Source organism: Paenibacillus sp. LS1, from assembly GCF_026013365.1.
In the GTDB taxonomy this organism is placed as follows: domain Bacteria; phylum Bacillota; class Bacilli; order Paenibacillales; family Paenibacillaceae; genus Paenibacillus.
Genome location: NZ_JAPDOE010000002.1, coordinates 1 through 115,343, shown reverse-complemented (window position 1 = coordinate 115,343; position 115,343 = coordinate 1). Strand labels below are relative to the sequence as shown.

Below are 115,343 nucleotides of genomic sequence, written 5' to 3'. Positions count from 1 at the left end.
TTGCCCGCATTGCCCACGCTGGCTGATGAGTTCGGCTCATCTACCTCGTATGCTCAGCTCAGTCTGACGGCGTGTATGATTGGACTTGCGGTTGGTCAGTTGCTTGCAGGTCCTCTAAGTGATGTACGTGGTCGGCGAACACCGCTCATCGCAGGGCTTGTGCTCTATACCATCGCATCCATACTCTGCCTGGTCAGCCCCACGATGGGCTCTTTTGTTGTGCTGCGATTCATTCAGGGTGTAGCCGGAGCGGCCGGTATTGTCATCTCGCGTGCAATCGTAAGAGACGTATATTCGGGCCCGGAACTGACACGGTTTTTCTCCCTGTTAATGCTGATTAACGGTGTAGCACCGATCGCGGCACCGATCATTGGTGGACAGTTGTTGACATATACGTCGTGGCGCGGCGTGTTTATTTTGTTGAGTCTCATCGGTATACTAACGCTGTTTGCTGTCATTTTCGGTCTTGGAGAAACATTACCTGCCAACCGCAGATCAAGCGGGGGACTGAAACAGACCTTGATCACGTTTCGCCAAATCGCAGGGGATCGTCAGTTTATGGGTTATGCATTAACCCAGGGCTTCGTAGCAGCTGGAATGTTTGCCTACATTTCAGGTTCACCGTTTGTGCTTCAGAAAATATATGGGGTATCCCCGCAAATGTTCAGTGTTTGCTTCGCCATTAACGGGCTAGGCATTATTATGGCTAGTCAGATTGCTGGCAGACTTGCAGGGAAAGTATCTGAAACCCGCCTGTTAATTGCGGGGCTGCTAACCGCGGCGCTGGGAGGAACTTCACTACTCATCGCGATCCTGGTTGGAGGCAATCTGATCTCTGTGCTGATTCCGTTATTTTTGGTGGTATCCAGTGTCGGGTTGGTCAATACCGCGTCCTTCGCCCTGGCTATGGCTAACCAGGAGAAGTCGGCAGGCAGTGCGTCTGCACTTATAGGAGTGATGACGTTCCTGTTTGGAGGTATTGTCGCTCCGCTCGTAGGTCTCGGAGGAGAAGGAACAGCTGTGCCAATGGGAATCGTTATCGCATGTGCTGATCTCGGTGCCTTGGTGATTTACTTCCTAATGGTCAGTAGAGGCAGGAAGCGTCAGAACGATCCGGCACTAAGTTAAAAGTACTGATTCTGTACGCCCTGCTTTTGCGGAGTTTACTAGTTTAAGGGGAATTCTGGTTAAAAGAATGAATAAAGAGCCCCACTTGGAAGGAATCTTGCTTCCAAGTGGGGCTCTTGCTTGTAGGTAAGGACAAGTTAGCAGAGCGCAAACAAAATCTGTGTGTTCAGCAAAATACCTGGCGTCTGGAATGGATAGAAGTACCCCACTACAAAACCAAACAGATTAATGGCAGGCCACATCAGGTAGACATCATTGTAAGTGAATACAAGGGACCATCGATTGTAGCAAAAGTTGGGCAGTGCACGTTCTTCATTATCCCGAGGTGCCGCTACACCAGTTTGTGCAAATTGCACTGCTTGAGTGAGACTTTGTGGCTGTTGCTGGAGGAAGAGCGGAAGCAGACCCGGGCTGCTTTTGATCAGGTTATACAGAAAAAGCATTTCTGCCGGAGGCTGACCGACCGGACGAGGATAGGCACTAAGTAGCGTAGGCAGATTGCCTTGAGCCAGTTGCGCAGGTACGCCCGGTGTTGTGCCTGGGATTGTACCCGGAATGCCTCCAGGGATATATGGACCTGGTCCTCCGCCTGGAATGAATGGAGGATAGGAGCCTTGGCCGCCAGGTAGACCAGGAAACGTCGGACCACCCGGTGTGCCGCCACCTCCACCACCTGGGAACAGTGGGGGCAATTGAAATGAACGGTCTTCTCCATAACTTATATAAGGGTTATATACGTAACTCATGTACAGAACATCCTTCCTGTCGTTGTATTCTGCAATCAGCATATGGCGGCATCCGCCTATAGGTGAATGCCGCCAAGAAGATTGTATATGATCTATATAGTTGAACTAATCATTAACACCAAACGGAGAAGATAGAAAAAACCTGAAAAAGCGAAGCGCTCGTATTTATCACCGGATTTTCCCTTAGAGAAAGGGGAATCGAAAAAATCTGGGGATAACAGCGATTGGAAGGTTGTTCTATCATCGAAGCGTCTGTGTAAATAATCTTTAGTTCAACTTTATAGCGCAGAGCATAATCGAATTGACAAGTGAACTGATAACAATTACCATTGTCAATGGAATCGGACAAATGTACATACGGATATTATATGTATCAATAATAGTGTCAATATTTTGAACGTTGATATCTGTCACAATAGCGCCGAATAAGGTTTTCATAATGAATTGAAAGGGGATATATCAAGTGTTTAAGAGAAATAAAAAGATGATCATGCTTCTAATTACGGTGATGGTTATGTCCATCTGGTTGGCCGCGTGTGGAGCGAAGCCTGCAGAGAACGGAGCAGCAGGAGAGAGCGATTCAACAACGGAGACAGAGACACAAACAGAAACCCCGACAGAACGCACATTAACAGATGCAATGGGACACGAAGTAACAATTCCCGCAAATCCGGAGCGCATCATCGCTTCTTATCTGGAAGACAATCTGGTAACACTAGGTGTTAAGCCAGTTGCGCAATGGTCTGTAGCCAACGGAATTCAGGAATATTTACAAAAAGATCTGAATGGTATTCCAACGATTGCCTTCGATCTGCCTTTCGAAGCGGTAACAAGTTTTAACCCGGATCTGATTATTATCGGTTCCGAAAGTGTGGTTGAAGGTGAGAAATACGAACAGTACAGTAAGATTGCACCTACTTACGTACTCGGCGATGAGATTAATAACGACTGGCGCAAAACGCAGCTGAAAATCGGTGAAATTTTGAATAAGAGTGCCGAAGCACAAAAAGCGCTGGATGATTACGAAGTTAAAGCTACAGAAATCAAGGAAAAGATCAACACGGTTACAGGTGGAACGAAATCAGCAGCGGCCATTTGGTTGGTTAGCGGCAAGTTCTTCATCGTAAGTGACAATGTATCGAGTGGAGAAGTGATGTACAAAGAGCTTGGACTTGTAGAGCCTGAAGTTGTAAAAGAAATCTCTGCCAATGCGACAGGTAACTGGTCTTCGATCTCTATGGAGAAATTGGCGGAAATGGATGTAGACTACTTGTTCTTTGTGAATAGTGATGAAGGTACAGGGTCAGAAGCACTGAAAGATCCGGTATGGCAAAGCATCCCGGCTGTGAAAAATGGTAATTTGTTTGAATTTACCCGTTCCAGCAGCTGGCTGTATAGTGGAGTTCAAGCGAACCTTCAAATTATGGAAGACATTCAGAACAGCATCGTTAAATAAGAAATAGCCAATACGAAATGGCCTGTTCAAACTCCTTGGTGCAGTGGGCACCAGGGAGTTTTTTTGTTAATTCAGCATTTTACGATATATAATAAAGAAGTAGAATCATTGTTGTATCATGAAGTAGAGTTGTCATTTGCTTCACGAGCAAGGAAGGGGGATATTTACATATGTATACATTGGATCCACGTGAAATAACGGGAAGAGACAACTATAAACTGATGAGTGGTTCGGTGGTGCCACGTCCGATCGCTTTTGTGACGACACGTTCAGATGAGAATGGTGTGATTAATGCAGCGCCTTTCAGTTTCTTCAATGTGGTTAGTTCGGACCCACCACTGTTATCCATATCCATTGCACGTAAAGACGGGATCATGAAAGATACCGCACGCAATGTGCTTGCTCATAAAGAACTGGTCGTGCATATCTGTGATGAAGCAATCATAGCCGAAGTGAATGAGACAGCAGCCATACTGGAACCCCACGAAAGTGAGCTTGAGCGGACAAAACTCACTACAGTGCCAAGTACCAAAGTTTCAGTTCCGGGAATTCAGGAAGCACTCATTCGGATGGAGTGCGAGCTGTATCAGCACATTCCCATTACGAATGATGAGGGCAAACCCGCGAGTGATCTACTGCTAGTGCGCATTGTACAGTATCATTTCAGCGAACAAGTCTATAATCCTGATAAGGGCTATATCCTGATGGATCATTTGAAACCAGTCAGCCGGCTGGCGGGTAATGATTATGCCAAGCTTGGGGAGAGATTCACGATAATTCGGCCTGAATAGTTCTGACCAATTGTATATGTAATATAGGAAAGGGTTTAACCCTGTATCAAAGGCGGACAGCACATGCGTAACTCGCATAGGTTGTCCGTCTTTGCTTGTGATATGAACATAAACGGGATAGGTAGTGAATAGACTTGTACTATATCCTGCACATGTCATATGAACCTATTTTATATATAGGTTGTTTAAAGAGCCTACTTTTGATTACGAAGGGCACGTACTATATAGGGAGGTTATGCCGATGAACCAGCTTGAGGGTACTACAGGCGCAAGTATTATGGGAATAGGGACGGCCTTGCCAGCCCACCGTATTGAGCAAAAGGATGTGTCTGCCCGTCTCGCGCAAGCGCTGGAACATGAGCCGGATGCGAGAAGGTGGGCCAAGCGAATTTTCAATCAGTGCGGTGTGGAGACTCGTTATACCTGTGAGCCGAATCTGCTTGAGCCTGTGGATGCTTGCCGATATTTACCCTTTACTTCTGCGGAAGAGGTTCCGACTACAGCCGAGCGTATGGCCAAATACAAAGCTGCTGCTGTTCCACTTGGTCTCGAGGCGGCAGGACAGGCTCTTCAGGAAGCAGACGTATCCTCAGAGGAAATTACGCATCTCATTACGGTTAGCTGCACGGGGCAATTCTTGCCTGGGCTTGATGTTCGGCTGATTCAGCAGCTTGAACTGTCACCGCAGATCAACCGAATTCCATTGGTGTTTCAAGGATGTGCAGCAGGTCTGAAGGCGATCCAATTGGCGAATTCAATCGTAACGACAGATCAGAAGGCTACGGTTCTCATCGTGTGTGTGGAGCTGTGCACACTTCACTTCCAGCCATCTGCGAAACGAGACGATCTGTATGCTGCATCGTTCTTCGGAGACGGTGCCTCTGCCTGCGTCATTGGTGCGTCCGGGACAGGCCGTAATGAATGTTTTCGACTGGGCCTTGGGCACGCGACGCTGCTCCCGGACTGTGCAGAAGAGATGATCTGGGAAGTGGGCAATACAGGCTTCGATCTCTACCTGTCACCACAGATTCCGAAGCTGCTCGGTTTGCATCTTGGTCCAGAGGTAGAGCGGTTGCTGGAGGGGAGCGGTTTACCGGAAATATGGGCGATCCATCCGGGGGGCAGAGGCATCGTAGATGCCGTTCAGAAGCTGTATCAGCTGACAGATGAGCAGGTCTCCTACAGTCGAAACATTCTGCGGGATTATGGCAACCTGTCGTCCGTGACGATTCTTTTTGTACTTCAAGCCATTCGCGAGGATTACACACAGAAGGAAGAGCATTCCAGTGGGATAGCGCTGGCCTTTGGCCCGGGACTGACCGCAGAATTACTTCCTTTTACATACATTCCTGTGTCCGTTGCGAATAGAACGCCTGTGAATCATAGCATCCAATAGATCGTGGACCTAAGCGAAGGGGCAAGGTCGGGAAGCATGATGATTGTGTTTAACGATCTATCGATCAACATAACTAAATTCCCAAATTGATCGCAGAGGAGCTAAGGTATGGGTTATCGCAGACTTGCTGTCCTCATCAGCCGATATCCGCGGTTCATTATTCTCTGCTGGGTGTTTATCATCGGGATGTCAGCGGTCTGGGCGTGGAAGTTACCTGACATTGTTCAGGATCATGGATTGAAACGGGTTCACGGGGATGCGCAATCGGTTGAGCTTGTTCTGGAGAATGAATTCGGTTCTCCTGCTGATCCGGTCATTCTGGTTTTTGAGAAAAAGGAAAATACCTCACCGTTAGAGTTCCGACAGTGGATCAGGGATCGTCTGACACAGGTCCAAGCGCTGCCTGCGGTAACCTCTATCACATCTCCTCTGGATGATAGAGAAGGGATGATGCTGCAAGAGCATAGGGCTTATGCCCTCGTGAAGATGGATGTGCCTGCGCATCAGATGGGTCCTCCACTGAAGCAACTGCGCGCCGTGCTGGCAACAGACGGCCCAGGTACGGTCCTATTGACGGGAAAGGCGGTCGTGCAGCAGGATGTGAATCATCTGAGCTTTCGTGACCTGGAACGAGCAGAGATGGTGGGAATTCCGATTGCCCTGATCGTTCTGTGCTTCGCATTCAGGGGGCTATATGCTGCATGGATTGCCGTCATGATGGGGATTAGTGCTGTCATTACAGCTATGGGAGTCACGTCTCTCCTTGGTTATCATCTTGAACTGTCCAACTTTATCATTAACGTGATTCCCATGGTGGGCATGGCACTAAGTATTGATTTTGCCCTGATCATCCTGAGCAGGTACAGGGAAGAACTTCAACGGGCCTATGAAGATGGAGACCAAGCTAAAGTGCTGGACAGCAGTCTGGTTACGCAGAGCGGTGCTCTGCGGAGCGAGATTCTTCAGCGAACATTGCGTACAGCAGGCAGAGCGGTGTTGTTCTCGGCAGCTTGTGTGCTCCTTGGACTGCTAGGGCTGCTCTGGATCAGACTGCCGATGTTTCTGAGTGTATCCTTGGGGGCTATTATTGTTCTGCTCCTATCCCTGCTGTTAAATGTAACGCTGCTGCCAGCCCTACTGTCACTGTCAGCGGATCGTGTCTTCAGGCGAAAGTCAGTCCATTGGTTACCCAGACGCTCGGTCTGGCATAGGTGGTCAGCGATGGTCATGAAACGACCAGTCAGAATGGCAATCGGAGGTACGGTGTTGCTACTCCTGTGTGTCTACCCAGTGACTCGGCTGGAACTGTCCATCCCGGATGCCTCTTCACTGCCAGAGAGAATGGAGTCCCGCAAGGCAGCAGAGCAGCTACAGCATGATTTTGGACAAAAGAATACCTCCACCATCGAGATGGTGATTGGCGGACAGCAGGAACTGTTAACTGCCTTGCACTGGCAGATGGCCCACAACAAAGCACTTCAACTTATGAAGGACTCGGACGTATTGAACATTATTTCACCGTGGGGACTGTTACAGCCGGATCAAAATAGCTGGCAAAGCCAAAATCTTCTTCGAATTCCACCGTCGTCGCCCACTTCTTCCTTAGAAGGCAAGGAGTCAACAAGGACGGCATGGCTTCGTTCAACGGTCTCTGATCATTCGATACGCTTGGTAGCCACCGTGCGTGGGGAGCCCGGTTCGGAACAAATCGCAGATTTGCTGGAACGAATGAGGAAGAGCGATCATGCCCTGGGTTTCAACGACGTAAAACTACGTTATGGTGGGGAAGCTGCCAAGCAACATGAAATTATGCAGGAAGTCACAAGTCAACTGCCCAAAGTGCTGGTATTTGTAGTGGTATCCAATTATCTTGTGCTACTGGCAGCATTTCGATCTCTGCTCATTCCAATCAAGGCGATTGTGATGAATCTGCTCAGTTTAGCCGCTTCATTTGGTATATTGGTGTGGGTGTTTAATGAGGGCCATCTGGGGATGGAACCGTCAGCCATTGCCATTATGATTCCTGTATTCATTGCGGGATTGGTGTTTGGTATATCCATGGATTATGGGGTATTTATGTTAAGCCGTATCCAGGAAGTCTATAGACGAACCGGAGACAGTGATGTGGCCGTCCAACAGGGATTGGCTTCAACGGGTCGTCTGGTTACCTCCGCAGCGGCCATTCTGCTCGCGGTGACCGTACCCTTTGCTTTTGCTGAAGTTGCAGGTGTGAGACAGTTGGGGATTGGGATAACCGCAGCGGTGCTGATTGATGTTACACTGATCCGTCTAATACTGGTCCCTGCACTGATGAAATTAATGGGCCGATGGAACTGGTGGTTGCCGGGTCAATTATAATGAAGGGTATTACTGAAGCCTGAATGCAGGCCAGGAATATCCTTTTTTTGGCTGGAAATCATGTGATTCCATTCAAAACAGGCAAACATGTTCAATTTTTGGGCGAGTTAAAGTCCTATAATGGATGGGATCAATTCCTTATGACAATCTTTCATCTACGTTATCCTACGAAAAACAGGAGGGAAACAGGACCATGTCGGATATAGAAGCCTATCTGCAACAACAAACGAATCTTCGAGGTCGTTCCGCGTATCAAGCAGATCAACCTATGGAGTTATGGCGCAGTCAGCTGCGTACACGCGTGAAAGAACGACTGGGCGGTTTTCCAACCATGCCAGCAGCACTCGATCCTGTATTACTTGAGCGCATTACATGTGACGGATATATCCGCGAACGAATAGAGATCACGACTTATGCAGGACTTCGCATGCCTGTGTATGTGTTGATTCCAAATGATGTAAGCGCTACCGATTCGAAGAAACCTGCGATCGTTGCTTGTCATGGGCACGGTTACGGCAGCCGGGAGATATCCGGAATGGAGCCTGATGGATCACCACGGATAGGAGAGCCTGGGTTACACAAGGACTTTGCAGTAGCTCTTGTGAAGCGGGGATATGTGGTTGCTGCTCCAGAGCTGCTCGGATTTGGTGATCGAAGACTGGAAGAGGATCGCGATGCGCCACCAGGAGCAAGTTCCTGTACGAAGATCGCAGCGCATCTGCTCATGGTTGGGAAGACCCTTGCGGGGCATAGGGTATACGAAACAACCCGTGTACTGGATTATATATCGAGTCGGGCTGAAGTGGATTCGGAGCGAATCGGAAGTATGGGCATTTCGGGCGGTGGACTGGTGACCGCATTTACAGCCGCACTGGATGAACGGTTCCGTGCAGCTGTCGTGAGTGGTTATGCAAGTACTTTCCAGGGCAGCATACTGGATCGGAACCATTGTTTGGATAACTATGTGCCAGGAATCCTGCGTGAAGCGGAGTTGCCGGATATCATCGGCCTAATTGTGCCTAGGGCACTCTTTATAGAAGCCGGAAGTGATGACCAGGTATTCCCGATTGTTACAGCAAGAGAGGCGTATACGCGTTTGACACACATATATGAGCAGGCGGGAGCAGAAGAATCGTTGGATGCGGATTTCTTTACAGGTGGACATGAGATTAGCGGAGCGAAAGCCTATGATTGGCTTGACCAAGTTCTGTGAAACTGAGGCTTATTACCTCTAAATAAGTTGAACTAATCATTTACACGATAACGGAGAAGATAGAAAAAACCTAAAAAAGCGAAGCTAATATAATTCTGATTCGAGAGGAGAACTCAGTGATGAAATGGTTAACATCCGTAAAATATCTACTGTGTCTTATTCTGTTTGCAAGTACGATCGGCGTAGGCCTGGGAAGCAACGGGGTGCAGGTTGCCGAAGCTGCAACGGACAATTACAGATTTGATTTTGGTTCGGGTCCTGTTGAGAGCGGTTACACGGGCGTGTCCGCAGGAGATGGTTATACTGCAATGAAAGGATATGGGTTCAACACACCTGCCAATATGCGAAATGTGTCTGCCTCTGGAAGCGGAGTGATGAGTGACGCCGTGCAGTTTCTAACATTTGGGACGAAGAGCACCAATACGTTCAATGTGGATCTGTCCAATGGTCTCTATGAAGTCAAAGTGGTCCTGGGCAACACAGCCAGAGCGAGTGTGGCTGCAGAAGGTGTATACCAGATCATTAATATGACGGGCAACGGGGCGACGGATCAATTTCAAATTCCGATAACCGACGGACAATTAAATCTGCTCATTACAGAAGGAAAGACAGGCACTGCGTTCACACTTAGTGCACTCGAAATCCGTAAGTTGTCCAATCAGACGGTAACCAATCGCACGATCTACATTGGTGGCGACTCAACGGTGTGCAATTATTATCCGCTTGGCAGCAGTGTACAAGGAGGTTGGGGGCAGCTATTTCCGTCTTATGTGAACAATGCCACCTTCCAGGTTCGCAATATGGCGTCAAGTGGTCAATTTGCGAGAGGTTTCCGCGATGATGGTCAGATGGAGGCGATTCTGAAGTATATCAAACCGGGAGATTATTTTATTTTGCAATTCGGAATTAACGATACGAATGCCAAGAACAATACAACGGAGGTTCAGTTCAAAGAGATTATGCGGGATATGGTGCGCCAGGCAAAAAATAAAGGAGCGACGGTTATCCTCTCCACCCCTCAAGGCCGGGCAACAGACTTTAATTCATCCAACGTGCATCAGGCGGAGAACCGCTGGTACAATCCATCCACCCGTGCACTGGCTCAGGAAGAAGGAGTCACTCTTGTTGAATTGAATAAATTGAGTTCTGCCTATTTCACATCAATTGGTCCAGCAGCAACACTCGCTCTGTATATGACAGGGGATAGTCTGCATCCGAATCGCCAGGGTGCTGCACAACTTGCGCGCATTGTTGCCGAAGATCTGAGAAGACAGGGACTGAATGGATTCTGACGATGGGATCTAATCTGCCAATCTGTCTGCATAATCATTATGATCAGTGTTTGATATGAACCGTGTATGAAAAAATAAAAAATACCCCCGGGAACATACCGCCAAACGGGCGGCTGATCCTCGGGGGTATTCGTTATGCCCAGGCTTAGGATTACTCCATCATGTCCTTGGCTTCATGGTTCACTTTTTTCCCTTTTAACAAAGGTTCCAGTTCATCTTGAACGCTTTGCTCCCATAATGGTACATCTGTGCGATAGGCGGCCCGTCCGTTCAGATGTCCGGCGACCGGAGCCGTGATGAATACGAACAGGATACCTAGCAACAAGCGTGCACTGATGTAGTTGTCGAAGTACCAAAAGAAGAAAAACGTAGCGCTTAGTACACAGAACACACCAAGCGTCATACTTTTGGTTGCGGCATGGGCTCTCAGATATACGTCAGGCAGTCGAATAAGTCCGAACGCACTGAGTGCACTAAGTAATGCACCAAGCAGTACCAGTAGACCTATAGCTGTTTCAGCGGCTACATTAACGATCTCCATCATTTTTGAATACCGCCCCCCGTTCAATATAACGTGCAAATGCCACCGTACTTAGAAAAGCTAAAATACCAATCAGCAAGATGATATCCAGATAGGCCTGGGTTTGCAGCATCATCGACAGAACGGCGACGATGGCAATTACATTGATCCCGATGGTATCCAGTGCCGTGATCCGGTCAGCCATGGAAGGTCCCCGAAGCACCCTGTACAAGCAACCCAGAATGGCTAAGGAGAGAATGAGCAATGAGATGAACAACAGTGAGGATAACATTAACGCGTCACCTCCATAATTGCTTTTTCAAATGTGTTTTGGATATCATCTCTCAGTTTCTGTTCATCCTTGATATCCAGTGCGTGGATAAACAGTTTGCGTTGATTACCCGAGATTTCAAGCGGCAGGGAACCTGGTGTCAATGAGATGAGTAGACAGAGCAGGGTAACCTCCCAATCCGAGGACAATTCAGTCTTATATGTGAAAATACCCGGACGTATATCGAGCTTGGGCTTGATAATCTGGCGTATAACCTCAATGCTGGCGCGCACCAATTCCTTGAACAACAGATTAATCAGTTTGATGATGGCCCAGACCCGCACAATATAGAAGCGCTGGGGGAAGAATCGGCGCATCCCCCCGATGAGAAGCAGTCCGAGCAGGTAACCTATGAGAAAACCAACACCATTCCAGGCATTGTTCAGAAACATCCATACAAAGGCAATGATAAGATTCAGTACAATCTGAAAGGCCATAGACATCTACTCCTTCAATACGGCATCAATATAAATATTGGGATGCAGTAGAATATCGCCTGCGCGGGAGGTCAACTGGAACATGCCTTCAGCCCCCACACCCATTACGATGATGAATACAAACAGAATTCCGGCAGGAATCAGCAGGCCGTTCACCGCGTAAGGGCGTCTTGTAACCCCGGCAGGCGGTTCGCCCCAGAACGCTTGTATGAAGATGCGCAGTACCGAATATAACATCAACAAGCTGGAGAGCACCGCTATACCAGTTAGACCATACAACCCTGCCTGTAAGCCACCTTCGAAGAGAAGCAACTTACCCGGAAAACCACTGAATGGAGGCAAGCCTGCCAAGGCAAGTGCGCTGATGAAGAACATCCAGCCGAGCAACGGATAACGATGAATTAGTCCGCCCATGTTGTCGAGCTTTGATGTTCCGGCAACAGCGATCAAGGCACCGCCGAGCAGGAAGAGCAATGTTTTGATCAACATATCATGCAGCATATAGAAGAGCAGACCTTCCAGTGCTGGACGACTGGCCGATGCCATACCGAAAGCGACAAACCCTACGCCTGCGACCACATTGTAGATGAGAATCTTGTTTACATCGCGATACGAGATCGCACCGATGACACCAAGAACCATCGTGGCACCTGCCATCCATCCGATCAGTGCATGGAAGAAATCCGGATCATGATAGAAGATCAGTGTGAATGTTCGCACAATCGCGTACAGGCCAACCTTGGTGAGCAATCCTGCGAACAACGCAGTGACGACAGCAGGTGGCGCCGCATAAGAGCCTGACAACCAGAAGAACAGGAACAGTCCGGCCTTGATGCTAAATACGATCAGGAAGAGTACGGCAATCAGGGTAACGACCCCGCTCTGTCCCACTTCAGCAATTTTGACGGACAAGTCCGCCATGTTCAGTGTGCCAGTAATGGAGTAGAGGAAGCCGATGGAAGCGACAAACAGTGCTGAAGAAACGATGTTAATCAAGACATATTTGATCGTTTCACGCAGCTGTCTTTCCGTACCTCCCAATACGATCAGTGCATAAGAAGAGATAAGCATCAATTCAAAGCTGACAAACAGGTTAAACAAGTCACCGGTTAGGAATGAACCGTTAACTCCTGCGATCAGGAAATGAAAGAACGGATAGAAGTGATGTTCTTCCCGCTCCTTGTTCACACTGCGGAACGCATACAGCAGACACGCCAGTGCGATGATGGAAGCGGCGACGACAAGCAATGCCGATACCATGTCAGCAACAAGCACAATACCATAGGGAGGTGCCCATCCGCCCATATTAAGCGTTAGAACTCCAGTTTGAGCTACCCGTGTAATGAGTATCGTGGAGACCGCTGCTGTAAACAAAAGTCCGATGACACTAATGATTCGCTGGATATTTGTTTTTCGGAAAAAGAGCAAAGCCAGAACACCTGTAATCAAAGGCAACAGAATCGGCAGGACGACGAGATTATTCATATGGGCGCCCCCTTACTTCTTCCATATCGTCTGTTTTCAGCTTCAGATAGGAGCGATAGGAGAGAACGAAGAAGAAGGCAGTAAGCCCAAAATTAATTACAATGGATGTTAATATCAGCGCCTGTGGAAGAGGATCGACATAGCGTTCAGCCATCTCCCCAAGGAGTGGTGGTGACCCGGTTTTGAGACGTGACATGGTGATCAATAGCAGATGCACGCCATGGGTTAGTATGGACATACCAAGTACGATTCGGAGCAGGCTCCGCGACAAGATTAAAAAGACGGCAACCGCAAACAGAATGCCAACGGCTACACACATCAATATTTCCATATCAGCGATCCTCCCCGATCTGTAGAATGATGGTCATGGTGACACCCAGGACAGCGAGATACACGCCAAGATCGAACAGCATGGCCGTGGCGAGTTCTGTCTCTCCCAGTAAAGGAAGTTCGAAATAGCCGAAGGTTTGGCTGAGGAACGGGACTCCGAATATAAATGAACCCGCGCCCGTAAGTAAGGCTATACCCAAGCCGATTCCTGTTAGAATTCGGAAGTCAACGGGTAACGCTTTGCGTATCGTATCTGTACTGAATGCCAGGGCTATCAACACGAGTGCTGCAGCTGTGACTAAGCCGCCAATGAAGCCTCCGCCCGGATTGTGATGTCCTGCGAAGAACAGGTGCATGGCAAACGTCAGTATGATGAACACAACGACTTTGGTAGTCGTTTGCAGTAATACATCATTACTCTGTAACGGTACAGTATCCCACGAGGATGAGCTGCGTTCCCGGTTACCATACTTTTTCGTATTATCCGTTTCATCATCCAGATCGGATTCGGAATCCTGATTTTCCTCCTTCTTGCGGAACTTCAATCGGGCTCCAAGATCCTTCGCTTCGAGGTTCAGATTAATCATGGAATAGATGGACAATGAAGCAACACCAAGTACCATGATTTCCAATAACGTATCGAAACCACGGAAATCTACCAGTAATACATTCACGACATTTTTACCGCCGGCCGAGTCATATGCTTCCTGAAGGAAAAAGGTTGAAATGCTCTCCAGTGATGCTGTTCCACTTGCAGCTAGCGCAACAAAGGTCATCACGACTCCGACTGCAATCGCTACGATCATATTCACCGTGAGATATCTGCGGCTTGATTTGCCACGTTGCAGTTCAGGCAGATGGTAGAAGCAGAGCAGGAACAGTGCAACAGATACCGTCTCAACAATCATCTGTGTAAGTGCCAGATCGGGTGCCCGGAAGAGTACGAACAGCAGGGTTACGACGTAACCTACCGCTCCGGTCATAATGACTGCCGAAAGTCTGTTCTTGGCAAATGGAATCGAAACCGCGGCACCAATTAGGGTGACTAGCAGGACGACTTCATAGAATGAGAAGGGCGCATTGCCCTGCAGATTCCACGTAATATTTTCGCCTGAACGGAAGAAGGCATAGACCAGTAAGGCGACTGTGAATGAGAAAATATAAACGAGATAACTACGAACCGAGCCATTCATATAGGCTTCCGTCCATTTGCGTGCATAATGCTGAAGATTATCCAACACCACATGGTACATATTGTTAATCGTTAATCCTTGTGGATAATGCTCATAAATATTCCTCCATCGTGGCAACAGCTTGTAGAGAGTGATTCCGAGAATCACGACTCCGATCGTCATAATGAGTTCCGGAGTCCATCCATGCCACAGAGAGAAATGTACATCGAAGCGCTCGTTCCCGTTCAACAGGGAAGGAAGCACAGCGGCCATTGCCGGTTCGATCAGTGATCCTGCCAGCAGGTTCGGAAAGAGTCCGAAGACGATGACAAGAATACCGAGAACAACGGGCGGAATGAGCATACCGGCAGGCGCTTCGTGCAGCTTCTCGGCAGGGATCTCGCTTTGGCTACGACCGAGGAATGTTTTGAACACGATAATAAGCGCATAGATCAGGGTAAACACACTTGCAAGCCAAGCGAATACCGGCAGTAGAACACTCCAGGACCCAAGTCCAAAGATGCGCAGATGCGTGACTTCGACCATCGCCTGGAAAAATAGCTCCTTGCTCAGGAATCCGTTGAACGGTGGAATACCCGCCATGGCAAGTGAGCCGATCAGGGCTACGGTGAAAGTGATTGGCATGAATGATGCAAGTCCACCGAGCTTCCGAATGTCACGTGTACCCGTTTCATGATCGACAATGCCTACGACCATGAACAGAGCGGCCTTGAAGGTCGCATGATTAAACAGGTGAAGCAGCGCAGCGGTTATCGCCACGGTGTACATCGTAGAGGACTCGCCATATCCGAAGTAGAGAGCAGCAGATCCAACCCCGAACAGGGACATGATCAGACCAAGTTGAGAGATGGTCGAATAGGCGAGAATCGCTTTGAGATCGTTTTTTTTCACCGCCAGGAATGATCCATAACACAGAGTCAGAAGACCAACACTGGTGACCAGCCAGAACCAAAGTCCCTGTCCACCGAAGATCGGTGTGAACCTGGCCACAACGTACAGTCCAGCCTTAACCATCGTGGCTGAGTGCAGATAGGCACTCACTGGTGTAGGAGCTTCCATGGCATCCGGCAACCAGATATGGAACGGGAATTGGGCTGACTTGGTGAAAGCTCCAATCAGGATCAAGACAAGCGCTGGCAGAAATAGTGCACTTTCCTGAAACTGCCCCAATCCTGCAATGGTTGCACGAATACTGAACGTTCCGGTAATGAGATACATCATCATGAATCCGGTAAGCATGGCGAAACCGCCAAATACCGTAATCAGGAATGATTTTTGTGCTCCTGAAGTCGAGGCTTTACGTTTGTAATGAAATGCAATCAACAGGAATGACGTAATACTGGTCAATTCCCAGAATCCGTAGAGCACGATCATATTATCAGACAGCACGACGCCCAACATGGCTCCCATGAACATCAACAGATACAGGTAGAAGCGGTTCAGGGCTTCTTTCATATCCATGTAGAAGATGGAGTAGAGAACAACGAGCACACCGATTCCGGTGATTAGCAGTGTCAGCATCAGGCTTAGACCGTCCAGATATAAGTTAAATCCAATGTCCAGTGAAGGAATCCATGGGATATTTCCGGATACGGTGTTGCGCTGGGACACAGCGGGTATGAGGCTCGCAAAGTATACAAATAATAGTGCCGGGACAAGGAGAACCGGCCATCCCAAATGTAATTTACGGAAGAAACGATGCAGCGTGGCAAGAAGAATGCCAGCCGCAAAAGGCAGAATAACAGCAACATGAAGCAGGCTCAACATTACACCCCCAATGTTTATTATTTCGATGACTCTCTCTGTGACATACAGGCGCATGATCCTCAAAGGATATGCTTGCTCTCTATATTCATAACCCAAGTATGTATATACAGAATCGTGTCTATTCTTTGAATGGAAGAAACACGGTGAAGATTTCAGTATAATATTGTATGGGCATGTATAATGAAAAAACACAAAAGATCCGATAAATAGGAAAACGATTAGGTGACATCCCGTGTACCCTTTGCAGCATAGTTATGTTGAGAAGCAAGATGGTTTCACCGTGTAATGGAGGAAATAATGTCATTCAAAATCAGAACCGTTCTTACAGTCATCTTCGCTGTGTTATCCTTACTGGTTACCCTGACGATTGGGTCTATATTTAGCCAAAAGTCATTTGTTGCTGTAGAGACTGAGATTGGTCACTCGCTTACAGGCACGGCATCCCAGGCTTCGGACAAGCTGGATCGGTTTATGTCCGCTCGCGCGGGTGAACTGGATCTGCTTGGCCGCATGGCTGCGCTGGAAGATGGATTCAAACCAGCTGAGATTCAGATGTTGCTGGATCAGCTACAAGATAGCTTTCCCTCATTCTCATGGGTTGGATTCATGGACCCGAAGGGAAAAGTGTTAGCTGCGACGGACGGCATCTTGCTTGGGGAAAATTTATCGGAGCGACCTGTGTATCAGGAGGGAATCAAGGGTAAGTTTATTGGAGATGTGCATAATGCAGTACTTCTTGCCAAGTTGCTTCCGAATCCAACGGGAGAGCCGTTGCAATTTGTCGATATCAGTTTCCCGCTGAAGGATAGCAAAGGTCATATCCAAGGTGTGCTTGCTGCACATTTAAGCTGGGCCTGGGCGAAGGAAGTGGAGGAATCGGTGCTCGCCCCATTGAAACGGGAGGAAAAGGACATTGAGTTCTTTATTGTGAGCAAAAAGGAACATACCGTGCTGCTAGGACCGAAGGAATGGATCGGTAAACCGCTGGAATTACCCGGTATCGCAGAAGCCCAGCGCAACCAGAGCAGTTGGTCCATCGAAGAATGGCCTGATGGGAATGACTATGTGACAGGGTTTGCTTACAGTCAGGGTCACCTGGATTATCCCGGATTAGGATGGACCGTAGTTATCCGTCAAGTCAAGTCTACGGCGTTTGCTTCTGTGTTTGACCTGATGTGGTTTAATGTGTGGGCAGGACTTGCCGTTACCGTGTTATTTGCACTTATTGGCTGGTTTGTCTCGCGTCTGATCTCCGCTCCAATTGTGCGTCTTACCAGAGTAGCCAATCGACTGCGAGTAGGACACGCTCTTGAGATTCCCGAGAATAAAGGAATTAAGGAAATCGAAGTGTTGTCCCGTTCGCTACGGGATATGGTGACCTCTCTTATGAATAAAGACTCGGAGCTGGTCGTGATGCAGAATCTGGCACATTTTGATCAGCTGACCAGTCTGCCAAATCGTACTGCCCTGGAAGCGTATCTGGAAGAGTCACTGGAGACCGAAAGTGAAAATCACACTCTGACGTTCCTCTATCTGGATCTGGATGGATTCAAACGAGTCAACGATACTCTTGGGCATCAGACTGGAGATGTACTGCTTCAGAAGGTAGCCCAGCGACTGTCTGCTCTAGGTCAGGAGAAGGGCATAACGGTCCGGTTAGGTGGAGATGAATTCCTGATTGTACTTCGGTCTGTTGGAAGTCATCCGAGGGAAGAAGCCAGCGCTTATGCAGAAGCCATCATTCAAAGTCTGAACAAGCCGTTTATTATTGAATACGAGCGAATTCGGATTGGATGTAGCATCGGAGGTGCCGAATATCCAACTAACAGCAACAATCCAAGTGAGATTATCCGGATGGCGGACGAAGCTCTATATGAATCCAAACGTGCAGGTAAGAATAGAATGACATTTTATTCCGATTTGAAGCAGGGTAATTAGCGTATAATAGCATTAGCTGAGAGTTCTCAATCACCTTTGTACGAATCTGTGGATAGACAAGGAGGGGTGAAATGTCTGGACAATATACTTCAGTACCTTACGGTTATGAGCCGCCTGCGGCCAGCCGCAAAGGCACACTGACTTTTTATGACTCGTTCGAACATGTGACAGATGAGCAACTTGAACGCGCCGCTGCAACGGCGGATACCCGTTCATTCGTACAGCTCGTGCTGTATCCTTTACACGAGAGCACGTTCAAGCGAATGAGCAAGGATACGATACAAGCCTATTACAAAAGAGAAGATCGCCTGCATGATTGGCGGCGGGAACATCCAACCTCCCGTATACGCGTGGAAGGACTGGAGGGCAAGAGAAAAAAATATACGCCTGTGGATAGCGCGCTGCGTCATATCACTGCGGAATACCCGGCCCCTCACTTTCTTTATTTGACGGTAGAGATGGCCAATATGTTTGCTTCATTTGATTCCTTCAAGGATTGGATCAAAGAGCTGCGTCTCATCATTGACGGATCGTCCGGAGACTTGCATCCTGGGTTGGAGCAGAATCGTCATCGCTGGGAATGGGCGGAATGAAGACTAGAATTAAAATGTTGATGTAGATAAAAAGATCAGCTCGCTGATCATAAGAAAACACAAAAAAAGTTGTGTTGTACAACCGTAATTCCGGTGTACAGCACAACTTTTTTGTTATGTTTTGGCAACGAGGGATGAAGTCAGATCAAGTGATGTAACGGTTTTATTTTTACCCGTTCGTTTGGCGGCATACAGACAGGCATCCACTTCCTCGAACAATTTGTCTTTGCTCAGATTGGGACTGTAGCTTTTGAGGCCGATACTCACCGTAATTGTAGCTCCTTCAAGTTCCAGATGACCCATTAGGGCAATCTTCTGACGAATCTGTTCCACTAGGGCATATGCCTGCTCGAAAGACTGCTCAAACATCAATAATGCGAACTCTTCGCCACCATAGCGTGCTGCAATATCACTTGAGGTAATCGTCTCCTGAATGATCAGCGACACTTTCTCCAGAATGATGTCTCCAACCCGATGACCATACGTGTCATTAATGGATTTGAAATCATCAATATCGATCAGAGCCAGATGCAGACTCATGCCGCTGTTGGCGTACTCGAATGCTTTTTCATAATAATCCTTGAATGAGCTTTGGTTATAGAGGTTGGTTAAACCGTCTGTTTTGGACTGTTTGGTCATAATGGCGTTTCGCACAATAAGGTCCTGCTTGGCAAGCATGCTTGCCTGAAGGTCGTCCAGCACTTCGACTCCGCTGGTTACGATAACCTGTGCTACATATGTACCAAGGATTAGAAAAGCCGGAATGGATACCATGTCAAATGAAGAGAGGTACGATCGGTAAACCGGATCGAACAGAACCAGAAGATAACCAATCGTCTGCATCAGGCAGACAATCCAGACTCTCTTTTTGCTGAAGAACAGAACCGAAGCGAAGATGGGTAACAGACAGATCGCTAATATAATCCGAATGTCATAATTGACATGAATAATCGTCCAGGCGATCACCGTGCTGGCTACAGACATGGCATAGAAGGAATATGAACTGAAGCGTCGATCAACCCAACTCGCGATCAAAATGCAAGAACTGCTGATGGCCGTAGGCCAGAACAGGACATTCATCAAGAAATCTATAGGTGTGCGATCATACTCCAGAAACAGGAAACAGCCAATCTGAATGGCGAGATGTGCCATAATGACAATCCAGTAGGCATGGAGCATTTTTTTGATCCATTTTGAATGCTTGAACTCGTATTCTGTTGGAATATGGCTATTGTGCGTATGGAAACTCTTCATATATCACCGCTGACTGCATCATAATGGTACGACAGAATTACTCTCGTATATGATGATTATAAATCACAATGAACAAAACGCAAATCATTATATTCAAGCATGAGAAGTAAGCTTACATTATATTACAGAGAGGACAGAAACTTTCCGAAAAGGGACATACAAATTTTCTAGGGAGCGTCATAGACTGATAATAGGCTCCGTTTTATAGGATTGTAATTCTTGCTGAAGGGGAGGTGACTTCCATTCCTCTTGTCGTTCGTTCAACCGTCAACGCTACGGGAGCAATTACGTTTACGGGCAATACACTAGGTTTAAGTCGTTCGGAAACAGCAGGGGTACCCGGAACACAGGACAGTATTGGAGGTTTTACCACAACCAACACCAGCGTCCAGTACGGTACCTACCCACTGGGAACTACAAGTTTGTATCAGAGCAACAGTTCAGCAGCCATTCTTATACTGCCTGCTGGAAGTACCGTTCTGTATGCAGAATTGATCTGGGGCGGCAGTTACATCAATGGTACAGTCAACCTGAGTGCTGCCATCAACAATCCGGTTACGTTTATTACACCCGCAGGTACTTCCAGTGTGACCCCTGATCCACTTACCTACAATCAATTCGATCTGGGGGGCGGTGGTGCTGGCTATGTACGTTCCGCCAATGTGACTACACTTGTACAAAGCGGGGGAGCCGGTACATACATCACCGGGGCTGTGGTAGGGACTATTGTTATTCCGAATGATTCCACGGCCAATCATGCGGGATGGACACTTGGGGTTATCTATCAGAATCCCAATCTCCCTTTTCGCAACATGTCATTACGTGCAGGCGGCGTACTGGTGCAATCTACATCACCACCAGTAGTAACAACATTGACAGGATTCGCAACCCCCCTCTCCGGTGCACTTGGAGGAAGAGCACTGTTCAGTGCGCAGGAGGGTGACGCGAATCGGACGGGAGATCAGGCGTTATTCGGACCCACCTCGGCGACATCAGTGGCCTTATCGGGACCGAACAATCTCGCAGCAAACTTTTTTGCCTCCCAGATCAATGGAGATACGGGAGCACTTAACACAACAGGCACGTTTGGCACACGAAATCAGATCAATGGAGCTCCAGGTTCAAACATTGTTGGCGGTCGTCAAGGCTGGGATATTACCAATGTGGATGTCTCAGCCAGGCTTATTAACAATCAATCCTCGGCAGTACTGACGCTAACGACTTCGGGTGACGCGTACATTGTGAACGCGAATGCGATACAAGTTGATATTAACGCACCGAGAATTACAGTTGCTAAGGCTTCTGTGGCAACTGGCGCGGTCGCGGGAGACAGCGTCCTGTACACGGCAACGATTAGCAATGGAGGTACAGCCAGTGCCGCCAGTGTAGTATTGTCCGATACTTTGCCACCGGGTCTGACTTTCATTCCAGGTAGCGTCACGGTGGCCGGGGTGTCCCGTCCAACGCTGGATGTGACCGCAGGTATACCACTGGGGTCATTAAATCTGAGTACCAGTATTATAGTGACCTATCGCGCATTAATCGCTAGTGATGCAAGTATCCTTCAACTCGTCAATTCGGCAAATGCAGCATTTACCTTTCAAAGCGTTGCAGGTGGTTCAATCATCACAGGAGTCATTCCGTCGAATAACTCTACACTTCCTGTGTATTCACCTAACCTGTCCATTGTGAAATCGGCAAATACAACGAACGCCACGGTCGGAGATCAGGTAACGTATACACTTCAAGTCGTTAATGGAGGAAACGTCGCAGCCAACGTTACGATATCCGATAATATTCCAAGTGGTAGCACCTATGTTGCCGGGAGTTTTCGCGTGAACGGAACGGTCATTGCAGGCGCCAATCCGGTTACAGGAGTTAATTTGGGCAGTCTTGCAGCAGGAAGCACAACGACCGTAACCTTTCAAGTCCTGGTCACGAACCTGCCTACACCGCCTACGTTGGTGGATCAGGCTACAGCTCCGTATTCATTCCTTTCCGCTGACGGACGGACCATAACGGGTACGGTGGTGTCCAACACACTGACGATTCCGGTAACTTTGCCTAATGTAACGGTTGTCAAAAATGCAACGGTAACAGACGTTGCTGTTGGAGAAACCTTTACCTATTCGGTGGTCACGACGAATGGCGGCATACAAACCATTAGCAATGTCGTCCTGACGGATAGTCTTCCGGCGGGTCTTAATTTTGTGCCCGGAAGTGTGGTTGTCAGGGGGGCCAGTGTACCAGCAGCTAATCCAGCCAGTGGCATAGCCCTAGGTACATTGACGGCAGGAAGCTCGGCAACCGTGACATTTCAGGTTAATGTGCAGTCTTTGCCGGGTACCGGTTCGTTCGTCAATCGAGCGGTCGTATCTTATAGTTCAGGAACGTTTACAGGGATCTCTAACTCGAATTCCATCACAACGCCTATATTCCAACCTGTGATTACAATCAATAAGTCGGCGAATCAGACCAATGCCACATTGGGAGATCAGCTTGCGTATACACTGCTCGTGACGAATAGCGGGAATATTGCAGCACAGGTGAACGTGACCGATACGATCCCGGCAGGTCTCACGTTCATTCCCGATTCGGTAACGGTGAATGGTACAGCACGTCCAGGTGTCAGTCCTTTAACCGGAATCACGCTGGGGAGCCTCCTGCCTGGAGGGAGTGCCACGGTGGTATTTCGCACGTCACTGACGACGCTCCCATCCCCGCCAACATTGGAGAATCAGGGAACAGGAAGTTACACGTACCAGCTCCCGAGTGGACGTAATCTGTCAGGAAGTAGCCTGTCCAATATCGTTCGAATTCCCGCCTCAGCTCCGAATATAACTATTGCCAAAACGGTCAATACAGCAGACGCCACTGTAGGGGATGTGCTTACCTATACGGTTGTAACCACCAATTCTGGCAGCGGGGCAGTCCAGAACCTGATCCTCTCAGATACGCCTTCTGCTGGTTCAGAATTTGTATCCGGGAGTGTCACCATTAATGGAGCGGCGGCAAGAAATGCAAGCCCGGTTTCGGGTATTGCTCTGGGGACGTTGAACAGCTTCAGCAGTGTAACCGTGACCTACCAGACAAGAGTGACCTCCATTCCAGCTACAGGTTCGGTCAGCAACCGTGCAAGTACAGCTTTTACGTCAGGCAGTTTTAATGGCGTTTCCTCATCGGTGACAGTGAATACGCCGATTTTTCAACCTGTCATTCAAGTGGTGAAATCGGCCAGTACAACAAGCTTGACCGTGGGAGATACCTTTAATTACGCCATCCAGATTACGAATACGGGCAACATTGCAGCGACGGTTACGTTAACAGATCCGGTTCCTGCGGGAGCCATATTTAATACCAACAGTGTCATCATTAATGGCTCACCTGTACCCGGTGTCAGCCCAAACTCTGGAATCAGTCTGGGAGCACTCGCCGCGGGCGCAACCGCGACAGTCACTTTCCTTGCAACGGTCACCAGCTTGCCAGATGCAAGACAGCTGATTAATCAGGCTATTGCAGCCTATAGCTACGCTCTTCCGAGCGGAAGGAATATTTCAGGTTTTGTTTCATCCAATACAATCACCATTCCCGTATCCCTGCCGAATGTAAGCATTGTAAACAGTGATAACCTAGATTACGCCGTATCTGGAGATGTCGTTCGATATACTTCAGTCATTCGTAACAACGGAACAGTAGCAGTGAACAACGTGGTATACGCGAACCCGCTTCCTTCGAACACCCCATTTATACCCGGAAGTGTCATTGTGAACGGGACGTCATTCCCGCTCTCCAATCCGACCGCCGGCATTCCAATCGGTACATTGGCCCCAGGGGCTGAGGTAACCGTAACTTTTGAGGTGAGGATAACTATGCCGATCCCTTCGCAGATTAACAATCAGTCGACGGTCAGCTTCACATCCGGTTCATTTTCGGGGTCATCATCGTCCAATACCACACAGACTCCGGTCATACAGCCACAGATTTCACTTGTCAAAACGGCGAATACAGCTAATGCAACCGTAGGTGATACGGTGGTATATACCGTGACGGTGAGTAATGCCGGTAATTTGGAGGCCAATGTAACGGTGACCGATACCATTCCGGCTGCAACCACTGTTGTTCCAAACAGCGTGGTGGTATCCGGTGTACCACAGCCGGGAGCAACACCAGGAGCAGGAATTCCGGTTGGTATTGTAGCAGCGGGAGCGACAGCTGTCGTCACGTTTGCGGTGGTTGTGAATTCACTTCCATCGCCACAGCAGCTCAGCAATTTTGCAACGTCATCCTTTACATTTACACCTCCTGATGGAAGGACGTTAACAGGAACAGCCACTTCAAATACACTGACATTTCCCGTCTCGTCACCCAACGTTGCTGTTGTCAAAAGCACTTCATCAACTGCTGCTGCCGTGGGCGATACAGTCAGTTATTCCATTCTGATTACAAACAGCGGTATTGCGCCGGTAAGCAATATTCAATTTTCCGATCCGATTCCTGCCGGAGCAACTTTCAACACAGGCAGTGTTACCGTAAACGGGGTGGCCCAACCCAATTCCAATCCGGCAGGGGGGATATCGCTTGCTACACTGGGACCCGGGACATCCGTGACCGTGACGTTCAGTGTCAGGGTCAATGAAATTCCACCGGGGGGACAGTTGAGCAATCGATCGACGGTCAGTTTTACCTCTGGAGCGTTCTCAAGCACGACGTTTTCCAATACAGTGGTCACTCCGGTGTACCAACCGATTCTTACTGCTCAAAAGATAGCCAGTACACAAAATGCCACCGTCGGGGATACCGTTAGTTATACGATAACGGTGAGAAATCAGGGGAACTACGGTGCCCAAATCAATCTGTCGGATAACCTGCCAGCCGGTACCATTCTTGTTCCGAATAGTGTCATTGTGAACGGTCAGCCGTTACCAGCTGCAAATCCCGTAACGGGTATTCCCGCAGGTAATGTGGCTGCCGGAGCTACAACTACAATTACGTTTTCCGTAGTTATTGAGACATTGCCAACCCCTCAGCAGCTCGTGAATCAGGCTTCGGTTGCGTTATCCTTTACATTGCCGAACGGACGGAATATTACAGGGACAGTGTTATCCAATGTGCTTACGATTTCGGTTTCCGCACCGGATGTGGAAGTGGTCAAATCCACGACATCCACAGCTGTTTCCGTCGGGGATACCGTGACTTACAGCATCGCCGTAACCAATAACGGGATTGCAAGTGTTAGCAATGTGATTTTTACAGATGCGGTGCCGGCAAGTACCCTTCTTACTGCAGGGAGTGTATATGTTGACGGTATTCTACGCCCGGGTGCGAACCCATCAACCGGAATAACGCTGGGTTCCATTGCACCGGGCGTAACTGTGACGGTTGTGTTTAGCGTGCAGGTCACTTCTCTTCCGGCAACTGCAGTTTTGAACAACCAGTCAACCGTGAGTTTCACATCCGGTGCATTCTCTGCTACCACATTTTCCAATACCATTACAACACAGGTGTACCAACCTATTCTGGCTGCTATCAAAACAGGAGATCAGGCTATAGCGACTGTAGGGGATACGGTTGTCTACAGTATTGCCATTACCAATAGCGGAAACTACGGAGCATCTGTTACGTTAACGGATACCATTCCGGCTGGAACGGAGCTTGTACCGAATAGTGTCATTATTAATGGCGGATCAGCACCTGGTGCTGATCCGGCTTCGGGTATCCCACTGGGTGTCGTATCTACAACTACCATCGTTATGTTCTCCGTTGTGATCGTGACATTACCTTTGAGCCAATCCATAACCAATCAGGCTTCCGCCACCTTTTCCTACACATTACCTGATGGAAGAACACTGGGAGGCAGCATCACCTCCAACGCACTCAACATTCAGGTATCAGCTCCGAATGTCAGCGTAGTGAAGACTACTCCTGTCATTGATGCTGTGGTTGGCGATACGATCGTATACGAGATGGTTGTGAGCAATAACGGAATTGACCCTGTCAACAACATTGTGATCACCGATCCGATTAGCCCAGCCACCACATTTGTTACAGGCAGTGTTCTGGTGGACGGCGTCCAGCGTGCCTTGGCCAATCCAGCGCTTGGTGTTGCTCTTGGGACGTTGGCACCCGGAGCATCTGTAGCCGTTTCATACGCGGTTCGGGTCAATTCACTTCCAACGCCACCTCAAGTGAGCAGTCAGTCTTCCGTAAGTTTCACATCGGGCGTTTTCTCGGGAGCAGCGTATTCCAATACAGTTATCACACCGATCTATCAGCCAATAGTGGCATTAACGAAAACAGCCAGCACCTCCAATGCAACGATCGGTGATACCATCATCTATTCCTTCACTATTAACAATAGTGGAAATCTCGGAGCCAACTTGACCTTAACGGACAATATACCGGATGGTGCCGTTCTGCTTCCCAACAGTGTTCTGATCGATGGTGTTCCCCAACCCGGAGCCAACCCTCAATCAGGGATTGTGGTTGGTACGATACCGCCGGGAGGATCTGTGAACGTAACGGTTACGCTTGAAGTTACGGTGGATTCATTGCCTCAGAATCAGCAGCTGATCAATCAGGCCACTGCCAACTATACTTTTAGTCCACCGGATGGCCGTCTGTTGACGGGAACTGTATCTTCCAATGTGCTGGTGATCCCTGTATCTGCACCTAATGTGGTTGTTGTCAAAAGCACAAGTGCCATTGATGCTGTTGTTGGCGATGTAATCACCTACACGGTTGTCGTAACCAATAGTGGTATTGAAGTGGTAAATAATGTTGTCATGGTTGACCCTGTGCCGGCAGGAACGGTATTTGTAACCGGAAGTGTAACCGTGGATGGCGTGGCAAGACCTAACGGTAATCCAAATACAGGAATAACGCTCGGTTCCATTGCTGCCGGTGCTTCCGTGACCGTTACATTCCGAGTAGAGGTCGTTGTGTTATGAGCCAAACTTCCGGTCCGTTGTCCCACTGGCTTCAGAATCAGTCGTTGGTTCGATTCAGCTCGGGTACGACTGAACTGGAACAGGTGGCGTATTCCAATACAGTCATTACTCCATGGGTCGGGCCCAGGCTGGAAGTGAAAAAGCAATGCAACGTAGCTGTAGCTACACTGGAGCAGTCCCTGACTTACCTGATCGAGATTGTGAACACAGGCAACTGTACAGCTATCGTTCATGTGGTGGATTCTCTATCCCCAGAAACATCACTTCTTCCAAATAGTGTACTGCGTGACGGGATTCCCCTACCGGGAGCTTCACCGGAGCGTGGGCTGCCTCCTGCAGAGATCATTCCTGGGGCAACTCTGCGATATCACTTCCAGGTAGTGGTCTTAAGGATACCTGCAGGCTTAAAGCTGCTTAATCAAGCTCAGGTTAATTATGAGTTTGGGACATCTGAAGGCAGGACGGTCAGAGGTGTGGAGAAATCCAATACGGTTGAGGTGAGCATGGTTTCTTCCCGGCTTGAGGTCAGTCTTCAAGCCGAGCGGGGCCAGACCTTCTCAGGAGACATTGTTATGTACACCGTCCTGGTGAGCAATCCGGGTTTTATTACAGCCACGGGTGCTCAGGTAACGATTGCTTTGCCGCAAGGGGTTGTCTTTATTCCTGCCAGTGTCATTGTCAATGAGATGTTTGCGCCACAAGTCACACCTGATACTGGAATAGAACTTGGGGAGATTGAGCCTGGAAGTTCCGTTCGGATACAGTACAGGGTTCAGGTTGTAGGGGGGAGCGATAACGGAATATCAAGTGTGGCTGTACTGACTTATATCTCGGCAGGTCAGCAGGAAACTATCTACTCCAATCAGGTTACCCTGGAAGTGATTCAGCCCCAGATCTCTCTGGTCAAAAGTGTACTCCCGTTAACGGCAACATGGGATGATGCAGTCCGTTATAATATTACCGTCTCCAATACAAGCAGCTATGCGGTGGATGGAACCCTGCTGGATGTATTGCCAACAGGTATGACATTTGTCGAAGGCAGTCTGGGTTGGAATGGGGTTAAACGACCTGGTACCAATCTGGCCAAAGGGCTTAATCTGGGGACGTTGACTGCCCGGTCTGTTCTTAATATTCAGTTCGAGGCGAAACTTGCAGAACGTGGTGAATTGAAACCTGATCAATACAAGTATGTGAATCATGCCAGCCTGATGTATACATTTCGTTTGCCGGATTCGCGGTCAGTACAGCGGATGATTACATCCAATGAAGCTGTCGTTGAGTTGAAAACGCCGATAATTCAGGCCCATGTTCAAGTGGAACCGACATTGGTTGAGCAGGGAGGCACGGTCACGTTCGAGGTACGTGTGGCGAATAAGGGCAATTTGCCGGCACGCGTACAATTGGGGGGCATTTTGCCTGAGGGTGCAAAATGGCTTGGGCAAGCTGCGGGTCAGATCCAATGGAGCATTCCGGAATATTCCACGCCAAGGATTCTGCATGTGGGGGAAATTGAGCCGGGAACGGAAAGGAACATCTCCTATGTAGTGCAGTTATCTTCCGAACAGACAGGTACGCTGCAAGGGGCACTGACCGTCATGTACACGTATGAATGCAATGGACAAAAACGGGCAGGAGAATCCCGATCGAATGAGTACAGCATCATTGTAGAGTATGGTGAAGAATAGGGGGAACACGGTTAACGGTAACTTGCTTGAGGAATTTGCTCCATCTTGGGTGCCATGACATTACACGGACGTAAATGAATGGTATACTAATTGAATATGAACTCGGCAATCAACCCGTGGAATCGGGACGTCGGAGTAGAGGAGGCAGCCACATTGGCAAAAGCAAAAGTAGCAAAAAGACCTACACGGGATGAGTTTGAACTTGAAGAGTTGGGAAATCAGCTGGTTGAAGCCTTTCGTGAACGTTCGGAAGTACTGTTGACGGTATGGGGCAAGGAAGATCAGGTGCAAGGAGTCATTGTCAAAATGGACTCCCGTACACGACTCGTGCATGTAGAGGATACAGAGGAAGAGTTCACGGCGAAGGTACCTTTTCTGGATATCATGCGAGTGCAATCTCCACGGTACTGAACGAAAAAAACAGCTTTTGAATAATTAGGGCATCCGCCCTGTCAAAGTCGTTCTTCCTGCATAAGATAACCCATACCTGTTGCAGAGGAGGTACGGTCAATGAGCGAAGTATTAGGTGGAGAAGCAAGAGGCTACGGATACGGAGGTTTCACTTCTGTAGGTGCCATTCTGGTTCTGTTCATCCTGTTGGTTATCATCTCCAAAGCGTTCTTGGTATAATTGCATATCTCTAAAGAATGAAAGAAGCTCTGCCATCGCGGCAGAGCTTTTTTGTTCGTTCAGACATTGGCGAATTTTGTAGAAAATCGGTGTAAGTCCTGCAGTCGTTATGTTAGAATATAACCATCCCTAGAGAAAGAAAGAGGTGTTTGGATAATGAGCAAAGAGTTAACAGAATCTTTAAATGAACAGATGAACTTTGAGTTTTATTCCGCTCATGTATATCTGGCTATGGCAGCCTATTGTTCCAGCAAAAGTCTGGATGGATTTGCGAACTTCTTCATCGTGCAAGCGGAGGAAGAGCGATTCCATGGCATGAAAATATACAAATTCCTGAATGATCGTGGACAACGTGCCACACTGGCGGCATTGCCAGAACCGAAGAATGAATATGCTTCGATGCTGGATGTATTTGAGCATGGTTATGCTCATGAGCAGCAAAACACGAAAAAATTCTACAATCTGGCTGACATCGCCCTGAATGAACGTGAACATGCAACGATGTATTTCCTGAAATGGTTCATTGATGAGCAGGTTGAAGAGGAAGCATTGTTTGACAACATTATTCAGAAGCTGCGCCGCATCGAAAAAGACAGCAATGCTTTCTACATGCTGGATGCAGAGTTTGGCAAACGTTCGTTCACTGCTCCTGCGGAATAACTGTACGTTGGGAGTCGAGAAGATTTCAGCGACAAAAGTTCATCTACATACAGCATGATGCCTTATGCTGATTGAAGACAAATAAGCCTGCACTTGTGCAGGCTTATTTTTGCATGCAAAGATATTTAATTATGTTATTGATTTGCTTGAATTGGAGCAAAAGTCTATCAAAATCCTGAATATGGGTAATAGAGGATATGTCACAATTGATCTATCCTGGCGGGATCTTTTTTTGCTCAAATCTATCAAATTCGTTTTAAATTTTAGGTTTATCTGACAAAAGTGTAACTCTACCGTAGCCTTTGAAGCGAGAACAAGAGCCGCTATCTTTGATAGTATTAGGATTAATCGCCAAGGGATGAAGGTAGAACACCATGGACACCCGGGGAAATATAACACATAAGGGAGACTTTTAATTATGCTACATATTCGCAAATCTATCATGGTCACACTTGCAATTCTATTAATCATTCCACTATTATTGCCGCAGTCGGTATCTGCCAAATCAGCTACATCGAAGGATAGCGCAAACAAAGCGAGTTCCAAAATCATATACCTGACGTTTGACGATGGGCCAACCGCTCACACAGGTCAGTTACTCGATATTCTCGATCAATATAATGCGAAGGCAACGTTCTTCATGTTGGGTCCTCAGATGGAGCAATTTCAGAAGGCTACCAAACGCATCGTAGCTTACGGGCATGGATTGGGTCTGCATGGTGTGACTCACGTTCCAAGCAAATTCTATAAATCTGCCTATAGCGGATTGAAAGAGATGCAACAGGCCAATGTAAGTCTGAACAAGGTTGCCGGAGTTAAAACAAGTCTCGTTCGGACGCCATATGGTAGTAAGCCATATCTCAAGCCGGCATTTCGTAATGTGCTGCTAGGTCAGGGTGGATTCCATTTATGGGATTGGAATGTGGATTCGGAAGACTGGAAATACAAGAAGGATCACCAGAAAGTCTATAACAGTGTAATGAAGCAGATCCACAATGTACAAAAGAGTGGAACAACGCCTGTTGTGCTTATGCACGACCAGGAAGCGACGTTGAAGGTTCTGCCACAAGTGTTGAAAACATTGAAGGCAGAAGGGTATCGTTTTGAAGTATTAAGCAAGAAAGTACAGCCAGTTAACTTCTGGAATGACAAGCGTTAATCACTTTAATTTGTGGATCAGACAGTAGATAGATCCTGACTATACATTGGATACAACTCACAACCGAGGAGGTACACATCATGAAGAAACAACCATTGTGGATCACCATTCCGGTAACGACAGCCGTTTTACTTGCTCTAGCAGGGTGTGGTGGGCCGGATTCGAATAATGCCTCATCAGATAATGGTTCTTCTCCAACAACCACAGTGGGTGAACAGACCCAGAGCGGAAGCGGTGGTGCTGATTTTTCTAATGAAAATGAAGCGGGAACCAAAGAAAATACGAGCACAACAGATGGTGAAGAAACAACAGGATCGAAGGCGAATGACAACCAAGTTGTCACTGGTCAGGTGGGTGTGAATGAGGTAATCCAGCAAGTTCGCGACCAGTTGACGATGAAGGATGCATCTTTACCCACATCATTCACATTGGACAAGGGTACATCTTTGGGTGCTGCAATACTGTCCAACACTGCTGATGCGTTTAAAGTAAACTTCTATGCTACGACTCAGTCTGTTGCTATCAATGATGCATCGTTAACTGCATCTGGCAGCAAGGTACCTGTACTGGCTTCTTATGAAATGAAGACCTACAAGGACCCCGATCAATCGGAGATTTTCCCTGAGACGGACCTGAAAGACATTCCAACAGACATGGCTGTGGATCTGGGACATGGCATCCAAGGCTTGAGTGAAGGTGCGGCAGGCAGTCAATATCTGACGTGGCAAGAAGGCAGATGGACGCTGCAAATTCGCTCGGTTTCCGAAGATGATATGAATAATCCGGGCATAGCGAAGAAAATGGTGGAGTATCTGGAGTCACATACATTGCCTGTACCGAAAGATAAAGGGTATATTAACGTGGAATACCCAAGTGGAGGAAAGTCTGTTCATGTAACCATCTCATGGCAGGACGGTAATAAAATTTATCAGCTCAAGACTGATCAAGTGCCACTGGAAGCTCTTGGAATGGCTGTATCTGTGAAATCTTAAGCATTTTACAGATACTCTGCAATGTACAAGAAGTGAATAATTAGATTGTTATAATCAACATAAAAAAGCTTGGCCCAGGAAGTGTTTTCCTGGGCCAAGCTTTTATTACGAGCATGTTATTACGACTGACTTGTGCAGCCGAGATACATGCTTATTTATGTTTCAATGGGTTAAAGCGGTACTTTCATTTGAACCACCCTTTTTCCTTGGAACGCGTGATGGCTTCAATACGGTTACTGGCATTTAACTTGTTGAGAATAATGGAGATGTAGTTACGTACCGTGCCCGTTGTGATGAACAGATGTCCTGCAATCTCCTTCGTGTTCTTCCCGTCTGCCATGAGGCCGAGTACGGCGTTCTCCCGTTCAGTCAACGGATTCTCTTCGACATAAGCCTCATCGACCAAGTCGGGAGCGAAGATGCGTCTGCCATTCATGACTTGGCGGATCGCCTCGGCAAGTTCTTCAATCGGACTGTCTTTGAGCAGGTAGCCACGTACACCACCCTTGAGGGCACGTTCGAAATATCCGGTCCGGGCAAATGTGGTCAGGATAATGACCTTGCAGCTCATTCCTTTGAGTTCTTCTGCGGCTTCGAGGCCGCTTTTCACGGGCATTTCTATATCCATCAGACAGATGTCGGGTGTTAGCTCCTGGACAAGGGCAAGGGCCTCCTGGCCGTTGCTGGCACGTCCGACGACTTCCATATCTTCCTCGAGATTAAGCAGGGAAGACAAGGCACCGAGCATCATGCGCTGATCTTCTGCGATTACAATTCTAATCATGATTCTGCCTCCTTTATCGGTTTGCGGACGAGTTTGGGAACATGAATCACGATCGCTGTACCCTGGATATCTGTACCAGAGCGAATATCCAGACATCCGTTTACAAATTCAAGTCGTTCCTTCATGCCCAGAATTCCTGTTCCGCGCCGATCCTGTTTACGAGTTCGTTCTATTCCGACACCGTTATCCTGCACGGTTAGCACATTATCGGCGGGTGTCTCCTCAATGAGGAGGGTACATGTTGTTGCCTGACTGTGTTTGACCACATTGGTGACGGCTTCTTTCAAGCACATGCCGAGCACATTTTCATTCAATTGCGACGTGTCTTGCAGCTTCGGATTACCTTCCAGCACAAATTCAATCGAAGCGGCCTTCAGAATCTGCTCTGCCCGGAACAGTTCATCGACCAATTGCGTCCCACGCATGGTTGTTACCATTTCGCGGACTTCCTTCAGAGCTGTACTTGCCGTTTGTCTGAGGTCGTTCAATTCAATTTCGGCCTGATCGGGATTATTGCGGAGCAGCCGCTTCGCGAGATCGGTTTTGAGCCCGATCAGGGAAAGTTTCTGTCCAAGTGTATCGTGCAGATCACGAGCGATACGTTGACGTTCTTCCATTTTTACGAGATCATCGAGTCGTTTGTTGGCATTCTCCAATTGGCCTTCCAAATGTTCAGTCTTATTTTTATTATACGTACTGATTGGAAGCAGGATGGAGGCCATTAAGCTGATAAATACAAACGGGAACTGACTCACGAGCAATGAACTCTGATTGATAAATCCATAATTAATGGTTAGGAAACTGGCTCCTAGATTCACCGAGTAGAGGGTGAAAAAACCGGCTTTATTTTTAATATTCCCAATAAAAAAAGCAAGAAACAATGAGAAATAGGCATAATCATAGGCGATAGTCATCGTAATGGATATGGCAATGAGCAACCCAATCCACATGTACACCTGCCAGCCCTTGGTAATGAAGGCAAGCAGATAACAGACGAAGAAGACGAGAATGATCACAATACCCGTTACCATTGTCCATAATTTGGAATATTGTGAAATGTAGTAGAAGGGCAGGATGAAAAAGACAAGCCATACATAAGGGTTCAACCCTGTATTTTTATAAAAGATCTGCATCCACTTTTGAATGGAAATTCTCCTCCTCAAATTGCAATGTACTCAAACTTAGCCTGACTGTAGCATGACTATGGCTTGAATACAAGAAAACGAATCCGACAGAGTTAAGGCTTCTCTGTCAGACCCGCTGGATTGGTTACACGGATAGGCGGTTGAACATACGGCTTGCGGGATAAGTTTTTGAGCTGTTTGAAACTAATAAATTGTTTGGAATCTTCATCCCATAAGCGGAAGCGCAGGGCAACCAGACTGGAACGTAGTGTAATGGTCGTTGCTTTTTGCAAAGGCGGTGTTGCATTATGTGCTTCTTCCAGGAAATAGTTGGGTACACGCGGGCTCAAGTGATGCACATGGTGGAACCCGATGTTACCACTGATCCATTGCAATAATTTTGGCAATTTGTAATAAGAACTGCCTTCAACCGCTGCTTTTACATAACTCCATTCATCTTCATGTTCAAAGTACGTTTCTTCAAACTGATGCTGAACGTAGAACAACCAAATTCCGAAGAAACCGGAGAAGAAGAATATAGGTGCTTGCACCATAACAAAAGCTTGCCAGCCAACTAACCAACACATGGCAGCATATAGCGCAACGATCAATACTGTAGTCAAGTGAGTATTAATACGTTCTTTACGTCTTGCGCCTTTGCGGTTAAAGCGATAGGCGAGAAGGAACACATAGATGGGTCCGATACAAAACAATACAAACGGATTACGATAAACCCGGTAGAACAGACGACCCCAAGGGGAAGCTTCTTTGTATTCGTCAACGGTCATGACCCAGATATCGCCTACACCACGTTTGTCGAGATTACTGCTGGTTGCGTGATGGATGGAATGCTCGGCTTTCCATTGTTGATAGGGTGTTACTGTTAATACACCTGTAATGGTACCGAGAATATCGTTGGCACGTTTGCTTTTAAAGAATGAACCATGACAGCAGTCATGGAAGATGATGAATGTCCGTAGTACAAATCCGGATGCCACCAGGGCAATCGGGAAGGTTAGCCAGTAGGAAACCGATAAGCTAAAGTAAGCTGCAGCCCATAGCAAGAAGAGCGGGAGCAATGTATTGATTAACTGACGGATACTTAATCTGAGATCATTTTTTTCGTAAGGGGTGACTTCTTTTTTTAGCGCCATTTCTTTGTTTCTGCTCATTGACGTATGTCCTCCTTCAATCGTTATAGCTGTAGTCAGCTACAACTTGGCGTTTCCCGGTAGAACTTTCCTTTAGGAAGCGTTTTTATCATTGTAAAACAAACCGACCATGACAGTAAGTCATAAACGTCAGCCTTCTATAATGATGAATATCAATGATGACCCATGACATTTGTCATGGGTGCATGATGTTGAATGGCTTTGCAGAAGAGAGCAGAGAACGGTTTTGTAAATTCCTTTGCACAAATCACGCAACAATTTGTATTATGTATACAAATTTTGTTGTGGGCATGGTAAAATCTATCTTTGAGTGATTATGACAACTTATGAGACGGGTCGATTAGGTTGATTTCTGATGGATTGGATGGAATGCATGATGAAGAAACGAATTACGGATATTCTATTTATTATGGCAGGTGCATTTCTGTTTGCACTGGCGGTGAACCTGTTCGTCATCCCAAACGATTTGGCTGAAGGCGGCGTCACGGGTATCACGATTATTTTGTATTACCTGTTTGAATGGTCCCCTGGACTAATGAACTTGATCCTGAACGGTATTTTGTTAATTGTGGGATATCGGTTTCTTGATAAAACGACTACGGTGTATACGATTATTGCGGTCGTATTCAACTCGTTGTTCCTGCATCTGACGGAGAGTTGGACGATTGCATCGGATGAACTCTGGATTAATACCATCTTTGCTGGATTATTTGCCGGTCTTGGTATTGGCTTGATTGTTAGAGTGGGAGGCACAACGGCGGGGACAGTGATCTTGGCCCGACTTGCCAACAAATATCTGGATTGGAATATCAGTTACGGACTTCTTTTTTTCGATCTGATTGTGGCCTTTTCTTCATACTTCATCATTGGACCACAAGGTTTAATGTGTACCATTGTCTTGCTGTTTGTCGGAACCAAAACGATGGAGTTCATTATTGAAGGACTCAATCCGAAAAAGGCCGTTATGATTATCTCTTCCAAACAGGATGAAATCGCGAAGCAAGTCATTGAGAAGATGGACCGCGGAGTGACCGTTCTATCCGGTCATGGGTATTACACGAAAAATAAGAAAGAAATTCTATACATTGTGATTAGCAAACAGGAAGTTTCTATGCTGAAGAAAATTGTACGAGCAGAAGACGAGATTGCTTTTATCACTATTCATGATGTGCGTGATGTATTCGGTGAGGGATTCATTGAACTCTCCAAAACTTGATACATTTATATAGAAGAAAGAAGTTGCGGTGAAAGCTCACTGCAGCTTTTTTTGTTGCGATGATGTGGGAATATCATGTCATCTATTAGAGCATAAAAAGCTGTACACCCCCAAAAGGCGGTGATATATTGAATTTAATTAATTTGTTAATAAACTTAACTAACTAATCATTTAGCATAATTTCCAAGAGCTTTAATCGAATTATGCAAAATGCTAACTATAAAAGGAGGGGATAACATGGCTGGCACACCGCAATATATCCGCAATCTGAATGAAAATCTGATTATGGATGCTCTGATAACTCAGGGAACAATGTCCAGAGCGGATATCAGCCGCCAGACCGGACTTAGTAAACCCACGGTGTCGTCGGCGGTCGAACATCTGATTGACCGTAATCTGGTGAGAGAGACCGGGAGAGCTGATAACGCTCAGGGTCGCAAAGCAACGCTCATTCGTTTCAATGAAACGGCTTATTACGTCTGTGGCATAGATCTCGGAGCAACACGTATTCGGATCGCATTATCCGATCTGAATGGAGAGATCCTCGCCTATCGAACGTATCCCATGGTAGTCCAAGCAGCCAATGACCTCAAAGAAGCGACAATGTTGGAGCTGCTTCGAAGCCATATGAACGCATTGCTTGACGAGAATCATCTGAACTGGAATCAGATTCAGTGCATCGGGTTTGGCATACCGGGTGTAGTACTACCCGAAACGGGGCGTATCAGTCGTATTGTGGACCCGTTAGTGGGTCTGGAACAAGCCTTCTCGCTGGAGTCGTTGTCTGGTGCATTTCCCTGTGAAGTAATCTTGGAGAATGATGTGAATCTTGCGGCGCTGGGGGAGTACATTGTTGGTGCAGCAACAGGTTATCCTTTGTTTCTTTTCTTCTCCATCGGGACAGGAACGGGTGCTGGCATCATGGTGAATGGTAAACTGCTTCGAGGTCTTAGTGGGTTAACCGGGGAGATCGCGGAGATGCTGATGGAGGATGGTCGTCGTTTGGAGGAAGTACTTTCAGCAGATGGTCTGATGCAGCTGGCGAAACGTCACCTTTATGCACATGCTGAACTAATGGAAGCTGCTGATTCGGGTGCGGATGTAAATGTAGATGCAGATGATCTTCGCAGAAACCTTACTCCCGAGAAGTTATTTGAAGCTGCACGCAGTGGAGAAGTAGAGGCGTTAGAGATTCTAAAACATTACAGCCAGTTGATTGCTTCAGCTCTGCGTCAGATTAGCGTGGTGCTTGCTCCTGATCTGATTGTGCTTGGCGGAGGCGTAGGAGGAAACGGTGATGTGTTGTTGCCGTTATTAAGACAGATCATATCTGAGCAATTCCCGGTGCAGCCACAGTTAATCTGTTCCAAGCTCGGTGAGCAAGCTGTTGTCACTGGCGCGGTGCAGGTGGCAGTACAACAAACGATGCTAAATCTGCAACAGGAAACCATGGAATAGATATTGGATTTACACATGTAAGGAGGGAAACGGGATGACAGAATCCGTGAAAAACGTAAGTAATGATCGCCAGTCCAATCAGGCTGGTACGGTTGGAGGTGATCGATCCGGCTGGATTGCAGGTATTGACATTGGAGGCACCAAAACATTAATGCTCTTGTCATCACAACAGGCTGGAAGTGAAGTTCATGAACGTCGGTTGCCTACTCTTGCCAGTGATCAGCCGGATGAGTTCTTCCGCTGGTTATTCACTGAATTGCAAACGTTCTGCCGTGAGGTTGGATGCAGTCTGGGTCAACTTTCGGGAGTAGGCTTGGGATTCCCTGGTGTGATTCTGCAGGAGGAGGGAATACTGCGAAGTGCTCCAGCTTTTCAGTGGCCTGAGCAAGATATTCGCCCTGTTATTGCGAAATATTACAGCGGGAATATCATGTTGGACAATGATGTGAATATGGCCGCGATGGGAGAATATGATCAAGGGGCAGCGCAGGGACATCATCACTGTGTGATGGTCACGGTTGGAACAGGCATTGGAGCCGCTCTTATCCTGAATGGACAGCTGTATAGCGGTCAGAATGGAGCAGCAGGTGAGATTGGGCATTTCATTGCAGGAGACGAAGGGCTTCATACCGGTTACGTCGTGGATGCGGATTCTTTTGGCATATTCGAGCAAGTGACTTCAGGTACGGGGATTACCGAACAGGCGAGACGTTATTTTGCAGATGGAAAAGGAAGTGCCTTATCTCTGATCATAAGTCTGGCAGGGGAGAAAGTGGAACAGATCGAAGCCAGACATGTATTCAAAGCAGCAGAATCTGGTGATGTTGCTGCACTGGAGATCCTGGAACTGCCCATGCGTTATATGGCGAGAGGTCTGGCGAATATTATAGCTTTACTTAATCCTTCCATTATTGTGATCGGCGGTGGCGTGGCAGCATCCAACCCATCCTATTATCTAAATGAAGTACGTACACGCCTTGAACGATATACTGTTCTGCCTGCACGTTTAGCTATAGCTGAACTAGGGAACAAAGCAGGCGCGATCGGGGCATTGGCTGCAATCAGGTCAAGTCTAGCACGGACGTATCAATAGAGAATAGGCGAAGCCACTACAGAATTAAAGGATGGAGATCCGGATGAGAAGCAGACATATGAAGGCTTACACAGAGAAAACAAAAGCCGATTCCAATGATGCAAGACGTGTTTTACTCAAATTGCAGGGCCTGTATCTGTTTATGGGACTTGCGGGAGGAATGTTTAACCCGTACATTAATCCCATATTGGTTGCACAAGGTTTTTCCAGTAAAGAAACCGGATTTATTATGGCGTTTGGCACACTTGTATCCATTATTCTTCAACCCATATGGGGAATTCTGGTAGATAAATTTAAAAAGACACGGTTCGTACTGGTAATAAGCTTGCTTGTTCCTGCATCGTTAGCGTACTTCTACAATATTCAAGTGTACATTATATTAATATTGATTTATACTTTATGCACTATATTCCAAGTGACTCAGATACCCGTGGCTGACTCCTATGCGGTTACCGCGGCGAGAGCAGCCAACACCTCATATGGCATGATCCGACTCTTCGGCAGCATAGGAACGGGAGTTGGTGGATTTGCAGCAGGGATGTATCTCTCCCAGTTTTCCATTCACATGTTATGGCTGCCATTTCTGATGTTTAACGTTCTGAGCGCCATACTGGCAAGTACACTTCCCCGGCAGACGAGCATCTCCTCGTCCTCGGTAACCTTCTCCGTAGGTTTGGCAAGATTGCTCCGAAACCGGACATTCCTTCTATTTCTAACAGGTTGTTTCCTGGTTAACCAAACGCTTACTGCATTTAACTCCTTTTTCGTTATTTCATTTCAGATGGCTGGCGGTTCTGTGACCATGACAGGTACGGCGCTGTTGCTTGCGTCGATTACCAATGTTCCATCCATGTTGGCGGCGGCATTCATCCTCCGAAAATGGGGGCATGAACGGACGATGCTGCTTGCAGCCGGGGCGTATATGTTACGGTGGGGAATACAATGGCTATGGCCGACACCTGAGGTGATGATTGGTGTGCAGGTGCTGCATGGATTATCCTTCGGATTCTTCTATATCGCAGCAGTGGAATATGTGGCTTCTGTTACGGGACGGGAGATGCAGGCCACAGGACAAAGTTTATTTAACATGGTATTTGCCGGCCTGGGCGGAATTGTTGGTAATATGCTTAACGGATATTTACTCGATTCCGGCGGTCCATCATTGATGTATCTGTCTTGCACGATCAGTGCGGCACTAGGATCAGTGATTCTGTATATCGTTAGCAGGCAGGCCAAAGAACAGAGAAGATCATACTCATTAGAATAGAGATGGAAGGAGTTGGAGCCTATGAAAGTAAATCTGAAGCGGAATTGGCACACCAAGTTGATGTATTCCTATTTTCCTATTTTTCTGCTTACGATTTCCATTCTGATCTTTCTCTCCTTCCTGATTGTCAACGAACTCTCGCGTAATGAAACGCAAAAGGCCGACATGATCTCCACCCGCTATATCGTAGATACACTTGAGCGCTCGCTGAGCGACATTGAACTTCGGTTGCTAGAAGACATTGGTGCGAACAAGACATACAGTCGTTTTCTGGAAGCTGGACAGGGGCAATTATCGAGTCAGTTCATCTATGATGCGGCAAGCGGGCTGGGACGGATGCTGGATCAGCAGGATATGATTCAATCCATTTATCTCTATCGCATGTCGGATTCTCAGATTCTTACGCCCAGAGGCATGATGCGCTTGGAAGATTTCCAAGATCGTGCCTATATTGAGCAAGCCTTGAAAGATCGCGAGAACCTCGGTTGGAACCTGCCGCGTGAATACAAGGAACGTTCCTTTGACGTACCTTCACAGGTGATTAGCATGAATAAATGGCTTCCTTTGCCGTGGGGCGGGGAAGGTCTGCTCGTCATTACCATTCGCATGTATGCAGTAGAACGGCAGATTGATAACATGACGAATGAAAAGTTGTCTGTTCTTCAGGTTCGGGACAAGAGCGACAATCTGATCTATACCGCGCATCAAATGGACCCTTCAGCCGGTGAAATCCTTAATCGTGTGTCTGCGGACAAGCTTGGTCTGGTCTTCGAGAGTGGCATTCAATCCGGACAGCTGTATTCATGGGTATCGCTTGTCTCCTATGTGTGGATCGGCATTGGTTTATTAACGATAGTTGGTGCAGTGGCGGGACTGATCTACATTACGCGCAGAAATACTCGGCCCATCCAGCTCATCATGAATCGAATTCAGGCGCTACAGCCGCGTGCCGAGGAGGATGAAGTAGCTCCGTCCGTCAAGGATGAACTGGCTCTAATCGACCGTGCGCTGGAACATCTGATTGCTCAAACGGTTGACTATGAGAAACAGCATCATGAAAACTTGCTAATTCACCGTAGACAGTTGCTTGTTGATCTGATGGAAGGAGAGCGAATGGATTCGTTCCGTCAGCGACTTCGCCATCTGCAGCCACTAGAGGAACGGTTCATGGAACCGAAGAGTGTTGCTGTACTCATTGCGGAGATGAATGGCGACGATCTTTCAACCAATCAGAATATTTTGAAGATTGCTCTCATGAATGTGGTGGAAGAACTTGCGCAGAACGAGACCCAGTTTGGTGGCTGGGCTGAATGGTTTGGGAACCGCAGACTTATTGTGGTGATCGCATCGGATGAGAAGGAAGGACTGGATCGTGAATTGCTCATGGATCTGGCTAAACAGATGCATATGTGGATTGCGGAACACTTCCGACTCCGGTTTACCTTTGGCATTGGACGAACCGTATCGGGCTGGGAGGAGATCACGCGATCCTATGCGAGTGCAGATGCGGGTCTGCAGCATAGGCTTACCCTTGGTAAAGATGCGATTGTTCTCAGTGAACAGCTGCCGGATCGTATTGAGCTACAGTCGTACAAATACTTGCAGATGCTCGCTGACTTTGTCCGTGAATTCAGGCTTACGGGTGATGGCTGGCGGACACAGCTGGATCAGATGTTTGTTGCGTTCAGCGAAGATCAGATTACAGATAATGATATTCGTATGTTGCTGCAGGCATTAATTCAGATGTTGTCCCGTGAATTCGGGGAGCTGTCTGAGCGGTTGCAAAGCCAATTTGCCGAGGAAATCCTGACTCGCCTTCGCAGTGATATTCAGCAGGTGGAGACACTGGAGGGAATTCAAGAGATTTTGCAGCAATGGCTTAAAGAGGTCTATCGTAATTATGTGTCTGTGAATGAAACGAAAAGTCATCGAGCGATGATCAACGAGCTACGGATCTATATTGAAGAGCATTTTGATGATCCGGATCTGTCGCTGAAACATCTGAGTGATCGGTTCCAAATCTCGGGCAAATATGCAAGTTATTTGTTCAAGGAAGAGTTTGAGATGAAGTTTGTTGATTTTCTGGTTAAACTGAGAGTAGAGAAGGCCTGCCGTCTGTTGTCTGCATCCGATATGGCTGTTCAGGATATTGCTCTGCAAGTGGGATACGCCAATGCGATCTCCTTCGGCAGAGTATTTAAACGAATTATGGGCGTGACACCAGGGGACTACCGCAAGCAGAGTGGAAAACAAGGGGAACAATAATGATGTTGGACGTGTCAGAACATTCAAGCATCGTATGAAAAGCAATATTCATAGATATTTTTCATGAAATCTCTTGTATGAGGGTAAGGTCTTAGCCTTATCGAGCTTTTACAAGAGATTTTTTGATGTTTAATTTAACATCTTAGGCCAGTGTAGCTGGTATGTTAAGGAATTTTACGAATGTCCTATACTAACAATATGACAATCCATTAATTCATAGGGAAGGAGTTGAAGAAGATGTACACATACGGACAGCAAGTGTGGGGATCGGTAGATATCAATAGGCGGGTTACCATCACAGCAAGCAACAACACATTCACATTTAATGTAGATGACTCGTCATATACGATAACTATACCTGATGGTACCTACATGACCACTCGCCAAAGGCATGAATCGGAACTTGTGCAGGCCATTTCGAAGGTGGCGTCAGCCCAGAACATTCCTGTGAAGTTTATTTTGGGCGGAATGCATTATGATGAGAAGTATAATGTGTTGATTTTGGAACATACGGACACGAGCAACGAACATGTTATCGATCAATTTGCGGGAAATGCCATTGATACGTTGTTTGGTCAAGTGAAGTTTAATCTTCCGCCGAGGGATTAGTGCATGAAATGCTTTTAAATCTGCTACACATGGAGATCACTACAAATGTGGTCTCTTTTTGTTATGGGTTGATGGGAGTATCCAGCGGAAAAAGGATTATTGCGAATTCGGTTATACAAGATTGTACACAAGAAATCAAGGTGAATTGAACACTGTGTGTTATTATAGTTAACATATAAGGTGTGAAAATTGTATATTGTCAGGAAATATGTTTATATATCGCGGTAATTAACTTAAAAAACGTGAATTTTACATTTTGAAAATAGTTTATTGTCTAAATATCAGATCGTATGTAATGATTAGTGACATTCACAGGTGCAACAAAATGGAATGAACAAAGTGGAGTGGCAATCATGTGAATTCATTCAGAGAGTGTGCGAAAGGGGAAAGGTCAAATGAGATTATTTCAAAGACGTAAGGCAGGCAAGGCAAGTTCAATCCTCGCAGTGGTAACAGCATTCACTCTATTATTATCTGCATGTTCGTCAGGAAGCGAATCAACATCTTCATCTGGAGAGTCGGGTTCGGGGGAAAAAACGACTTTGAAAGTGGAAATCTTCGACCGGGGAAACACACCGGCGGGCTACACCATCTCGGACAGTTATCTGACTCGCTTCATTCATGAGAAGTTTGGTGATCCAAACAACATCGATGTTCAGTTTGTTCCGGTACCCCGCTCGGAGGAAGTACAGAAGCTTAACGTTCTGATGGCGAGTGGCTCTGAAGTACCTGATATCGTCTTTACCTACGATTCGGGAACATTCAACCGTTATGCACAACAAGGTGGTTTGACGGAACTTACGGATCTGATCAATCAAACGGGTCCTAACCTGAAAAAATTGCTGGGAGATGAAACGCTGGCCTACGGTCAATACGATGGACAACAGTTTGCGGTTCCAGGTAAACGTCTTGTACTTGGCAAGTACGCATCCTATGTTCGTCAGGACTGGTTGGATGCACTCGGTTTGCCATCACCTGAGACAGCTGAGGAGCTGCATACAACACTGAAGGCCTTTAAGGAAAAAGATCCGGGTAAGGTCGGCACAGGACTTATCCCGATGGGGATGTCCATTGCCTCGGCTCAATATGAACCCCTGATCTGGTCATTCATTGAACCACTGACGGAAGAACAAAAATATACGTTAACACAACAATTGGGTTCCAATGACTATCCAACGTTGTTGCCTGGTTTCAAGGACGCTCTGAAATATATGAACACACTTTATAATGAAGGCTTAATGAGCAAGGACTTTGGACTCGACAAAGACAAGAAAAAGCTGTGGGAAGATGTGTCTAACGGCAAAGTTGGATTCTACACTGAGGATGCAGGGGAGATTTACATCTCTGGTACGTACAAAAACCTGCAAACCAATCAACCTGGTGCAGTGATGACACCGATTGATGCATTCAAAAACTCCGAAGGCAAATTCGCCAAACCAGCATATGCACCCAATGCGATGTATGTCATGATTCCAAAATCGAGCAACAATGCGGAAGCAGCGATGAAGTATCTGGATTGGATGGCTTCAGGCAACAACTTGTTCGACCTGCAATTCGGTGTTGAAAATGAGAACTATGAGCTCGTGGATGGAGTTCCACTGATCAAAGATGATGCTTCTCCTGAAATCGCAGGTCGTATCTATAATTCCGGTGACATTGCCATTATCGTCAATGGTAAATACGTTGGAGATGACAAGAAAAATGAAGAGGCTTATGTCGTACAGGTAGAGTCGAAGTATCGGGATGATATGCGCAAGTCGGTAGCGATTTCCAACACAGATACCATCCAGCCGGTACGTTTCTCCAAACCTATTGATGCAGAAGCGCGCTACGGTAACGGACTGAAAGACAAATTCATGGAGTTCTTCGTGAAAACAACCATTTCCAAACCCGCTGATTTTGAAGCCACCTATGACAGCATGATGAAGGATTACATGGCGAGCGGTGGTCAAGCGATCCTGGATGAACGTACAGAAGCTTACAATGCGATGAAATAAGTAGAGTAGAGATCACATCTAATGCGTATGGCAACAAAGAACAGGGATTTCATCAAGGCGATGACAATATCGTCTTGATGAACAAATCCTGAATGACATGGGGGGAAGGTTTATGAAAACAAGCATCTATTTCCGCAGAAACTGGCAACTATATGCGTTGCTCCTACTGCCCATGATCTACTTCATTATTTTCAAGTATGGGCCAATGTATGGCGTGCAGATTGCGTTCAAGGATTTTAACTTCTTTCAAGGTATCGCCGGTAGTGAGTGGATTGGCTTGGATGCATTCAGAGAAGTGTTTCAAAATCAGGGATTCTACACGGCATTACGTAACACGTTAGTACTTAATATGCTGGATTTGCTGGTTTCCTTCCCGGCACCACTTATATTAGCCATCTTATTGTTCGAGCTGAAGAAGGCTTGGTTCAAAAAGTTGGCACAGACCTTACTGTACATTCCTCACTTTATTTCGTGGGTTATTATTGGAGGGATCGTGCTTCAGGTATTCGGTACACAATCCGGTTTCATTAACAATATCTTAATGAGCATGGGATTTGATCCATTGCCATTCCTTTCAGACAAAAACTATTGGCTCTTCACGTATCTTGCGGTAGGCGTGTGGCAGAGTGCAGGCTGGGGTACGATTCTGTATCTGGCATCCCTGACAGGAATTAACCGGGAACTGTACGAAGCGGCAGAAGTGGATGGAGCAAGTCGGTTACGCAGAATCTGGCACATCTCCTTGCCAGGCATCAAAACGACGATTGTTACCTTATTGATCATCAATGTCGGCAACATGATCTCTATCGGCTTCGACCGACCATTTATTATCGGTAACGTGGCTGTACGTGAATACTCGGATGTGCTCAGCACGTTTGTCTATCGTGTCGGTTTACAATCTGGTCAGGTTACGCTCGCAACAGCTGTAGGTTTGTTCCAGGCATTAGTGGGACTTGTCTTCATACTCGGAGCGAACTATACGTCCAAGAAATTAACCGATGAGAGCATTATGTAGTGGATTGAATCACATATGATCTGTAAGGAGTGAGTGGGATGTCTGAAAACACGGCGAATCGAATATTCAACACGGTAAACGTCATTCTTATTGTCATTACGATGGTGCTGTGTCTTGCACCATTCATTCATATTATTGCGATCTCGCTCAGTTCGAACCGGGCGATCGGTTCAGGAGAAGTTTCCTTTTTCCCAAAAGAGTTGTCCTTTGAGGCTTATACTAAAGTATTTGCAGATGGATCAATGATTCGTTCCCTCATCTATACGATTTGGCTTACCGTCCTGAGTACGGTACTAAGCATGGTGATGACCATTGCAGCAGCTTATCCACTGGCGAAGAGTAATCTGAAAGGGCGCAAATGGTTCATGCTTGTCATTGTGGTGACGATGTTCTTCAGTGGCGGCATTATCCCCGAGTACATTTTGATCAAAAATCTACATTTACTCGATAGCACATGGGGACTTATTCTGCCTGGATTGATTAGTCCGTTCTATATGATTATCCTCATTACCTTCTTCAGAGGCATTCCCGAAAGTCTCGAAGAAGCGGCGGGCATTGATGGAAGCAGCCACTTCGGAACACTTATGCGCATTATCTTGCCGCTATCCCTTCCGGTTATGGCGACACTGAGCCTGTTCTACGCGGTAGGACGGTGGAATGGTTTCCAGGATGCACTGATGTATATCACCAAGCCTGAGCTATACCCTTTGCAATTGAAATTGTATCAGATGATTCAGCAAAACCAGATTACAGAACTGATGCAGAACGAAGGCATTGGCGCCGTTCAGGTCCTGCCTGAGAGTCTGAAAGCAGCCAGCGTTATATTCTCAACGTTACCGATCCTGCTTGTGTATCCGTGGTTGCAGCGGTACTTTATCAGTGGCGTAATGGTAGGTGCTGTAAAAGGTTAATAGAGGTTGTTCAAAAAGTTCGGTTTTGATTACGAATGATGCCTAGTGGCATCATCAGCTTCTTGGTACTGAAAACTGATCTTTTTGAACACGCAGCTATAGTCTCAGGAGGTCCATGACATGACACAACGAATGGTAGAGAAGATGTCGAAAGAGCAGCAGTATCTTGTAGATCAATCCATGTCGATGATGGATAGCTTCTATGATAAGGAACTGGATCTGCTTCGTAGTTTCGAAGAAGAGGATTCATCGCAGTACAGCACACGAGCCAGTGCGCATTATGCGCTCGGGTTGTTGATTCGAAATGAGCCTGGTGATGTGGAACGCGCGATACGGGTGTTCCACAAGGTGCTCAATTTTCAATATGACGCTCCAGATGAAATCTATCACGGAACCTTCGCGACCCGACCCAATGATGTGCATCCACCAGCGGGTCACTATGCTTGGAAATCTTTTGCGCCAGGCACGGCCTATTTCCTGGAACTCACCTTTGAGAAGGTGTCTGCGCAGTTTATCCATAAACTACAGGAAGAGGGATCTCTGCTCACAGAGGCGGCAGATTCCAAACAACTGAAACGCCTGTTTCATTCGGCAGTGAATCAGGTTCTGCCACCGGTCTGGATCAGTTATGATCCCAACTGGCGCGAGTTTATCGCTTGTGTCTGTGTGGTCGTAACTGCTGAATTCGCCGAACTTATGCCGGAGACCCTCATGAATCTGATGGACCATGCGATGGAACTGGCTGTTCAAGGGTCAGTAGAACGAAGATTATCCGACGTAATTCCAATGAATACGAATATTGAGTTGATGCACATTTTCATCACCCACTACTATGGTCACCGCTTGAACCGGACAGAATGGATTCAGCATTCGGATGAACAGGCAGAAGGGTTGATGCAGGAGTTTGAACAATACGACGGTACATTCGCCGAGTTCAATACCACAACGTATTACGGAGTCGATCTGTCCGTGCTTGGTATGTATCGAAAGTATGGGCTCACCGAACGTTTGGTTGAAATTGGACATCGGATTGAACACGGGTTGTGGAATAACATTGCGCTATACTACAATGCCAACCTGGAGAATCTATCCGGCCCGTTCTCTCGGGCTTACGATATGGAGATGCGAGAGCATAGTTCGATCGGTGTATTTATCTATCTCTTGCTCGGTGAAGGGTATGAATATCTAACAGGAATCAACTGTGAGTCAGGCCATGATCCGATGATTGCGCTCCTTGGGGTGGATGTGCCCACGGAAGCCGTACCGTATTTCAAGGCTCATCAAGAAGATCGTCTTGTGCAAAAACAATTTATGGAACTGTGTGAGCGCAATGATCCGGCCTCCAATCGGAATCTATGTACAGCCAAAGCCTGGATTGGTGAGGATCGGATGATTGGGGCCATGTCTGGAAGCGTGAATACCAACGGCCAGATGCATCCCGCCACGATTCACTGGCAGACAGAGACGGGTGAGCGTTATTATCTTCGCTTGATCCGCCGTGATGTAGGCGAGGGGTGGAACAGCCATCTACGCGGAGTAACGTTCGATGCGGACCTCACACCAGATTCGTTAACCATTGATGTGGAGCTGGATACGGCGGAAGAGATCGACGTTTATTTTGAAATCAGAGGGCCATCCCTTCGTCAGCAGGACATTACACCAGCGTTATGGCAATTCCCTGGACTTACGTGTACCGTGAAGGCTGAGGCGCCTGAACCATCCGTGTTAATGTACGTGAATCATGCGGAGATCATCTATCGTTATGTGCCTGGAAAGACTGCGAACAGGATGAGATTTGAATTGACCATCTGTGAAGACAACGGTATGAGGAATAAATAGGTATATAAGATGAACTGAACATTTACACGAGAACGAAGAGTGCAGAACCGATCTGAAGAAGCGGAGCGTTCGCCTGAAAGCTTTCTGCAAGAAAGCTGCATCGGAAGCATAAGCTATCACCGGATTTTTCCCTTTGGAGAAGGGGATCAAAAAAATCTGGGGATAACAGCGATTGGAAGATGGTACTTCAATTGGGATTATCTAGTATAAAGTTTATTGGTTCAACTTATATAGATAGAGATAAATGGAATATGAATGGGAGATAGAATGAGAGACAGGAGGACCAGTCATGTATACAGACAAACAAGAATATTCGTTCTCAACATGTTGGAACATCAAACGTCATACGACCGGACAAGGCATGATTGAAGAGATCAAGTCTCTTGGATTCAAACAGGTGGAGCTGAATTATAACGTTACGGAAGAGTTGCTGAAGACGATAGAACCGATGATTGAACGGGGCGAGATCGGTGTATCCAGTGTGCATAATACATTTCCACATGTGCCTGATCCGGATTACGGGACGGATTCCGTCCTGCTCGGATTTGATGATGAGCCGCGCCGCAAACGGGCGATTGAACTGTTACTTCGCTCAGCTGAGTACGCACATCGTTATGGTGCCAAGGCTGTTGTTGTACATCCCGGTGAGGTGCCGTTTGAATACAATATAGATGAAGCGTTGAAAAAGATATACCACGATCAGGGGCCGGATTCACCGGCGTATCAATCTTTATGGCAAGAGATGATTGAGAAGCGGGAAGATGGCAGTGCTCATTATCTGAGCCGGATTCAGGAAAGTCTGGAAGAGGTATGTGACTTGTCGGAGCAGCGGGGATACGGGGTGAATTTCGGTATTGAGACCCGTTCACGCTGTTATCAGATGCCGACTTTGCACGAAGCGGGAACCATCATTGGACGAATGAAGGGCGCACCGCTTGGTCTCTGGTACGATATTGGTCACGGCATGATGATGGATCGAATGGGCCTATATGATAATGTACGTGAGGCTAACGCGTTAATTAATCACGTGGTTGGTGTGCATATTCATGAAACCGTAGGGTTGGCAGATCATTGGTGTCCATACATTCATAGTAAAGACATGACATTTTTTGATTCGTTTTTGGATATTATCGACCGTTCTCCGGTGAAAGTATATGAGTTAAAAGCCGCGTGTACACCGGAAGAGATTGATGAGAGTCACGGATTGATTACGTCTCGCATTGCTGAACGTCAAGCGGCACGTCAGCGCGGATAGGGAGATTGGTATATTTTCAGCTAAGTGCATGGATAGGTGACTGGTAGGGGGACGGAGGAATGTGAAGTATTCTTCTCGGCAGATATCTGACATCCAATTGGAGTAGAAGGTATCGGCTATCCCATGTTGTGCGGGGATGTTTAATGGAAAAGGGATCGGTTTCATCGGCCTGCAAGGCTTGGTGAGACGGATCCCTTTTTTTGATTTTGTTTGATATGTAAATGTGATTAGTCTAAAGCTTTCATCCAGATCACATTTAGAAAGCGTTTTGGCACACACACCACTTCATCGCTTGGCAATCTTTGAAACGCTAACGAACCTGACGCACCTTATTCCAAGCATATGAGCCATATTGAAATCGTAACGAATCTGAGACGTCTTATCTCATCGTTTTTAGCAGGTTTTTGCCCATTTTCACTCTTCTGCTCCCGTTTAGCAATGCTGAGATTCGTTAGAATTTTCAGATCAGTCTAAACAAGGTAATAAGCTGCTTCAGATTCGTTAGAGTTCAAGAAGTGAGTCACAACTTGGCGAGAGAAGCGTTTAATCTACCTATCACCAAAGTAAGATTGAGCGTGTGATTCTTTTTTACTCGTACATCCGTCGTTCAAGTTCGGCATAGGCAATTGCAGGATCATCACTGGAGTTATCAATATAAGCAACGGATGCAGAAGGGAGCGGCCAGGCTATTTCTTTTCGGATTAGAGAAGCTCTGAAGGCATCCCAGTTGGCTAACTTCCATTCATCTAGTGGGGATTGTCTTGCTGAGATCCGTTTGTGATACAACGCTTCATTCTCCAGATAAATATAGGCCACACGCACATCCGTATCATCCAGGGTACGTCCAATCCGTGTAAGTTCCTGCTCGATCCAGTCCGGAGTTCCGATTTCTTTGGTGAATGGGCCCACAACGATTGTATCGATACCCAACTTAACGTTATCCAGAGCGGCGTCCATCGTAATGCGATACCCAAGATCACGGCACAGCCGTTTGTATTCCGGTGAATCCCGATCAGATGGATCAAGTCCCTGAAGGGTCATAATCGCCTCAGCTGCTGGACGAAGCAGGATATCCATGTCGAAGAAAGCAGCTTTATGTTTACGGGAAAGGGCTTTGGCAAGGGTGGTCTTGCCACTTCCGGCCCCGCCAAGAAAGAATATTAGTTTGCTCATGAATGTAATGCCTCCTTTAACTAGATTCAAAAAATAGGATATGTAATTGATTATACGAATAGATAGATTCATCATTGGAGTTCGTGATTGAAAGGACTTGTTTATTTTAACATAATTAAAGAAGTTTGTTAGCTAGACAGAAAAGGAAGGATAAGGTAATATCATACCTAGTTGTTCTATGCATAGATTTCCGATGTATGCGAGAAGAAGAGATTAAAAAGTGTATTTTTCGAAATCTAAAAACTCTGCTAAATGAATTGAAAAGGAAGGAGTGAGTGCGTTGCAGGTTAACAAACAAATGATTAAAGGCAGTACCGAAACATTGATTCTGAACTTGCTTCAGGAACGACCATTGTATGGTTATGAATTAATTAAGGAATTACATCGTCAATCTGAGGGTGTGTTTAATCTGAAAGAGGGCACGTTATATCCTATTTTGCATGCCATGGAGATTGAAGGATGGGTAGAGTCGTACTGGATGGAGGTTGAAGGCCGTAAACGTAAATATTATTCCATTCGTGACAAGGGGATGGAGGCCTTAGAAAGTAAAAAAGCAGAGTGGAATATGTTCCGTCGAGCTGTGGATCGGGTGCTTGGGGAAGGAGGCCTGACATGACGGATCGACATGAACGAATTCAGCATTATCTTGATCACATGTGTGTTCAGGTTAAAGCTCGAGAAGTACATAATGACTTGCGTGATGAGTTGGGAAACCACATGGAAGAAATAATGTTGGACAAAGAACAAGAAGGTTATTCAGAGGAAGAAGCAATTGCATATGCCATTGAACAGATGGGTGATCCCGCTGTCGTAGGCAAGAGTATACACCGATTGCATCGTCATCGCATGCATTGGGGGCTGTTAGTTGGACTAATTGGTTTGTCTATAACTAGCCTGTTACTGATATGGATTTTTACGATGAATGTCGCAGATGAAAAGTATCAGTCCTTATATCGGGGGCATGTGGTGTACACCGTTATAGGTGTAATGTTGATGTTGTTCTTTATTTACTTTGATTATCGTAAGTTGAAAAAAGCTGCTTGGTGGATCTATATTCTACTTAATGCCCTTTTGTGGATTAATCCAATGATATCTACGGATTTTTATGGTATGAGCAGATTCCTGATTGCACCACTTGGATTTGTAATAGACCTTACGACTGCTTCAGTATGGATTTTGCCACTTGCCATAGGGGCAATTGTGCAGGAGAAGTTTCATTCAAACTGCAATATGCAATCCATATTGACCTATATTGCTATGGTAGCGTTACCTGTAGTGCTATTGTTTCAAATGTCGGACTGGGTTCGCATGTTTCTGTTTGGCACAATGTCCATTATTTTATTTGGTTGGCTCACGCGAAAATGGCTTTATACAGCCTTAGGTGCTGTTGTAACAGGAAGTATTTTTGTATTGTTATTGTTTTTTGCAGATAAGTACGGCCGCCTAGAGAGGCTTTCCGTCGTTTTGAATCTTCAGGATGACCCTTACGGTGGCTATAGTAACAATTCCATTATTGAAATTATTCAATCAGCCGGCTGGTGGGGTAATGGGATTGATACAACGTTCGACATGTTTAAAATGAGTTATTTAGATTACCCAGGTGTTCTGCTCATTGATGTGTTTGGCTGGTCAGCCGGAATACTATTATTGGTGGGTATCATCTGGTTTGTTGCAAGTATGGTGAAGATGCTTCCTCGCATTCGGGATGATTTCGGTCGAATGATAATTATCAGTATCACATCCATGTTTGCGTTGCAAATCATCTATTCATTGGCGATGACTACCGGCAAGGCTCCAATTCTTAGCATAGTTTTTCCTTTAATAGGATATGGAAATCACCTGCTTTTCGAATATGCCATGGTCGGTTTACTTCTCGGTATTTATCGTCGGAAGGATACCATTTCGAAGAAAAATGAAAAAATACGGCAGAAGGTGGACGCCGACCTACTGACCAATTCATAGGTATCCAAAATCATTACCGCATCATGAAATGAAAGTATTATTATGCTCGTTTAACGAGCATTCACGGAAACCAGATATGACGCAGGTTCACCCAGCCCTGGCTGTTGAAAGATAGACCACGCACGGAAGGCAGATAAGCGGTTTCTACCGGTTTCTCGGATAAATGGAACAGTAAATTCTGGTCAACCAAAAATTGCTCAATTCGATCTAATTCAGTAGTTCGATCTGCTGCGATTGGAGAGGCGACGATGGTTTGCAAAATCTCGTGAATCGTCATCCGAGCAGAATCTTCCAGATGCTCAGACAACGTGGAATAGAGATCATACCTGCGGAGTTCTTCGTCCCTGTCCCGAATGAGCGAGAAGAGAATCAGATCAGACTCCAGCCGCAGATTTCCTTTGAACTGCTCCATCGTAGCGGTACGGACGGTACAGGAGAAACCGCTACGCTCCAGTATGGACGCCAGATGTTGAGCATCCCTGCGATATTGTGGAATGGTTGCAATGTGCAGGGAGACAGGACTGGCCGAAATAAATCGTTTAGTAATGTCTCTAAATCCCTCATGCTCAACCATTTCGGAATTCACTGCATCAGGATCAGTCTCCACGACCTTAGAGTCTTCTGCATGCCCATCATCCCTATACATTCCAGCAAGGCATAACTGAAGGTACGCTCTTACTTCCGGATCGTTTAACGGTCCGGTTTTTTGCGTATTACACGTGAGTAATTTATAAACCATTACTCCTGCGCTAATCTGTGTCCAGTCTGCACCGGCAGACGAAGACGGATTATGAACAAGATGAAAAAACGGAGTTTCGATATCTTGACTATCATCCATTTTGGCCGAGGAACTCCACGGAATCTGCAGAATATCCACCCGGTCTATATGAGCTCTACCCTGAAAATACGAAGTAAAGACCTCGAGTCTACACACGTGATCATCCCATGCAGTGACCTTGAACGGTCCAGTCCCAACAGGTTTTTGCATCCCATTTATATCACCGGAATGCGTCATCTGCTGTTCGTTTTTTCCTGGTGAGGGTACAATCGCCGCACGACTTGTTGTAAGAAAGGACAAAAACAATTCGTGACGGTCTTTCAACTGGAAACATACGGTTAAGGGATCAACCGCTTCAATAGATAGAATCTGTTTACTCACATCACGGTACAATGTCCGGCGATCTGAGGATTGCAGTCGTTCAAACGTATACACAATATCATGGGCCGTCAGGGTCTGACCGTCGTGAAATGTAATACCTTTTCGTAAATAAAAGATCCAAGTCTTTCGGTCTGCACTGACATCCCAGGTATGAGCGAGACATGGGAGGATCTCTCCCTTTTCGCCCCGCTGAACCAACCCATCAAAGACATGGCTGGTAACAAAGGATTCAGCTAATAGATTAATGTACAGGGGATCAAGCGCATGGAGCTGTTGGCGCAAGGGCAACCGAAGTGTATCAATCTGCTCATTATTGGTGCCGGCTTCCGTATGATGTCCCGAATACCCAAGCAACCACTGGTTTAGATGATCTTGCATGGTTGATGAACTGGAGAATGCACTCACCTGCTCGGCAGCTTCCTGTAATTCCCGGCGGTTCATGGCTTGCATCATATATTCTGCGGCGATTTGATCAGCCGGAACAAGCAAAGTCAGTGAAGAACGCCGACCCCGGCCACGCTGGGAAACCCAACGAATCCAATCATGGGCAACCATCTTTTTGACAATCGTCAACGTATTGCGGTGCGTACAATTCAGCAACTCAGCGAGATCAGCGAGTGTAAGTTCATGTTCTATATGGTGACCGTAATGACGATGTAACAGCAGATATTGCTGATGTAATTTCAAGTGTTAATTCCCTCCTGGAGGTGAACTCTGACGTATTCCTCTAAAATAAGAAGTTTTATCGATTATAATTTCTATTTATATTCCTATTTTATCATCTAGAATAAAGCATAGAAAGGTTAATGGAGGTTTTTTCCATGATTGATAAAATAATGGCTTCACCGCAACGCGCTCTAATCACACTACTGTCTGCATGGATGCTGGCAATCATTCACCAGTATTTATTCTATAGTAATGAGATTGGCGTATCGTATCCTATCTTTGTAATTCTCTTTTATGTGTTTATGTATCTGTTTGCACGGGACCGCATGAGATCTTTCAAGTTCATTGATGCTTTTGTGGCAGCTGTAGTGCTGTTATTGTCGCTAACGTTCATGTTATACGACAATGAACTGCTGCGCGTTCTTAACTTTCTTGTTGTACCCGGCGTAATTATCTTACATATGACGTATCTGATGGGCAGAAAACAGAAGCAATGGTGGGAGATCGGATTGATTGGTACAGCTATTGACCATGTGCTGCCGCAGGCCATACGTCATTGGGGGACCATTGCGGCTATTGCGGTAAGAGCAGGCGGGCGTGGCATGGGCAAATCACAGAAAACCGTTGTCTTCAAAGTGCTCATTGGTCTTGTGGCGTCCTTGCCTATCCTCTTTGTAGTCGTTGCATTACTGTCCTCCGCTGACGGGGTCTTCGATCGATATTTAGCCGGTTTTCCAGAGTGGTTGAATCAATTGGCTTTTACTCCAGGGATACCGAGAATCATCTGGATTGTCATCGCAGGTGTATTACTGTTCGGTTATGTATGGGGATTTGTACAGCCGATGCAATATGAGGCAGAGAAGAGAGCGAACGCACATTGGAAAAATGGAGCAGCACCCACGGTTGATAAGCGTGATCACTCCTATATATTCTCTCCTGTGGACCCGGTCACTAACGGTGAGGTTACGAATGATATTACATCCGAGCCCGAACGCACTCTGGTTCATCGGGAACCATTCAGATTGGACCCCATCATTGTGGGTACGATGCTGGTCGTAATCAACGTTGTGTACGTTTTGTTCGTACTTGTACAGTTTTCGTATCTGTTTGGTGCGGGAGAGGGGCATCTTCCGGTAGATCTGTCTTATGCAGAGTATGCGAGAAGTGGGTTCGCAGAGTTGATTCTCGTCACAGGTATTAACTTCTTTATTCTTATTGTTGCGTTGCAGTTTACCCGTCCGAGTGGCAGAATGGGTTCCATCGTGCATCAGGTACTGCTTCTGATTCTGGTCAGTTGTTCAGCAATCATGTTGTATTCCGCGTTTATGCGCCTTAATCTCTATGAGCAGGCATATGGATATACGTACATTCGCTTCCTGGTGCACGCATTCATGATCTTCTTGGCACTTCTATTGCTGATTGCTGGCCTTCGTATACGCTTCAGATCAATACGGCTGATCCGCTGGTATATTGTGTTGGCGCTCACTGCATATGTTGCAGTCAATTATGTGGGTATGGATCATCGGATTGCCGAGTTGAATATTGAGCGTTATCATCAGACTGGTAATATTGATGCAACCTACCTGGCAAGTCTGTCGGCAGATGCGGTTCCGTTACTTCGAGCGTTTGCTCTCGAGGAGTATCCGGATCTCAAGAAGGAAATGCTGGAACGTCAAGCCTACCTGGAGATGGATACATCAGATCGTTCTTGGCCTTCTTATAACGTTGCAAGACACAGAGGTGAGCTAGAAATGTCCAAATTGAGAACGGAATAGTTGAATAATAGCTGTTTTCATGGACGGATTTATGCAAAAACAATATGTAAGTGTTATAATATAAAAACTAACCTATAAAGGGGGTGAATCCCTTGTTTGAACTGCAGGAGTTATTACCATATTTATTCTCGATTGGACTCATCTTCACCGTCAGTTATGCCTATATTGCCCATCTTCACTGTGGCATGACAGAGTACTGGATGGAAGGTGGCGTCGGTGGTGGACTTGAACCTGTACTTCCCGCCCTGTGTTTGGACAGACAGCACAGACAGGAAGACTGGAGCCGCATGATTAGACGAAGAGAAGCGCCCGATGAAGATGAACCAGATTGTCATTCCTCGTTGAACGATTGGTCAACAAATCAACGAGGAGGATATATATGGAACATAAGACTAACAAGGGATTCACTTTTACTTCGGGCAAGGGACGGATCTATGGCCTGATTGCCATTTTGTTTGCAGTCATGCTGCTTGCCGGATGCAGCAACAACGTGTCGGAGATTACTTCATCGACACCGGGATTTTTTAACCACTATATTGTATTTCCACTGTCGTATCTGATACAGCACATTGCCACCATATTTAATGGAAGCTACGGGGTCGCGATTATCGTGATCACACTGGTCATTCGTTTAGCACTGCTGCCGTTGATGATGCGTCAAGCCAAGACCCAGCAGGGAACACGAGTCATCATGAACGCCATGAAACCCGAGATGGATGCGCTCAAGAAAAAATATGAAGGCAAAAATGACCCTGCTGATAAGCAAAAGCTGTCTCAGGAAACGATGGAGCTATACAAAAAGCATAAGTTCAATCCGCTGAATATTGGTTGCTTGCCGATGCTCATTCAGTTGCCTATCTTGTCAGGTATTTACACAGCCATCCGACTTACACCGGAGTTGTCCTCCCATTCGTTCCTTTGGTTCAAACTGGGAGCGCCGGACTACGTGCTCGCTGTGGTGGTTGCGGTCATTTATCTGATTCAAGCGAAGGTATCACAAGCCAATATGGCGCCTGAGCAGCGAAAACAGTTCGCCATTATGGGATATCTCTCCCCATTGATGATGGCATTCTTTTCTCTTTCGGCCCCGGCAGCCATGCCGCTTTACTGGACGGTTGGGGGTTCGTTCCTGGTACTACAGACATTATTGTTCCGAAAAATGTACCCGGTAGAACACCCGCAGGAGCCTGTGATTGTGGAAGTGAGTAAGAAAAAGAATAAAAAATCGAGTTCCTCCAAACCTTCACGGAAACCTGCAAAGTCTTAATAAAGTCGGTCACAGGAGACAAGGGAAACATGGTGAAATACTGGAACTTGTTGAACACGGAAAACATAATGAGGAAGCCTGATCCATATGGATCAGGCTTCTTTTTGTGTTGAGAGCAGACATTCCTGTGCCGAAAGAGGGCAGAAACATCTATGATATCGAAGTCATGCATTTAAATAAGCACACCCTCTGGATCATTTGAAAGATATCTTAACAAATTGAATGATTTTGCAATGGACGAAGCTTGTGAAATCCTGCAATGATATAGAAAATAACGACGTATCAATCAAACGAAGTGAATGTCACACAAGTCTACAACATGAAGGAGGAGTGTACATGGCATCTCGGCAAAAGCGCGGCTTGAAAAACCAGGTCAAGTGTGTTGTAATGTTGGTTTTAATTATTAGTTTGGTTGCAATGGCGTATCCTTATCCGGTATCAGGTGAGGCGTCTGTAAATGAGAATGCGGCAGCAGAAAATTTGCCAACGATTTATGAGGAAATTGATGCAAGCGGTTTCAAACACCCCGGAATCGGACTCACGAAGGACATTCTTGAGAATATGCGCACACAGGTGCTGGCAAAGCAAGAGCCTTGGTACAGTTATTTTAATCGAATGACAGAATCTCCAACCGCATCCAGAAACGTTACGTCCAGCAATCAGAGCAGTGCGGATCCGACAAAGCCTGGCAGCTTAGATTTTAACAGTCAATCCTTTAACTCCAAATTTATTGCGGACGGCTTAAAGGCCTACACACAAGCCATCATGTATTATGTAACCGGGGAAGAGGTGTACCGGGCTAACGCCATGGGCATCATTCGAATCTGGTCTCAGATGGACCCCGCCAAATACACCTATTTCATTGATTCGCACATTCACACCGGAATTCCACTGAATCGCATGGTGACAGCAGCAGAGATTTTAAGATATACGAGCAGCACAACGCAAGACCTGGAGTGGACAGACCAGGACACAACCGATTTTAGCAATAATCTCATCTATCCGGTCATTGATACTTTCCAACATGATAACGGGTATTTTATGAACCAGCATCTGTATCCGCTCCTTGGAGCGATGTCAGGATATATATTTACAGGAAACCGTGATCGTTACAATGAAGGTGTAGAGTGGTTTACCGTGAATGAGTCCGCTATGGATCAAGGGCAAAATGGCTCGATCAAGCAGTTGTTTCGATGGGTGGACACTAATATTGTGACAGGTGAAGCCGTGGTTCCACCGAGAGTGCAGCATGTAGAGATGGGCAGGGATCAGGCCCATGGCGCTGGGGATCTCACCAATGTGGAGATCTTGGCCCGCCTGTTGGAAGCACAGGAAACCAAGGTCGATCCAGTCGCAGGAACAGTGTCCACTGCGGACAATGCAGTTAATGCCTACGAATATCTGGATCAAAGGATATTGAAAGCGGCCGATTATTTTGCACAGTTCATGCTGGGCCATGATACGCCATGGACACCGGTAGCGGCTCATACGGATGCCGATGGCAATCCGACCATTATCTATAAAGAGCTGGCTGAAGGATACAGAGGACGTATTGGCGGCAACGTATATGGTCTCTACTATTATTACAAATATACGGCAGGCATCGATATGGAAGAGGAAGCTCCATACTATGCCGATATGTTTAAGAAGCGACTACCATTCTATTGGGAATCTCCGGATGGCGGCGCCGATTATTGGATGTTTATCCCTGAAGAAGCAGCAACTGAGGGAGCAACAACACTTCCAAAAGTATCGACGAATGCGGATTGGAATGAAATCGAACACCGGGCCACAAGTCTGGATTCACATTCCGAGATAAAACAAGAGGGTGAAACATCCTTTGTAGAGATTACATCCACGGAAGAGGGGAGTCGAATCTCCATCGTCAGCACCAGCACTCCCGTCAAAACCATAGGGCTACGAATACGGACGAATGGTACAGCCAAGCTTGTAATCAATGGGTGGCACGATGCTCCTTTGATTTTGCCGGATACCAAGGGGCAGTGGAAATATGTATCCTATACCATGCACAACCTGCGAGGTCTAAGTGATTTGACGTATTTCAAAATTCAGGGAGCTGGCACTGTGGTGGATATGGATCACATCCATCTAAAAGCGGGTGAACAGCTGACGCCACCTGTCTTTAACGATAGCGGAACCTCTCTTGATTTGTATACGTATGTCGGGTCAAATGCAGCATTGCAGTTCGATTTTACTGCCACGGATGCAGGCGCGGGTGACAGCGTCACCTACCAGATCGATCATAAGCCTGAGGGGGCCGTGTTAGACGAAAGTACGGGTGCTTTTTCGTGGAAGCCGGAGCAGGTTGGCACCTATTCCATAGTGGTAGGAGCAACGGATGGGACCACCATCACTGCCAAACAAGTCAGGGTAATCATAAGCGCTGACCGTGCGTCTGCAGTTGCCGCAGTGGTTGTTGCCTATAAGCCGGAAATCCGCTATGTATCGGGGAGTTTAACACACTACAATAGCATTTATGCTGATGTCATGGATGTAATAGCAACGGCTTCCGATGATGAGTTTTTGCAAAAACTGGTGGAGTTGAGGACTGCAGTAGTAGGTCTACAAGAATTAACACCGCAGCTTCAGGATGGAAGTATGGACTATTCCCATATGCTGACTGCCGCATCCTTCTTCAATGAAACGTTGAATTTATTGGATAATTACGCGGGGAGCTTTGCATTTTACGGTAACGCCGTTAATTTGACACATACGATGGATTTTGGACCGGATTATAAAGTCACTGCAGATGCCTTCTCCCTTCAGGTAAGGGCGAGCTTTCCCGAACGGATCGGCGGTACTGCGATTTTTGGTTCCAATGATAATGAAACATGGACACGGCTAACGCCAGGGTTGACCGTCGTATCTGAAGATATGCAGACTCTTGAAGTCAGCGAAGGTCACAGGAATACTGCCTTCCGATTCTTCAAGATTCAGATGATTGAGCCATCCAGTACGATGCTGGAGTTGTCCGAATTCAGAATATTTGGAGAACGCCATGAAACGAATAACAAGATTCAATCGCTCACAATAAGCTCCCCCCAGAGCGTACAGAACCGCGTTGATGCAGGCAATACGGTTGTGTTGACCTTTGAATCCAGTGAGCCGATTCATGATGTGCAGGCAGTGATTCAAGGTCAGGAGGCAACGGTGCATTCCACAGATCAGCTGAACTGGACGGCATCTGCGGTCATCGACAATCTTGCGCCTACAGGTTCTATTCGGTTTGCCATCGATTATAAGACGGCTAATGGACTGTCCGCAGGTCCTGCCATCTTCACGACGGATCGATCTTCGCTGTATTTGGTGAACCAATCCAAACTCCTCGATGTATCCAGGCTGGCGACTGTAATGGCTTCGGATAAGCAGTATGGTACAGGCGGACTCAGTAAGGAACAGGTAGGTTATCTATTGTTCGATGGAAATACAGGGACTTTTGGCGATCTGGCTACTGGTGCCGGAGCTTACTATACGGTGGACTTTGGACCAGATGTATCGGTAACGCTGAGCGATATCATGCTGATGCCCAGAGCCTCCTATCCAGCAAGAATGAACGGAGTGGTCCTGCAAGGTTCGAATGACAATAACAGCTGGACGAACTTGATTGCAGCCGTCACAGGAACAATAGAAGGCAAGTGGACTTACATTGGCGGGGATAAAATAATCGATCATGATGCTTATCGATACCTGAGAATTTACAACAGCACTGCATGGAACGGGAATGTGGCAGAAGTGGAATTGTACGGACAATATGATATTCGCAGCATCGATACCAAGGTAGTCAGCCCCGATGGATATACGAAAGGAAGCTATTACCAATACATGCAAGAGGTTGAGCGAATTCGAGAACTCTTCAACAATCCTGCATCTGATCGGCCTGCTTTGCTGGAGGAGCTGTACCAAGCTCAAGAGCAGCTGGTTTCTCTTGCTACACTGCCTGCACAGAAGATTACAGTAACGCCTTCCATGGTGGCGGCCTCCACGCCAGTCTATCAGAACAAGGGGACCAAAGAGCAGAATGGTTGGCGTGCCGTGGACAGTAATGTCGACACGTTTACGGATACGATGGATGCTGTAGCCTGGATTGATATTGATTTGGGAGAAAATCAGGCCGAGTCATTGTCGAGCTTCAAGTTTTATCCGAGAAATGGTAAGGCTTCAGAAATTACGCGTGTTAACGGAGCTATTCTGCAGGGTTCTAACGACGGCACGCATTACACCAACTTGTATACCATCAGCGGGATCAACAGTGTCCAATGGCATACGGTTTCGATAACGAACGATGCAGCGTTCCGTTATCTGAGGTACTATTCACCAGGCGGTTATGCCAACGTGGCGGAACTGGAGTTGTACAGCAAGCCCACAGACCCGACACTGCTAGTCATGTTGCTGGAGAAAGCAGACACCTTACAGGAAGAAATCTATGAAGAGGCTGGTTTTACCGCCATGTTGGCGGCCAAGTCACTGGCCACGGAAATAGCGGAAGATCCTGACAGCACCCAAACACAGATTGATTCCGCAGCCAACGAGCTGCTTCAGGCGATACAGGCACTGGTTATCCAGACGGAAACGAACGAAGAAGGATGAAAGGAGTTGCTGGTGCAGGATGAAAAAAACGTTGATTGTTACCATGTTGTTCAGTCTGTGTATGGGGATGTTCGGGCTTGGTTTTGCCGCAAAAGCAGAAGCAACAGCTGAATTCACTCACCCTGGCCTGCTGCATACACAAGCTGATTTCAACCGCATGCAGCAGATGGTAAGCGCAGGTGCACAGCCTTATCTGGATGGATGGAATCAGCTGCTGAACAGCCCGCTTTCACAGTCTGGTTGGACACCGCGTGCAACCGCTACGATTGTCCGAGGGGGGACAGGCGACAATGTTGCATTGCTGTATAACGATATTGCCCGTGCATATCAGAATGCTTTACGATGGAAAATCAGTGGTAATACGGCTAACGGTGATACCGCCCGTGACATTCTGAATGCATGGTCATCGACGCTAACCACACTCACCGGTAATGCTGACCGTTATTTGGCTTCCGGGTTGTACGGATACGAGATGGCTAACGCAGCAGAGATCATGCGGGATTATCCCGGATTCAATGTGCAACAGATGCAAAATATGCTGTTGAATGTATTTTATAAGCCGCTTAATGAACGCTTTCTTATTGGCAATGAATTCGGCGGAGACCACAACGACGCCTATATCCAGAATTATTGGGCGAACTGGGATCTGAGCAACATGGCGGCTACGGTTGCGATTGGTATTTTCTGTGACCGCCGTGACATCTATGAGGTAGGAATTGAATATTTGAAGCACGGTAGCGGAAACGGCTCCATCTATAACGCAATTCCTTTCCTGCATCCGAATGGGCTTGCACAGTGGCAGGAATCCGGACGTGACCAGGCACACACGATATTAGGGATTGGATTGATGGCTGCGATCAATGAAATGGCATGGAATCAAGGGGATGATCTGTATGGATGGGCGAACAATCGCTTCCTGCGCGCTGCCGAATACGTTGCCAAGTATAACAATGGAGATGACAATGTCCCTTTTGCGACCTATGAATGGGGCTCTGGAACGAACGGTGCTGTTCAGACCCAGACTGTGATTTCGAGTGCGAGCCGTAATGAGTACCGTCCGGTCTGGGAGATGATCTATAACCACTATGCACAACGCAAGGGGCTAGCTGTACCTAACATTGCTGCTCGTGCCAATCTGATGAGACCTGAGGGAGGTCCGAACACCGCATATCCTTCAACGTTTGACCAGCTTGGTTTTGGAACACTTCTATATACCCGTCCGGCAGGGACCGGTGGTTCAGCCACACTTCCCAATGGGAATATAGCTAATGGTACGTACCGATTCGTTGTGCGTCTGGATGGCAAAGCGATGGAAGCAGCGGGTACTTCAAGTGGTGCACAAGTTCGTAAATCCACCTACACGGGGGGAGCCCATCAAAAGTGGAACGTGACTCATCTTGGCGGTGGCCAATACAGTATCAAGAATGTACAGAGCGGACTCTCACTGGATGTAGCAAGCGGCGCATTGAGTCATGGAGCCAACCTTCAATTGTGGAGCAATAATGGTGGTGATCATCAGAGATTTACCTTCATTCCTACAGGCCAGGGTTATTATCGTATCACCCCTGTACATTCGAACAAACCCGCTGACGTGGTGAATGCATCTTCCGCCGAAGGAGCTCTGATTCAGCAATGGAGATATTTGTTGAGCAGTAACCAGCAGTGGAAGCTCGAACCATCCTAATAAATCATTTTGATATATCTGCTTGCCTGCAAAAAAAAGCACGTGTTCAATGTAAATGTCCCGAAGCCCCTCAATAAGGAGGCTTTGGGGCATTTTTTTGCATTGTTTTGTACCAGATAAGTGAGGTCCGCGACTGGGTTGAAAGAAATTAGAATGAAGTGAAAGATTTTATACTGGATTTTAGAGAATGATTTTGATAGCTTAAGCAATATGAATAACTATTGTTGTTCTCAATAATGATAGCGCATACATTGTTGATAGGCCGGGATAGTGCACGATGAGCGAAGCCAAAGGGGATGGATGAAAATGCCTGAATACAGAAAAACCATCTTTATCAAATTTATATTGTCATATACTGTTCTGTCTGTGGTTCTGATCGGCATTATGGGTGGGTATTGGTATACCCAGGCTAATGAAATGATGGAGGATGAGATTGCCAAGGACAATAAAAACCGCCTTATTTCCGCCAAGGATTATATCGAGCAGACGATATTAAAGAAATATGAAGACAACCTGCAAAATAAAGCACTCTCCATTCGGTTTATTCAGAATAACTTCAACTTGAATCTATTGTTAACGAAGAGCTGGGAGGGGAATTTGAGTCGAATTGCATCCTTTCGGCAGGAATTGGAATTCTACAGGATTGAAAATGAAGGGCTAACGAATGTTACCGTTTATTTTCCGGCCAATCATTATGCCGTGGATGCCAGCAACTTTCATATGAATAGTGATACATCCGAAGATGCAGCTTTCATTATGAAGCTGAACGAAGTGAAACCTAAAGAATGGATGCTTCGGACCTTGGCGGATGGAAGCAAGGTGATGACCTATGTGATTAAATTGCCATATGAGACACCTGGCGTGCCAACCATGGGTTATTTCTTTATGGATGTAGGGGTGGAATATCTGCAGACGGCGGCCTCCCGAATCTTGAGTTCCCCGGCAGACCAGCTGTATATTTTCGACTCTTCGGGTAAAGAGCTGCTTCACACGGGGGAGTACAATGAGGCGCTCGGTGGTTTATTGCAGAATACCATTCACAACCGCCAAAGTGGAGAACAGATTATAGAAGGAGCGGAAGGCAAAGCTGTTCTGTCTTATCTGGAGTCCGCGAACTCGCAGCAGGATTGGACGTATGCGATGTATCGTCCGATGAACTCATTTGTCCTGTCCTCTGAACAGTTGAAAAACAGTCTTGTAATTAGTTGCGGCGTAGTTGTTCTATTTGGTTTGCTGCTATCGTTCTTTTTCTCCAAACAACTCTACATTCCGGTAAAAAGACTGATGATGCAGATCAAAGGTTTACATACAACAAGTGCTGTCACATCCTTGGGCAATGAGTACGCTTTTATTGGTAACACCTTTCATCTAATGGAGGAAAAGATCGTAAACCTCGAAACCCAAGCGAGAAAAAATGATTTGAAAAACCTCTTGCTTGGCGTAAGTCTGGAGATCGAAGCGGAACAGTTCATTCAACCGGGATATCACTATTACACCGTCTATCTCCGGATTCCAGAGGAAGGTAGTACAGGTCTGAAGATCCGTTATGAAAAGATGAATCGGTCTTTACACAGTATTTTCGTTCCATTGAATGAGAATGAGGCGGCTATCGTTTATTATATTTCTCCTGATGAACAGGACGCAGAGAATCGTATAATGGCCGATTTGCAGGCGGCTCAACATTCTGCTGAGCATGATTCCCGGTTTGGTGCGGCAATTGGGAGTAGGGTAGACCACCCAGAAGCGCTCGCTGATTCTTATCAAATGGCCAAGCAGGCAAGCAGATATCATTTTTTATATGGAAAAGATGCAATCGTTGCGTATTCCAGAGTTCTGGAGATGAGTACAGCGCCTTATCTGTTTCAATACGATCATTTCAAAAATGCATTACAGGCAGGAGATCAGCAAGCGGTTGCTGATTTTATTAATCATTTTCTGGAGGTTCTACAGGATGGTCATATGCAGATCGAGACTGCGGAGCTAGCTGTGCTGCAATTAATAATGCAATTATATCAATCGGTGCTTGAGTTGAAGTTACAGCACTTCCTGCCGCATGCCAATATTTTTGATGAATTGAAAAAGGATACGCTGATCGAGACGGTCGAAGGAATTCGCAGGCTGTGCATGCAGATTACCGAACATTTGAAGTATGCCGGTAACCATGCACATACGGATGTGATTCGTACATTGAAGGTGTATATCGCAGATCATCTGCATGAAGAGTTATCCCTGCAAATTCTCTCGAAGGAGGTTTCACTCGCCCCTGCTTATATTTCTACACTTTTCAGTGAAGGGACGAAAGAATCTTTTACGGAATATGTAACCCGGCTGCGTCTGGAAAAAGCTGCGGATCTATTGCGTGATCAACCACGTCTCGCTGTGTCAGTTATTGCAACGCAAGTCGGTTACCGGAATCCTCAGTATTTTCACAGCAAATTCAAATCACGCTACGGCGTCACACCTGTGCAGTATCGGAATTCACAGCTGGCAGCGCTGGATTCATTATCTCTGGATAAGGAATAGCAGAAGCAAGGATGAAGCTCAAAGGTAAGGTGCATATGACTGCTGTTTGGAGCATCTAACGAATGTTACCCAAGCAGCGGTCATTTTTTATGAATTCGTTAGATTTTATAAGAAACCGTGAAAGAATTTATAAAGAATTGAATGAACTTGCAATAGAAAAAGCGCTTACATAATTCTAAGATTGAAGTGTGGCTTGAGGAATTTTGGATGGTTGGAAAGGAGCAGTTATCATGAACCCGGTGCACAATCCGGAAGTGGACGGTAAAAAGAATATATTTAATGAACAGCCGTCAAAATGGGCAGCAACCTGGAGGGAATACAAGAAGTGCAGATATCTGTTTCTGCTGCTTGCTCCGGTAATGATTTGGTACGCGGTCTTTGCATACGGCCCAATGTATGGTATTCAACTGGCTTTCAAGGATTTCAGGATCATGGATGGAATCTGGGGCAGTCCCTGGGTGGGCTTCAAGCATTTCGAGTTTTTGTTCTTTCAATCTCCTGACTTCTTAATGATTCTGAAGAATACGATCATCATCAGTTTTTTGCATATTTTGTTTGGATTCCCTGCGCCAATTATACTTGCGCTACTGATCAATGAGATCCGGTCAAGTGCATTCAAAAGGGTAGCACAGTCGTTGACCTATCTGCCGCATTTTTTCTCCTGGGTCATTCTCTCGGGGATATTGATCACGCTGCTGTCTCCATCTTCTGGTGTGGTCAATTATTTGCTCCAGCTTGTGGGATTGGAGTCGGTTTATTTTCTGGGAGATCCGAATCATTTCCGGTCAACACTGGTCATTTCGGCGATCTGGAAAGAAGTCGGCTGGGGCACGATTATCTATTTGGCCGCACTTGCGGGTGTACAGCCCGAGATGTATGAGGCTGCCGTGATGGACGGAGCGAGTCGCTGGAGACAGACCCTCAGTATTACACTTCCGACAATTATGCCGGTTATTGTACTGATGTTTATTCTGCGTATTGGCAATGTACTGGATGCCGGCTTTGATCAGATTTTGAACCTGTACTCACCTGCGACTTATAGTGTGGCGGATATTCTGGACACCTATGTTTATAGGGTAGGCTTGCAGAATTTTCAGTTCAGCCTGACGACAGCAGTCGGTCTGTTCAAAAATGTGATTGCTTTTGCGCTGGTACTGGCAACGAACTATATGGCTAAAAGGTTTGGACAACAGGGGCTCTTTTAAACAGAATAACCAGATTGGAGGACAAGGCAGTGAAGCATAGCAGGGGCAGTAACCTTTTTCAGGCTTGTTTGATTACGTTCATGATTATTTTGTGTATTGTCATGCTGTATCCGTTTGTCCATATGCTTGCGATCTCGTTCAGTACACCGGCAGAAGCATTGAGATTGGGTATCCATCTGTATCCACAACAGGTATCATTTTTTGCCTGGGAGAAGGTACTGGGTAATCAGGATATCTGGATGGGGTTTGGCAACACCGTTTTTCGTACCGTGGTGGGGACTGTTTGCTCGATCCTGTTCATGTCGTTTGGAGCATATCCGCTATCCCGTAAATACTTGCCGCATCGCAATGTGTATACGATGTTAATTGTGTTCACGATGTTCTTTAGCGGGGGCATGATTCCTTCCTACTTTCTGATCAAATCGCTTGGGCTGCTGGATTCGCGGCTGGTGTACATTATCCCGGGACTCATCAGTACGTTTTCCATGCTGATTCTGCGTAATTTCTTTCAGAACATACCTGATGAGCTGGAGGATTCAGCCAAAATCGATGGAGCGAACGATCTGCGTATTCTGTTTCAGCTGGTTCTCCCGTTATCGATGCCTGTTATCGCCACATTGTCGCTATGGTCTGCGGTAGGACATTGGAATGCCTGGTTTGACGCGGTGTTATATATTCAGGACCCTTCCAAGCAAGTGCTTCAGACGTTCCTGAGACGAGTGGTCATTACGGGAGAGAATCTATCCATGTTCGCGGCAGACGTTAAGGGCTCAGAATTGGGTTACCAGGAACCCATCAAAGCCGCTACACTGATGTTCACGGCACTGCCCATTATTATTGTGTATCCATTTCTGCAAAAGTACTTTGTAAAAGGAACGATGGTAGGCTCGCTCAAAGGATAACATGGGTTCATTCAGGCTGCCTCAGGGTGTCTTGATTCACATATGCGAATCGTTAGATCAAAAGGGAGGAATTCAGAGATGAGACAAAAGAAATTCATTACCGGTATGCTGGGATTAGTGGTATCGGCTTCATTACTCGTAAGCGGTTGCAGTGGTGGTGCGACTACTGATAACAGCATTGGTGAAAATTCAGATGGAGGTAATGAAAAGCCAATTGAGATTTCAATCGCAAACAACTGGAATATTCCTAAAGCCGACAACAATTACGTCCAGAAGTTTCTGGAAGAGAAATTTAATGTGAAATTCAAGAATATCTCCTTCGAGACGGCGACCTGGAAAGAACAATTCAATGTCATGCTGGCTTCCGGCCAGATTCCGGATATTATTTCTGTAGACGGCACTGTAGGCGATGTGGTGCAATGGGCGGATCAAGGTATCCTTGCGAGTGTTTCCCAAGAGGAGATCAAGCAATATATGCCTAAATACACGGCGGACGTGGAGAGCGTTGATCCAAATGCCTGGGACCCGGGTACATACAACGGCAAGAACTGGGGTGTTCCCAAGGTATGGGGGGAAGGTGCAACGGGTTTTATTCCCGCATATAACGGACAATGGCTGAAAGCTATTGGTTACAATGAACCACCAAAGGATCTTGCCGAGCTTGAGGATGTGCTGACCAAATTCATGAATAATGACCCGGACGGCAACGGTAAAAAGGATACGTATGGCTTGACCGGACGAGGCAAGGATGCCCAGGCACAACTGTTCAATACGGTGTTCGCAGCTTACGGAGTAGCGCCGTACCAGTTCAAACTGGACGCGAATGGCAAAGTAACGTATGGCGCAATTACAGAGGAAGCGCGCAATGCGCTGAAGCTGTTAAATGAATGGTATAAGACGGGCATTATTGATCCTGAATTCATCACCGATGGCAATAGTGAGATTCAAACCAAATTTGTCAGTCTGCGTACCGGAATCATTGAAACTGGAATGTGGCACCATCTGTATGATGATGGATACTTTGGCCTGATCTCCAAGGATAAAGGCATTGAACTTGTTCCTGGCGTTCCGTTCTCTGGGCCGGACGGCAAGAAGTATGCGATGGCCAATGGAGCTTTGCAGCCTCCTTTGTTGTTTGGAGCACAGCTTGAGAAGGATGACGCCAAACGAATTAAAATTTTACAAATTCTGGAGTATGTCACGACAGATACGGAAGGCTACTTGACGACAGTATTTGGCGAAAAAGGAAACTCCTATAACCTGGAAGGTGAATTGGCGGTCGTTACGGAAGCGGCAGCAGGTACGGAGTTAATGAGTGAACTGGGTGCAGGTTTCTATAATCCATTCGGTGCCAAAGTCAGCTCCATGATGAAGCATCACTATTCACCTGAAAAGCTGGCTTTCAAAGAAAAGTTGACGAATGTGGAAGGTGTAACCGTCCTGAGTGATCTGATGCAGTCGACGGTGATGAAGACCAAAGCCCAATATGAGGCCATTTTGAACACACTACAGGCTCAATATTATATTAAAGCAATTTCTGGTGAAGCGAATACCGATAAAGATTTTGATGATTTCCGGTCACAGTGGCTGAACTCCGGGGGGCAGTCGGAACTGGATGAGGCCCAACAGATTTACGAGGAACGCAGTAAATAAAAATGACTTTCAGGGATGATGGCAAGATCGTTAGCAGATGAACCTGGGAACGGTGCTCATCTGCTAACTGTCTCATCTCTAGGTATGGAGGAGAACGGATATGCAGACTGTAAATACGCATTTAGTGGTTTATCCAGCCCCGACGGGTGCTGTAGTCAACCCTGACTTCACCGTGAATGTCCGCAAGCCAGGTGGGGAGTGGCAGCCCTTGTTCAGCTACAATGTGAAGGTCGATATGCATGATGTCCGCAACGCATCGATGGTCTCGTTCGATTGTAAAGGGCCGGTGGAACTGGAAATTGTGAAAAATGAAGGGAGTGTTCAGGCAGCGATCATCCGCCCAATCTCAACAGGATTAAGCTATGAGTTGGAAGCAAACCGTATGTTGCTTCATCTGGAAGGTCCGCGGCAACTATCCTTGGAAGTGGACGGAGATCGATTCCACAATCTGCACATCTTTGCTAATCCGCTGGAGCAGGATGTCCCACTGGTTTCGGATGATGGTGTTCTGCCGCTTGAACCTGGAATGCATAACACGGTAGATATTCTGAGGAATTTGGCAGATGTGAGTTCAGCAGTGAAACCCAAAGTGATATATTTTCAACCCGGTATCCATCATTTCGATACATCCCGTTTAGAAGTACCTTCGAATACAATGATCTATATCGCCGGTGGCACAGTCATCTATGGAGGGTTTATTTGTAGCCATGTGGAGGATGTGGTCATTCGTGGCAGAGGCATTCTGTACCTTTCCGATTTTGAGAAAACGACCTTTTATCGTGGGGTAGAAATCAGTTATGCCCGAAATATATCGATTGAAGGTATCACAGTCATTGATCCACCCCATTATACGGTCCTGATTGGTCAATCCGAGTCAATAGATATTTTTAATATAAAAACTTTCAGTACACGTGGCTGGTCGGACGGTATTGACATGATGGCCTGTTCAGATGTGAACATCGACAGTGTATTTCTGCGTACTTCTGATGACTGTATTGCGATCTATGCTTCACGGGATGAGTATCAAGGCGATACCCGGAGGGTTCGTGTTACCCGTTCGATCTTGTGGGCAGATGTAGCGCACCCAGCCAATATAGGCACACATGGCAACTATGAAGGAGATGGAGATGTAATTGAGGATATTGTATTCAGCGATATTGATATCCTCGAGCATCACGAACCACAGCCGGATTACTGGGGATGTCTTGCAATCAATGCCGGAGACAACAATACGGTACAGCACGTAGTATATGAGAATATCCGTATTGAACCTTTCGAATTGGGTGAACTGTTCAATGTGAGAGTACTGCAAAATGCAAAATACAATCCTGCTCCGGGGAAACAGATCCGTGATATTCTTTTCAAAAATATTACGTATAGCGGAAATTGTCTGAATCCATCCCATATCGAAGGCTACGATGAAGCGCGGAAGGTAGAGAACGTGAGATTTGAGAATGTAACTGTTAATGGGGAACATTTCTCTTTGGAGAGAGATGTTATTCTCGGACCTCATACCCATGAAGTAGAAGTGAAACCAACATAAGTGTGATTTTAATCTGTCCAATGGAGCATTCGCAAGCTTATCCGCTCACGGGGAAAATAAGCAAGCGACCCCAAAGGACAAGAATATCGTCGCTTAAGAAGTCGCCTGAATGGTGGCTTTTTTTGCTTTGGTAACCCAAGTGAATTGGAACTGTAGAGTGAATTGCTTACCTGTCAGCCTTTATATCGCCGGCTCATCCGACAATTGGAAACGGGAAACGAAATACCAGATGAGCTCGCGACGTGAAGATACCTTGGTTTTGGCGAAAATGGATTTTAAGTGATCCTGAACTGTGTATACAGAAATATGCATCGCGGCAGCAATCTCTTTGGAAGAATAGCTACGCAGTACATAACCCAGCAGTTCCCGTTCTCGATTGGATAATCCATGGCTTTCGGCGAGCAAGGGTAGCAAATCCTGCGGCATCGCCTGCTCCAAACGAATAGCAATCTGATCCGGTCCTCCGAGCTGTTGCATAAGACTGGCATGAAGGATGAGATAACGCCCATCCGGAAGTTGGATACAGACTTTGGAGGGTGAGTCGGGAGCGAGTGGAGTATTTTCAGCCCGTTCAGCCCTATTCTTGCGCTGCAAGTGGGAACTCACTGCACGTACCGGACGGGGCAGAATATCTGGCCCTACATGTTCCAGCATACGCAATTGGGACAGCCAATATTGAGCCGGGGCGTTCAGCGATAAGAGCTGGAACGTGTCCGAGGTGATCAAAATTCCGGGTTCCTCGGGACTTTCACTCGTGATCTCATCCATCAGTGTCAGACTCGTGGACCGCAGCATGGCTGCAATAGAAGCAGTCCAGCTCTCAATCAGCAACCGTTCCTCCTCTGTAAAAAAAGCATTCTCGGTCTTACGATACAGGGTCAAGTATCCCCAACAAGCGTCTCCATTCACCAATACAGCGCGCAGTTCATCACCGAACCCCGCTGGCTGAAGAATGTTGAGATAACGTGGGCTTTGTTCAGGTTGTGCGTTCGTGGACGTATGAAGTGTTGCTGTATGTTCACCGCTACGAATTAATTCAGCGTATTTATGTATATCTTCTTCCATGTATTCATTGATGAATAACCGATCATGAATGGCTTCAATGCCATCTTCTGTCACAGCTCCTGTGGAGAGAAGAGTCAGCGGATCAACGGTGGTGAAACAGTATGCATCATAAGACACCGCCGAATGGATCTGCTTCAGAACAGCTTCCCGGTAGGTACGCGAGGTCCAGGTTCCTTTTTCAAGAGAAGTGATAAGTCTGTGGTTCCGATCAATACGTGATGTCAACAAGATATCTCCTCTCGCTATGCTTATATCCCAATGTTCTGGGATTGTAGGTTCGGCGTATCCTTCTATAATGAAATTAGACGAACAACGAGTCAAGTCTAACTTCAATTCAAGAGGAGTGTAGTATCCATGAGTCACAATCCATCACCCATGAGCTGGGAAACGGCAGATGTACATCGCTACGAACAATCGATAGCCCTGAAGATTCCGGGTTATTCTCATATGCATGATCTAATGGAACGGCTGCTTGCAGCATCTGTTACGGATAACAACGATATTCATATACTTGTGGCCGGAGCGGGAGGGGGGAAAGAAATTGCTCTGCTTGGATCACGCCATGCCGGGTGGACGTTGACCGGAGTAGATCCCTCACAACCCATGCTACAACTTGCCGAGAGCCGAGTTGCTGAAGCCGGCATCGGTTCCAGAGTGAAGCTGCAACCTGTCACGGTTGAAGAATTGCCGGAGGATATTGTATATGATGGGGCGACGAGCATGCTTATGTTGCATTTCCTTCAGGGGATGGAGGCCAAGAGAACGTTTCTGACAAGCCTCGCAGCGAGACTTAAACCGGGTGCACCTCTGATCATTGCGGCTGTAAATGCCGATCTTCGTTCCCCCGCATATCCGTTGATGATGCAAGCTTGGAAGGATCACATGTTGAGTACGGGTGTTCTTCCTGAAGAGTGGGAGCGCTTTGCTGCTTCCTTGGGCCGTGAATCCGATCCCATATCCTCTGAAGAGATGACTCAGCTACTGACCGAATGCGGTTTCTCACATATTACACGTTACTTCGGGGCGTTCTGGGTGGAGGGGTATTATGCAAGTCGAAACTAACATGAAGTCTGTGAAAGATCAGATCTGGGTAGTTGGTGGTTATGGTCAAGTTGGGCAGATGATATGTACTCAGCTGGGGAAATTGTTCCCGGGTAAAGTATGGGCAGCGGGTACGCGCATGAACCGTGCGGAAGAATTCAGCCGATCGACAGGTGGTGCTGTACTTCCGCTTCAACTGGATGTGACAAAACCTGTGGAGCCTTCCATGTTACGGCCTGTTAAGCTTGTAATCATGTGTGTCGATCAGAGCGATACCCGGTTTGTTGAATCCTGCGCACAAGCCGAAACCGATTATATTGATATTTCTGCAAAATATGATTTTCTCGCCCAGGTTGAACAATTACACACCAAAATGCAACGTTCCAAATCGACCGCGATCCTCAGCGTTGGATTATCACCGGGAGTGACTAATCTGCTTGTACGTGAAGCGACCATGCATATGGATCAGGTGGAGGAAGCAGATATTACCGTAATGCTGGGACTTGGCGAGAAACACGGGAAGGCTGCCGTGGAATGGACCGTTGATCAGATGAATGCCACCTATCAAGTGATGCAAAAGGGCAAGCCTGCTGAGGTTCAAAGTTTCGGAGATGGCAAATTAATTGATTTTGGAGCGGAACTGGGGAACCGAAAGGCGTATCGATTTAACTTTTCGGATCAGCATGTGGTTGCTCGGACGTTACGTATTCCAACCGTATCTACCAGACTCTGTCTGGACTCCCGCTGGATCACAAGATCCATGGCAATCTCCAAACGTGCAGGGTTGTTTTCCTTGCTACGTATCCCGTCTATTCGCAATGGAACGGTTAAGGCATTTGGTCTTATTCCTGGAGGAGAGCCAATGTATGCGGTCAAGGTCGATGCCGTAGGATGGGAAAATGGTGAGCAAGTCCGCGTCGAACAACTGCTTGTTGGCCATAAAGAAGCAGATGCGACAGCGGCCGTGGCTGCAGCCGTGGCAGAACGCGTGTATAGAACAGCGTTGCCACATGGTGTGTTTCATATTGAACAGGTTCTTTCTTTGCAGGACATTCAGGATGCACTTCATACGCCACTAAAGGTGACGACCAAAATCACCTAGCTTCATGTTCTTTTGCGGGTACCCTCCGATCTGCTATGATGGAACAATAATCATGGTATGAATGGAGGGAGATCATGAACTGCGTTGCTGTATTACCTTATTATAAAGTACAGAGAGAAGTGACGGGTCTCGCCCAAGAGATTGAGATGAATGCCCGCTCCATGATTCTGTATTCAGATAAAATCGTGACCAAATACCGCGAGTTCAATATCACTGAGGTGTTTGACATGTCATTTCGACGAATGGGCGATGAGGGTGGATTTTTCTACTTGCACACAAGTACAGGCGTGTATCCATACATGGTTGAAATCGATCCCAAACCCTTTATTCAAAGTTTCAGAAAGATGACGATCCAAAATTTAAAATGACTTGACCTTGCCGTTACGTGAAGGCTTACTCTCGGATATGGAAGGAACGATAACCAATTCAGAGGAGCCGTGAATGTAATGAGTATATTGATTCAGCAAGCGACCATCCTAACGATGAAAGATGCCGATGCCCCCTTCACGGGGGATATTCGTGTTGATGGAGATCGCATCACGCAGATTGCGGACCACATTCTGCCTCAACCGCAAGATGAGATTATCGATGGCCGTAATAAAGTTGCCATGCCGGGACTGATAAATGCTCACCAACATACACCGATGAGCCTGCTCCGGGGATTCTCGGACGATCTGAAGCTGATGGACTGGCTCGAACGCAAAATGCTGCCTGCCGAAGCACGGATGAACCCGGAAGACATCTATTGGGGTGCCAAGTTATCCATGGCCGAGATGATTCGCTCCGGTACCACTGCCTTTGCGGATATGTATATCCATATGAATGAGATTGCAGAAGCGGTTAAGCAAACGGGTATGCGGGCATCGCTTACACGCGGGATGGTATTCATGGAGGATGATGGTGGACGCAGGTTGCAGGAGGCAATCGATCTTGTAGAGCGCTGGTCTGGAGCGGCAGAGGGACGGATTACAACCATGTATGGACCGCACTCACCCTACACCTGTCCCGTGGAGCCGCTCCGTGAAGTCATTGCCATGGCTGTCGCGGAGGATATTCCTCTGCATATTCATCTGGCTGAAACGAAGGAAGAAGTCATGAAAATTCGTGAGCGCTATGACATGACGCCGACAGAGTATCTGGAAGAGGCGGGGATGTTCGAACAGGCACATGTACTGCTTGCACATGGTGTACACCTGAATCGAAGGGATATCGGCAGATTGAAGGGTATGCGCGGCGGTGTAGCACACAATCCGGTCAGTAATCTGAAGCTGGGTTGTGGAATTGCTCCGATTACCGAGATGTTGGCCCAAGGAATTAACGTGGGAATGGGAACGGATGGAGCGGGAAGTGCCACAACCGTGGATATGTTCGAGGAGATCAAAGCTGCGACCTGGCTGCAAAAGCTGGACTATGGTGATCCCACACGCTTGCCAGCCAAGGACGTTCTAAATATGGCTACACGCGGAAGTGCTAATCTGCTTGGCCTTCAGCATGAAGTGGGTGTGCTTGAGGTGGGTCACAAAGCTGATCTGATCCTGATCGATCTGGCGAAACCACATCTTCAACCGGTACATGAGGTAGAGTCTCTACTGGCATATAGTGTAAATGGTGCGGATGTGGACACCACGATCGTGAATGGTCAGATCCTCATGAGAGGCAGAAAGCTGCTGACGATCGATGAGGAAGAACTTTACCGTGAGGTGAAGGTTAGAGCCAAACGAATCGTTGAGGGAATTTAATTTTAGCTCAATTTGATCCAAACTGGAAAATGATTTGTGTTCAAAACGCTATGGAGGCTTACTCCATGGCGTTTTTTGTCGAATTAAAATTGGGAATAGTTCCATGGACCTGTTCAGAATCGGTTCAGAATGACTCGTTATACTGAGCATGTAGTTGTTCAAATTTGAAATGTACACGAGGAGGAACATGAATTGAAGGGGAAAAAAAACAAAAAACGGCTTAAGCCGATATTGAAAAAAAGCATGTTGACTGCGCTCGGATTGGGCATTGCATTGCCTATAGGTGGAACGCTTCCTCAAGCTAACGCAGGAGCAATCGGTCCGGTAATAAACATTTCACGACCTGTACTTAATGATGGTATTAAATGGTTGAGCTATTCATCGGAACAAAATGATCCTTCTTTTGTACCCGATGTGCCCATCGAGGTAACCAGCAACAATACAGTCAGAATCAATTTAAGTACACATTTTCGATCCGATGAGTTTAATACGCTCACAGCCAGTTCAGATGATAGCAGTATAGCTGAGGTGTATGTAGAAACGAGACAAGATGAAAATATGCCAACGCCTACGAGTACATTGGTGGTTATTCCTTACAAGAGCGGCAAAATCAACATCGAATTGAAAGCAAAATATACTGTATCTGATGTGCCGGAAACGGTTACGGATAACTTTGAACTTTACATTAGTAAAAAAGGGGATGTAAATGCAGACGGAAAAGTGAATTCTCTAGATGCAGCTGACCTTTTAGATTATCTGCGCAACATGGTAAGTCGCCGCGGATTTAGCTATGTAGAGATGAATCGAATGGACGTGGATCGTAATGCGGAACCTGCCTTAGGCGACATGAATGCTTTATTACAAGGATATAAAGGCAAAACACTAGGCGGGGAAAATAATGACTATGTGTTGACCTTCCAACAAGTGGACGATGCGCCTTATGTGCTGAATGGTCAATTAAAGGATTACATGGGGAACTCAATTGCCACAGATTATGATTTAATGGATGTTGATGGGGATTATATTAATACTCCTTCTTATCAGTGGTACCGCGCAACAGACCCTTCAGGAGAAGATAGAGTGCTGATAGAAGGAGAAATAGCAGAACAGTATACCGTTAAAGATGAGGACGAAGGTTATTATCTTGTGCTCGAAGTGACTGCTCATTCCACTTCGGATGCGAATACGGAGCCTAGACGAGTATACATTGTTGCAAAAGAAAAAATACAACGCCCTGATTAATTCATATTTTAATTTAGATATTGAATAACAATATTTGTTCTATCGTTACCATACATTCTACTAATTGATACAGACATGGAGGCTAATACATGTTTCAACCGAAAAAGAAACGTCCAAGAATCAGAAGAACAATGTCAGGTCTCATCGCACTGACGCTACTCTCTTCTCTCGTATTCCCGAGTATAGCTGGGGCAGAGCCGGCAGAACCATCACAGGTGCAATTTGCAAATGTTAGTGTACAGGCGGGGCAGACGGTTCATGTTCCTGTTGCATTGAAAAAATCCCATTTCGGGGTGAAAGCTTATAATATGCAGATTGATTATGATACGTCTGCACTGGAAATCGTTCGGATCACACCTAAATCTGTCAACGTCATGAGCACATCCCCAAATGAAGAAGGTGTAGCAGACTTCCAGTACGAAATTAATAATGCGGAAGGCTGGGTACGGATCATCTGGGTTGATTTTACTGGGGGTGACCATTCAATTGTAGATGAAACCCAATTATTTGATATGGAAATCAAAGCCAAAAGCAACGCGACGCCTGGAACGAAACAGCTATCCGTAGATCAAACCGATTCAGAACATTGGCATTTCACGAATGTAGAGCACGAAAATTACACTGAATTGTCCGGTGGAACAATCACAATTACAGCAGCAAACTCAGGTGGTGGCAATTCGGGTTCTCCAGGTTCCTCTTCGGGAGGTAGTGTATCGCCAACTACACCCGTGGTTACCCCGGTTCCATCTACTCCGGCGGTAACCAAAGGCGTAGACATCTATGTAAACGGACAGAAACAGGAACAATCTGCGACAGCTACCACATCAACGGTAAACAATCAGGTTACCACCACGGTTCATGTGGATAATGATAAAGTCATCAATCAGATTGGAAGTGGACTAAGAACGCTTCTGCTACCGATTACAGGTACTGGCAAGGGCGCGGTCATTGGTGAACTGAACGGCAAGTTAGTCAAAACGATGGAAGGAAGTAATGCCGAAGTTGTCATTCAGACAGACAGTGGTACGTACACCCTTCCAGCTAATCAGATTCAGGTGGATCAGGTTCTGAACCAATTCGGAAGCACCGTTCCATTGGAAGATATCACAATTCAAATCGCTATTGTACCTAGTGCTGCATCCAAGCAAACAGCAATTCAGGCGGCAGCGGACAAGCTGCAGAACACTACGGTGATTGCAACCCCAGTTGATTTTGAAGTGAAAGCGATCTGGAACGGACAGCAAGTCAATGTGAATCGTTTCAACTCTTATGTAGAACGTTCCATTACTCTGCCAGAAGGTGTCGATGGTTTAAAGATCACGACAGGAGTAGTACTTCAGCCAGATGGTACCCTTCTGCATGTGCCGACCAAGGTTATCAAAGGTAATGTGCAAGATTCTGCTATTATTAATAGCTTGACGAACAGCACTTACGCCCTGATCTATCATCCGGCAACATTCAGCGATGTAAGCAATCACTGGAGTCGTGATGACGTACAGGATCTGGCATCCCGTCTGATCGTACAAGGTACTGGTGAGAACGTATTTGCGCCGGACCGGAGTATTACGCGGGCAGAATTTACGGCTGTTTTGTTAAGAGGTTTGGGACTGCACTCCCCGATTAGCGCAGAAGCAGCATCATTCACGGATGTGAAAACAGGCAGCTGGTATGAGGATGAGGTTCAGACGGCTGTATCCTATGGCCTGATCTCAGGTTATGCTGACGATAGCTTCCGTCCGAACAATGAAATTTCTCGTGCGGAAGCGCTGACTATTGTGTCACGTGCGATGAAATTGGTCGGTCTGGCACAGGCCGACACGTCAGAGACAACAAGTCTGCTGAGCACATACAGCGATAGCGCTAAAGTACAGGCTTGGGCAGCTGAGCCGGTTGCATCGGCGATTAAACAAGAGCTGGTACAAGGCGATGATGGCAAGCTGATGACAGATGCGGACATTAGTCGTGCACAGTCGGCGGCGATTGTGAAAAGGTTACTTGCAAAAGCTGGACTAATCTAAACTTTATAATTGAACTAAAGATTACTTATACTGACACTACGACGACAGAATAACCTTCCAATCGCTGTTATCCCCAGATTTTTTGATTACCTTTTCCAAAGGGGAAAATCCGGGGATAAAGGCGAACGCTTCGCTTTTTCAGGTTTTTTCTGTCCTCTCCGTTATCGTGTAAATGATTAGTTCAACTTATATTATCAAATGCAATAACGAAATAAGACAACCCGAGTCCTTATGTATAAGGATTCGAGTTGTTATGCACCTACACTTACTTGAAATGTTTATTTCAAGCAAGCTGTAGGTGTTTTTTTTTGCACATAGTTCTTTTTGAACAACCTCTTCTAGGTCAATGGTCCAGTTCATTATCAGTTCACAATAATTTGTTACGATATGAAACATCAAATAGATAGAGTGCATGTTCAGGAGAGGAAGAGATCCATATGAAAATACTAGAAGTTAAAAATGTGAAGAAATCATACACCTTATATGGAAAAGAAAGAGTTCCGGTACTACATGGTTTGAACCTTAGCTTTGAGACGGGGGAGTTCGTCTCCATCCTTGGCGAATCTGGCTGCGGTAAGTCGACACTGATGAATATAATTGGTGGCATGGACTCCGATTATGAAGGGGACGTCGTTGTTCGTGGCAAGAACTTAAGTGCCATGACCGAGAAAGAAATGGATGATTATCGGAAGAATAATATCGGCTTTGTCTTTCAAAATTTCAATCTGATTCCGCATCTATCAGTCCTCGAAAATGTGACGATTGCAATGCAAATGACGGATACCAATGAGAAGGATCGGAATCAACGTGCCGTTGATATATTAACAGAGGTCGGACTGAAGGATCATCTGAACAAACGTCCAAATCAGTTATCCGGCGGTCAGAAGCAACGGGTTTCCATCGCACGGGCGTTATCCAACAATCCGGATATTATTCTCGCAGATGAACCAACAGGTGCTCTGGATAGGGAAAATGGAGATCAAATCCTCGCTCTGCTCGACAGTATAGCCAAAAAGGGAATGCTGGTAATTGCCGTAACTCACTCCCAGAAAGTCGCTGACTCCGGTACACGTATTGTAAAGGTTGAAGAGGGGCGCATTAGTGATGATATTCACCTGAAAGATCCTTCTACGGCTGTTTACGAGAGTGGTCAGGATTCTTCCCGCAGCCTAAGCCTGCTTGCTTCATTCAAGATGGCACTTAAAAATATGAAACTCAACGGCAAACGTAATGTATTGGTAGCATTGGGTGGATCTATAGGTATATTAAGTGTACTCCTCATGCTCTCCTTGGGGAATGGTATAACGACGTATATGAATGACGAAATCAATTCAAGTATGGACCCTTTGCTCGTGGATATAACGAAGCCGAGTGAAGAAGCCAAGGACATGCAAGGTCCCGAGGCCTTGATGGCACCAGGTGAACAATTTACCGAAGCTGATGTTGAGACAATTCGCAATTTTCCTAATGTGGATCATGTAGAGACGATCACAACTATTACAGGCAAATCGACTATGGTGAATGAAGAACAAAGTGTGGGACTTACGCAGGTAACGACGTTAACGGATGCTTTTGATCCAGCACTGATGACAACGGGGGTCCTTCCTGTAGAAAATCAGATGCTGTTACCTCTCGATACGGCGAAACAATTAAGCGGAAATGACCAAGCTGATTCCATGATCGGCAAGTCCGTGTTTCTATATATCAATGAGATGGATAGCAATAATAAACCAGTAACTTTGGAGAAAGAAGTAACCATCTCAGGAATCTATGAAGCAGCAGATCCAAGATCTCCAATGCAACAATCCCCGGGATACATCTCATCAGAGACGTTGGAGCCAATGTATACGGATAAAGGAATAACGATTGGGCCGATTCAGGTTAACGCCTATGCAACCGATATGAAATATGTAAATGATATCAATGAAGCTGCTGTTGACGCTGGCTTCGCAGGCTCCCAGATGGCCAAGGTCATGGAGAATATCACGACTTATGTTAGTATGGCTTCCATTGTACTCGCTGGTATTGCAGGCATTTCGTTGATCGTATCCGGTATCATGATATTGGTTGTACTCTATATTAGTGTCGTGGAACGGACGAAGGAAATCGGAATTCTTCGGGCAATTGGAGCGAGAAAGAAAGATATCAAGCGAATATTCTTCTCCGAATCTGCCTTATTAGGGGTATTTAGTGGTATTATTGCGGTAATCTTTGCAGTGATCATTAGTTATGTGTTAAATATTCTATTGGACAATGCGTTTGGAGCAAAACTCATTAATCTCTCAGGATATTATATCTTGTTCGGTATCGTGGTAAGTACAGCGATTAGCATCGTGGCCGGTTTGATGCCATCATCAAAAGCCGCGAAACTGGACCCGATGGAATCCTTGCGATACGAATAAAACCAATTGCGGAAAGGATAATGGTTACATGAACACGATTTTGGTGGTGGACGACGATTCCCATATCCGCAAATTAATCCGAATCTATCTTGAAAAGAATCAATTTTCCGTGCTGGAAGCACCAGACGGGCAAGAGGCATTAGATATCCTGTCTCATACGAAAGTTGATCTGGCAATTGTGGATGTGATGATGCCACGAATAGACGGTATTGAACTGACCGAAGATATCCGATCTTATCTGGATATCCCGATTCTCATGGTAACTGCCAAGGGAGAATCCAAGGACAAGGTCAGAGGATTTAATGCAGGATCAGACGATTATCTGGTTAAACCTTTTGATCCGGTAGAATTAATCCTGCGTGTAAAATCGTTACTGAAACGATATAACAAAAGTCCATCGAACATGATTCAGATCAGCGGTGTAACGATTGATTTGGGCAATCTGATGGTCGTTGCGGATGGTCAAACCATCGAATTGAAAAAGAAGGAATGTGAATTGTTATTTTCTCTGGCGAGTTCGCCAGGGAAAATATTCACACGTACACAGCTTATAGATGATATATGGGGTATCGATTATGAAGGCGATGAGCGTACGGTCGACGTGCATATCAAGCGGTTAAGGGAACGGCTTGAACCTGTACCTGAGCTAGTAATCTCAACGATAAGAGGACTTGGATATCGCCTGGAGCGGGCATGAACATGTTGAGAAAAAGCCTGCGACTTCGAATCGTAGCTACGTTTATTGGAATTGTTCTGGTGAGTCTGATTCTCTCCTTTATGCTGAATAGTGGGACACAGGAAAAGACGCCAGATCGTTTTATGGTTACCTTTGCTGAAGACATCGCCACAATGATTAACCTGATTGATGATCCGGAAAAAGTGGAATCCAGCTTGGGTATCTTTGCCCGGTACGGCTTGAATATTACTCCCGTGAATCAACAAAGTGAAGTGTTGTCTTCCTTGCCTGAGGACAAAGTGCATTCGTTATTTGAGGCGGGTACAACCGATGCAATGTTTATGTCCAGTAAGGATGGAATTGCCACCATAGGTGTTCCCGGAACGAACGAGGGGATCGGCACATTTTTGATCCAAAGCAATTTCTCCTCTCTTTTTCATACACTGCGAAACACGCTCTTAACCTCATTGTTAACGGTTCTGGTGATTGGTAGCTTATTAATCTTGTTCATGTCCGGGTACATTGTAAAACCAATTAAGAGATTAACGGTTGCAGCGAAGGAGATGTCCTCAGGAGACCTGTCGGTCCGCCTGAAACATAATAATAAGGATGAGTTTGGGGAACTGATGGAGAGCTTTAATCATATGGCCAGTGAGTTGCAAAAAATTGATTCGGTTCGTGACGACTTTGTCAGCAACGTCTCTCATGAAATGCAGTCTCCGCTCACATCGATCAGAGGGTTTACCAGAGCACTACAAGATGGTGTTATTCCATTAGAAGAGCAGAAAGAGCATTTGGATATTATCTATGAGGAAACGCTGCGATTATCGAGGCTCAGTGATAATCTGCTTCGGCTAGCCTCGCTAGATTCGGAGCATCATCCGGTTCATTTCACTACATTCCAGTTGGATGAACAATTAAGAAGGGCGATTTTGCTGGCAGAGCCGCAGTGGACTCAGAAGGACATCCAGATCGAGTTGGACCTGTTGCCCTGCGAGATCACAGTGGACAAAGATTTGTTTGATCAGGTCTGGCAGAATTTAATAAACAATGCGATTAAATACACCGGTTCTAGTGGTACCATCCATGTGGAGATTGAGACGTCATCTTCATTCGTGAAGGTACTGATTAGAGATTCAGGACAAGGAATACCTGAGGAAGCTCTACCGTATATCTTTGATCGATTCTATATGGTGGACAAAGCGCGGAGCAGCTCGCTTCGAGGTAATGGATTAGGGTTGTCCATTGTGATTAAAATCTTGAAATTGCATCAATGTACAATTGATGTAGAGAGTGAAGTAGGAAAAGGCACGCAGTTTATTGTCACGATCCCCAGATCGATTATCACATCTTAGGCAAGTCAGAACAGAGAGAGCAATATAGAAACAATCGGTCCCTGTGCGTTCAGGGTTTAGATTGCTTCCATATTGCTTTTTGACATTTGTATTCGCGACAAAATTTCACATATAGTTTTGTTTAGCAGTGGATCATTTGATAAAATAGAAGAGACGTTATGTGAATCTATGAACTTAATCAATTTATCATACAGAGAATGGAGCCATCCAATGAAATATCGCAATATGGAAGATTGTATTAACGATCTGGAGCAGCACGGTCATTTGATTCGGGTCAAAGAAGAGGTTGATCCACATCTCGAGATGGCAGCGATCCACATGAAAGTGCACGAGGCTAAAGGCCCGGCGTTGTTATTCGAAAATGTAAAAGGCTCAAAGTTCCAGGCCGTATCGAATCTGTTCGGCACGGTGGAAAGAAGCAAGTTCATGTTCCGCGGTACGCTGGAAGGCGTACAACGGGTCATGGCAGTTCGTGATGATCCCATGAAGGCGCTTAAGACGCCATTTCAGCATGTCCGCACAGGTCTTGCTGCATGGCAGGCACTGCCAAAACAGAAGTCTATAAGTCTACCCGTTTCCGCGCAAGAGATTCAAATCTCGGACCTGCCGCTCATCAAGCACTGGCCTATGGACGGTGGAGCATTCGTGACGCTGCCGCAGGTATATTCCGAAGATCTGGATAAGCCAGGAATTATGAATTCGAACTTGGGGATGTACCGGGTTCAACTGAGTGGCAACGATTTTGAAATGAACAAGGAAATTGGATTGCACTATCAGATTCATCGCGGTATTGGTATACATCAAGCCAAGGCTGTCAAAAAGGGAGAACCGCTGAAAGTTAGCATTTTCATTGGTGGTCCACCAGCACATACACTCTCAGCGGTGATGCCTTTGCCTGAAGGACTCAGTGAAATGACTTTTGCAGGCCTGCTCGCTGGACGTCGTTTCCGGTACAGTTATAAGGATGGATATTGCATTAGCAATGATGCCGATTTTGTTATCACAGGTGATATTTACCCAAATGAGACGAAGCCAGAAGGCCCGTTCGGAGATCATCTGGGTTACTACAGTCTGACGCATGAATTCCCGCTAATGCGTGTGCATAAAGTCTATGCCAAACCTAATGCCATCTGGCCGTTTACGGTTGTTGGTCGTCCACCGCAAGAGGACACGGCTTTTGGCGATTTGATTCATGAGATTACAGGAGACGCCATCAAACAGGAAATTCCTGGCGTCAAAGAAGTGCATGCGGTCGATGCGGCAGGTGTCCATCCATTGCTGTTCGCCATTGGTAGTGAACGTTACACGCCTTATCAGGCTGTGAAGCAGCCGACAGAGCTGCTCACGATTGCTAATCGCATTTTGGGTACGGGGCAGCTCAGTTTGGCGAAGTATCTGTTCATTACCGCTGAGGATCAGCAGCCTTTGGACACCCATAAGGAAGTTGAATTCCTGACCTATATCTTGGAGCGTATGGATATGCAGCGGGATATTCATTTCCATACCCATACGACCATTGATACACTGGATTATTCAGGTACAGGGTTGAACAGCGGCAGCAAGGTTGTTTTTGCAGCCTATGGCGACAAGGTACGGGATCTGTGCACGGAAGTGCCGGAGTCTTTGAAAAACATTCGCGGTTATGAGAATGCGCAGCTCATTATGCCGGGCATCGTTTCGATCCAGACATCGGCCTTCACGAGTTATGCGGATACAGCACAAGAGATGCAAGCATTTACGTCTCTATTGAAAGAACAAGGAGGTCTGGACTCGTGTCCTATGATCATCCTATGTGATGACAGTTCGTTCCTGAGTGCAAATCTCAGCAACTTCTTATGGGCAACCTTTACTCGAAGCAACCCTTCACATGATATGTACGGAGTTAATAGTGGATATGACCACAAGCATTGGGGTTGTGATCAGGTTATTATTGATGCACGTACCAAACCTCATCAGGCACCTCCGCTGATTCCCGATGCTTCGATCGAGAAGAGCATTGAACGTTTCTTTGTTAAGGGGGCAAGTCTGGGTTCGATCAAAATCTAATTTGGGATGTATTAAGAAGTTCAAACATAAGAGTTTGAACTTCTTTTGCTTACGCTGATACAGCTGTTTTTCACAGAAAAGTGAATAAATGTTCAAAATCGGGACTAATTCAGATGCAGGCGTGAGGATAAAGTCTTATATGTTCGTATTTACCTTTGCGATTAAGGTCGTTTGAACTATGTATGAAATGAAGAATTATAACGATATAAAGAAGTATAGGTATTTTTGTGGACCCGATCCATTGGGTGCTGTTACTATAATGAATTGTTCAGGGGGAATACCGATTTGAGAATCCATATTATGAACCTGCAAGACGGAGACCGTCTGACTGCGGATACATTCAGCGATGCAGGATTACACGTTCTCGGGAAGGGAACTGTGATCAAAAGTGAGGATATCTCCTTGCTTATGCAGCACCGTGTAGATTATGTAGATATTGAATCACGTGAAGAGGAAATTACTGAGGCCGAATTTTTTGCTGCAGCGGCAAAGCATGCTTCCGGGTCAAGCGTAAGTACGAAGGAAGAGCCGCCTGAAGAAGAGATGAAGTCCCAATTTATTCAGACTGTACATAATTATCAAAATGCTTTTCTCGAAGCACTGACCGTTGGCAAGTTCAACGCCACTATGGTGGATGATGCACTGCAACCGATGGTTGAGGGACTGGATGAGCAGAAAGATGTCGTACATCTCCTGATGATGCTGGAGCGGGATGACGTCAATAACTATACACATTCAATCCAGGTAGGATTATTGTCCTTCTACCTCGCGAACTGGCTAGGATATTCCCAGAAGGAAAGTTATCAGATCAGTCGTGGTGGCTATCTGCATGACATCGGAAAGTGCAAAGTATCACACCGGATTCGGAACAAAACTGAACCGTTGACAGCAGACGAGCAACTTGAAATGCAGCGGCACACCATATACGGTCATGAAATTATCAAAAATTCCATGACGGATGAAGCGACAGCACTCGTTGCTCTACAGCATCACGAGCGGGAAGATGGCTCTGGTTATCCGATGCAGCTTGAGAAAAGTGAAATTCATCCCTATACCCAGATTGTATCTGTAGCTGACATCTATATAGGCATGAGATCCGGGATCCACGGAGGCAGCAATCCGAACCTGATCAACAACCTTAGAGATATCTATGGAATGGGATTTGGTAAACTGAATGAAAAGCCGGTTCAGGCTTTGATGCAACATTTACTTCCTAATTTCATCGGGAAACAGGTTCTGCTCAGCAACGGAGAAAAAGGTGTTATTGTCATGAACAATACGTCTGATATTTTCAAACCGCTCATCAAAGTGGAATCTGAAGAATATCGTGATCTCTCCAAAGAGCGTACGCTTGCCATTGATGAATTGCTTATTTAATATCGCTAGTTATTGCTATTTAATTATTATATGAAAGACGGGTCTCCTGTACTAAGACAGGGGACCCGTTTTTTGTTATACCATCCTTGATATGTTGTTCGACAAGAAAAGCAAGCGTATACTTTGCAAAGACCTTATTTTTCCTTTGTAGGAGCGATCGCCATGATTGAAGTGACAACCGAGATTACGATACATGCCTCAATTGAACGGTGCTATGACTATGCCCGGGATATTGATGTACATACTCAGACCGTTTGGAAGCATACGAGAGAGCGAGCAGTCGCAGGAGTAACAACAGGGAGAATTGGAGCAGGTGATACGGTTACATTTCAGGCTACTCATTTTGGTGTCAGGCAGAAGCTGAAGTCCCGTATTGTGCAGTTTGAACGACCTTTCATTTTTGTGGACCAGATGGAGAAAGGGGCTTTTAAGAGCATGCGACATGAACATCATTTCAGCGTAATTGGAGATCAGATAACTTGCATGAGAGACACACTTCGATTCGAAGCTCCACTTGGATTGCTGGGATGGGCAGCTGAACGACTTGTGCTGAAGAGATACATGCAGGCATTTTTGGAGAGTCGCAATCGTAAGCTCAAAGCGATGCTTGAACTGCTGCCGGAATTGAATGGATAAAGGAGAGAAGACGATTGATGGATAATGAATACTATGTAGGTTGGGGCACACTTGCCTTGATTAATGCCGGACTGGCTCAGGGAAAAAACAGAAGTGGTCGAAACTGGTTTCTGATTTCCCTGTTATTTGGTCCGTTAGCAACCCTCTTTATTGTTGTGTGGAATAAACTGGACTAGGGTATATCTGAAGACTCGTCCTAACTCAACGATCACTATTCCGATTGGTATAACGATCAATCATCCAGAACAGAAGAGCTGCTGCACTAACGCCCGCACCTAACCAGCAAACCGCTGCCCAGCCCGCCCATGCATACACTTGGGTAGAAACGATGGAGCCGGTCGCACTGCCGATGGAATAAAAGATCATATAAGCTGCCGTCAGGCGGCTCTGCGCTTCGGGACGAACTTCGTAGATCAGGCTCTGGTTGGTAACATGTACTGCCTGCACAGCGAGATCGAGCAGGATAACGCCCAGGATCAGGAACCACAAGGAGTGATGCACATAACCGATGGGCAGCCAGGACAAGAGTAGAATGACAAGTGAGATACCAGTAGTTTTTTGCCCAAGTCCCCGATCGGCAAGCTTACCTGCACGAGCAGCAGCCAATGCTCCCGCCGCTCCTGCGAGACCGAATGCACCTATGACTGTATGAGACAGGGACAGTGGAGGACTACTTAGTGGCAGAACCATGGAAGTCCACAAGATGCTGAAGGCTGTAAAAATCAGCATGGCCAGTACACCTCGTACGCGTAATACAGGCAATTCACGGTACAGTAGCAGGACAGATCTGAGTAATTGGCCATAGCTTTGTTTCACTTGTGGGGACTGTTGCCTTGGGAGAACAAGATATAAGGCGACAATTCCAAGTAAGGTAAGGCTGGCGGAGAAGAGATATACCGATCTCCACCCGAGCCAATCGTTCAGCGTACCTGCAACCGTTCGTGCAAGTAAAATGCCAATGACGATTCCACTGGTTACCTGTCCGACAATGCGACCACGTTCGGAAGGAGCTGCCAAGTGTGCAGCAAAGGCAACGAGCGTTTGCGTAATGACCGCGAGTAGACCGACGACAGCCATGCCCGTGAATAAGAGGGAGCTGGATTGTGAGGTGCCTACCAGAACCAGTGCAAGTACAGAGAAAAGCATCTGAATGATAATCAGCTTGCGACGGTTTAAGAGGTCACCAAGTGGAACGAGAAGAAACAGTCCCAGGGCATAACATATTTGAGTTACTGTAATGACAATACCTATGGACGATGGAGAGAGGTTGAATTCTTGAGCAATGGAGTCCAGCAAAGGCTGAGCATAATAGATATTGGCGACCGCAAGTCCACTGCACACGGCAAAGAGAAGAGCGACTAACCGCGACATGGCAGGGCGATCCTTAACGGATAATTGTGCATCTGGGGAAGAAGTTTGCATGATTGGATGTCACCTTTCTATTGTGTACCGATTGGTATGATATGTTTCCGCATAACCATACTTTAATTGCGGGAATCCTGTCAACAGAGATTTAGGTGAGGGTTGAACTAAAGAATATTTTACACAGAGACTGCGATGACAGAATAACAATCCAATTGCTGATATTACCAGATATTTCGATTCCATTGTAACTAAGAAAATTCCTTTTCGGTTATTTGGTTTTGACTTTGTAATAAGATTGAGATTACAATATAATAAATACTGATCGATACATAAAGAGGTGGGTTGTATGGTTAGACAACGGGAATTTGATACGGATAAAGCACTTGATGCAGCGATGCATACGTTTTGGGACAAGGGATTCGAAGCGGCATCTTTGAGTGATTTGACGACTGCGATGGGTATTCAACGCCCCAGTCTGTATGCAGCTTTTGGGGATAAAAAGGAATTGTTTGAAACAGCGCTTCGCAGGTATACCACTCAGCATGCGGCTCAAGTCAGAGCCAGACTTCAACAGGGCACCTCTGTGCGAGAAGCCTTTCGTGGATTGTTTGAACATATTGGAGCGGAGGGAAGTGTGACCGAGCCGAGTCACGGCTGTTTTTGCATTAATACGATGGTTGAACTGGCTCCGCATGATCCCAAATTCGCTGTCCTTACACGGGAGCATCAGATGTACCTAGGTGTTCTTTTCAAGGAAACGATAGAAAGAGGGCAACAGAGCGGGGAGTTGTCCGCTGACATGAACGCGAGTGCGGTGGCACAGTCTTTGGTGGTATCCATGATCGGACTGACGGTATTGATGAAATCAGGACCGGACCGCTCTTTTGTAGAACAGAGCATCCGTGCTACATTGTCTTTGCTGCGGTAATAGGAGAAGAATCCTGTTTAAAGTGATTTGGAGTTGCTACAATATAGTTAAGAATTGAGCAGGTATAGGGAGGAGATCAGGAATGAACACGAATTTGCGCTGTGCTGTTTTGGATGATTATCAGAACGTTGCGCTGAGGTCCGCGGACTGGAGTCCGTTGATGGATCGGGTGGAGATTCAGACATTCAACAACTATATGGGTTCGGAAGAGAAAGTCATCCAGGAATTGCAGGACTTCGATATTGTGGTCCTGATGCGGGAACGCACACGGTTTCCGGAGAATGTCATTTCGCAGCTCCCACGTTTAAAACTTCTGATTACAAGTGGTATGCGCAATGCATCCATAGACCTTAAGGCTGCGGAGCAGAACGGGATCATTGTGTGTGGAACCGAGGGCAGCTCCAACCCGCCGACCGAACTTACCTGGGCGCTCATTCTGGGACTTTCCAGACAATTGGTTACGGAAAATAATGCACTTCGCTCCAATCGAAACTGGCAGAGCACAGTCGGATTGGATCTGTATGGGAGAACACTTGGATTGCTCGGTTTGGGCAAAATAGGTACTCGTATGGCTGAGATCGCACAAGCATTCGGTATGAATGTGATGGCCTGGAGCGAGAATCTGACACATGAGAAAGCCGAAAAACATGGTGTCATCTGGGCCGAGACCAAGGAGCAACTGCTTGCACAGAGCGACATCGTATCCATTCATCTGGTATTGAGTGATCGTACGCGCAATCTGATCGGACAAGCCGAATTTCAACACATGCAACCTCATGCCCTATTGATCAATACGTCACGAGCGGGCATTGTCAAACAGGAAGCTATGGTGGAGGCATTGCAGAGTGGTTGGATTGCTGGTGCAGGTCTGGATGTATATGAGCAGGAACCACTGCCCGTTAACCATATCATGCGAACATTGCCCAACGTCCTGGCCACACCACATCTGGGTTATGTAACTCGTGGCAATTATGAGATCTATTATAATCATACCGTAGAAAATATAGAGATGTTCCTGAAGGGAACACCGATCAGGCAACTACTACCTTAGAATGAACGTATGCTGAATAACGACTCACATATAATTGCATATACTCAAAGACAAATATGGTGCTGCCAGGAAATGACCATCCCTGAGCAACACCTTTTTAGTGTAACTGTGTAGAAAAAGAAATGAAGAGATAGCCACAGCCGGAGCCGTAAAGTATTCCGATCTATTCCACTCACCAAGGTTAACGGCGTGGTCATTGATGAGAAGAACGAATCATGGCAACGCTCGATTCCCGAACAATTAAGCGCGGTTCAAATTGAATATGCTCGTAGTCGGTCGTGTTCATCTCCCGAATTCGTTTTAACAACAGCTCGGTAGCAAGTCTGGCGACTTCTTCCCCCATAATGGACACGGAACTAATCTGTGGAGACGAGACAGTGGTCCATTGATTGTTATCCACGCCCACTACAGCCACATCTTCGGGCACACGCACCCCCAACTCCTTGAAGCGATTAACCAATCCGATGGCGACCATGTCATTAATGGCATAGACGGCATCTGGCATATGCGTAAGTCCGTAGAAATAATCGGCAGCATTGGCCCCTGTATTCAATGAAAAGTCCTCACCAAAATAGACGAGAGAAATATCCACATGGCCTACGGCTTGTTCATAAGCACGGAAGCGTTCTTCAATAATGTCTTTGGGTGCTCCAGCATAAGCAATTCGGGTCCGACCGATTTTGAACAGATGTTCCATCACCAATTTGCCTTCAGGTTGAGACAAAGAGACGATATCTGCCTTCATGCCCGGCTCCAGTTTCTTTCCGTAATTAATCATGGAGATGGGGAGAGGGGCTTTATCGATCAGTCCGGGCAAAGTTTTGGGATACGCGAGGGGCATGAAGATCAGCCCATCCACATGCAGTTTTTTTACATTACGAATGGTTTCAAGTTCAGTGCGTGCATTGCCCGCCGTATTAATCTGCACGACATGGTATCCATGCTGCTTCGCGGTTTGCTCTACGGACCAGGAAATTTCCGGAATGATGGCGTTACGTATGTCGGGTACAACGAGCGCGATTTGGTGGGTTTGCCGGATTTTCAGACTCTGTGCAGAGGTGTTGGGGACAAAACCTAGTTCTTCAATGGCATGCATCACCTTATCTCGTGTTTTACTGCTGATGCCTTCTGAATTGTTGATGGCCCTGGATACGGTAGCGATGCCCACGCCAGCACGTTCTGCTACGTCCTTGATCGTAAGTTTCTGTTCTTTACTCAATGTATGGTTACCTCTCTTTATCGGAAACGATTCCGAATTATCGGGATATGTATGCATTTCACGATGGTTATATAACTTGATTATAACATTTGAGCCATGAAGTATCCCATGAAAGGGCCAGATTTATGCTGAGGTATGATCAAATTTCAAATGGTCTTTCGTAGCATCTGCAATAATATATGTTAAGAACATGGTTCACACCGTTATCCATACCGCAAAGGCAAACTGAAATTAAAGTATGAGCATTGCAAAGTGAATTTGATCTGATCACGAGATCGACATATTAGTGGAGAAATTTGTTTGACAGCGTATCTAAAATGTGACATATTTAATTTACGGAAACGTTTCCGATTATATCATAACTTATGATCTGGGAGATGAATTGAATGAAAGCATTACGTTGGCATGGAGTCAAAGATTTACGTCTGGAAAATATTAATGAACCTCACCCTGAAGAAGGTAAGGTCAAAATAAAAGTGGAATGGTGCGGCATCTGCGGCAGTGATTTGCACGAGTACACAGTAGGGCCGATCTTTATTCCAGCTCAAGCTCCGCATCCGCTAACAGGGGAACAAGCGCCTGTAGTGATGGGCCATGAATTCTCAGGACAGGTCGTTGAAGTAGGCGAAGGTGTTACTCGTTTCAAAGCGGGCGATCGTGTTGTGGTAGAACCAATCTATGCATGTGGACACTGCGAAGCTTGTAAACAGGGCAGATACAATCTGTGCGATCAGATGGGTTTCCTTGGACTCGCTGGAGGCGGAGGAGGTTTCTCCGAGTATGTAACTGCTGCAGAATCCATGGTCCATGCTATACCAGATTCAATCTCGTATGAGCAAGGTGCATTGGTTGAACCTTCGGCTGTAGCACTTCACGCAGTACGTCAAAGCAAGCTGAAAGTGGGCGATACCGCAGCTGTGTTTGGGGCAGGTCCGATTGGACTTTTGGTCATTGAAGCACTCAAGGCTTCGGGAGCGTCGGATATTTATGTTGTGGAGCTATCGGATGAACGGAAAGCAAAAGCCGAAGAGCTGGGTGCCATTGTGATAGACCCAACGCAGTTTAATGTGGTTGAAGAGATCCATCAACGTACACAAGGCGGCGTTAACGTAGCCTATGAAGTAACGGGTGTTCCACGTGTACTGCAACAAGCCATCGATTCGACACGTATTGGTGGAGAGTTGATGATCGTCAGCATTTTTGAACAGGAAGCACCGATTCATCCGAACTCTATTGTCATGAAAGAGCGTACGGTCAATGGTATTATCGGTTATCGCGATGTATTCCCGGCAGTCATCAGTCTGATGGATAAAGGTTTCTTCCCGGCAGAGAAGCTGGTGACCAAACGAATTACGTTGGATGAAGTGGTGGAGCATGGATTTGAAGCGCTGCTGAAAGAGAAAAACCAGGTTAAGATTCTGGTGAAAGCAGAATAATAGAGCAGCAAACGAAAAAAGAAGTATGAAGCCGAGTTGAAATTACTAAAAATCCAGTAGACTGCGGCAATAAGTTGATTACAAATAGACAACGTATCTTTCGATGCGATTGTCTATTTTTTTTGTATAGATCGGGCGGAATTTGTTGCATGTACGGGTGGTTTTACATAGTATGAAAAGATACAATTTGTATCATCTTGGTATGAAGGGATTTATCATGAAAACAATGAAGGAGGAAGCGGACATGCAAAGACATACGAAATGGACAGCCGTCATTTTGACCATCGTTGCAGGAGTGAGCTGGATGCTTATGGGTAACTCCAAGCCGAGAAACAACACATCAACGAGTCAACCACCTGCGACTGAACGTGGACTTGCCAAGGTGTCGAACGCACCGATCAGTTCGGCGGATGTAACATCGAAGATTGAACTGCTCGGGAGACCTTTTAGCAAAACACCCTATGCTAATAACGTCTGGGACATGCAACTGTATAATGGCAAAATATATTTGGGTCACGGAAACAGTAGTAATCTGGGTGTAGCGCCGAATTCAGGTCCTATTCCAGTCATTTATTACGATACAGCGAATGCGAATTTCAAGACCCAGTCGGTGACCAACAGCAATCCGGGCATTCTGCCATCGACGAAGATGTATGTAGATGAGGAACAGATTGACATTTACAGAGTGCTGAACGGCAAGTTATATATCCCTGGCAATGATTCGGATAGTGAGAAGTGGGATCTGGGCAACTTCTATCGTCTGGATGGAGAGGTATGGACCAAATATCGCAATCTGCCGCTCGGTGTGCACGTATACGATCTGGCATCTTATCAGGGCAAGATGTTTGCCGCGCTGGGTACGGATTCCAAGCCAACCATATTAATCTCTCATAATGAAGGTGAAAGTTGGCAGCAATATGCGACCATTAATACGTTTGGCTTCCGGGCCTATACGATGTTTCAACTGAATGGCAAATTATATGCCTCTGGCATGATGTATCCTGCCAATAAAATATGGAACGACAAAACGAATATCCTGGAGATTAATGAACAGCTTCAGAAACGGGACGTTGTCATCTATGGCAACAAAATGCTGCCTGGGTTAACCTATCAAACGGGCACGATTCCTTATAATAAAATAGGCAAAAATGTTAACTTTAATAATAAGTTGCTCTATATAGCCGGAGGTGTGTTCAATGATGGACAGCTGCTGCCCAAATCGTTGAATGTCATGACCGACATTAATCAGGCAAGACGTGTTAATCTGCCAGATGCCAAGGCGCTTCCTACCGATGTGCTGTTGCGGGATGGCAAGGTATATGTGCTTACGTACACCCGGCAAAGTGCCAATCTCTATATCAACCGGGTCTATCAATCGACTGATCTCACAACGTGGAACGAGATTTTGCGCTTTAACCAGGACACTTACGCCAAGTCATTCGAAGAGAATGACGGAGATTTTTACTTCGGTCTCGGTACCGATCCGGATGTATTATCGACTTCGTCAGGCAAATTACTTCGTGTAAATCGCGGTGATATCCCCGTGAATGCTAATTAAATTGGAAGGAAGATTATGGATTATATACTATGCTACATCCACATTATTGGTGACCGGGAAAATACTTTAAGATGTAGTAGAGTGCATGTCAGACTGCTTCGGTAGTGTGATCCAACAGAGGCTGCCGTAAGGTAGCTTTCTTTTTTTTATATAAGAGTAGGTTTGAACGCCTAACTTCGAAAATTTGAAAATAAAATTAAGAAACTATAAAATGGATAGAGAAATAATCCTAAACCAGTCAACTGGATTACACGTGTTACAATATACAAAAGCATGTCGCATTTCATGTGGATGCGGAGTTCCACACTTCCAATTGCAAAGGAGCAATGTACTATGAACGTACCTTCAGCATTATTCAAACCTTTCACCTCGGACAAGCTAACATTGTCTAATCGAATCGTTATGGCACCCATGACTCGCGGATTCTCACCAGAGGGTGTACCTGGACCAGAAGTTGCTGAATACTATCGTCGCAGAGCAGCAGGTGGAGTGGGGCTCATCATAACGGAAGGTACAGGCATTAATCATCCATCTTCGGTTAGTGGAGCGAGTATTCCATTATTCCATGGTGAAGATTCGTTGCAAGGATGGGCTAATGTAGTGAAAGCAGTACATGAAGCGGGTGGCAAAATCATGCCACAATTGTGGCATGTGGGTACAGCACGTCGTTCCGGTGACTTGCCTAACGCAGAAGCTGAGCCTGTAAGTCCGTCAGGGGTTAGCATGGCGGGTGAACCATCACGTGAACCATTAACGGAAGATGAGATTCAAGGTCTTGTACAGGCATTTGCCCAAGCGTCAGCGGATGCACAGCGAATCGGGTTTGACGGCATTGAACTGCACGGAGCCCATGGATACCTGATTGACCAATTCTTCTGGGAGCAGACGAATCGACGGACCGACAATTATGGTGGTGATTTGGTACGGCGAACTCAATTTGCGGTTGAAGTGATTGAAGCTTGTCGTGCGGCGGTTGGTCCTGATTTCCCAATTGTGCTCCGGTTCTCCCAATGGAAGATGGGGAATTATGAGGCACGTCTGGTGGAGACGCCAGAACAATTAGAGCAATTCCTTGCACCACTTAGTACTGCTGGCGTGGATATATTCCATTGCTCTACACGCCGGTTCTGGTTACCGGAATTCGAAGGATCTGAGCTGAATCTTGCGGGTTGGACGCAAAAAATAACAGGCAAACCAGCTATTTCAGTTGGATCGGTAGGTCTTGAAGCTGAATTTGTAGACAGAGCAACCGAGAATCAGGGAACAGGGGATGCCCATTTGGATCTATTAAATGAGAAGTTGGAGAACAATGAATTTGACTTGATCGCCTTGGGTCGTGTTCTGCTTAGTGATCCCGAATGGCCTGCCAAAGTTCGTGAAGGTCGCCTATCCGAAATCATTCCATTTACAACGGAAGTGTTGCAAACACTCCATTAATAGAAGCCTAAGAACGTTTGATGAAAGGTGAACTAACACTGAACGGCAACGATTTACAACGAAAAGTAAAACAAAAACGAACAAATAGGCCGCCTTTGGGCGGCTTTTTGATCTAACTATACTAATAATTTCAACATATGAAAAATTCACAATAGAAAAGCACTTTTCTACACCGTTGCTCCTATTGATTGTCCGCATACACCGCACACGCACCTAGTCACAACACCATTAGGTTCCATATCTCAAGCCCCAAAGCAACCATTTTTTTCGCTATATCTATATTTGCACTACGATTCAATCTCCAGCATGACTCATTTTGAAAATCATTCACCTTGTGATAAGGTTAGGCCTGAACCTTTGAATTACCGTGATGACATTACATAAGGAGGATGAATATCCTTGTATAACTATAGGTACAACTCGAACAATCAATGGAAAAAAACATTGCAGATGATGTGTCTCATGCTTGGGATCGTTCTGCTTTTATCGGCATGCGGCCAAGCTCAGAAACCTTCTCCCGCAACGGACTCGAACATCGATTCGAACACAGACTCCAACACAGGGCAAACTTCCTCATCACCGGAGCAGAATACCGTTCCATCGCAGGAACAAGCGCAAGAGGAACCGCAAGAGGAAGCTGACCCGGTGCAGGAGCAGCTCAGCTCACTGACGTTAGAAGAGAAGATTGGACAGATGATACTGGCTGGTGTTCAGGGAACAATGCTGGATGATCAAGCCAAACAGATGATTATGGATCAAAAGGTAGGGGGCATTATTTTCTATGCCAACAATGTAACGACGCTTGAGGGGACAGCCAAGTTTGTGCAGTCCATCAAGGAAACGAATCAGTCCAATCCGGTACCGATCTTCATGAGTGTAGACCAGGAGGGCGGCAAAGTCAGTCGTATGCCGGAGACGGTGGAATCCATTCCTTCCAACAAAAAGGTAGGCCAGACGAACGATAGTGCGCTTGCTGAAACGATGGGGGAATTGCTGGCCAGACAAGTTCAGCTTGCAGGTTTTAATGTGGACTTCGCTCCTGTGCTGGATGTGAACAGTAATCCGAAGAACCCGGTAATCGGAGATCGCTCATTCGGCAGCTCGGCAGAACTGGTGTCACGTATGGGGATTGCGGAGATGAAAGGCTTTCGTAGTGAAGGCATTATTCCGGTAGTGAAGCATTTTCCGGGTCATGGGGATACGTCCGTGGACTCCCATCTTGATCTGCCTGTCGTGAACAAAACGGAAAAACAACTGGCTGAGCTGGAATGGATTCCGTTCCAGGCCGCGGTGAAAGAGCAAGTTGAAGCGGTCATGGTTGCACATATTTTGTTCCCGAAGCTTGATCCGGATCATCCGGCTTCTTTATCGGATGTCATTATTGGTAAACATTTGCGCGGCAAATTTAAGTATGACGGTGTCGTCATCACAGATGACCTGAGTATGGGAGCAATAGCGAAGAACTTCAAGTTGGACGAGGCTGCTCTAGCAACGGTTAAAGCAGGAAGTGACATTCTTTTGGTAGCTCATAGTTATGAAAGTGCCAAGACGATTTTTGACACGCTAATGAGTGCAGTGAAGTCAGGCGAGATCTCCGAATCTCGAATTGATGAAAGTGTATATCGAATCCTGGCATTGAAGCAACAATACAAGTTATCGGATGACCAGAAAGCTTCCGGAGATCTGAAACAATTGAATGCAGATATTGTGGATTGGCGTAAGCAAGTCGATGCTCGATAATTAATCCTGTGATATGATTTTGGCAGAGGTGAGACCCAACTATGTATACCATTATGATTATAGAGGACGACCCCAAGATTGCGGGATTATTGAAATCACATATTGAGCGCTATGGGGACAAGGCCGTTTTGGCCGAGGATTTTGAGACGATTGTACAACAGTTTGAGCAGGTGCAGCCGCATGTGGTGCTTCTGGATATCAATTTACCCAGCTACGATGGTTTCTATTGGTGCCGCCAGATTCGTACGCTGTCTACGTGCCCGATTCTGTTTATCTCCGCCCGGAGCGGAAAAATGGATCAGGTCATGGCACTGGAGAACGGAGCGGATGATTATATAACGAAGCCGTTTGAGTATGAAATTGTCATAGCTAAAATTCGGAGTCAGCTGCGCAGGGTGTATGGTGACTATGCTACACGTGACGAAGAACGCAAGGTGGAACTGGATGGCTTAGTTGTGTATCTGGAAAGACAGGAGATTCAGCTCAGTGATCTTAAAGTACAGCTGACGAAGAAGGAAACAATTCTGCTGGAAACATTACTTCGCCGCAGTCCCAAGCTGGTCAGCAGAGAGACAATCTTGGAGAAGCTGTGGGATGACTCTTTTGTGGATGACAACACACTCAGCGTTAACGTTACTCGGGTGCGAAAGCGATTAGCCGAGCTTGGCATTACGGATGCACTGGAGACGGTCAGAGGTTCTGGTTACCGATTGAACAATAACTGGAAAGCTTCTTCTCCATCATGAGATTGTTTATAAGAGAACATCTCGCTTTAACTTGCTGGGTTGTTGCCATCTTGTTCACCGTTGTTGCGGTGTTCTGGTATGACGGCTATAACGATTGGGTTACGGCTGCTTATGCCGTAACGTTGGGATTATTTTTGTACGTTGCATATTTGATGTATCGTTACATGTCACATCGCTCTTTTTATGCCCGGATATCACGATCGATGGATTCGCTGAAGGAATTCGTACCTTTGAACGAAACAAGTCCTTTATCACTGGCGTTGGAGAAGCTGCTTGATTCACAATACGGACAGTATCATGCTCATCTGCATCGGCTGGAACAGCGACAGCAAGAATATCTGACGTTTATGAACCAGTGGGTACATCAGATGAAGACACCGTTATCCGTCATCGAGTTGACGGTGGAAGACCAGGAGGATGACGATCCTCGGCTCATCAGCATTCGAGAGGAAGCAGACCAGATGAGACGGGGATTGGAGACGGTACTGTATGTGGCGCGCCTGGATACCTTTGAACAGGATTTTAGTGTTGAACCTGTGTTACTGAAGAACGCTGGTGAAGAGGCGATCCATGAGCTGAAGCGATTCTTCATCCGCAATCACGTCTATCCAGAGATGCATATAGAATCTTCGCTGGTTGTGCAATCCGATGCAAAGTGGATTCGTTTCGTCTTGGTACAGTTACTATCGAACGCAATCAAATACTCCGCGGGCAGCGGGCAAAAGATCTATGTGCGTGCATATGAAGAGGAACGCTCCATCATACTGGAAGTCCAGGATCAAGGCATCGGAATTCCGAAGTCTGATCTGAACCGGGTATTCCAACCTTTCTTCACCGGGGAGAACGGGCGACATTTCAAAGAGTCGACAGGCATGGGACTGTATATTGCAAAAGAAGTGCTGACGAGAATGAACCATCGGATCGAACTTGAATCCGTGTATGGCGAAGGAACGACCGTCCGAATTATATTCAACTCCTGAAGTGGCAGGTTGAAGATAAGAGGTTGGCGTGAGGTGTGTATTTTTGTTGAAGAAGTGTGAGTAGAGTATGAATTACAGTGTAAGTGTGAGTATAGACGTCTATTGCCTGATCGGGGCGAAGGCGTCTTTTTGATTTTCATGATGCAACCTTACAACATTGTCATGTTGGTGAAAGGTTAAACCATAGGAGAATGACCGAAACTTCGATAGACTGTAGTCATAAGAGTACAGGAAAGGCCACGTACAATACGCATGCACACAGCATGAAAGTAACTTGATTTTGAATTCATACATCACTAAGGAGTTGTAACCATGGAGATTTGTTCTGTGAAACAGATCAGTAAAATCTACAAAGGCATCGTATCTTATGAAGCGTTATCAGGTATTGACCTCAGTATTCAGGAAGGTGAGTTTGTTGGCATCATGGGACCATCCGGTAATGGTAAAACAACCTTGCTGAACATGATCTCTACAATTGATCATCCAACATCAGGCGAACTTCGGATTGCAGGGAAGAATCCGTTTGAATTGAATCAGGATGAACTCGCGCTGTTCCGGCGCAAAGAGCTTGGATTCGTTTTTCAATCGTTCAATCTGTTAAATACACTGACAGTTAAGGAGAACATTGTGCTGCCACTGACTCTTGACGGCGTTTCGCTAGCAGAGATGAACGCACGTGTTGAACAGCTGGCAAGCAAGCTGGGCATCGAGAGTATTCTGAACAAACGGACATATGAGATCTCGGGTGGACAGGCACAGCGTACGGCTATTGCCAGAGCGCTTATCCATTCCCCGAAGCTGATTCTGGCCGATGAGCCAACAGGTAATCTGGATTCGAAGGCGGCCAGAGATGTGATGGAGATTCTTGAAACACGCAATCAGGAGGATCAAGCTACAATGCTGTTGGTCACCCATGATGCAGTTGCAGCGAGTTATTGCAGTCGGGTCGTCTTTATCAAGGATGGCAAATTGTACAATGAAATTCATTACGGCGATAATCGCGCAGCCTTTTATCAGAAGATTATTAATGTATTATCCCTAATGGGAGGGTCAGGACATGAATTTTCGCCAGTTCGCCATTAATAACGTTGTTCGCAACAAACGAATTTATTTGGCTCATTTTCTGAGCAGTACATTTTCCGTCATGATCTTTTTCACCTACGCATTGCTCCTGTTCCATCCCGATCTGAAAGAAGGGTTAAAGGGATCAAGTGGTACGGTTACGTTGCTTGCCAACCAGGGGTTTATGATTGCAGAGGTCATTATATTCATCTTTTCATTCCTGTTCCTGCTCTACTCGGTTGGTTCATTTCTGAAGACACGCAAGAAGGAATTTGGTATTTTCCTGATCCTTGGCATGACACGTAAACAAATGAACCGGCTGTTGTTTATGGAGAATATGTGTATCGGATTAGCTTCAATTATTACCGGTATTGGACTCGGGCTTATTTTCGGCAAATTGATTCTGCTCATCTGCGGCTCCATGCTGGCTGTCGAGAACAGCCTTCGATTCTATTTTCCGCTGAAAGGAATTGCCCTGACGGCTGGCGCATTTCTACTGCTGTTCATTATCATTGCGATGTCGTCATCCTTGCTCATACGGAAAGGCTCGCTTATTGACCTTGTGAAATCAGAGGAAAAACCAAAACCGGAACCCAAAGCATCGCGTCTGCTCGCATTGCTATCCGTATTGTTCATTGGCGGAGGTTATGCAGGGGTATTCACTTTTGTATGGGTAAGCTTCTCGTTTCCGCTATTAATGGCAAGTGTCGTGGTCGTTATTGCAGGTACGTACTTTTTGTTCACGCAGCTCAGTGTATATATCATTCGGGCACTCAAAAGAAACCCAAGATTGTTTTTCCGCAAAACCAATCTGCTCTTCTTATCGGAACTTACGTATCGAATGAAAGATAACGCGATTATGTTTTTCATGGTAAGCATCATCTCGGCATCTTCATTTACGGGAATTGGTACCATGCTCGCGATTGCTGACCCTGGGTTGTCGTCCATGTCGAATCCGTACGCATTCAGTTATATGAATTCATGGGATACTCCCCAGTCAGAGCGACATATTCGGCAGATTGAAGAAACGTTGATTGATCATCAAGTTCCCTACGTGAAGGGCAGTTATGCTCCTATAGGTGAAAATAATAATGGCAAGATTATCAAACTGAGTGATTATAACCGTCTTGCGAAGGCACTGGGGTATGAAGAACGTACGTTGAAACAGATCGATGAGTCATTTATGACACCAAGCAATTTGGCGATTCGCAAGGCGTACCGTGAACAGGTTGAACAAGGAGTCTCGGGAGGAAAGGTCAATCTGGAGGTTGATAATCAGCGCGTACCTGTCCAGCTATCGACACCTGGTACCGATATTGTGATTCCTTTTCAATATGAAATTTATCTCTACGTCGTAACCGACGAACTGTTTAATAAGATGAGACCTGCGTACAACGAGGAAGTTGGCATGCCTGAAGGTTTCTATTCGAGTCGAACGATACAATTTATCGTGAAAGATTGGATGGGTACACGCAGCTTCGCTCCTGAATTGATCAAATCCATTCAAGATGATTATTCCGACAAAGGTTATTACGAGGTCAGCGCACTTGTGGTGGATTGGCTTAATTCCAAGCAGACCAATGGCATCATTCTAATTTTGAGCGGCCTGATTGGCATTGTTTTCTTCACCTTTGCAGCAAGTTTCACGTATTTCAGACTTTACGCGGATCTCGAACGCGATGAAGCGCAGTATCGCATGATTGGCAAAATGGGACTCAGTCGTCCCGAACTCCGTAAGATCGTAACAAGGCAGCTATTGCTTATGTTCTTCCTACCACTCTTGGTGGCGGTCATCCACAGTTCGGTTGCCTTTGTAGCGTTACAGCAACTGGTTGATTTCTCGGTCTTTGGATACAGCCTACGCATTTTCTTGGTGTTTGCTTCCATGCAGATTTTGTATTTTGCACTTGTCCGCTGGCGGTATTTGCGTCACATGTATTCCAAATTAGTCTAAAATAGCATGGCCCAACAGACACCGAACGCATGACTCGGTGTCTGTTGACTTTTCTATCCAAGGCACAGTACTATTTCATTAGATACATAATGTATCATTACATAGTTTCTCAAGTAGTTAGAAAGATGGGGTTACAGAAATGTCAGGCCGGTGCCTGAGAGGGAGGACATATCATGAGTATCACGATGTCTCGTGGACGAGCTTACATTCAACGTTTGAATGATGAGCGGAATGTATGGCTGGACGGAGAACGTATCCAGGTAACTGGGCATCAGGCCTTTCAGGGAACACTTCATACGATTGAAAGTTTGTTCAATCTGGTGGATGATCCGGAGACAAGGGAGACTGTAGCCTACTGGGATGAACAGACGGGAAGTTACGTGCACCGATCCTTTCTTGTGCCTCGTTCACTTTCTGACGTGAACAGCAGGGCAGATGCTTTTCGTCTTTGGGCCGATCGGACGTATGGGGTGATGAGCCGCTTGTCTGATTATGCCCGATCCCGCTTGACGGGTTGGTATGCAACACGACATGAGATGACAGCGCATGACCCGGCATTTGCAGATAAAATATCCGCTTATTTTGAACAAGCCAAACGAAAAGATGCATTCCTGACAATTGTCCAGCGCGACCCGCAGATTAACCGTTCCTTGCCTGTTGGTGAAGATGAGGATGCCATGCTGCGGATTGTCAAAAGCAATACGGAGGGCGTAGTCATTCGCGGGGCCAAAATGGTGGCAACAGCAGCGCCTTATGCAGATGATATTATTGCTTATCCCGTTCAACGAATTCCGTCCCACCTGCCAGAGCTGGCCCATATGGTGATTGTAGCTGCGGACAGTCCGGGTTTGCACATGATGTGTCGTGAATCTTTTGCCACAAAAGATTCGGATCACTCACATCCACTCAGTGCGCAGTATGATGAGATGGATGCCGTGTTATTTTTTGACGATGTATTTGTGCCCTGGGAACGTGTATTGCTGCACAATAACCCTGAAGCCGTATGGCAGATTCGCTGTAATACAGCTTCGGCCAGTCTGGCCTATCATCAGAGCGTCATTCGTTTGCACTCAAAACTGGAGTTCATTACAGCCGTCACTGCTGCCATTGCCCAGGAGATCGGGGTGGACGCTTTCCTGAATGTGCAGGAACAGCTCGGAGAGCTGATCAGTCAGATGCAAACCATCGAGGGACTAATTATTGCTGCTGAAGCACAGTCCAAGCCGGATACATTCGGCAATTGGCTGCCGGAATTCAAATATATTGAAACTGCCCGTAATCTGGGCAATCGGTATTATCCCCGCGCGGTGGAGATTTTGAAGACGATTGCTGCGGGTGGTCTGATTCAGATTCCTTCAGGTACGTTTGAGATGAATGAAATGATGGGCTCTATGATGGGCAAATACCTTGGCGGAGTAACGATGCAAGCCTCAGAGAAGATTCGTCTCTTCCAACTGGCGTGGGAGCTGACAGGAAGTCCACTCGGAGCAAGGCATGACCTGTATGAACGCTTCTACGCGGGTGACCCGGTGCGCAACCGGGCGAGCCAATATGTGCAGTATGACAAGCAACGTTTATCGGCGAAAGTTGAACCTTGGCTTCGTTCCGGTAAGGAATGATCTGATATTCTAATACGAATGGTCCGAATGAAGGATGAAAAGCCTGAATCAAGAATGAGAACGATCCTATTTTCATAAGGCCTTGGCTTGCGCCAGGGCTCTATTTCTATTTATTTAGATTATCTTTAGAAATGATTTAGGTTGAATTAAGAGACGTAGTATATAGTAATAATGTAGAGATAGGCATAGAGTATAGGAAATGAGAGGAATAACATGAGATACACCGTATTAATTGCAGATGACGAACCAGAGATTGTGGAACTGCTTCAGCTCTATCTGGAGAAGGACTATACGATTAAGACTGCGGTGAATGGAGCCGAGGCGTTACAATGTATACGTTCAACACAGATCGATCTGGTCATACTGGACATCATGATGCCTGTAATGGATGGGTTGCAGTTGATCAAACAGATCCGGGCTACACATCACATGCCTGTTCTGTTCCTATCCGCCAAAAGTCAGGATCACGATAAAATCCTTGGACTGGGACTTGGGGCAGATGATTATATAGCGAAGCCATTCAACCCGCTTGAGATTGTCGCCAGAGTAGAGGCGTTGCTCAGAAGAGTCAACCATTTTGATGCAGCGGAGGTTCCCGCAGCCAAAGAACAGAATCTGGTATTAGGCGATCTGACGCTGGATCGATCCCAATGTATCCTTTTTCGTTCAGGAAGTCCTGTAACATTGACCTCTACAGAGTATAAAATCATGGAATTGTTGCTCGATCAGCCTGGCCGTGTGTTCACCCGTAAAAAAATATACGAAGCGGTCTGGGGCGATTATTATGCGCACGAGGACAGCACGATTATGGTACATATCAGCAACATTCGGGAGAAGATCGAGCGTGACTCCAGACAACCGGAATATCTCAAAACGATAAGGGGACTGGGATACAAAATTGAAGCGCCCATGGAAAGCTAGAGAAAAGAGACTGTTGCAGACATCCCTGACACTGGACTTCTTGCTGTTCAACTTCTTTTTGCTGTTACTGGTATTGATCGTGTACCTTATGGTGTCACTGGATGTCGTGGATTTTCGTATATCAGATCAAGTGGTTGATCCGGATCTGAATGTCGAAGCCCATGTGTACGTTGCAGAGCTGGAGAACGAATTTTACTCCGGTGGAGGTTCGGTGTCAAAAGACAAAGACACAGAGATTCAACGTCTCAAGGACAGCGGTGGCTGGATTGAGATTCTGGATGCGAATCGCAACGTCATTCGTCATGTGGGAGACAAACAAGATTCGTTCACCCGATACAATGAAGCCGATCTGTATGCTGGATTGGAGAACCGAAGCGATCAGCCGTACTATTACTCCATTACTCCGTTTTCGACAGAAGGAGCGGCAGCTTATGTGTTGCTGAAGATCCCGCGTGATCTGGTCAGCGTAAGGATGAATGATAATCAGTTGATTACCAATCTGAAGCACCCGTTGTCTTTTTACATTATGATTGGCATCGGTTTAGTGTTGTCATTGATCTTCGTATATAGCTATTGGGTCGCACGGAGAATCAAAAAGCCACTCAGTATTCTCTCCTCGGGTCTTACGCAGATGATTCAGGGAAATTATAGTACACGGATGTCGATCTCGGCCGAGAGAGAGTTTGTCCAGATCGGTGAGACCTTTAACTACATGGCTGACGTTATTGAGAACACCTCTGCGGAGAAACGATACGCCGAAGAGAGCAAACAGCGACTGATTGTAGACTTATCACATGATCTGAAGACACCGATAACATCTATACAGGGATACGCGCAGGCATTGGTGGAAGGACGTGGGGAGTACAAGGACAGGCAGCAACGATATCTGGGATATATCTATAACAAGTCCGTTCAAGTTGCACGCATGATACAGAATATGCTGGAGCTGCTCAAGGTGGATTCGCCCGATTTCCGCATGCATATTCAGAGAAGAGAAATTGGAGAATTCGTGCGCGAGATTATGGCAGATACTTATGGGGAGATTGAACAAAAACAGTTTGTCCTTCACGTACTTGTTCCTGATCAGGAGATCTACGCGAGGTATGATCCGGAGCTGCTATCCAGAGTCATTCAGAACCTGATTACCAATGCTCTGTCTTATAATCCGCCCGGAACAGAAATGCGCGTGGAACTCATTCCGCTTCATACCCATGTGGTAATTGAAGTGGCAGATACCGGAGTGGGCATACCCCAAGAACTGTGGTCAACGATCTTTGACCCGTTTGTACGAGGGGATGAGGCGCGGTCAGCGACCGGAGGCACCGGACTTGGTTTGTCCATCGCACGACGTAATACGGAAAAAATGGGTGGAAGGTTGATCCTTTCCCGTCGTGGCCTAGAGACCACCGTGTTTACCATTCAGATTCCAAATTAAATAAGAGAAGAAATGTCCATGTGGAGGGGAATATTTTGTTCAAAGGAAATACGTTTGTCAGGTTCAGTATTGCACTGGCGCTGATATTGGTTAATATCTATTTATTATCACGTGTGAGCTTCATCTTTCAGCCGCTCGTAACCATGATCACGGTAATCACCGTGCCGATGATGTTATCGGTGTTCTTTTATTATCTGCTAAGGCCGCTCGTGAATTATATGGAGAAAAAGAAAATAAATCGCACGCTAAGTATTTTGCTAATCTATCTGGTTATTGCTATTCTGGGTGTGTTCTTCATCATTGGACTATGGCCATCGTTACGTGAGCAACTGATCAACCTGGTCGATAACGCACCAAGTCTACTTAATTCATTAAGTGAACAGCTGAGAGAGCTGGAGCAAAATGGTGCCATTCAGGCCTTGTTCCCTGAGGGCTCAACACCTTTATCTCAGATCACAGAGTATATCAACAAAGGATTTAACTTTGTGACCAACTATGTAAGTGGATTTTTCTCTCTTGTTTCCAGTTTTGCGATCATCTTGTTTACATTACCGATCCTTTTGTTCTATATGCTGTTACAAGGTGAGAAATTCGGCCGTAAACTGGCACATATCGCTCCAAAACGTTTCCAAAATGACAGCCGTGAAGTCGTGCTTGAGATTGATCAGGCGCTGAGTGGTTTTATTGTAGGAAGAGTTTTGGTGAATCTGGCCCTGGGTGTACTGATGTATATCGGTTTTCTGATCATTGGACTGCCGTACGCATTACTGCTCACGGTAATCGCGGTCATCATGAACTTTGTTCCGTTTATCGGAGCGATAGTGTCGTCCGTGCCTATTGTGATCATGGGTCTCGTGGTATCGCCATCGGTTGCCATCTGGTCTCTAATTATTATTCTCGTCGCACAGCAGATTCAGGACAACCTGGTAGCACCTTATGTATTCGGCAAAAAGCTGGATATTCACCCGCTAACGACGATCATTCTGGTCTTGGGTGCAGGAGACCTCGGTGGAATTATTGCCATCCTGATTATTATCCCGGTGTATATGATTGTTAAAATTCTTTTGGTTCGAATCTATAACATGTTCTTCAAGGACAAATGGCAGAATGCATAGAATCTAAATTATTCGAAGGAGTGGAACACATGTCTGAAATTATCGAAAAAACATATAACGAACCTGAATATATCGCACCTCAATCTGTTCAAATGGGTACCATTCACATCTCGAACGATGTGTTGTCCAAGATCGTGGGGATGGCCGCCCAATCAACGGCGGGTGTATCCTCCATGTCCGTTGGACTGACTGAAGGCATTGCCAAGAGCATTAGTGGCAAGAGTCTGCAAAAAGGGATTGATGTACACGTCAAAGACGATCAGGCCACCATCCAGCTGCGCATCAACATTCAATATGGCAACAAGATGCACGAGGTCTGCCGTGAACTTCAACATAATGTTCAACAGGCTGTAGAACAATTAGCCGGCGTTATGGTCAATGAAATTAAAGTGCAAGTCGTTGGTGTATCCATGCCGGAGACGGTATAAACGAATGGCAAAAACAGCACCTTCCCAATTAACAACTTAACTGGGAAGGTGCTGTTTTATGTTTGCGATAGTAGGTGGGAGCTTCGCCCATCACTTTTTTGAACATTTTGGAGAAAAGTAATGGATCGGTGTAGCCTACAGAACGGGCAATATCACCAATGGTCAGCCCCGGATCAAGGGTCAGTTCGGCTGCCTTGCGCATCCGATAATGGACCAGATACGACTGAATACTGCTTCCCATCTGATCCTTGAAGAGAGAGCACAGATAACTGCGCTGCAAACCGACATGGGCTGCGATGGATTGCACGGTAATGGCATTGGCGTAGTTCATTTCGATAAAGTCCATCACTTGCGTCACGTACGTTTCCTTCGAATAATCCGGCATGGGTTGAAGATGCTCTGAATTGGCCTGATCAATTAAAATGGAGAAGAATTGATACAGCAAACCAGTCATACTGATCTCCCAGCCTTTATGAGTATTGCGGGAATTGACCATGCGGTGCAGACAGGATCGCATCTCGTCATCCTCATTGCCCAGCTCAAAGATCGGGTGATGCTCCGACAGACAGGCCTGCTGTAAAAAGGATGAACTATTGCTGCCTTGAAAAGCAACCCAGCTGTATTCCCAGGGATCATCGTGATCTGCTTCATAATGAACAACAGAATGCGGAACGATTAGAAATCCTTGTCCTTTGTGCAGGGTGTATGTTTTGCCACCGACTTCGAAGGTGCCTTTGCCATTCAAAATATAATGAATTTTGTAGTAGTCTCTCATGGCAGGGCCAAAGTGGTGACCTGGTGTACAGGCTTCCGTACCATAATGAAGGAGCTGAAGCTCCTGAAAATAATTGTTCTTGAACATATACGTAATCAAGGGCATTCACTCCTGTACGATTTCGTCTCATCTTGCATTTTAACATATTAATTAGTGTAAAAGATGAATTGTTAAAGATCGGTATACATAGATAACAATCATTTTTCCATATGTTCAAAGTGAAATGCCATATCGTTTTGCCTGAAAAATGTCTAAGATGAAAAGGAATTCAACAAACCTTACAGGAAAGTGAGAATAACGATGCCCTATACTGCGAGTGAACAACGATATGATGAGATGAAATATGTACGTTCCGGTAAATCCGGAATCAGACTGCCGCAAATTGCGCTGGGTTTATGGCAGAACTTTGGTGGCAACCGTACATTGGATATTCAGGAAGAGATGATTTTGCGTGCTTTCGACCTCGGTATTAACCATTTCGATCTGGCGAATAACTACGGTCCACCTCCTGGATCAGCGGAAGAGAACTTTGGTGTGATCTACAAAAAACATCTGCGTCCTTACCGGGATGAACTGCTCATCTCGTCGAAGGCAGGCTACCATATGTGGAATGGACCTTATGGCGAGTGGGGCTCCCGCAAAAACCTGATTGCCAGTCTGGATCAAAGTCTTGGTCGGATGGGGCTGGACTATGTGGACATTTTCTATCATCACCGTCCAGATCCGGATACGCCATTGGAAGAAACGATGACAGCGCTGGATCATATCGTGCGCCAAGGTAAAGCTCTGTATGTGGGTTTATCCAATTACAATGCAGAACAGACGCAAGAAGCGGTAACCATTCTCCGTCGTCTGGGTACGCCATGTCTGGTTCATCAGCCAAACTACTCGATGCTGAATCGCTGGATTGAAGATGGGTTGCAGGACGTACTGGATGAGCAGGGCGTCGGTTCCATAGCGTTCTGTCCGCTCGGCCGTGGTCAGCTGACGAATAAATATGTCGATAAGATCAAGGAAGAACGAGCCAATCCAACAGGCAATTTGAAAAAAGAAGCTTACACGGACGAACGGATTGCCAAGTTCGATGCGCTTCAGGCGGTTGCTGAGCGAAGAGGACAAACGATTTCTCAACTGGCTCTGAACTGGATCCTGCGTGGTAACCGTGTTACCTCCGCACTGATTGGTGCAAGCCGTGTGTCTCAGATCGAAGAAAACGTAGCTGCGCTCAACGCACCGGACCTGACAACGGAAGAACTCAATGAAATTGAAAGCATTCTGGACGGCATGGGTAATTATCCTTGGTAACATACACAGTATAGCTGGGTAAAAAATTTATAGTGAATAGTGAGATCTCTTATTAAAATGGCACCTTCCTGATATCCAGGGCAGGTGCCATTTATTTGTATGTCATTTTCTTTATAGGATAAGATCCATTATAATAGTTCATTAATTGACCTATGTTTATTTTTTTCGGAATGAGCCTAGTTCATAGCACCTGGTCCTAGGATTTAGGGTATAATATATAGAAGCTTTACATTTGAACTACGAAGGAGAGGCTCCATTTGAACTTTGAACAGTGGATTTCGCCTGAAAGCTATAACCTGACATCCGAGATGGAGAATCATCCGTCAGACCGGATTGCACTTAGATGGCTCAGCGATCAACGAGAATTGGAAGAGATCACGTACGGTGATTTATTCAAGCAGGCGAATCGTCTTGCTGGAGGTTTGCGTGAACTTGGACTGGAGAAGGGTGACCGGGTATTGGTCATGGTACCACGCCGTATTATTGCCTATGTCATTTACATTGCTTGTCTGAAACTGGGAATTGCCGTGATTCCATCTTCCGAGATGTTACGGGCAAAAGATCTGGAATATCGTCTGCGTCACTCGGAGGCGCGAGCTGTTATTGTATGGTCCGAGACGACCTCGGAAGTGGAAAAGATGGACGCGGATCTGCCGTCACTGGCATATCGCATCGTGGCATCACCAAATGGTGAAGTCGGCGTACCAGATGAAGGCTGGGTCAATGTGCGTGAGTTAATGCAGAATCAACCCGACGAGATGGCTGCGGTGGAAACTCACCGTGATGATACGGCTATTCTTGCTTATACTTCAGGCACAACTGGTAATCCCAAAGGAGTTGTACATAGCCACGGTTGGGGATATGCCCACTTGCGGATCGCTTCTTCGTTATGGTTGGATATTCAACCTTCGGATACGGTATGGGCAACAGCCGCACCTGGTTGGCAAAAATGGATCTGGAGCCCGTTCCTGTCGGTACTGGGAAGAGGCGCCACAGGACTGGTCTACAATGGATCATTCCAGCCCAAGCGTTACTTGGAACTGATGCAGGAACATCAGATTAATGTCCTTTGCTGTACACCAACGGAATATCGGTTGATGGCCAAAGCCGATGATCTGGGACATTATGATCTGTCCCATCTGCGCAGTGCCGTGTCAGCGGGTGAACCGCTCAATCAGGAAGTCATTGAGATCTTCCAACGTCACTTCGATCTGACCATTCGAGACGGATATGGACAGACCGAGAGCACGTTGTTAATCGGCAGTCTCAAAGATGCTCCTGTACGTATTGGCTCTATGGGTCAGTCGATTACACCTGGATTGATTGAAATTATTGACGAAGAGGGACAGCCTGTTCCTGCGGGTGAAGTGGGAGATATCGCGGTGCACAAAGAGATGCCAGCTTTGTTCCGATCCTATTATCAGGATGAGGGACGGAAGGAAGCGAGTCAGCGTGGCGATTATTTTGTAACAGGTGACCGTGCACGCAAAGACGAAGAAGGATACTTCTGGTTTGAAGGCCGTAGTGACGATATCATCATCAGTTCAGGCTACACGATTGGACCATTCGAAGTGGAAGAAGCACTCATGAAACACGCCAGTGTGAAGGAATGCGCGGTGGTTGCGAGTCCGGATGAGATCCGCGGCAATGTGGTGAAAGCATTTGTCGTATTGCGAGATGATTCACTGGCTTCACCAGAACTGATGCGTGAATTGCAACACCACGTTAAGGAAATCACAGCACCTTATAAATATCCACGTAAGATCGAATTCGTTACGGATCTGCCGAAGACCAACTCTGGTAAAATCCGCCGGATCGAGTTGCGCGAACAAGAAAAACGAAATGGTTAAAGGCCATTAATATATGAAACAGGAGTGAACACAACCATGAGTCAATTTGAACAAAACTTTGAAAAGTCATTGGAACAATACGCAGAACTGGTTGTTAAAGTTGGCGTGAATATTCAAAAAGGACAGGATCTGCTCGTCACTGCTCCCATCGAAACGCTTGAATTCACACGTCTCATTGTGCAAAAAGCCTATGCGGCTGGTGCAAACTATGTACAAGTGGACTTCGATGACGACAACATTACCCGCAGTCGTTTTGAACATGGTTCCAATGACAGCTTTGACTATTATCCAGCGTGGAAGGCGGATATGATGGAGAAGTTTGCAGAAGCAGGCGGCGCTACCCTGACGATCAAAGTTCCAGATCCTGAACTGTATAACGGTATTGATTCGGACAGCGTTTCCCGGGCAACGAAAGCGGCTGCTCAGGCACGTAAAGGGTACGCAAAATATACACGTAACCATGAAATTAGCTGGTGTCTGATCAAGGCACCAACCAAGGCTTGGGCGAACAAAGTGTTTGCCGACATTCCGGAAGAAGATCGAATCAACGTGATGTGGGAAACCATCTTCAAAATGAACCGTGTCGATGGCGGGGATGCTGTACAAAATTGGAGAGAACATCTGGATACCTTGAATACCATGAGTGATCTCCTGAACAAGAAGAACTATAAGAGCTTACATTACCGTGCGCCAGGTACTGACCTGAAAATTGAACTGGTCCACAACCACATCTGGGGCGGCGGTGGCAGCGAAAATAAACAAGGCGTGTACACGGTCGCTAATATGCCGACTGAAGAAGTATTCACCATGCCGAAGCGCAGCGGAGTGAATGGGTATGTTAGCAGCACCATGCCTTTGAACCTGAACGGGCAACTGGTAGATCAGATGAGAATCACATTCATGGATGGACAGGTTGTAGCCTTTACGGCAGCATCTGGCGAAGAGTATCTGAAGAACCTGTTTGCCACCGATGAAGGTGCACGTTATCTGGGAGAGGTCGCACTCGTACCACATGACTCCCCGATTTCCAACCTGAATCGCATTTTCTACAATACGGGTATCGATGAAAATGCATCTTGCCATTTGGCTGTGGGAAGTGCGTATCCATTCAACATGAAAGATGGCACAACCATGTCGAATGAAGAGTTACTGAAGCATGAGTGTAATGTGAGCTTGACTCACGTTGATTTCATGATCGGTTCCGCTGAGCTGGATATCGATGGTGAGTTACAAGACGGTACAATCGAGCCGGTATTCCGTAAAGGCAACTGGGCATTTTAATTTCTAATCTAGC

The 115,343-nt window shown here is 46.3% G+C and carries 87 protein-coding genes (1 of these 87 running past the window's edge); 70 read left to right on the top strand and 17 right to left on the bottom strand.

What is annotated here, in order from left to right; translation table 11 throughout:
• Window positions 1–1,128 carry the 3' portion of a multidrug effflux MFS transporter gene (locus OM416_RS09820; protein WP_264929040.1) on the top strand. Its footprint begins 108 nt before the window's first position, so 1,128 of the gene's 1,236 nt are visible here — the last part of the coding sequence; the start codon falls outside the window, past its left edge; the stop codon is at window positions 1,126–1,128.
• Window positions 1,129–1,265: 137 nt separating this feature from the next.
• Here OM416_RS09820 and OM416_RS09815 read toward each other — a convergent pair whose 3' ends face one another.
• Window positions 1,266–1,874 (bottom strand): hypothetical protein, encoded by a 609-nt coding sequence (locus tag OM416_RS09815; RefSeq protein WP_264929039.1) that lies wholly within the window; start codon window positions 1,872–1,874, stop codon window positions 1,266–1,268.
• 463 nt (window positions 1,875–2,337) lie between these two features.
• On the opposite strand from OM416_RS09815, the gene OM416_RS09810 reads away from it, so the two are divergent.
• From OM416_RS09810 to OM416_RS09785, 6 genes are all read left to right on the top strand, one after another.
• Window positions 2,338–3,330, top strand: a complete 993-nt coding sequence (locus OM416_RS09810; protein WP_264929038.1) for an iron-hydroxamate ABC transporter substrate-binding protein — start codon at window positions 2,338–2,340, stop codon at window positions 3,328–3,330.
• Window positions 3,331–3,500: 170 nt separating this feature from the next.
• Complete coding sequence (locus OM416_RS09805; RefSeq protein ID WP_264929037.1) at window positions 3,501–4,121, top strand: flavin reductase family protein; 621 nt, start codon at window positions 3,501–3,503, stop codon at window positions 4,119–4,121.
• A 241-nt stretch (window positions 4,122–4,362) separates the two neighbouring features.
• Complete coding sequence (locus OM416_RS09800) at window positions 4,363–5,517, top strand: type III polyketide synthase (RefSeq protein WP_264929036.1); 1,155 nt, start codon at window positions 4,363–4,365, stop codon at window positions 5,515–5,517.
• Between the two features lie 108 nt (window positions 5,518–5,625).
• The gene (locus OM416_RS09795; RefSeq protein WP_264929035.1) at window positions 5,626–7,875 is read left to right on the top strand and encodes an MMPL family transporter; all 2,250 of its coding nucleotides are present in this window, start codon (window positions 5,626–5,628) and stop codon (window positions 7,873–7,875) included.
• Window positions 7,876–8,068: 193 nt separating this feature from the next.
• Window positions 8,069–9,088, top strand: a complete 1,020-nt coding sequence (locus OM416_RS09790; protein ID WP_264929034.1) for a dienelactone hydrolase family protein — start codon at window positions 8,069–8,071, stop codon at window positions 9,086–9,088.
• A gap of 119 nt (window positions 9,089–9,207) precedes the next feature.
• Window positions 9,208–10,380, top strand: coding sequence for a rhamnogalacturonan acetylesterase (locus tag OM416_RS09785; RefSeq protein WP_264929033.1), 1,173 nt, complete (start codon window positions 9,208–9,210; stop codon window positions 10,378–10,380).
• 151 nt (window positions 10,381–10,531) lie between these two features.
• Here OM416_RS09785 and mnhG read toward each other — a convergent pair whose 3' ends face one another.
• Genes mnhG through OM416_RS09755 form a run of 6 tightly spaced genes read right to left on the bottom strand, consistent with a single transcriptional unit; the run spans window position 10,532 to window position 16,440 of the window.
• A complete protein-coding gene (gene mnhG / locus OM416_RS09780) occupies window positions 10,532–10,924 on the bottom strand; it encodes a monovalent cation/H(+) antiporter subunit G (RefSeq protein WP_169481694.1) in 393 nt (130 codons plus the stop codon).
• The gene (locus OM416_RS09775; RefSeq protein ID WP_017688855.1) at window positions 10,908–11,192 is read right to left on the bottom strand and encodes a Na(+)/H(+) antiporter subunit F1; all 285 of its coding nucleotides are present in this window, start codon (window positions 11,190–11,192) and stop codon (window positions 10,908–10,910) included. Before OM416_RS09775 ends, mnhG begins: the two co-directional genes overlap by 17 nt.
• The gene (locus OM416_RS09770) at window positions 11,192–11,668 is read right to left on the bottom strand and encodes a Na+/H+ antiporter subunit E (RefSeq protein WP_062834057.1); all 477 of its coding nucleotides are present in this window, start codon (window positions 11,666–11,668) and stop codon (window positions 11,192–11,194) included. Before OM416_RS09770 ends, OM416_RS09775 begins: the two co-directional genes overlap by 1 nt.
• A 6-nt stretch (window positions 11,669–11,674) precedes the next feature.
• Window positions 11,675–13,153 carry a Na+/H+ antiporter subunit D gene (locus tag OM416_RS09765; protein ID WP_062834058.1) on the bottom strand — a complete coding sequence of 493 codons (1,479 nt, stop codon included), beginning with the start codon at window positions 13,151–13,153 and terminating at the stop codon, window positions 11,675–11,677.
• The gene (locus OM416_RS09760; protein WP_264929031.1) at window positions 13,146–13,484 is read right to left on the bottom strand and encodes a Na(+)/H(+) antiporter subunit C; all 339 of its coding nucleotides are present in this window, start codon (window positions 13,482–13,484) and stop codon (window positions 13,146–13,148) included. The genes OM416_RS09765 and OM416_RS09760 overlap by 8 nt, the downstream gene beginning before the upstream one ends.
• Before the next feature lies 1 nt (window position 13,485).
• Window positions 13,486–16,440, bottom strand: coding sequence for a Na+/H+ antiporter subunit A (locus OM416_RS09755; RefSeq protein ID WP_264930655.1), 2,955 nt, complete (start codon window positions 16,438–16,440; stop codon window positions 13,486–13,488).
• A gap of 300 nt (window positions 16,441–16,740) precedes the next feature.
• Here OM416_RS09755 and OM416_RS09750 point away from each other — a divergent pair, with 300 nt between their 5' ends.
• Window positions 16,741–18,381, top strand: coding sequence for a diguanylate cyclase domain-containing protein (locus OM416_RS09750; RefSeq protein ID WP_264929030.1), 1,641 nt, complete (start codon window positions 16,741–16,743; stop codon window positions 18,379–18,381).
• Window positions 18,382–18,452: 71 nt separating this feature from the next.
• A complete protein-coding gene (locus OM416_RS09745) occupies window positions 18,453–18,974 on the top strand; it encodes a hypothetical protein (RefSeq protein ID WP_264929029.1) in 522 nt (173 codons plus the stop codon).
• Between the two features lie 114 nt (window positions 18,975–19,088).
• On the opposite strand, the gene OM416_RS09740 is transcribed toward OM416_RS09745, so the two are convergent.
• Complete coding sequence (locus OM416_RS09740) at window positions 19,089–20,228, bottom strand: GGDEF domain-containing protein (RefSeq protein WP_264929028.1); 1,140 nt, start codon at window positions 20,226–20,228, stop codon at window positions 19,089–19,091.
• 233 nt (window positions 20,229–20,461) lie between these two features.
• On the opposite strand from OM416_RS09740, the gene OM416_RS09735 reads away from it, so the two are divergent.
• From OM416_RS09735 to OM416_RS09705, 7 genes are all read left to right on the top strand, one after another.
• Window positions 20,462–27,175: a hypothetical protein gene (locus tag OM416_RS09735; protein WP_264929027.1), complete on the top strand. Its 6,714-nt coding sequence runs from the start codon at window positions 20,462–20,464 to the stop codon at window positions 27,173–27,175.
• On the top strand, window positions 27,172–28,860 hold the full coding sequence (locus OM416_RS09730; protein ID WP_264929026.1) for a DUF11 domain-containing protein: 1,689 nt from the start codon (window positions 27,172–27,174) through the stop codon (window positions 28,858–28,860). Before OM416_RS09735 ends, OM416_RS09730 begins: the two co-directional genes overlap by 4 nt.
• Window positions 28,861–29,013: 153 nt before the next feature.
• Window positions 29,014–29,271 carry a YolD-like family protein gene (locus OM416_RS09725; protein ID WP_264929025.1) on the top strand — a complete coding sequence of 86 codons (258 nt, stop codon included), beginning with the start codon at window positions 29,014–29,016 and terminating at the stop codon, window positions 29,269–29,271.
• 99 nt (window positions 29,272–29,370) lie between these two features.
• The gene (locus OM416_RS09720; RefSeq protein ID WP_024631887.1) at window positions 29,371–29,490 is read left to right on the top strand and encodes a hypothetical protein; all 120 of its coding nucleotides are present in this window, start codon (window positions 29,371–29,373) and stop codon (window positions 29,488–29,490) included.
• Window positions 29,491–29,646: 156 nt separating this feature from the next.
• Window positions 29,647–30,150: a ferritin gene (locus OM416_RS09715; protein WP_062834066.1), complete on the top strand. Its 504-nt coding sequence runs from the start codon at window positions 29,647–29,649 to the stop codon at window positions 30,148–30,150.
• 418 nt (window positions 30,151–30,568) lie between these two features.
• Window positions 30,569–31,309, top strand: a complete 741-nt coding sequence (locus OM416_RS09710) for a polysaccharide deacetylase family protein (protein ID WP_264929024.1) — start codon at window positions 30,569–30,571, stop codon at window positions 31,307–31,309.
• Between the two features lie 80 nt (window positions 31,310–31,389).
• Window positions 31,390–32,301: a hypothetical protein gene (locus OM416_RS09705; protein ID WP_264929023.1), complete on the top strand. Its 912-nt coding sequence runs from the start codon at window positions 31,390–31,392 to the stop codon at window positions 32,299–32,301.
• Window positions 32,302–32,485: 184 nt separating this feature from the next.
• Here the strand turns inward: OM416_RS09705 and OM416_RS09700 are convergent, their stop codons facing one another.
• The 3 genes from OM416_RS09700 to OM416_RS09690 form a co-directional block, all read right to left on the bottom strand.
• Window positions 32,486–33,085 (bottom strand): response regulator transcription factor, encoded by a 600-nt coding sequence (locus tag OM416_RS09700; protein WP_253434599.1) that lies wholly within the window; start codon window positions 33,083–33,085, stop codon window positions 32,486–32,488.
• Window positions 33,082–34,230 (bottom strand): sensor histidine kinase, encoded by a 1,149-nt coding sequence (locus OM416_RS09695; protein ID WP_264930653.1) that lies wholly within the window; start codon window positions 34,228–34,230, stop codon window positions 33,082–33,084. The genes OM416_RS09700 and OM416_RS09695 overlap by 4 nt, the downstream gene beginning before the upstream one ends.
• Before the next feature lie 92 nt (window positions 34,231–34,322).
• On the bottom strand, window positions 34,323–35,381 hold the full coding sequence (locus tag OM416_RS09690) for a fatty acid desaturase (RefSeq protein ID WP_264929022.1): 1,059 nt from the start codon (window positions 35,379–35,381) through the stop codon (window positions 34,323–34,325).
• A 376-nt stretch (window positions 35,382–35,757) separates the two neighbouring features.
• Here OM416_RS09690 and OM416_RS09685 point away from each other — a divergent pair, with 376 nt between their 5' ends.
• From OM416_RS09685 to OM416_RS09635, 11 genes are all read left to right on the top strand, one after another.
• Window positions 35,758–36,597 (top strand): YitT family protein, encoded by an 840-nt coding sequence (locus tag OM416_RS09685; protein WP_017688839.1) that lies wholly within the window; start codon window positions 35,758–35,760, stop codon window positions 36,595–36,597.
• Window positions 36,598–36,834: 237 nt separating this feature from the next.
• Complete coding sequence (locus tag OM416_RS09680; RefSeq protein WP_264929021.1) at window positions 36,835–38,055, top strand: ROK family transcriptional regulator; 1,221 nt, start codon at window positions 36,835–36,837, stop codon at window positions 38,053–38,055.
• 34 nt (window positions 38,056–38,089) lie between these two features.
• The gene (locus OM416_RS09675; RefSeq protein WP_264929020.1) at window positions 38,090–39,148 is read left to right on the top strand and encodes an ROK family protein; all 1,059 of its coding nucleotides are present in this window, start codon (window positions 38,090–38,092) and stop codon (window positions 39,146–39,148) included.
• Between the two features lie 43 nt (window positions 39,149–39,191).
• Window positions 39,192–40,415, top strand: coding sequence for an MFS transporter (locus OM416_RS09670; RefSeq protein WP_235599381.1), 1,224 nt, complete (start codon window positions 39,192–39,194; stop codon window positions 40,413–40,415).
• A 21-nt stretch (window positions 40,416–40,436) separates the two neighbouring features.
• Window positions 40,437–42,680, top strand: a complete 2,244-nt coding sequence (locus OM416_RS09665; protein ID WP_264929019.1) for a helix-turn-helix domain-containing protein — start codon at window positions 40,437–40,439, stop codon at window positions 42,678–42,680.
• 237 nt (window positions 42,681–42,917) lie between these two features.
• Window positions 42,918–43,289, top strand: a complete 372-nt coding sequence (locus tag OM416_RS09660; protein ID WP_264929018.1) for a hypothetical protein — start codon at window positions 42,918–42,920, stop codon at window positions 43,287–43,289.
• Between the two features lie 395 nt (window positions 43,290–43,684).
• Complete coding sequence (locus OM416_RS09655) at window positions 43,685–45,286, top strand: extracellular solute-binding protein (RefSeq protein ID WP_264929017.1); 1,602 nt, start codon at window positions 43,685–43,687, stop codon at window positions 45,284–45,286.
• A 112-nt stretch (window positions 45,287–45,398) separates the two neighbouring features.
• Window positions 45,399–46,301: an ABC transporter permease gene (locus tag OM416_RS09650; protein WP_017688833.1), complete on the top strand. Its 903-nt coding sequence runs from the start codon at window positions 45,399–45,401 to the stop codon at window positions 46,299–46,301.
• Window positions 46,302–46,339: 38 nt separating this feature from the next.
• Window positions 46,340–47,212, top strand: coding sequence for a carbohydrate ABC transporter permease (locus tag OM416_RS09645; protein ID WP_047842693.1), 873 nt, complete (start codon window positions 46,340–46,342; stop codon window positions 47,210–47,212).
• Window positions 47,213–47,332: 120 nt separating this feature from the next.
• Window positions 47,333–49,051, top strand: coding sequence for a hypothetical protein (locus tag OM416_RS09640; RefSeq protein WP_264929015.1), 1,719 nt, complete (start codon window positions 47,333–47,335; stop codon window positions 49,049–49,051).
• Window positions 49,052–49,340: 289 nt separating this feature from the next.
• Window positions 49,341–50,306 (top strand): sugar phosphate isomerase/epimerase family protein, encoded by a 966-nt coding sequence (locus OM416_RS09635; RefSeq protein ID WP_264929014.1) that lies wholly within the window; start codon window positions 49,341–49,343, stop codon window positions 50,304–50,306.
• Window positions 50,307–50,894: 588 nt separating this feature from the next.
• On the opposite strand, the gene OM416_RS09630 is transcribed toward OM416_RS09635, so the two are convergent.
• Window positions 50,895–51,479 carry an AAA family ATPase gene (locus OM416_RS09630; protein WP_264929013.1) on the bottom strand — a complete coding sequence of 195 codons (585 nt, stop codon included), beginning with the start codon at window positions 51,477–51,479 and terminating at the stop codon, window positions 50,895–50,897.
• A 280-nt stretch (window positions 51,480–51,759) separates the two neighbouring features.
• On the opposite strand from OM416_RS09630, the gene OM416_RS09625 reads away from it, so the two are divergent.
• Window positions 51,760–52,095, top strand: a complete 336-nt coding sequence (locus OM416_RS09625) for a PadR family transcriptional regulator (RefSeq protein ID WP_264929012.1) — start codon at window positions 51,760–51,762, stop codon at window positions 52,093–52,095.
• A complete protein-coding gene (locus OM416_RS09620; protein ID WP_264929011.1) occupies window positions 52,092–53,441 on the top strand; it encodes an FtsW/RodA/SpoVE family cell cycle protein in 1,350 nt (449 codons plus the stop codon). The genes OM416_RS09625 and OM416_RS09620 overlap by 4 nt, the downstream gene beginning before the upstream one ends.
• A 61-nt stretch (window positions 53,442–53,502) precedes the next feature.
• On the opposite strand, the gene OM416_RS09615 is transcribed toward OM416_RS09620, so the two are convergent.
• Window positions 53,503–55,287: an ABC transporter substrate-binding protein gene (locus OM416_RS09615; RefSeq protein ID WP_264929010.1), complete on the bottom strand. Its 1,785-nt coding sequence runs from the start codon at window positions 55,285–55,287 to the stop codon at window positions 53,503–53,505.
• Window positions 55,288–55,421: 134 nt separating this feature from the next.
• Here OM416_RS09615 and OM416_RS09610 point away from each other — a divergent pair, with 134 nt between their 5' ends.
• The 10 genes from OM416_RS09610 (at window position 55,422) to OM416_RS09565 (ending at window position 72,426) form a co-directional block, all read left to right on the top strand.
• Window positions 55,422–57,041 carry a DUF4153 domain-containing protein gene (locus OM416_RS09610; protein WP_264929009.1) on the top strand — a complete coding sequence of 540 codons (1,620 nt, stop codon included), beginning with the start codon at window positions 55,422–55,424 and terminating at the stop codon, window positions 57,039–57,041.
• Window positions 57,042–57,133: 92 nt separating this feature from the next.
• The gene (locus tag OM416_RS09605) at window positions 57,134–57,484 is read left to right on the top strand and encodes a hypothetical protein (protein ID WP_264929007.1); all 351 of its coding nucleotides are present in this window, start codon (window positions 57,134–57,136) and stop codon (window positions 57,482–57,484) included.
• Window positions 57,421–58,308, top strand: a complete 888-nt coding sequence (yidC, locus tag OM416_RS09600; protein ID WP_264929006.1) for a membrane protein insertase YidC — start codon at window positions 57,421–57,423, stop codon at window positions 58,306–58,308. The genes OM416_RS09605 and yidC overlap by 64 nt, the downstream gene beginning before the upstream one ends.
• A gap of 336 nt (window positions 58,309–58,644) precedes the next feature.
• Window positions 58,645–62,916 carry a putative Ig domain-containing protein gene (locus tag OM416_RS09595; protein WP_264929005.1) on the top strand — a complete coding sequence of 1,424 codons (4,272 nt, stop codon included), beginning with the start codon at window positions 58,645–58,647 and terminating at the stop codon, window positions 62,914–62,916.
• A 19-nt stretch (window positions 62,917–62,935) separates the two neighbouring features.
• Window positions 62,936–64,600 carry an RICIN domain-containing protein gene (locus tag OM416_RS09590; RefSeq protein WP_264929004.1) on the top strand — a complete coding sequence of 555 codons (1,665 nt, stop codon included), beginning with the start codon at window positions 62,936–62,938 and terminating at the stop codon, window positions 64,598–64,600.
• 306 nt (window positions 64,601–64,906) lie between these two features.
• Window positions 64,907–67,123, top strand: coding sequence for a helix-turn-helix domain-containing protein (locus OM416_RS09585; RefSeq protein ID WP_264929003.1), 2,217 nt, complete (start codon window positions 64,907–64,909; stop codon window positions 67,121–67,123).
• Window positions 67,124–67,353: 230 nt separating this feature from the next.
• Complete coding sequence (locus OM416_RS09580) at window positions 67,354–68,328, top strand: ABC transporter permease (protein ID WP_264929002.1); 975 nt, start codon at window positions 67,354–67,356, stop codon at window positions 68,326–68,328.
• A 29-nt stretch (window positions 68,329–68,357) separates the two neighbouring features.
• The gene (locus tag OM416_RS09575) at window positions 68,358–69,230 is read left to right on the top strand and encodes a carbohydrate ABC transporter permease (protein WP_264929001.1); all 873 of its coding nucleotides are present in this window, start codon (window positions 68,358–68,360) and stop codon (window positions 69,228–69,230) included.
• Window positions 69,231–69,308: 78 nt separating this feature from the next.
• On the top strand, window positions 69,309–70,883 hold the full coding sequence (locus OM416_RS09570) for an extracellular solute-binding protein (protein ID WP_264929000.1): 1,575 nt from the start codon (window positions 69,309–69,311) through the stop codon (window positions 70,881–70,883).
• A gap of 100 nt (window positions 70,884–70,983) precedes the next feature.
• Complete coding sequence (locus OM416_RS09565) at window positions 70,984–72,426, top strand: glycosyl hydrolase family 28 protein (protein ID WP_264928999.1); 1,443 nt, start codon at window positions 70,984–70,986, stop codon at window positions 72,424–72,426.
• 180 nt (window positions 72,427–72,606) lie between these two features.
• Here the strand turns inward: OM416_RS09565 and OM416_RS09560 are convergent, their stop codons facing one another.
• Complete coding sequence (locus tag OM416_RS09560; protein WP_264928998.1) at window positions 72,607–73,716, bottom strand: helix-turn-helix transcriptional regulator; 1,110 nt, start codon at window positions 73,714–73,716, stop codon at window positions 72,607–72,609.
• A 129-nt stretch (window positions 73,717–73,845) separates the two neighbouring features.
• Between OM416_RS09560 and OM416_RS09555 the strand changes: the two genes are divergently transcribed.
• The 13 genes from OM416_RS09555 to OM416_RS09495 all read left to right on the top strand — a co-directional run bounded on the left by OM416_RS09555 (window position 73,846) and on the right by OM416_RS09495 (window position 89,301).
• Entirely contained in the window at window positions 73,846–74,553 is a 708-nt protein-coding gene (locus OM416_RS09555; RefSeq protein ID WP_264928997.1) for a class I SAM-dependent methyltransferase, read from the top strand.
• Window positions 74,537–75,634, top strand: a complete 1,098-nt coding sequence (locus tag OM416_RS09550) for a saccharopine dehydrogenase family protein (protein WP_264928996.1) — start codon at window positions 74,537–74,539, stop codon at window positions 75,632–75,634. Before OM416_RS09555 ends, OM416_RS09550 begins: the two co-directional genes overlap by 17 nt.
• 74 nt (window positions 75,635–75,708) lie before the next feature.
• Window positions 75,709–76,002 (top strand): hypothetical protein, encoded by a 294-nt coding sequence (locus OM416_RS09545; RefSeq protein WP_062834093.1) that lies wholly within the window; start codon window positions 75,709–75,711, stop codon window positions 76,000–76,002.
• Window positions 76,003–76,080: 78 nt separating this feature from the next.
• Window positions 76,081–77,373, top strand: a complete 1,293-nt coding sequence (locus tag OM416_RS09540; protein ID WP_264928995.1) for an amidohydrolase — start codon at window positions 76,081–76,083, stop codon at window positions 77,371–77,373.
• Window positions 77,374–77,565: 192 nt separating this feature from the next.
• Window positions 77,566–78,615, top strand: coding sequence for a hypothetical protein (locus OM416_RS09535; RefSeq protein ID WP_264928994.1), 1,050 nt, complete (start codon window positions 77,566–77,568; stop codon window positions 78,613–78,615).
• An 89-nt stretch (window positions 78,616–78,704) separates the two neighbouring features.
• On the top strand, window positions 78,705–80,633 hold the full coding sequence (locus OM416_RS09530; protein ID WP_264928993.1) for an S-layer homology domain-containing protein: 1,929 nt from the start codon (window positions 78,705–78,707) through the stop codon (window positions 80,631–80,633).
• Window positions 80,634–81,070: 437 nt separating this feature from the next.
• Complete coding sequence (locus OM416_RS09525) at window positions 81,071–83,035, top strand: ATP-binding cassette domain-containing protein (RefSeq protein ID WP_264928992.1); 1,965 nt, start codon at window positions 81,071–81,073, stop codon at window positions 83,033–83,035.
• 28 nt (window positions 83,036–83,063) lie between these two features.
• Entirely contained in the window at window positions 83,064–83,732 is a 669-nt protein-coding gene (locus OM416_RS09520; protein WP_145147257.1) for a response regulator transcription factor, read from the top strand.
• A gap of 2 nt (window positions 83,733–83,734) precedes the next feature.
• Window positions 83,735–85,066, top strand: a complete 1,332-nt coding sequence (locus OM416_RS09515; protein WP_264928990.1) for a sensor histidine kinase — start codon at window positions 83,735–83,737, stop codon at window positions 85,064–85,066.
• Window positions 85,067–85,276: 210 nt separating this feature from the next.
• Window positions 85,277–87,112, top strand: coding sequence for a UbiD family decarboxylase (locus OM416_RS09510; protein ID WP_264928989.1), 1,836 nt, complete (start codon window positions 85,277–85,279; stop codon window positions 87,110–87,112).
• 285 nt (window positions 87,113–87,397) lie between these two features.
• Complete coding sequence (locus OM416_RS09505; RefSeq protein WP_264928988.1) at window positions 87,398–88,489, top strand: HD-GYP domain-containing protein; 1,092 nt, start codon at window positions 87,398–87,400, stop codon at window positions 88,487–88,489.
• Between the two features lie 162 nt (window positions 88,490–88,651).
• Window positions 88,652–89,125 (top strand): SRPBCC family protein, encoded by a 474-nt coding sequence (locus OM416_RS09500; protein ID WP_264928987.1) that lies wholly within the window; start codon window positions 88,652–88,654, stop codon window positions 89,123–89,125.
• Window positions 89,126–89,139: 14 nt separating this feature from the next.
• Window positions 89,140–89,301, top strand: a complete 162-nt coding sequence (locus OM416_RS09495) for a hypothetical protein (RefSeq protein WP_169481673.1) — start codon at window positions 89,140–89,142, stop codon at window positions 89,299–89,301.
• Window positions 89,302–89,326: 25 nt separating this feature from the next.
• On the opposite strand, the gene OM416_RS09490 is transcribed toward OM416_RS09495, so the two are convergent.
• Window positions 89,327–90,547: an MFS transporter gene (locus OM416_RS09490; RefSeq protein ID WP_264928986.1), complete on the bottom strand. Its 1,221-nt coding sequence runs from the start codon at window positions 90,545–90,547 to the stop codon at window positions 89,327–89,329.
• A 289-nt stretch (window positions 90,548–90,836) separates the two neighbouring features.
• On the opposite strand from OM416_RS09490, the gene OM416_RS09485 reads away from it, so the two are divergent.
• Both OM416_RS09485 and OM416_RS09480 read left to right on the top strand, forming a co-directional pair.
• A complete protein-coding gene (locus OM416_RS09485) occupies window positions 90,837–91,418 on the top strand; it encodes a TetR/AcrR family transcriptional regulator (RefSeq protein WP_264928985.1) in 582 nt (193 codons plus the stop codon).
• Window positions 91,419–91,500: 82 nt separating this feature from the next.
• Complete coding sequence (locus OM416_RS09480; protein WP_264928984.1) at window positions 91,501–92,469, top strand: D-2-hydroxyacid dehydrogenase family protein; 969 nt, start codon at window positions 91,501–91,503, stop codon at window positions 92,467–92,469.
• A 193-nt stretch (window positions 92,470–92,662) separates the two neighbouring features.
• Here the strand turns inward: OM416_RS09480 and OM416_RS09475 are convergent, their stop codons facing one another.
• Window positions 92,663–93,688 carry a LacI family DNA-binding transcriptional regulator gene (locus OM416_RS09475; RefSeq protein ID WP_264928983.1) on the bottom strand — a complete coding sequence of 342 codons (1,026 nt, stop codon included), beginning with the start codon at window positions 93,686–93,688 and terminating at the stop codon, window positions 92,663–92,665.
• A 386-nt stretch (window positions 93,689–94,074) separates the two neighbouring features.
• On the opposite strand from OM416_RS09475, the gene OM416_RS09470 reads away from it, so the two are divergent.
• The 13 genes from OM416_RS09470 to OM416_RS09410 all read left to right on the top strand — a co-directional run bounded on the left by OM416_RS09470 (window position 94,075) and on the right by OM416_RS09410 (window position 110,119).
• The gene (locus OM416_RS09470; protein ID WP_264928982.1) at window positions 94,075–95,124 is read left to right on the top strand and encodes a 2,3-butanediol dehydrogenase; all 1,050 of its coding nucleotides are present in this window, start codon (window positions 94,075–94,077) and stop codon (window positions 95,122–95,124) included.
• Window positions 95,125–95,368: 244 nt separating this feature from the next.
• Window positions 95,369–96,682 (top strand): hypothetical protein, encoded by a 1,314-nt coding sequence (locus OM416_RS09465; protein WP_264928981.1) that lies wholly within the window; start codon window positions 95,369–95,371, stop codon window positions 96,680–96,682.
• Window positions 96,683–97,015: 333 nt separating this feature from the next.
• A complete protein-coding gene (locus OM416_RS09460; protein ID WP_264928980.1) occupies window positions 97,016–98,119 on the top strand; it encodes an NADH:flavin oxidoreductase in 1,104 nt (367 codons plus the stop codon).
• Window positions 98,120–98,518: 399 nt separating this feature from the next.
• A complete protein-coding gene (gene nagZ / locus OM416_RS09455; RefSeq protein ID WP_264928979.1) occupies window positions 98,519–99,859 on the top strand; it encodes a beta-N-acetylhexosaminidase in 1,341 nt (446 codons plus the stop codon).
• 41 nt (window positions 99,860–99,900) lie between these two features.
• Complete coding sequence (locus OM416_RS09450; RefSeq protein WP_264928978.1) at window positions 99,901–100,605, top strand: response regulator transcription factor; 705 nt, start codon at window positions 99,901–99,903, stop codon at window positions 100,603–100,605.
• Entirely contained in the window at window positions 100,602–101,585 is a 984-nt protein-coding gene (locus tag OM416_RS09445) for a sensor histidine kinase (protein WP_264928976.1), read from the top strand. The genes OM416_RS09450 and OM416_RS09445 overlap by 4 nt, the downstream gene beginning before the upstream one ends.
• Before the next feature lie 312 nt (window positions 101,586–101,897).
• Window positions 101,898–102,668, top strand: coding sequence for an ABC transporter ATP-binding protein (locus tag OM416_RS09440; protein ID WP_264928974.1), 771 nt, complete (start codon window positions 101,898–101,900; stop codon window positions 102,666–102,668).
• Window positions 102,643–104,601, top strand: a complete 1,959-nt coding sequence (locus OM416_RS09435; RefSeq protein ID WP_264928973.1) for an FtsX-like permease family protein — start codon at window positions 102,643–102,645, stop codon at window positions 104,599–104,601. Before OM416_RS09440 ends, OM416_RS09435 begins: the two co-directional genes overlap by 26 nt.
• 173 nt (window positions 104,602–104,774) lie before the next feature.
• The gene (locus OM416_RS09430; RefSeq protein WP_264928972.1) at window positions 104,775–106,220 is read left to right on the top strand and encodes a 4-hydroxyphenylacetate 3-hydroxylase family protein; all 1,446 of its coding nucleotides are present in this window, start codon (window positions 104,775–104,777) and stop codon (window positions 106,218–106,220) included.
• Between the two features lie 213 nt (window positions 106,221–106,433).
• Entirely contained in the window at window positions 106,434–107,141 is a 708-nt protein-coding gene (locus tag OM416_RS09425; RefSeq protein WP_076330906.1) for a response regulator transcription factor, read from the top strand.
• On the top strand, window positions 107,119–108,576 hold the full coding sequence (locus tag OM416_RS09420; RefSeq protein ID WP_264928971.1) for a sensor histidine kinase: 1,458 nt from the start codon (window positions 107,119–107,121) through the stop codon (window positions 108,574–108,576). The genes OM416_RS09425 and OM416_RS09420 overlap by 23 nt, the downstream gene beginning before the upstream one ends.
• A 35-nt stretch (window positions 108,577–108,611) precedes the next feature.
• Window positions 108,612–109,691, top strand: a complete 1,080-nt coding sequence (locus OM416_RS09415; RefSeq protein ID WP_264928970.1) for an AI-2E family transporter — start codon at window positions 108,612–108,614, stop codon at window positions 109,689–109,691.
• A gap of 29 nt (window positions 109,692–109,720) precedes the next feature.
• Window positions 109,721–110,119 carry an Asp23/Gls24 family envelope stress response protein gene (locus OM416_RS09410; RefSeq protein ID WP_264928969.1) on the top strand — a complete coding sequence of 133 codons (399 nt, stop codon included), beginning with the start codon at window positions 109,721–109,723 and terminating at the stop codon, window positions 110,117–110,119.
• A 28-nt stretch (window positions 110,120–110,147) separates the two neighbouring features.
• Here OM416_RS09410 and OM416_RS09405 read toward each other — a convergent pair whose 3' ends face one another.
• Window positions 110,148–110,993, bottom strand: coding sequence for an AraC family transcriptional regulator (locus OM416_RS09405; RefSeq protein WP_264928968.1), 846 nt, complete (start codon window positions 110,991–110,993; stop codon window positions 110,148–110,150).
• Between the two features lie 201 nt (window positions 110,994–111,194).
• Here OM416_RS09405 and OM416_RS09400 point away from each other — a divergent pair, with 201 nt between their 5' ends.
• The 3 genes from OM416_RS09400 (at window position 111,195) to OM416_RS09390 (ending at window position 115,330) form a co-directional block, all read left to right on the top strand.
• A complete protein-coding gene (locus OM416_RS09400; RefSeq protein WP_264928967.1) occupies window positions 111,195–112,199 on the top strand; it encodes an aldo/keto reductase in 1,005 nt (334 codons plus the stop codon).
• Window positions 112,200–112,456: 257 nt separating this feature from the next.
• On the top strand, window positions 112,457–114,049 hold the full coding sequence (gene mbcS / locus OM416_RS09395) for an acyl-CoA synthetase MbcS (protein ID WP_413775772.1): 1,593 nt from the start codon (window positions 112,457–112,459) through the stop codon (window positions 114,047–114,049).
• A 36-nt stretch (window positions 114,050–114,085) separates the two neighbouring features.
• Window positions 114,086–115,330, top strand: coding sequence for an aminopeptidase (locus OM416_RS09390; RefSeq protein WP_264928966.1), 1,245 nt, complete (start codon window positions 114,086–114,088; stop codon window positions 115,328–115,330).
• Window positions 115,331–115,343: the final 13 nt, after the last annotated feature.

What these genes read in the sequence shown, in the direction of transcription:
- OM416_RS09815 (WP_264929039.1), bottom strand. Translation starts at nt 1,874, where the DNA reads ATGAGTTACGTATATAACCCTTATATAAGTTATGGAGAAGACCGTTCA.
- OM416_RS09805 (WP_264929037.1), top strand. Translation starts at nt 3,501, where the DNA reads ATGTATACATTGGATCCACGTGAAATAACGGGAAGAGACAACTATAAA.
- OM416_RS09800 (WP_264929036.1), top strand. Translation starts at nt 4,363, where the DNA reads ATGAACCAGCTTGAGGGTACTACAGGCGCAAGTATTATGGGAATAGGG.
- OM416_RS09795 (WP_264929035.1), top strand. Translation starts at nt 5,626, where the DNA reads ATGGGTTATCGCAGACTTGCTGTCCTCATCAGCCGATATCCGCGGTTC.
- OM416_RS09790 (WP_264929034.1), top strand. Translation starts at nt 8,069, where the DNA reads ATGTCGGATATAGAAGCCTATCTGCAACAACAAACGAATCTTCGAGGT.
- OM416_RS09785 (WP_264929033.1), top strand. Translation starts at nt 9,208, where the DNA reads ATGAAATGGTTAACATCCGTAAAATATCTACTGTGTCTTATTCTGTTT.
- mnhG (WP_169481694.1), bottom strand. Translation starts at nt 10,924, where the DNA reads ATGATGGAGATCGTTAATGTAGCCGCTGAAACAGCTATAGGTCTACTG.
- OM416_RS09775 (WP_017688855.1), bottom strand. Translation starts at nt 11,192, where the DNA reads ATGTTATCCTCACTGTTGTTCATCTCATTGCTCATTCTCTCCTTAGCC.
- OM416_RS09770 (WP_062834057.1), bottom strand. Translation starts at nt 11,668, where the DNA reads ATGGCCTTTCAGATTGTACTGAATCTTATCATTGCCTTTGTATGGATG.
- OM416_RS09765 (WP_062834058.1), bottom strand. Translation starts at nt 13,153, where the DNA reads ATGAATAATCTCGTCGTCCTGCCGATTCTGTTGCCTTTGATTACAGGT.
- OM416_RS09760 (WP_264929031.1), bottom strand. Translation starts at nt 13,484, where the DNA reads ATGGAAATATTGATGTGTGTAGCCGTTGGCATTCTGTTTGCGGTTGCC.
- OM416_RS09750 (WP_264929030.1), top strand. Translation starts at nt 16,741, where the DNA reads ATGTCATTCAAAATCAGAACCGTTCTTACAGTCATCTTCGCTGTGTTA.
- OM416_RS09745 (WP_264929029.1), top strand. Translation starts at nt 18,453, where the DNA reads ATGTCTGGACAATATACTTCAGTACCTTACGGTTATGAGCCGCCTGCG.
- OM416_RS09740 (WP_264929028.1), bottom strand. Translation starts at nt 20,228, where the DNA reads ATGAAGAGTTTCCATACGCACAATAGCCATATTCCAACAGAATACGAG.
- OM416_RS09730 (WP_264929026.1), top strand. Translation starts at nt 27,172, where the DNA reads ATGAGCCAAACTTCCGGTCCGTTGTCCCACTGGCTTCAGAATCAGTCG.
- OM416_RS09720 (WP_024631887.1), top strand. Translation starts at nt 29,371, where the DNA reads ATGAGCGAAGTATTAGGTGGAGAAGCAAGAGGCTACGGATACGGAGGT.
- OM416_RS09715 (WP_062834066.1), top strand. Translation starts at nt 29,647, where the DNA reads ATGAGCAAAGAGTTAACAGAATCTTTAAATGAACAGATGAACTTTGAG.
- OM416_RS09710 (WP_264929024.1), top strand. Translation starts at nt 30,569, where the DNA reads ATGCTACATATTCGCAAATCTATCATGGTCACACTTGCAATTCTATTA.
- OM416_RS09705 (WP_264929023.1), top strand. Translation starts at nt 31,390, where the DNA reads ATGAAGAAACAACCATTGTGGATCACCATTCCGGTAACGACAGCCGTT.
- OM416_RS09700 (WP_253434599.1), bottom strand. Translation starts at nt 33,085, where the DNA reads ATGATTAGAATTGTAATCGCAGAAGATCAGCGCATGATGCTCGGTGCC.
- OM416_RS09690 (WP_264929022.1), bottom strand. Translation starts at nt 35,381, where the DNA reads ATGAGCAGAAACAAAGAAATGGCGCTAAAAAAAGAAGTCACCCCTTAC.
- OM416_RS09685 (WP_017688839.1), top strand. Translation starts at nt 35,758, where the DNA reads ATGAAGAAACGAATTACGGATATTCTATTTATTATGGCAGGTGCATTT.
- OM416_RS09680 (WP_264929021.1), top strand. Translation starts at nt 36,835, where the DNA reads ATGGCTGGCACACCGCAATATATCCGCAATCTGAATGAAAATCTGATT.
- OM416_RS09675 (WP_264929020.1), top strand. Translation starts at nt 38,090, where the DNA reads ATGACAGAATCCGTGAAAAACGTAAGTAATGATCGCCAGTCCAATCAG.
- OM416_RS09670 (WP_235599381.1), top strand. Translation starts at nt 39,192, where the DNA reads ATGAGAAGCAGACATATGAAGGCTTACACAGAGAAAACAAAAGCCGAT.
- OM416_RS09665 (WP_264929019.1), top strand. Translation starts at nt 40,437, where the DNA reads ATGAAAGTAAATCTGAAGCGGAATTGGCACACCAAGTTGATGTATTCC.
- OM416_RS09660 (WP_264929018.1), top strand. Translation starts at nt 42,918, where the DNA reads ATGTACACATACGGACAGCAAGTGTGGGGATCGGTAGATATCAATAGG.
- OM416_RS09655 (WP_264929017.1), top strand. Translation starts at nt 43,685, where the DNA reads ATGAGATTATTTCAAAGACGTAAGGCAGGCAAGGCAAGTTCAATCCTC.
- OM416_RS09650 (WP_017688833.1), top strand. Translation starts at nt 45,399, where the DNA reads ATGAAAACAAGCATCTATTTCCGCAGAAACTGGCAACTATATGCGTTG.
- OM416_RS09645 (WP_047842693.1), top strand. Translation starts at nt 46,340, where the DNA reads ATGTCTGAAAACACGGCGAATCGAATATTCAACACGGTAAACGTCATT.
- OM416_RS09640 (WP_264929015.1), top strand. Translation starts at nt 47,333, where the DNA reads ATGACACAACGAATGGTAGAGAAGATGTCGAAAGAGCAGCAGTATCTT.
- OM416_RS09635 (WP_264929014.1), top strand. Translation starts at nt 49,341, where the DNA reads ATGTATACAGACAAACAAGAATATTCGTTCTCAACATGTTGGAACATC.
- OM416_RS09630 (WP_264929013.1), bottom strand. Translation starts at nt 51,479, where the DNA reads ATGAGCAAACTAATATTCTTTCTTGGCGGGGCCGGAAGTGGCAAGACC.
- OM416_RS09620 (WP_264929011.1), top strand. Translation starts at nt 52,092, where the DNA reads ATGACGGATCGACATGAACGAATTCAGCATTATCTTGATCACATGTGT.
- OM416_RS09610 (WP_264929009.1), top strand. Translation starts at nt 55,422, where the DNA reads ATGATTGATAAAATAATGGCTTCACCGCAACGCGCTCTAATCACACTA.
- yidC (WP_264929006.1), top strand. Translation starts at nt 57,421, where the DNA reads ATGGAACATAAGACTAACAAGGGATTCACTTTTACTTCGGGCAAGGGA.
- OM416_RS09595 (WP_264929005.1), top strand. Translation starts at nt 58,645, where the DNA reads ATGGCATCTCGGCAAAAGCGCGGCTTGAAAAACCAGGTCAAGTGTGTT.
- OM416_RS09590 (WP_264929004.1), top strand. Translation starts at nt 62,936, where the DNA reads ATGAAAAAAACGTTGATTGTTACCATGTTGTTCAGTCTGTGTATGGGG.
- OM416_RS09585 (WP_264929003.1), top strand. Translation starts at nt 64,907, where the DNA reads ATGCCTGAATACAGAAAAACCATCTTTATCAAATTTATATTGTCATAT.
- OM416_RS09580 (WP_264929002.1), top strand. Translation starts at nt 67,354, where the DNA reads ATGAACCCGGTGCACAATCCGGAAGTGGACGGTAAAAAGAATATATTT.
- OM416_RS09570 (WP_264929000.1), top strand. Translation starts at nt 69,309, where the DNA reads ATGAGACAAAAGAAATTCATTACCGGTATGCTGGGATTAGTGGTATCG.
- OM416_RS09565 (WP_264928999.1), top strand. Translation starts at nt 70,984, where the DNA reads ATGCAGACTGTAAATACGCATTTAGTGGTTTATCCAGCCCCGACGGGT.
- OM416_RS09555 (WP_264928997.1), top strand. Translation starts at nt 73,846, where the DNA reads ATGAGTCACAATCCATCACCCATGAGCTGGGAAACGGCAGATGTACAT.
- OM416_RS09550 (WP_264928996.1), top strand. Translation starts at nt 74,537, where the DNA reads ATGCAAGTCGAAACTAACATGAAGTCTGTGAAAGATCAGATCTGGGTA.
- OM416_RS09545 (WP_062834093.1), top strand. Translation starts at nt 75,709, where the DNA reads ATGAACTGCGTTGCTGTATTACCTTATTATAAAGTACAGAGAGAAGTG.
- OM416_RS09540 (WP_264928995.1), top strand. Translation starts at nt 76,081, where the DNA reads ATGAGTATATTGATTCAGCAAGCGACCATCCTAACGATGAAAGATGCC.
- OM416_RS09530 (WP_264928993.1), top strand. Translation starts at nt 78,705, where the DNA reads ATGTTTCAACCGAAAAAGAAACGTCCAAGAATCAGAAGAACAATGTCA.
- OM416_RS09525 (WP_264928992.1), top strand. Translation starts at nt 81,071, where the DNA reads ATGAAAATACTAGAAGTTAAAAATGTGAAGAAATCATACACCTTATAT.
- OM416_RS09520 (WP_145147257.1), top strand. Translation starts at nt 83,064, where the DNA reads ATGAACACGATTTTGGTGGTGGACGACGATTCCCATATCCGCAAATTA.
- OM416_RS09515 (WP_264928990.1), top strand. Translation starts at nt 83,735, where the DNA reads ATGTTGAGAAAAAGCCTGCGACTTCGAATCGTAGCTACGTTTATTGGA.
- OM416_RS09510 (WP_264928989.1), top strand. Translation starts at nt 85,277, where the DNA reads ATGAAATATCGCAATATGGAAGATTGTATTAACGATCTGGAGCAGCAC.
- OM416_RS09500 (WP_264928987.1), top strand. Translation starts at nt 88,652, where the DNA reads ATGATTGAAGTGACAACCGAGATTACGATACATGCCTCAATTGAACGG.
- OM416_RS09490 (WP_264928986.1), bottom strand. Translation starts at nt 90,547, where the DNA reads ATGCAAACTTCTTCCCCAGATGCACAATTATCCGTTAAGGATCGCCCT.
- OM416_RS09485 (WP_264928985.1), top strand. Translation starts at nt 90,837, where the DNA reads ATGGTTAGACAACGGGAATTTGATACGGATAAAGCACTTGATGCAGCG.
- OM416_RS09480 (WP_264928984.1), top strand. Translation starts at nt 91,501, where the DNA reads ATGAACACGAATTTGCGCTGTGCTGTTTTGGATGATTATCAGAACGTT.
- OM416_RS09470 (WP_264928982.1), top strand. Translation starts at nt 94,075, where the DNA reads ATGAAAGCATTACGTTGGCATGGAGTCAAAGATTTACGTCTGGAAAAT.
- OM416_RS09465 (WP_264928981.1), top strand. Translation starts at nt 95,369, where the DNA reads ATGCAAAGACATACGAAATGGACAGCCGTCATTTTGACCATCGTTGCA.
- OM416_RS09460 (WP_264928980.1), top strand. Translation starts at nt 97,016, where the DNA reads ATGAACGTACCTTCAGCATTATTCAAACCTTTCACCTCGGACAAGCTA.
- OM416_RS09450 (WP_264928978.1), top strand. Translation starts at nt 99,901, where the DNA reads ATGTATACCATTATGATTATAGAGGACGACCCCAAGATTGCGGGATTA.
- OM416_RS09445 (WP_264928976.1), top strand. Translation starts at nt 100,602, where the DNA reads ATGAGATTGTTTATAAGAGAACATCTCGCTTTAACTTGCTGGGTTGTT.
- OM416_RS09440 (WP_264928974.1), top strand. Translation starts at nt 101,898, where the DNA reads ATGGAGATTTGTTCTGTGAAACAGATCAGTAAAATCTACAAAGGCATC.
- OM416_RS09435 (WP_264928973.1), top strand. Translation starts at nt 102,643, where the DNA reads ATGAATTTTCGCCAGTTCGCCATTAATAACGTTGTTCGCAACAAACGA.
- OM416_RS09430 (WP_264928972.1), top strand. Translation starts at nt 104,775, where the DNA reads ATGAGTATCACGATGTCTCGTGGACGAGCTTACATTCAACGTTTGAAT.
- OM416_RS09425 (WP_076330906.1), top strand. Translation starts at nt 106,434, where the DNA reads ATGAGATACACCGTATTAATTGCAGATGACGAACCAGAGATTGTGGAA.
- OM416_RS09410 (WP_264928969.1), top strand. Translation starts at nt 109,721, where the DNA reads ATGTCTGAAATTATCGAAAAAACATATAACGAACCTGAATATATCGCA.
- OM416_RS09400 (WP_264928967.1), top strand. Translation starts at nt 111,195, where the DNA reads ATGCCCTATACTGCGAGTGAACAACGATATGATGAGATGAAATATGTA.
- OM416_RS09390 (WP_264928966.1), top strand. Translation starts at nt 114,086, where the DNA reads ATGAGTCAATTTGAACAAAACTTTGAAAAGTCATTGGAACAATACGCA.